Here is a 111,539-nt window from a genome sequence, read left to right as displayed (position 1 = left end):
GATCGTCGCGCGGTGGCAGCCCCGGTGGGATGCCAAGACGACGTGGCTGGGGTCCCTCTCCCGCTTCGACGACCGGGAGCCGGTCGCCCCGCCGCAGGCCCGTAGGGTCGCGCTCGTCTGGGGCGCCGGCGGCACCGACGTGACGGAGGAGCAGATCGAGGCGGCTCGTCGGGCGACGACCGGCTGGAGCTGGACGGTGTGCCGTGACGCGGGCCCCGACGCCCTGTGGGACAGCCTTCAGGATTCCGCCGTCGTCGTCGGTCACGCCGGCCAGAACGTCGTCTCGGAGATCGCTGCCGCGCGTCGCGGCTCCGTCATCATCGCCCAGCGCCGCCCCCACGACGAGCAGCACTTCACGGTGCACGGGCTCGAGGAGGCCGGCGTCAGCCACGGCTTGCCCGCCTGGCCCGATCCCGCGGCATGGCCGGCCCTTCTCGAGTCTGCGGCCCGGATCGACACCGCCCGCTGGAGCCGCTGGACGGACGGCGCGGGAGCCGACCGGTGCGCGGCCCTCCTCGACTCCCTCGCGCTCGGCGAGCGCCGATGACCGGCACCGGCTCGGCTGGTGTGGACCACCCGGCCCCCCGGACGGCCCTGCTGACGCTGGCGCACGGCCGGCACCACCATCTCGAGGGGCTCCTGCTGGGGCTGGGCGCCGGGTCAGTCCTGCCCGACCATCTCGTCGTGGTGGCGATGGACGACGCGCAGATCGCGTCCGTCGTGACCGAGCACACCCCGGCGGGGCTGCCCGCCGAGGTCCTCTCCGTCGACGCGCACCGGTGGGGGCTACCGCTCGCGACCGCGCGCAACCGGGCGGCGGAGCGTGCCATCGCAGCCGGAGCCGAGCTGCTCGTCTTCCTCGACGTCGACTGCATCCCGGGGCCACGCCTCGTCGAGCGCTACCGCGAGGCCGCCCGGTCCGCGACGCAGGGCTCCACGGACGTGTGGTCGGGTGCGGTGCACTACCTCCCACCACGACTGGCTGGGCGTCCTTACAGCGCAGTCGATCTCGAGGAGTCACGCCCCCACGCCGCCCGCCCCGTCGCGCCGGAGGACGGACTGCTCGCGGCCGACGACCTGCGGCTCTTCTGGTCGCTCTCCTTCGCCGTCTCGGCCTCGACCTGGCAGTGCGTCGGCGGCTTCGACGAGGGGTACGACGGCTACGGCGGCGAGGACACCGACTTCGCGATGAAGCTGGCGCGAGCGGACGGCCGCCTGTGGTGGGTCGGGGGCGCCCCGGCATACCACCAGCACCACGAGGTCGAGAGCCCGCCGCGGCGCCACCTCGTCGACATCGTGCGCAACAGCAACCGCTTCGCGATGCGGTGGGGCTGGTTCCCCATGGAGGGCTGGCTCGCGGCGTTCGCCGACGAGGGGCTCATCACGCTGGCTGGCCGGACTCCCAGGTGGCATCTGACCGCAGCCGGTCATAGAGCTGCTCGTAGGCCCTGACCATGCGGTCGAGCGAGAGGTGCTGATGCGCGTGTCGCCGGACCTTCCGACGGTCGAGCCCGACCGCGTCGGTCGCGGCGACGGCCATGGCGGTCACGTCGCCCGGTCGCACGAGCCGGCCCACGGCTGAGGGGGATCCGTCGCGCGTCTCACCGTGTGACTGGCCCTCGGCCTCACCGCTCGAGTCGTGCAGCACCTCCGGTATGCCGCCGCGCGCGAAGGCGACGACCGGCGTGCCGCACGCGAGCGCCTCCGCCACGACGAGGCCGTAGGGCTCGTCCCACACGGGAGTCACGAGGGCAGCCGCGGACGACCCTATGAGCGAGACGAGGTCGGGGGTCGCGAGGTGCCCGGCATACGAGATGTCCCGCCCGAGGCGTGGACGCACCATGGCTTCGAAGTAGTCGGGGTCGCTGACGGGACCGGCGAGCACGAGGGGCAGCGCTGCGCGTCGGGCCGCCTCGATCGCCAGGTGGGGCGCCTTCTCCGGCACGAGGCGCCCCGACCAGACGAGGGCGGTCCCGCCCGGGCCGGCGCTCCACGTGTCGAGGTCGACGCCGTTGGGCACGACGTGGGCCTCGTCGTCGGGCCGCAGGACGCGCCACTGCCGCGCGACGAAACGGCTGACGGCCGCGAACTCTCCGCGACCGCTGTCACCGCGCGTCAGCTCGATCGCGGACTCGAGCCACGGCGTGGGCGGGGTGTGGAGCGTGGTGAGCATCGGCGGCACCACGAGCGGGCTCATCGCCACGGGCAGGTGGTGCAGGGCGTGGTTGTGCACGAGGTCGAAGTCGTCACCACCGGGCCCCGCCAGCGACAGGAGGAGGCGCAGGTAGGCGTGGTGCGCGGCCATGAAGCCAGGGGCCGGCATCGACACGTCGCCGGCGGCCGTGCGAGAGGGTGCCCAACCACCGCTCGGGAGGACGTGCTCCGCGTCGGAGGCATCGGAACCCTCGGCGGCGAAGAGGGTGACGTCGTGGCCGCGGGCCACGAGCGCCCGCCGCAACTGCCAGACGAGCGACTCGAGGCCACCGGCGAAGGGCTGACGGATGGGGTGGTCGCACGGAGCGATGAGGGCAATCCGCAGCGGCACCGACGCCCGTCCGTTGACGGGGTCGCGAACGACGCTGACCGACCGGGGCTGCGTGCTCGAACGTTGGCTGCCGGCCCGCTGCACACCGTCGGGGCGCGCGAGGACCGAGGGGTCGCCGATCACCCTGCCGGACTCTGGTCGCTGCCTGTCACCCCTCACTCCTACCCGCACACACAGACGGTCAAACCTCCGATGACGGCCGTGAGGACGCGGTGAGCGGCCGGTGCCCCGGACGGGTAGGTGACCCCTGTGACTCGTGACGCGTCTGACCCAGGAGCGCCCGTGCCGAACGGCGCGGGCGCCGGCGCGGTCGCTGCAATTCGTGCAGATCCCGCCCGCGCGCGGCACTACGGACAGTTCTACGGCCTGGACCCGCTACCCGACGGCGGCCTGCCCCTGCTCATCGTGCACGGCAACTGCCAGGCGGAGTCCTTGCGCCAGCTGCTGCAGCACGCGCCCGGGGCGCCGTGGTCCAGCGTGCGCATCCCACCGGTCCACGAGCTCGCCGCCGAAGAGGTGCCCCTCCTGCAGCGACTCCTCCGGCGTGCCGACGTCGTGCTCACCCAGCCGATCGCCGACGACTACGGCCGTATGCCGGTCGGCGCCTCGCAGGTCGCTCAGACCGCCACGCGCGCCCGCACCGTGGTCTGGCCCGTCGTCTTCTACGCCGGCCTGCACCCGTGGCAGCTCGTGCACCACGACGCCGAGGCCGGCGACCCGCCGCTCGTGCCCTACCACGACGCGCGCACCGTGCTCCGCGCGGCGGAGAGCGAGCCCCACACCGACCCCAGCACGGCCATCGCCGTGTCGGCATGGTCGATCGGGGAGCTGCGACGCCGTGAGCAGGCTGCCGGCGCCGTTCCCGTCAGTGACCTCGTGCTCGCCTCCGGTGCGGGGGCGATGCGCACCGTCAACCACCCGGCCAACCCCGTGCTCGTCGCCCTCGCCCGCCGCATCCAGGAGACGCTGGGGCTGTCACCGACAGCCGTCGACCCGGGCCGTCGCCTCCTCGACGTCCTGCACGCCCCCGTCTCCGCCGACGTGCTCGTCGCGCTTGGGCTCGACCCTGCCGGTGCCCGTGAGGACTGGCTCGTCTCCGGCGAGGTCGTGCCGGTCGCCGAGGTCGAGCGCGCCCAGCTCGCCTGGCTCCTCGACCGTCCACGGCTCGTGGCCGACATCGTGCGGCGCCACCGCGCCCAGCTCGACCTCCTCGCCGGGCGCACGCCCGGCGAGGTCTCCCGATGAGGTCGTATGCCGTAGTCGGCCCCGAGCGGCACGGCGTCGTCATCCACGCCCTCCGGCTCGCTGCGTCGTCGCCGGCTCTCAGTGCGGGGCTCGTGCGCATCAGCACGCCGGACGTCGCCACGGCGTCCGCCGACCTGCGTCGTGCCCTCGCTGGCCGCGACAGCGCGATGATCCAGGTCACCGACCACCTCCTCGGCGCGACTCCCTCCGATGCCGCCGACCTCGTCGAGGACCTCGCTCGGACCACCCCTCTCGCCCTGTGCCTGCACGACATCCCCCAGCCCGAGGAGGGGGAGGCGCGATTCGCACGGCGCCGGACGGCATACCGACGCTTCGTCGACAGCGCCTCGGTCGTCGTGGTGGCGAGCGAGCACGAGCGAGCCCTGCTCGCCGAGTGCCTCGACGAACACGCGTCCAACACGCGGGTCGTCGTGCTGCCGCTTCCCGTCGAGCGGGTGAACACGCCTGCGCCCGAGCGGTATTCGCCTAGGAAAGGGCCAGCGAGGGTCGCCGTGCTCGGCTTTCTCTATCCCGGCAAGGGACTGGAGCACGTCATCGATGCCGCCGGTCGCGTCGTGGCTCGCGGGCGTGAGGTCGAGGTGGTGAACATCGGCGGGGTCTCGACCGGGCACGAGGGCCTAGTCAAGGAGCTCGCCCTGCGCGCGCGACAGGCTGGCACGACGTTCAGCGTCACCGGTTACGTGCCCGAGCGCGACCTCGCCCACGTCGTGCGCGACGTGGACGTGCCCGTCGCCGCTCACCTGCACGTCTCTGCCTCGGGGTCGATCAACACGTGGATCGCTCTGGGGCGCAAGCCGATCGTGCTTGCCGGCGCCTACACCCGTGAGCTCGCAGAGCGGATGCCCGGCGCGGTCACGATCGCAGACGACGTCGCCGCGCTCGCGCCCGCGATCGAGCGAGCCGTGGAGTCACCGGACAGCACGTGGCTCGGCGATGACGTGCAGCTCGGCCCGTCGTGGGCCGAGAGTGCTGCGGCGCACGAAAACGTCCTGAGGAGCATCTCGTGAATGTGACTGACACCAAACCCGTCTCGGAGACACGAGTGAGTGTCGTCGTGCCCCACTTCGAGCGACAGGACCAGCTCGACCGGCTGCTCGCCGGACTCGACATGCAGACCTTTCCGTCCGCCCGGTTCGAGGTCGTCGTGGCCGACGACGGATCGCGCGAGGAGCCGCGGGTGGGCAGGCGTGACTACGCAGCCTCGGTCGTGCGGCAGCCCGACGAGGGATTCCGCCCCGCGGCGGCTCGAAACCTCGGCGCCCGGGCTGCCGGGGGAGACGTGCTCGTCTTCGTCGACCAGGACTGCGTGCCCGCGCCCGACTACCTCGCGAAGGTGGCCTCGGTGACGACGTCCGCGTGGGACCTCACGGTGGGACACCGGCTGCATGCCGATCTCGACGGCTGGACGCCCGAGGCCGTGCGCGAGTGGCTCGGAGGCGACGGGCCTGCACCCACGCTCATCGACGAGCCGGCGTGGCTCCTCGACGGCTACGAGCGCACGGCCGACCTCACCCGACCCGACGACCGCGCCTACCAGCTCGTGCTCGGGGCGGCCGTCAGCGTGAGCCGCGACCTCCACGAGGAGCTCGGTGGCTTCGACGAGTCGATCCGCGTCTACGGCGGCGAGGACTGGGACTACGGCCACCGGGCGCACGTGGCGGGGGCCGAGATGCGCTGGCTCGCCGACGCCGTGGTGTGGCACGACGGGCCCGACCTGCCCGGGCGGGGCGATCTCACGGCCGTCAAGAACGCCGAGACGGTGGCGCTCGCGCGGCGCCTTCCCGACGCCGACGTTCGAGGCACCCACCTCGTGTGGTCGATCCCCGAGGTCGTCGTGCGGGTCGACGTGGCCCGAGCCGACGATGCCGTGGTCATCGCGAGCCTCGAGTCGCTGCTCGCGGGCACCGATGCCCACGCGTGGCTCGGAGACGGCGTCGCGAGCCCGATCGAGGACCCGCGGGTGCACACCGGCGAGCCGGGGCCCGAGGTGCTCGCCCGCGCGCGGTGGCTCGTGGACTGCGACGCCGTGCTGCTGCACGGCACGACGCTGCGCGACCTGACTCGCTCCGCCCCGGTCCGGACCCCGCATCTGCAGATCTGCTCGACCCGCGACGCCAACCGGCACCGGCTCGGCGTGGAGCCGCTCCGACCGCGGGGGCTACCCGTGGGCGTGCGGATCGAGCGGCTGGTCGAGACACCGGTGCTCGAGCGGCACTGGCAGTCGCGTTCGCCCCGGTGAGGGCGCCCCGGAGACCCCGTTCCAGACCGGCGGCCCGACAGGGGCGTTTCGGTTTGGTGAGTTGGTGCTGACAAGAGAGGATTGCCGACGTGGCGGGTGAATCAGGGGCGGGCAATGCCCGGCTGCTCGGGGCGGTCCAGGACCTGAGGTCCGCCGTCTCCGAGGTCACCCTCCCGCTCGACCTCCCGGGGTCTGCTGCCGGCCGGTCGACGAGGTCGCGTCTGCTCGACCAGCTCGACGACTACGTCATCCCGCGGCTCACCTCGATCGACGCGCCGCTGCTCGCCGTCGTCGGCGGCTCGACGGGTGCCGGCAAGTCGACGCTCGTCAACTCTGTCGTCGGGGGCGAGGTCACGCTCTCCGGCGTCCTTCGCCCCACGACCCGGTCGCCGGTCCTCGTGCACCACCCTGCCGACGGCGCCTGGTTCTCCGGCCAGCGAATCCTCCCCGGACTCGCACGGATCACCGGGCGTCACTCATCCTCTGACGGACCCGGCGCGGTGCGCCTCGTCTCGAGCGAGGCGGTCGCCGCCGGCCTGGCGCTGCTCGACGCCCCCGACATCGACAGCGTCGTCGAGGCGAACCGCGAGCTCGCGGGCCAGCTCCTCGCAGCGGCCGACCTGTGGATCTTCGTCACGACCGCCGCTCGGTATGCCGACGCCGTGCCCTGGGACCTGCTGCGCGAGGCGAGCGAGCGCGGCACCGCCGTCGCGGTCGTCCTCGACCGGGTGCCGGCCCCCGCCGTCGACGAGATCCGCACGCACCTCGCCTCCATGCTGCGCGAGCAGGGCCTTGAGCAGGCGCCGATCTTCACCGTGCTCGAGTCGCGGCTCGTCGACGGGCTGCTGCCCGACGACCAGGTCGAGCGGCTCCGCGCGTGGCTGACCGCGCTCGCCGGCGACGCCCAGGCCAGGGCGGTCGTCGTGCGCCAGACCCTCGAGGGCGCGCTCACCTCGCTCGACACGCGCACCCGCTCGCTGCTGGACGCAGCGGCCGAGCAGTCAGCGGCGGGCGACGCGCTCCTCGACGCCGCCCGGACGGCATACGACGACGCGACGACGCAGGTCCACGAGGGCATGGAGGACGGCAGCCTGCTGCGCGGCGAGGTGCTCGCGCGCTGGCAGGAGTTCGTCGGCACCGGTGAGTTCTTCCGCCAGGTCGAGTCGACCGTGTCGCGCGTGCGTGACCGCTTCACCTCGTTCATCAAGGGCGAGCCCGCTCGCGCCGACCACCTCGGCGAGGCGCTGCAGTCGGGCGCTGAGGCCCTCATCTCCAACCGGGCAGAGCTGGCGGCATCGGCGACGGCCCGGGCCTGGCGGGTGCTGCCCGGCGGCCACCAGCTGCTCGCTGCCGACCCCGGCCTCGCGAGGTCGAGCGACGGGGCTGCCGCCCGGGCCGAGCGGCTCGTGCGTGACTGGCAGGGCGACATCCTCGAGATGGTGCGCAGCGAGGGCAAGGACCGCCGCACGACGGCCCGCATCATGGCCTACGGCGTCAACGGCCTCGGAGTCGTCCTCATGCTCGTGACGTTCGCGAGCACCGCCGGCGTCACCGGTGCCGAGATCGGCATCGCCGGCGGCACCGCTGTCGTCGGCCAGAAGCTGCTCGAGGCGGTCTTCGGCGACCAGGCCGTGCGCGAGCTGGCGCGCCAGGCGCGTGAGCGGCTGATGACGCGAGTCGAGGAGCTGTATGCCGCCGAGCGCGAGCGCTACGAAGGAGCCGTGACGACGGTGCACGTCGACGCCGACAAGACCGCGAACCTCGAGAAGGCGGCTGCTGCCGTGCGGGCTGCGCGATGAGCCCCCTCACGATGGGCCGCGCCAAGGTCAAGCAGGCCTCGTCGGCGGAGGTCGGCGAGCGGACGAGCGCCCTGTCGATGGCCCTGCTCACCGGCGCCGCCGAGCTCGAGCCGGCGATGGTCGACCGCGCTCGGCGCGCCGTCGACAAGGCGGTCGAGCGTGGCGGAATCGCCGGAGACCACACCGTCGTCGCCCTGGCCGGGGCGACGGGCAGTGGCAAGTCCTCGCTCTTCAACGCCCTCGTCGGAGCCGACGTCGCGACGATCGGCGCGCGGCGGCCCACGACCGCCCTGCCGACCGCGGCGGTCTGGGGTGACGCCGACGCCACCCCTCTGCTCGACTGGCTCGGGGTGGCCACCCGTCACGTCGTCGAGGACGCCGGTTCGGCTGTCGACGGCGGCACGGTCGGCGGGCTGGACGGTCTCGTGCTGCTCGACCTTCCCGACTTCGACTCGCGCGAGGTCGCGCACCGCGTCGAGGCGGAGCGCATCCTCGAGCTCGTCGACGTCTTCGTGTGGGTGACCGACCCGCAGAAGTATGCGGATGCCCGGCTCCACGACGACTTCGTCTCCCTCCTGTCGCAGCACGGTGCGGTCACGCTCGCGGTGCTGAACCAGTGCGACCGGCTGTCACCGGCCGGTCTCAAGGCCGTCACCAGCGACCTCGGTGCGCTGCTCGAGGCCGACGGTGTCACGAAGGCCACGGTGCTGCCCACGTCGGCGGTGACGGGCGAGGGCGTCGACACCCTGCGCCAGCGTCTGGCGAATGCCGTTGCCGGACATGCGGCGTCGCGTCAACGACTGCGTTCTGACCTCGTCGTGGCTGCCTCTGCGCTGCGTCGCGGCGTCGCCGACACCGAGGCCGACGTCAGTCGGCTCGACCGCGCTGCGCTCGACACCGCGCTGGCCCGCTCCGCCGGCGTCCCGATCGTGCTCGACGCGGTGGCGCGCGACTACCGCCGCGAGGCCTTCGCGCACACCGGCTGGCTCTTCGCCCGCTGGACCAAGGGCTTCGCCGCCGACCCGCTGCGTCGGCTCCGCCTCGACCGCACCGGGGGACGCCCGCCGATCCCCGTCGACATCGAGGGCGCTGACGTGCGTGCGGTCCTCGGCAGGTCGTCCATCCCGACCCCGACCGCGGCGACCGCCTCGGCCGTCGACCTCGCCACCCGCACCTTCGTGCGCGAGGCGTCCGACGGCCTGCCCGTGCGCTGGAAGCAGTCGGTCGAGGACGCTGTGGAGGCGGGGGACGGGGGCCTCGCAGACGCCCTCGACCAGGCGATGCTCACGACCTCGCTGCGGGCTCGCCGGCCGATCTGGTGGCTGGTCGTCAACATCGTCCAGTGGGCCCTCGGACTCATCGCCGTCGCGGGCCTCGCGTGGCTCGCAGTCCTCTGGGTGGTGAGCCTGCTCGGGGTGCCGCGCCCTGACACCCCGTCGGTCGGCATCCTGCCCGTGCCGTCCCTGATGCTGCTGGGAGGCGTCCTGCTCGGGATCGGGCTGGGCCTGCTCTCGCGCTGGTGGGCCCGCATCGGCGCCCGGCGTCGACGCGCGGTCGTGGGCCGGCGGCTCACCGACTCCGTGGCGGCGGTCGCCGACGAGCGCATCCTCATCCCCGTCGACGAGGTGCTCGCTCGTCATCGCGAGACCCGGCAGCACCTCGACATCGCTGCACGCTGAGGCCGCCGGAACGCTGAGTCCGCGGTGCAGCCTTCGTCCACACCTCCCCGGAGGGGGAGCGTCGCCGTCCACAACCTCGCGACACTGCCTTCTGCCCGTGCGGCAGCGGGCCGAGAGTGGTCCTCACCCGGCGACGTCGGACGTCGCCGCACGAGACGAGGAGCACTGCGCATGAACGAGACCCGCATCACCGTGCACGGCAACGTCGTGTCCGACCCGGTGCAGCGCACGGGCCGCACCGGCAGCATCTTCACGACGTTCCGCCTGGCGCACACGCCCTACCGGCGAGGCGCCGATGGCCGCTACTACGACGGTGAGACGAGCTACTTCAGCGTCATCGCTTTCAGTGCGCTCGCCGCGAACTCCGCTGTCGCCCTGCACAAGGGGCAGCCCGTCGTCGTCGAGGGCAACCTCACGGTGAAGCAGTTCGCCGGCCCCGACGGCCAGCCGCGCACCTCCGCCGAGATCGAGGCCGACCACCTCGGCCACGACCTCTCGTGGGGCAGGGCCAGCTTCGAGCGGGTGAGCCGTGCGGCGGCCCTCGGCCACGACCGCACGGCCGACCCCGACGTGCAGGCCACGGTGCGCGCCATCGCGGCGGGGGAGGCCCCGCCCGACGACCGTCCCGCCCACGTCGATGCCGACGGCGTCGTGAGTGATGACTACGACCCGGCGCGTGACGCGGACGACCCCGCCGGCGGCCACGACGTCCTCGTCGACGTCGACGCAGACAGGGCGAGCGGCTCCGGGCTCGGCGACCCCGAGACCGACGACTACGAGGTGGTCACGCCGCTGACGGCCTGAGCGTTGCCGGCGCCGCCTGACGCTGCGCCGCGGCGCGGGTGCGGATTCGGTGTGACACGCCCAGGCCTATAGCCTTCGGGACATGGCCGAGTACATCTACACCATGACCCGTGCCCGCAAGGCGCACAACGAGAAGGTCATCCTCGATGACGTCTCGATGTCGTTCTACCCGGGCGCCAAGATCGGCATGGTCGGCCCCAACGGCGCCGGCAAGTCGACCATCCTCAAGATCATGGCCGGCCTCGACCAGCCGTCCAACGGCGAGGCTCGCCTCGCTGCCGGCGCGACGGTCGGCATCCTCCTGCAGGAGCCGCCGCTCAACGAGGAGAAGACCGTCCTCGGCAACGTCGAGGAGGGTGCCGGCGAGATCAAGGCCAAGCTCGACCGCTACAACGAGATCTCGGCGGAGATGGCCGACCCCGACGCCGACTACGACGCCCTGCTCACCGAGATGGGCAAGCTCCAGGAGGACATCGACCACGCCGACGCGTGGGACCTCGACAGCCAGCTCGAGCAGGCGATGGACGCCCTGCGCTGCCCGCCGCCGGACTCCCCGGTGACCACCCTCTCCGGTGGAGAGCGTCGCCGTGTGGCGCTCTGCAAGCTGCTCCTGCAGAAGCCCGACCTGCTCCTGCTCGACGAGCCCACCAACCACCTCGACGCCGAGTCGGTGCTGTGGCTCGAGCAGCACCTCGAGGGCTACCCCGGCGCCGTCATCGCCGTCACCCACGACCGCTACTTCCTCGACAACGTCGCGCAGTGGATCGCCGAGGTCGACCGCGGCAGGCTCTACCCCTACGAGGGCAACTACTCGACCTATCTCGAGAAGAAGTCCGAGCGCCTCCAGATCCAGGGCAAGAAGGACGCCAAGCTCGCCAAGCGACTCAAGACCGAGCTCGAGTGGGTGCGCAGCAACGCCAAGGGCCGTCAGGTCAAGAGCAAGGCGCGTCTTGCCCGCTACGAGGAGATGGCGGCGGAGGCCGAGCGCACCCGCAAGCTCGACTTCGAGGAGCTGCAGATCCCGCCCGGCCCGCGCCTCGGCTCGACGGTCATCGAGGTCAAGAACCTCAAGAAGGGCTTCGGCGACCGCGTCCTCATCGACAACCTCTCGTTCTCGCTGCCGCGCAACGGCATCGTCGGGGTCATCGGGCCCAACGGTGTCGGCAAGTCGACGCTCTTCAAGACGATCGTCGGCTTCGAGGCGCCCGACGCCGGCGAGGTCAAGATCGGTGAGACGGTCAAGATCTCCTACGTCGACCAGGGCCGGGAGGGGCTCGACCCGAAGAAGAACCTCTGGGAGATCGTCTCCGACGGGCTCGACTACATGAAGGTCGGCAACGTCGAGATCCCCTCGCGGGCCTACGTCTCGCAGTTCGGCTTCAAGGGCCCGGACCAGCAGAAGCTCTCCGGCGTGCTCTCCGGTGGAGAGCGCAACCGCCTCAACCTCGCGCTCACCCTCAAGCAGGGCGGCAACCTGCTGCTGCTCGACGAGCCGACCAACGACCTCGACGTCGAGACGCTCGGCTCGCTCGAGAACGCCCTGCTCGAGTTCCCGGGCTGCGCCGTCGTCATCACCCACGACCGCTGGTTCCTCGACCGCATCGCAACCCACATCCTCGCGTACGAGGGCACGGAGGCCGACCCGGCCAAGTGGTACTGGTTCGAGGGCAACTTCGAGTCCTACGAGGCCAACAAGGTCGAGCGGCTCGGCCCCGAGGCGGCCCGGCCGCACCGGGTCACCTACCGCAAGCTGACCCGCGACTGAGTGGCGGATCTCGCAGGGCCCCGGCTTCGGCCGGGCCCTGCGCCGTCAGATCCAGCCCTTGCGGCGGAAGACGGCGTAGAGCAGTCCTCCGCCGCCGAGGATGACCGTCGTGCTGAGGAGCACGCCACTCGGCTGCGCGAACCCGGGGTAGGGCACGTTCTGGCCGAACCACCCGGTGACGGCAGTCGGCACGGCGATGATGGCCGCCCACCCCGTCAGCTTCTTCATCACGGTGTTGAGCCGTGCGTCCTGCAAGGACAGGTTGGTCTCGAAGATCGTCGTGATCATGTCGCGCAGCGACTCGGTCCACTCCGAGGCCCGCAGCACGTGGTCGTAGAGGTCGTCGTAGAAGCCGTCGAGCTCGGTATGCCGTTCGGCGAGCTCGCCGCGGTGGCGCAGCACGGCGTTGACGACCTCACGCATGGGGAGCACGACGCGGCGCAGCTCGACGAGCTCCTTGCGCAGCCGGTAGGTGCGCACCTGCACCGCGTGCGTCTGGCCGCGCTCGTCGAAGAGCTGGTCCTCCAAGCTCTCGATGGCGTCGTCGAGGCGTTGGATCGTGTCGAAGTGACCGTCGACCACGGTGTCGAGCAGGCCGTGGACGAGCGCGCCCACGCCGAGCCGGAGCAGCTCGGGGTCGTCGTTCCAGCGCTCCAGCACAGGCGCCACGTCGAAGTGGTCGCTGCCGCGCACTGTGATGACACCGTTCGGAAGGACGAAGGCCGAGATGCGGCTCGTGCGCAGGCGGGACTCCCGGCTCCCCGGCTCGCCCCGGTCCTCATCGGCGTCGAGCTCGGTCGCATAGACGGTGAGGAACGTGTGTTTCGCGTGGCGAGTCGCCTTGGGGCGCTCGCCGCTGCTGATCGCGTCCTCGACGGCGTGCGGGTCGAGCCCCAGCTCACCGGCCAGGGCACGCAACGCCGCGTGGTCGGGCTCGCAGAGGTCGACCCAGACGAGGGTCCCGTCGCGACCCAGATGCTCGGAGACCTCGTCGAGCGCGAAGTCCTCCTCGACCACCTTGCCGTCTTCCCACCGGCGCGTCGTGACGCGTCCGCCGTTCGTGCCCGTGCCGGTGATCGTGCCCACGAGTCCAGTCCTACACCCCCGAGGCAGCAGGTCAGGCGATGAGGGGGGTGATCTCGCGCGTCGTGGACCGCTCGCCGAGCGCCAGGCGCCAGGCCTCGGCGAGGCGTCGGCCGACCTCGTCGGCCTGGTCGGGCGCCACACAGAACGGCACCCGGACGAACCGTCCGAGCCCGCCCTCGACGCCGAACTGGCCGCCGCGGGCCAGCCGCACGCCGGCCGACTCGGCGACGCGGGCGAGGTCGTCGCCTCGGTCATGGGGCAGCTCGCACCAGAGGTTGAGGCCTCCGCCTGGAACCGTGAAGCGCCACTCGGGCACGTGCCGGCGCAGCGCCTCGACGATCGCGTCGCGTCGTGCTCGGGCCTCGCGGCGCCGCTCGACGAGGAGCGCCTCACCCTGACGCAGCAGATCGACGACGACGAGCTGCTCGAGGACCGCGGTGCCGAGGTCGAGGCTGTGCCGCGCCTCGATGACCCGCTCCACGGAGCCGAGGGGAGCACGCACCCACCCGACCCGCAGCCCGCCCCACCACGTCTTGCCGGCGCTGCCCAGCGTGTAGGCCTCGGGGGCGCCGGCGGCAAAGGGCATCACCCGGCTCCCGACACTCTCGGCTGCGCCATCGCCATCGCCGGGGCCGAGGGCGAGCTCGACGAAGGTCTCGTCGATGATCGGCACGGCCCGGCCGGCGCGCAGCACGTCGCCCACGGCCCGACGCGTCGTGGCCGGCATGAGCAGCCCGGTGGGGTTCTGGTGGTCGGGGATGAGGTATGCCGCCCGCGCCCCGCTCTGACGCAGGCCGAGCTCGATGGCGTCGACGTCCCAACCCCGCGGCGTCAGCTGGGTGGGCACCGCTCGGTAGGACGAGCGCCGCACTCCCACAATGGCATTGGGGTAGGTCGGGCTCTCGACGAGCACCCGGTCGCCCACCTCGAGCTCGGCCCGCAGCACCGCGGACAGACCTGCGTGCGCGCCCGACGTCATGACCACCTGCTCGGGGGTGGTCGGCAGGCCACGCCCCTCGAACCAGGCAGCGACGGCGGCCCGCGCCTCCGGCAGGCCGTGCGGGTGGTAGCCCGCTGTCGCGAGGTGGCGCGGGAGCTCGGAGAGGGCTCGTTCGTAGGCTGCGGTGACACCGGCTGCGGACGGGAGGGCGGCATACGTGAGGTCGATGACGTCGGGCGGCACGTCGGTCGGGATGAGGCCCGCCTGCGACAGCGCGAGGCCGGAGGGTCCCGCCGGCAGGCAGACGACGCTGCCCGAGCCGCGCCGGGTCACGACGAAGCCCTCGTCGCGCAGGGCGTCGAGGGCCGCGCCGACGGTCGTGCGTGACAGGCCGAGCTCGGTCGTCAGGGTGCGCTCGCTCGGTAGCCGGGTGCCGACGAGGAGCCGGCCGTCGGAGACGAGGCGGCGGATGCCGTCGGCGAGGCCGCGATACGCCGGACGGGGAAGAGGATCGGACCCGAGGAGGAGGGCCAGTGAACGGGCGGAGACGGTGCGCACCAGACCACTGTTGCACGATTGGACCTTAATATCGATGCCAATGGGCCCCAGAATGGTCCCCATGCGACGCCACGTCCCCCTGCGCAACCTCTCGCCCCGCCAGCAGCTCCGGGCCGGGCGCCTGCCGCGACGGCTCGTGCAGCTGCTCGTCGGGCTGACGCTCTACGGCGTCTCGATGGCGATGATGATCCGCTCCACCCTGGGCCTCGACCCGTGGGACGTCTTCCATGCCGGCATCGCCACGCACGTGCCGCTCAGCTTCGGCCAGGTGACGATCATCGTCGGCGTGCTCGTGCTGCTGCTCTGGGTCCCCCTGCGCCAGTGGCCCGGCCTCGGCACCATCGCCAACGTCGTCGTCATCGGGCTCGCCGCCGACGCGGGGCTCGCCCTCATCGCGCCCCCGGAGGCGCTGTGGTCGCGAGCCCTCCTGCTCGGGTCCGGCATCGTGCTCAACGGCGTCGCCGGCGGGCTCTACATCGGCAGCCAGCTCGGCCCCGGCCCCCGCGACGGCCTGATGACGGGCTTCGCCCGCCGCACGGGGCTGTCGATCCGGCTCGTGCGCACGACGATCGAGGTCGTCGTGCTCGCCGTGGGCTGGCTGCTCGGTGGCCCCGTGGGCCTCGGCACCGTGCTGTATGCCGTCACCATCGGGCCGCTCGTCCAGTTCTTCCTGCCCCGGCTGACCGTCGACCTCGGCCCGGAGATCACGCCGGTGGTCTCGGACCGCGGGAGGATCCTCCTCGAGGACCGCACCTGAGCCGTCAGGCCAGCAGGGCGTGCAACCGCACGACCGACCGCGACCACGACGATGCGAGACCGGCTGCGACGCCGACGACGACGGCGGGGGAGAGCAGCCCGCCCACGGCGATGCGCTGGGCGAGCACGCAGCCCGGCTCCCCGCCGGCAGTTGTCGTCGGGTCGATCAGCCACTCGACGGTCATCGCCCCCGTCGGGATCGGCTGCTCGATCGTGAGACGACGCTCCGGCCGGCAGTCCGTGACCCGCATGGGCGGCGCCGTGCGGCGGTGGAGCGCGCCCGAGACACGGCCGGCGGGCTCGTACCGGAGTTGCGCCCCCACCCTCACCGGCTCGGTCATGACGACCGGTCCGACGGCGTCGCACCACTCGGGCCACCGCCGCGGGTCGCCGACGACGGCCCACAGCGCGGACGGTGGGCAGGCGAAGTCCTCGCGGGCGGTGCGCTGCCAGGCCATCGCCCCAACCTAGGTCACCGCGCGAGCGGCCACGAGTGCAGGATGCGGCAGTCGCCCGGCGAGTACCACGCGAGGTCGAGCCGGTCCGCCCGGCAGTGCGCCGGCAGGTGGCTCGAGACGAGGTCGCGGGTCGACCCCCTCGTCACGGAGTCCGAGAGGGCGTCGAGCGTCAGGTGCGGGACGACGCTGCCGAACTCCCCGGCATACGGCGGGCACCGGGGGAAGGCTCGCCACAGGCGGTCCGTGAGCGCCTCGAACGGACCCCTCGGCTCGGGCAGCAGGTGGACGATGCCGTTGGGGAAGACGCTGACCTCCTCCAAGCGGAAGTCGAATGCCATTGTGGCAGAAGCGATCTCGGAGACACGATCGAGTGCATCGGCATCGAGGTCGTCTGGTGCGAGGAAGGGCGCGAGGGCCGTCACGTGGGCGTGCACGAAACGTGGGTCGGCTGACACGTAGTCGAGGTCGTAGTGCTCCGTCCGGGCCCGCACGAACGGCTCGAGCTCGGGCACGGGCACGAGGAGGACGGTGTGGCCCGTCACCTCCGGGCCGCCGTCGCTGCCGTCAGCGCCCGGCACCGACGAGGCGGAGCGCGAGGGCGGCGTTCGTCGCCCCGATCTCGGTCGGGGTGCGCTTGATGGTGGGGGAGTACCACCGGGCGACGTCGACGGCGATGGAGAGGAGGGCGAGAGCGGTGTCGGCGCTGTCGTCCACCGAGAAGGCACCGTCGGCGACGCCCCGGTCGAGCACGTCGCGCACGAGGGAGTCCATCTCCTTGCGCAGTGCCAGCACCTCGGCATGATGCTCGGGCGTGAGGTGGTGGTGCTCGTACTGCACGACGCGCGCGACCTGGTACTGCTCGACGTGCCACTCGGTGAAGCGGGCCATCAGGGTCTCGAGCTGCTCCGTCGGGGTCGCCCCCTCACCGATCGCCCGGCGCAGCAGTCGCAGCGCCGACTCGTGCCCGCTGCGGCTGAGGTTGAAGAGCAGCTCCTCCTTGGAGCCGAAGTGCACGTAGACGCCGGCGGGAGACAGGCCCGCTCCCGAGGCGATGTCGCGGGTCGTCGTCGCGTGGAACCCCTTCTCGGCGAAGGCCTGGGCCGCTGCCTGCATGAGCCGGTCGACCGTCGAGGCATCAGGGTCGGAGGTCGCGGAGGGAGTCGCGGGCTGCGTCGTCGCGGGACTCGTCGTGGGGTGCGGCACGTTGACAGCATGCCGCAGGGGAGAGAAACTAAGCAAGCGCTTAGTTACCTGTCGGTACGGCGCGTCGCACCCAGTGATCACGCCCGATGGAGGACGGATGCCCCGCAACATCTATGACGAGGACCACGAGGCGATGCGCGCGTCGGCGCGCGAGTTCGTCGCCCGCACGCTCGCGCCCCGCGCTGACGAGATGATCGAGGGCAAGTCGATCCCGCGCGACATCTGGCTCGAGGCCGGCAAGCAGGGCTACTTCGGCCTCGACATTCCCGAGGAGTTCGGCGGTGCCGGCGTCGACGACTACCGCTTCAACGCCGTCGTCGCCGAGGAGATGTCGCGCTTCAACGCCGCGACGAGCTCCTGCTTCGGCATCCACTCCGACGTGTGCCCGCCCTACATCGTCGACCTCGGCACCGAGGAGCAGAAGCAGCGCTGGCTGCCGGGCATGGCGAGCGGCGAGCTCATCTGCGCCATCGCGATGACCGAGCCCTCCGGCGGCTCTGACCTCGCGGCGCTCAAGACGACCGCCGTCCGCGACGGCGACGCGTGGATCCTCAACGGCTCCAAGACCTTCATCACCAACGGCTACCAGGCCGACCTCGTCATCGTCGCGGCCCGCACCGACCCGTCCAAGGGTGCCAAGGGCATCACCCTGCTCATGGTCGAGCGGGGCATGGAGGGCTTCGTCAACGGCCGCAAGCTCGACAAGGTGGGCATGGACGAGTCCGACACCGCCGAGCTCTTCTTCGAGAACGTCCGCGTGCCCGACGAGAACCGGCTCGGCGAGGAGGGCATGGGCTTCATCGCGATGATGCAGCGCCTGCCGCAGGAGCGCGTCGGGGCCGCCGTCTCCAACGTCGCCCACGCCAAGGCGATCCTCGAGGAGACGATCCAGTACGCCAAGGACCGCAAGGCGTTCGGCCAGCCGATCGGTGCCTTCCAGCACAACAAGTTCCTCATGGCCGAGCTCGTCACGAAGATCGAGGTCGCCGAGGCCTATGTCGACGACTGCGTCGCGGCGCACGCCGAGGGCAAGCTGTCAGCGGTCGACGCCGCCAAGGCCAAGTGGTGGAGCTCGCAGGTGCAGAACGACGTGCTCGACCACTGCGTGCAGCTGCACGGCGGCTACGGCTTCATGAACGAATACCGCGTGGCCCGCGCCTGGCGCGACGCGCGCGTCACGAAGATCTGGGCCGGCTCCAACGAGATCATGAAGGAGCTCATCGGCCGGGACCTCGGCTTCTGATGAGGGCGCACGAGGGAGCGGTCGCGATCGTCACGGGCGCGAGCCGCGGCATCGGTCTGGGCATCGCTCAGCGGCTCGTCGCCGAGGGCGCCAAGGTCGTCATCACGGCGCGCAAGCCGGAGGCGCTCGCCGCCGCCGTCGAAGAGCTCGGTGGCCCGGGGAACGCGCTCGGTGTGGCCGGCAACGCCGCCGACGAGGCCCACCAGGACGAGGTCGTCGCCGCCGCGCACGAGACCTTCGGCGGGCTGCACCTGCTCGTCAACAACACCGGCATCAACCCGGTCTACGGTCCGATGGTCGACACCGACCTCGAGGTCGCCCGCAAGGTCCTCGACGTCAACGTCGTCGCGGCCTTCTCGTGGATCAAGAAGGCGATCGCGTCGGGCTTCGGTGACGCGGAGCACCCGGCGGCGGTCGTCAACCTCGCGTCGGTCGCGGGCCAGGCAGCCTCCGGGGTCATCGGGTGGTACGGCGTGTCCAAGGCCGCGCTCATCCACCTGACGACCGAGCTCGGCTTCGAGCTCGGCCCGGACGTCCGGGTCAACGCCGTCGCGCCGGCCGTCGTCAAGACGAAGTTCGCCGAGGCGCTCTACGAGGGGCGCGAGGAGAAGGTCGTGCGGGCCTACCCCATGAAGCGGCTCGGCCTCCCGGAGGACATCGCCGGCGCGGTGAGCTTCCTGCTCAGCAGCGACGCGTCGTGGATCACCGGGCAGACCCTGACGATCGACGGCGGGGTCACGCTCGGCGGCGGGCTCTAGCCGGTCACCCCCAGCGACCAGCGAGGCCACCGCGGTCGTATGCCGTCCGGCCCCCGTGCGCGAGCCCGGGGCCGGACGCATCCCGGCTGAGCCTGACGGAGCTCAGAAGGCTCACCACGGCAAGCACCTCCTCATCTCGTCTCCGGGCAGTCTCCGACAGGGCCGGTTTTGCGGTCTGAGTGAGCCAGGAGACGCGGGCGCGCCACCCGGCACACCCGGGTGTTTGTGCGATGGGGCGCCGGGCAGGCAAGAATGGCCCCTGCGGCCACTGTCGTCCGCATGTCGCCACGCCGTGGCGCGGCGGCTCCCGTGCCGCGACCGACGACGGAAGAAGGTCCATGGAGATCTGGCCCGGCAAGCCCTACCCCCTCGGCGCAACCTATGACGGATCGGGTGTGAACTTCGCCGTCTTCTCCGAGGTGGCCGAGCGCATCGAGCTCTGTCTCATCGACGACGACCTCGTCGAGACCCGCATCGACCTCCCCGAGACCGACGGTTTCGTGTGGCACGGCTACGTGCCCTACGTGCAGCCGGGCCAGCGCTACGGCTTCCGGGTTCACGGTCCCTACGCCCCGGACAAGGGGCATCGCTGCAACCCGAGCAAGTTCCTGCTCGACCCCTACGCCAAGGCGATCGAGGGTCAGGCCGAGAACGACCAGTCGCTCTACTCCTACACCTTCGGCGACCCCAAGGCCGCGACGACGACGAAGATCAACCTCGACGACAGCGTGCGGCACACGATGCACTCGGTCGTCATCAACCCCTTCTTCGACTGGGGCGACGACCGCCCGCCGCGTCACGAGTACCACGAGAGCGTCATCTACGAGGCCCACGTCAAGGGACTGTCGATGATGCACCCCGAGATCCCGGAAGACATCCGCGGCACCTACGCGGCCATCGCCCACCCGGCGATGATCAAGCACCTCAGTGACCTCGGCATCACCGCGATCGAGCTCATGCCGGTGCACCAGTTCGTCCAGGACGCGCCGCTCGTCGACCGCGGCCTGTCGAACTACTGGGGTTACAACACGATCGGCTTCCTCGCGCCCCACAACGCCTACGCGGCCGGTGGGCAGCGCGGTCAGCAGGTGCTCGAGTTCAAGGCGATGGTCAAGGCCCTGCACGCCGCGCACATCGAGGTCATCCTCGACGTCGTCTACAACCACACCGCCGAGGGCAACCACCTGGGCCCGACGCTCGCCTTTCGTGGGCTCGACAACAACAGCTACTACCGGCTGGTCAGCGATGACCTCACCCACTACTACGACACGACCGGCACGGGCAACAGCCTCCTCATGCGCAGCCCCCACGTGCTGCAGCTCATCATGGACTCGCTGCGCTACTGGGTCACCGAGATGCACGTCGACGGCTTCCGCTTCGACCTCGCCGCGACGCTCGCGCGCCAGTTCCACGAGGTCGACAAGCTGTCGGCCTTCTTCGACCTCATCCAGCAGGACCCGGTCGTCAGCCAGGTCAAGCTCATCGCCGAGCCCTGGGACGTCGGCGAAGGGGGCTACCAGGTCGGCAACTTCCCGCCCCTGTGGACCGAGTGGAACGGCAAGTACCGCGACACCGTCCGCGACTTCTGGCGCGGCGAGGGCGGGGCGCTCGGCGAGTTCGCTTCTCGCTTCACGGGATCCAGCGACCTCTACGAGCACTCTGGCCGCAAGCCGATCGCGTCGATCAACTTCGTCACGGCCCACGACGGCTTCACCCTGCGCGACCTCGTGTCGTACAACGAGAAGCACAACGAGGCCAACGGCGAGGGCAACAACGACGGCGAGAGCCACAACCGGTCGTGGAACTGCGGCGTCGAGGGCCCGACGAACGACCCGCAGGTGCGCGACCTCCGGCTGCGCCAGCAGCGCAACTTCCTCACCACGCTGATGCTCTCGCAGGGCGTGCCGATGCTGCTGCACGGCGACGAGCTCGGGCGCACCCAAGGTGGCAACAACAACGGCTACTGCCAGGACAACGACATCTCGTGGATCCAGTGGGTCCTCGACAGCGACGACCAGAAGCTGCTCACCTTCACGCAGTCGATCGTCAAGCTGCGCCGGGAGCACCCCGTCTTCCGGCGGCGTCGCTTCTTCGCCGGCAGCGCCGACCACGGAGGCGAGAGCGAGCTCGGCGACATCGCCTGGTTCACGCCTGACGCCGAGCACATGGACGAGGACGCCTGGCGCAACGGTCTTGCCAAGTCGCTCATGGTCTTCCTCAACGGCTCCGCCATCCCGGGGCCCGACCCGCGTGGCAACCCCGTGCTCGACGACTCGTTCCTCGTGATGTTCAACGCCTACAGCGAGCCGCTCAGCTTCACGCTGCCCGACGAGGAGTACGGCACGGAGTGGATCCCCGTCGTCGACACGGCGGCCCACGACCTCGAGAGCCACTCGCTCGACCCGTCGTGGCAGATCCAGGTACAGCCGCGCAGCATCGTCGTGCTCCGGTGCCCGCGCGTCACCGTGCCGGCGAGCGTGCCGGGGCTCACGGAGGAGGCCACCGCGTGACCGGGCGACCGATCGTCTCGACCCACCGGCTCCAGCTCGAGCCCGACTTCACCCTCGATGACGCGGTGGCCCAGGTGGACCACCTGGCGACGCTGGGGGTCTCGCACCTCTACCTGTCGCCGGTCCTGCAGGCCTCGGCCGGCTCGAAGCACGGCTACGACGTCATCGACCACACGACCGTGGCCGAGGGACTCGGTGGTGACGAGGCCTTCGCCCGCCTCGTCGCGGCCGCCCACGAAGCCGGCCTCGGTGTCGTCGTCGACGTCGTGCCCAACCACATGACGACCCCGACCCCCCTCTCGCTCAACCGGCCGCTCTGGTCGGTCCTGCGCGAGGGGCGTGGGTCGGCGTATGCCGCGTGGTTCGACATCGACTGGGACGCCCAGGGCGGTCGGATCCTCATGCCGGTGCTCGGGGCGCCGCTCGAGGAGGTGCTCGATGCCGGCGAGATCACTGTCGGCGAGCACGAGGGGGCGCCCGTCGTGCGCTACTACGACCACGTCTTCCCGCTCGCGGCGGGCAGCGACACCGGGGCGCCCCTGCGCGAGCTGCTCGAGGCCCAGCACTATCGCCTCGCGTCCTGGACGATCGCCGACGACGAGCTCAACTACCGGCGGTTCTTCGACGTCACCTCGCTCATCGCGGTGCGGGTCGAGGAGCCCGAGGTCTTCGACGCGACCCACCGGCTGCTCGTCGACGGCATCCGGTCGGGCGCCATCGACGGCCTGCGCATCGACCATCCCGACGGACTGGCCGACCCCGAGGGCTACCTCGAGCGGCTCGCCGACATGACCGGCGGCGCGTGGGTCGTCGTCGAGAAGATCCTCGAGGGCGACGAGCAGCTGCCGGAGAGCTGGCGCACGGCCGGCACGACCGGCTACGACGCGCTGCTGCGGGTCGGCGGTCTCTTCGTCGACCCCGACGGCGCATCGCCTCTCGACGAGCTCTCGGCCGAGCTGCTCGGCGAGCACCAGGACCTCGAGGCGATCATCACCGAGTCGAAGCGCTGGGTCGTCGAGGTCATGCTCGCGACCGAGGTCAGCCGGCTCATGCGGCTCGTCGCGCGGGCCCGGCCCGACCTCGAGCAGGCCGCCGCGCGCGAGGTCGTCGAGGCGATGCTCGTCGGCATGGACCGCTACCGCGTCTACATCCGCCCCGGGGTGCCTGCCCGGCCGGCTGACGCGGCTGAGCTCGAGTCGACCGTGGCTCGAGGGGCTCGACCTGGGGTCGACCTGCCGCCCGCGGTCGTCGAGGCCGTCATCGACCTCGCTCTGGGGCAGGCGTCACCGGTGGACGCCGCCGCGCAGGACGAGTTCGTCGTGCGGTTCCAGCAGACGTGCGGTCCGGCGATGGCCAAGGCCATCGAGGACACCGCCTACTACCGCTACGTCCGCCTCGTCGGGCTCAACGAGGTCGGGGGTGATCCGACGCGGGTGGGGGTGTCGGCGAGCAGCTTCCACGCCTTCGCACAGGGCCTGCTCGCACGTTCTCCCCGCACGATGACGACGCTGTCGACGCATGACACGAAGCGCGCCGAGGACGTGCGCGCGCGGCTCGCGGTCCTCGCCGAGCGACCTGCCGCGTGGGCCGAGTGGCTCGTGGAGGCGCGGCGCCTCGCGGCCGGCCTGCGCTCAGCCGAGCTCGACGTGCTCACCGAGTACTTCCTGTGGCAGACGGCCGTCGGTGCGTGGCCGATCAGCGAGGAACGGCTGCAGGCCTACGCGCTGAAGGCGATTCGTGAGTCGAAGCTCTTCACGCGCTGGACCGAGCCCAACACCGCGTACGAGTCGGCCGTCGAGTCCTTCGTCGCCGGTCTCGTGTCGACGCCGGAGATCGTGAGGCACCTCGAGTCCTGGGTCGAGTCCACCGCACCCGAGACCCGTGCCGCCGTGCTCGGCCAGAAGCTCGTGCAGCTGACGATGCCGGGCGTGCCCGACGTCTACCAGGGCACCGACCTCGTCGACCTCTCGCTCGTCGACCCCGACAACCGTCGCCTCGTCGACTACGACGAGCGGCGCCGTCGGCTGTCGCGGCTCGACGCGGGCGTTGCGCCTGTGGACCTGCACGACGAGAAGCTCCTCGTCACGGCCGCCGCCCTGCGCACGCGGCGCGAATGGTCCGAGTGCTTCGTCGGCCCCGGGGCCGTTTACCAGCCGCTGGAGCCGACGAGCCCGTATGCCGTCGCCTTCGGTCGCGGCACGGGTGACGGCATCGACGTCGTGACCGTCGTGACCCGGCTCGCCTCTCGCCTGCGCGACGGCGGGGGCTTCGGCGACTCCACGCTGACGCTGCCGGACGGACCATGGACCGACGTACTGTCGCAGCGGACGGTCCAGGGCGGGGTCGTGCGCCTGGCGACGCTCGTCGGCGATCCCGACGGGCTGCCTGTGGCGCTCTTGGTTCGGGTAGGGGACGAGGTGTGAGCTCAGTGATCGGGGTGTGGGCGCCGGAGGCGCAACAGGTTGCCGTGGTGTGGTCGGGGGCGCCGGACGAGTCGGACTCGTCGCAAGGGTCCGTCGGGGCGGACGGTGGGATCACCGCTGACGTCACGCGGTCGCCGATGACCCGCGGGGCGGGCGGCTGGTGGTCGTGGTCCGTCCCCGACGAGCTCGGCGGCCGCACGATCGACTACGCCTTCAGCATCGACGGCGGCGACCCACGACCGGACCCGCGCAGCCCGTGGCAGCCCCGTGGGGTCCATGGCCCGAGTCGCACCTTCGACCCGGCGGAATACGCCTGGGGTGACGGGGCCTGGCGGGGCACCCGGGAGGGCCGCGGAGTCTGCGGCGGGGTCGTCTACGAGCTGCACGTGGGCACCTTCACCCCGGAGGGCACCTTCGACGCGGCGATCGCCCACCTCGACCACCTCGTGGCGCTGGGCGTCGACCTCGTCTCCCTCATGCCGATCGCGGCGTTCGACGGCCCGTGGGGATGGGGCTACGACGGTGTGCACCTGTATGCCGTCCACCAGGCCTACGGCGGACCCGCGGGGTTCCAGCGCTTCGTCGACGCCTGCCACGAGCGTGGCCTGGGCGTCGGGCTCGACGTCGTCTACAACCACCTCGGACCCGCCGGCAACTACCTCGCGGAGTTCGGCCCCTACTTCACCGACGCCCACCACACCCCCTGGGGGGCTGCGGTCAACCTCGACGGCGAGGGCAGCCACGAGGTGCGCCGCTGGATCATCGACAACGCCGTCCGCTGGATGCGCGACTTCCACGTCGACGCGCTCCGGCTCGACGCGGTCCACGCGCTGCGTGACGACTCGCAGCCGCACCTGCTCGCGCAGCTCTCCGACGAGATCGCCTCTCTCGCAGCTGAGTTGGGCCGTCCCCTCGATCTCGTGGCGGAGTCCGACCTCAACGACCCCGTGATGGTGACGCCCACCGCCGAGGGCGGCCGGGGGATGACGGCGCAGTGGGACGACGACATCCACCATGCGCTCCACGTCGCCCTCACCGGTGAGACCGCCGGCTACTACGCCGACTTCGCCGGCGGCACCGAGGCGTGGCCCGAGGGCGGGTCGCTGTCGGTCCTCGCCAAGACGCTGACCGACGCCTTCCTCCACGACGGCCGGGTCTCGACGTTCCGGGGACAGGTGTGGGGCGCCAAGGTCGACCCCGAGGCGCAGTCGGGCCACCAGTTCCTTGCGTACCTGCAGACCCACGACCAGGTGGGCAACCGGGCGACCGGAGACCGCATCAGTGACTCCGTCTCACCCGGCCAGCAGGCCATCGGCGCCGCCCTCTACCTCCTCTCGCCCTTCACGGCGATGATCTTCATGGGGGAGGAGTGGCGGGCCAGCACGCCCTTCGCCTACTTCACGTCCTTCGGCGATGCGGAGCTGGCGGACGCGGTGCGCCGAGGTCGCCGGGCCGAGTTCGCTCCACACGGCTGGGCGGCCGACGACGTGCCCGACCCGCAGGACCCTGCGACCCGCGACGCGAGCGTGCTCGACTGGTCCCAGCCGATGGCGCCGGGCCACACCGAGATGCTGCACTTCTACATCGCGCTCACGCGGGTGCGGCGCAGCGAGCCCGACATCGCCTCGGGCGACCTGCGTGAGACCACCGTGGCATTCGACGATGACGCCCACTGGCTCGTCATGTCGCGCGGCAAGGTGCACGTGGTCGTCAACCTCGCCGGCCGCTCGCAGGTCGTGCCGTTCTCCGCGGAGGTCTCGCACGTGCTCGCCTCGTGGGGACGCGCACCGATCGTGCGGGGCGACGGTGTACGTCTCGACGGCCACGACGTGGCGGTCCTGCGCACCTTCTGACACCCAATCGAGAGAGCAGTTCGTCGCCGTCGTACGCGCTCCGTGACAATCGAAAGAGCAGTTCGTCGCCGTCGTGCGCGCCCGCGCGGGCCCCATGGAAGGCGACGAACTGCTCTTTCGATTGTCCGTGTGGCGGTGTGGCGGGGCGTCAGGACTGCTTGACCCTGACCATGCCCTCCTGGGCGGTCGTCGCGACGAGGACACCCTCACGGGAGAACATGTGCCCGATGGCGAGGCCGCGCCCGCTGATGGCAGACGGCGACTCCTGCGCGTAGAGCAGCCACTCGTCGGCGCGCGCGTCGCGGTGGAACCACATCGAGTGGTCGAGGCTCGCCACCCGCAAGCGTCGGTCGGTCCACACGAGGCCGTGGCGGCGCAGCACCGGCTCGAGGAGCGAGTAGTCGCTGGCATAGGCGAGCACGGCCGCATGGAGCAGCGGGTCGTCGGGCAGTCTGTCGACGGCGCGCATCCAGACGTGGTTCTTCGCGACCTGCTCGCGGCCGGCGTCGACGAAGAGGTTGCCTTCGACCGGTCGGAGCTCGATCGGGCGGGAGTCGGCGATGTGCCGGGCGCCGGGGTGGTCCACCCCGCGGAAGGAGTCGGCCAGCGATCGCACGTCCTCAGGGGAGGGCACCTCCGGTGCCGGATCCTGGTGGTCGAGACCGCCGGCACGCTCTTGGAACGAGCACACCATCGACATGATGGGGGCGCCCTTCTGCACGGCGTGGACCCGGCGGGTCGAGAAGGAGTTGCCGTCGCGCATCTCCTCGACGGCGAAGCGGATGGGCAGGGTGTCGTCACCGGGTCGCATGAAGTAGCCGTGCAGGGAGTGGATGGGCCGCGCGGTGTCGCCGGCACCGAGGTCACCCAGGCCACCGGCGCCCCGCACGGTCAAGCCTGCGGCCATCACGCACTGCGCGAGGACCTGACCGCCGAAGACCCGGCCGTGCGGCATCTTCTGGCTGCGGCCCTCGAAGACCCGAGCCGACGACGCGCCGATGGACTCCGCTGCGTCGCGGCCCGCCACGTCGGTCACGGAGATGTGCGCGGTGCCGACGTCCTTGAGGTCGAGCACGTCGAGCAGGTCGTCGATGGGCGACAGTGCGGGGGAGTCGTCGGTCACGAGGTGACCTTACCGAGGCCCCCCGCCGGCCGAAGGCTCCCCACACCCGATCACCCCTGGACCCGGTCGTGACACCGGCGTCCTCCTGCTCCTCGTCAGGCCTCCTGGGCGAGGACGAGGGGCAGGACCCCCGGCGCTCCCGCTTCGCGCAGCAGCCCCGCACACACGGTGAGGGTCCACCGCGAGTCGGCGACGTCGTCGACGAGCAGCACCGGCCCCGGGATGCCGCGCAGTCGCTCGGCGAGGCCGGGGCCCACCGCGAGCCGTCCCCAGACGTTGGCGAGCCGGAAGGCGCTGTTGCCCCCGGGCTCGCCCACGGGACCGCCCTCGACGAGGTCGAGCGCCCCGAGGTACGGCAACCGCCCGAGCTCACCGAGGCCGGCCGCCAGCGAGCCGACCAGCTCGGGGCGCCGGCGGGAGGGCACCGACACGATGGCCGCCGGCCGCTGCTGCCACCCCCAGCCGGCGAGCACGTCGACGCAGGCCCGCACGACCTCGGCCGGCACTGCGCGGTCAGGTCCCCGGAGCAGCTCGCGCAGCCGCTGGCCCCACCCGAGGTCGGACAGGCGGGCTACCGCGCGCCCCTCGTCCATGGCGATGGCGGGAGCGATCTTGCCCTTGAGCGGCACCCCGAGACGGTCCATGCCCGTGGGCCACTGCGCGCGCGTGTCGAGCACGACCCCCGGGCGCTCGAGGCGCGACCGCGCCGTGTTCACCGCCGCTTCGGGGATCGAGGTGTCGAACCACGGCGTGACGCAGCGGTCACAGCGGCCACACGGCTCTGCGGTGTCGTCGTCGAGACACTCCTGCAGGAACGCCATGCGGCACTCGTCGGTGCGCTCGTAGTCGACCATCAGCTGCTGCTCGCGCTCGCGAGCCTCGCTCACCCGGTCGTAGCGCTCCGCGTCGTAGGTCCACGGCGCGCCGGTCGCCGTCCACCCTCCCGCAACCCGCTGCACGGCCCCGTCGACGTCGAGCACCTTGAGGAGCAGCTCGAGACGGGTGCGCCGCACGTCGACGATCGACTCGAGGGCGACGGTCGACAGTGGGCGTGCGGCCTCGGCGAGTGCTCGCAGCACGGCGTCGGCCTGGTCCTGACGCGGCATCGACGCGGAGGCGAAGTAGCGCCAGATGTCCTTGTCCTCCGGCCCGGGCATGAGGAGCACGTCGGCGCGCTCGGTGGCGCGGCCGGCTCGGCCAACCTGCTGGTAGTACGCCACCGGCGAGCTCGGCGCGCCGAGGTGGAGCACGAAGCCGAGGTCGGGCTTGTCGAAGCCCATGCCGAGCGCGGACGTGGCGACGAGCGCCTTGACCTCGTTGTCGCGCAGGGCCGTCTCGAGCCGCACCCGCTCGGAGGTCTCGGTGCGCCCCGTGTAGGCCGCGACGGCATGGCCGGCCTCACGCAGCGCCACTGCGACGTCCTCGGCGGCGGCGACCGTCAGGGCGTAGACGATGCCCGAGCCCGGCAGGTCGGCGAGGTGGGCGATGAGCCAGGCGAGGCGCTGCTCGGGGGCGGCGAGGGGCAGCACCCCGAGACGCAGGGATGCGCGAGCGAGCGGCCCGCGCAGCGTGAGCACGTCGTGGCCTCCCGCACCGAGCTGCTCGACGACGTCGGTGACGACCCGGGCGTTGGCCGTCGCGGTCGTCGCGAGCACGGGTGTGCGGTCGGGCAGCGTCGTCAGCAGGTCGCGGATGCGTCGGTAGTCGGGCCGGAAGTCGTGCCCCCAGTCGCTGATGCAGTGGGCCTCGTCGACGACGAGGAGGCCGCACGACTCGGCGAGCGCCGGTAGCTGCTCGTCGCGGAAGCGCGGGTTGTTGAGCCGCTCGGGGCTGACGAGCAGCACGTCGACCTCGCCGCGGGCCAGCGCCCCGGAGACGGCCCCCCACTCGTCGGCGTTGGTGGAGTTGAGGGTCACGGCACGGATGCCAGCGCGCTCGGCCGCGCCGATCTGGTCGCGCATGAGGGCGAGCAGCGGGCTGACGATGACCGTCGGGCCGGCGCCTTCGGCCCGACGCAGGGCGGTGGCGACGAAGTAGACGGCCGACTTGCCCCAGCCGGTGCGCTGGACGACCAGGACGCGGCGTCGGCCCTCGACGAGCGCGGAGATCGCCTCGAGCTGCCCGTCGCGGAAGTCGACGTCGTCGCGGCCCACGAGGCGCCGCAGCGCCGCGGTGGCGCGTTCGCGCAGGTCGACCATGGCGGGGGCGGTGGGGGAGCTCGACATGCACCCAACCTACGTGGCCATGCTGACGACGCCGGACGGCATACCCCGGCCTGTGGACACGGTGCGCTCGGTCGGCGGGGGTGTGGACGGGCTGGAAGGATGGGCCCATGACAGACCCGGCAGACCGCACGCCGTATGCCGCGCAGGTGTCCCTGCGCTGGTCCGACATGGACGCCTATGCGCACATCAACAACGTGCAGTTCCTCCGTCTGCTCGAGGATGCGCGCGTCATCGCCTTCCGCGACTGGTTCGACGCCGGGGGAGCGACCGACCGGTCGCTGCTTGAGGAGGGCGTGCTCGTCTCGCGGCACGAGATCGAGTACCGCCGGCCGCTCGGCTTCCGGCACGAGCCGGTGGAGATCCAGCTGTGGGTCTCGCGCGTCGGCGGCGCGGGCTTCGACGTCGCCTACATCGTCACCGATCCCGAGGGGGTGGGCGACGGACCGGGCGGCACGATCTATGCCGTCGCCGAGACAGAGCTCGCGCTCTACGACTTCCGCACGGCGATGCCCCGACGCATGCGACCCGACGAGCGCGCCTCGGTGCTCGAGCACGTCGGCGGTGCGGCTCCCTTCCGCCGTCGGCGGCGGTGACGCGTGGCGACGGCCGTGACCGAGATCGACCTCGGCAGCCCCCGAGCCCTCGGCGACCTCGCCACCTTCGTCGGGCGGGCCAGGAAGGCCAACCCTGACGGAGCCGTCCGCCTCCAGCTCATGGGGCCGCTCCTCGTGACGACCGTCGCCGTGCTCGAGGGGTCCGGGCTCCTCGGCGAAGGGACGGTGCTCGGCCTACGGGTCGTGCGCGTCGCCTCGGACGGCCTTCTCGACGCGACGGTGGCGCTCGCGGCCGTGGCCGACCGACTCGCCCGCGCCGACGACACCACGAGCACCTTGCGGGTGCCGCCTGCCGAGGTGCGCGTGGCGTGGGCGGCGTTGGCTCCTCCACGCGCGGGGTGGGAGCCCGTCGGGGCGCTCTCGAGTGAGGTCGTCGACTCCATTGCGCGACAGGGAATCTCGCAGGTTGCCGAGGGAACGCCGGACGGCGCCGGCGCTCAGGCCGTGGCTGCGCTTCGACGGCAGGTGTGGTCCACGATGAGCGACTCGGTGCCGCCGATAGCCGCCGGACTCGCCTTCGGGGCGCACGTGCTCGGCTTCACCGCGCTCGGGGAGGAGGCGGCCGTCGCCGCCCACGGGCGGTGGACGCGGCTCAGTACCTCGCGCGGCCACGTCCTCGTGCGCTGAGGGGGCACCCGGGATCAGGCGGCGCCCGTCCACTGACCTCGCTCGACGAGGACCTGCTTGAGCACGTCGATGCGATCGCTGACGAGGCCGTCGACGCCGAGGTCGAGCAGGCGGCGCATCTCCGCCGGGTCGTCGACCGTCCACACGTGCACCTGCTTGCCGTGGCGGTGGGCCGACTCGACGAAGCGCTCGGTCGTGAGCTCGAACCGGCGACCACGCAGCGGCACCCAGGGTGGCACCTGGAGCACCTCGGCCGGGGTGTGGAGCATCGTCGTCAGCCATCGGGGGGAGAAGCGCAGCAGCGCGGTGCCCGGGACGCCCGCCGCGGTGACGACGCGACCGCGGGAGAGCCGACGGAACTCCGACAGGTGGCGCTGGTAGAACGAGCCGACGCACACCCGGTCCTGCAGGCCGTGCTCCTGGATCAGCTGCCACAACGGGCGCGCCGTGTCGGGCGCCTTGAGATCGATGTTGAGGCGGGTGCCCGGGAAGGCCTCGACGACCTCTGAGAGGAGAGGAACCCGGTCGTGCTCGGGCCCTGGCCCGAGGCGCGCACGGCGGACCTCGTCCCAGGAGAGGTCGCGGATGCGGCCCGCGAGGTCGCTCACCCGGTCGAGACGCGTGTCATGGAAGGCGACGAGACGCCCGTCCCTCGTCAGGTGAACGTCGGTCTCGAGGTGGGTGTAGCCGAGGGCGACCGCGCGGCCAAAGGCGGTCAGGGTGTTCTCGAGGCCCACGTTTGGCGCGTAGAGCGCGCCGCCACGGTGTGCGAGGGCCACCGGGGTGCGCGCCAGGTAGGGCCGAGAGCTCGCCATGCCCCGAGGCTATCCACTCGGGGTCCGGACTCGGCGGCCACCCAGGGCGCGTCAGGGTCAGAGACCCAGCTCGCGGGCGGTTGTGCCACGGCCCGCCACGAAGACGGCCCCATCGTTCATCATCCAGAGCACGACGTCGTCTGGGGTCTCGCTCTCCAGGTGGCGATAGAGCTGCCACTGCCGCGCGTCGGCCGGTCCCTTGACGACGATGTCCGTGCCGGTGTCGGGGTCGGCATCGGAGCCGTAGGCCACCACACCGTCGGCGAACGTCACGCTGAAGCCGTCGGCGAAGCCCTTGACCCGCCCCTCGGGAAGGCTCTCGAGGATCTGCTGCACCTGGTGGAGGGGCAGCTCGATGTTGATCATCCATCCGGCCATCTCAGGGTCTTCTCTCCACGATCTCGCCGTCTCGGGTGAGGAGGAGTACGACGTCGATGCGATCGTAACGTCGCAGTGCCGCGTCGACCTGGCGCACAGCCTCCTCCACGGGGTGGGGACTGCGCGCGAGGTCGACGATGATGCGAGGTGACTGGTCGCGGGCGTATCGCACCGCCTGGGTGATGGTGCTGGACCCGCCGCCGAATGGAGCCTTGAACTCCCAGCTCTCGCCACCCACCAGTGCGTCCGGCGACTTCGCGTCGTCGGCTCGAGGAAGGAACTCGACCGTGAAGCCTGCGCGCCGCAGCCGCTCGGCTGTGTAGAGCTCGTGCGCCTCCGGTGACGAGGCCCTCAGGGTCCTCGCTTGATGCTTCGACGTGGACCCGTCCTCCAGGACGAGGGCGAGGGCGTCGAGCTGCTCCTTGCGCCGCAGGCCGACCAGCTGGTCGCTCGTGGCCACAGCGGGAGCCCGCCGGGCGCCGGCGACAAGGAGCGCGCCAGTCGGAAGGGCAGCCCTCGCCGCCTCCGGCCGGAGGGCGTCGAGCGACGACGCGAGTGACGCCGTGCGCTGCTCGTCGACGCTCGTCTGCTCGAGCTCGACGTCGGAGCGGATGAGTGAGATCGCGAGGTCGTCCTCGGCCGTCCGGTTGGTGCCTCCTGACAGGAGGGTGGCCAGTGCAGAGCCGAGGCCCTTCGGGCCCTGACGCCAGGCGATCGCGAGCGCCTTGGCCTCGGCCAGGGTGCGCCACATGGACAGGTTGGCGGCATCCTGGCGTCGTGCGACGGTGACGAGTGCCGCCGAGGCCGACTGCTCGAAGTAGCCGATCCGTCTCGTCAGCCGGTCGAGGGCCGGGCCGGTCGCCACAGACGCCTGCGCAGCTGCGCCCGGCAGCCCGGCCCTGCCGAGCTCCGACTCGATGAGACGTCGGTAGCCGGCAGCGGTCGCCTTGCCAGCCCGGGTCGTGTCGGCGCCGACGGCGAAGGCCCCGACGAGCCTGCTCAGCTCGTCGGGACGCAGGAGGGGCTGATGTCCCTCACCGACCTTGACGCTCCAGGCGTCGACCTCGACGTCGGTCCCCCGCAGAAGCAGGTCGATGGCGTCGGGCATGGCGATCACCCAGGTGACTGCCGCCGACTCGAGCCCTGCAGTGCTGTGCTCGTAGACGGCGGTCGTGGAGTGCTCGCGCTGGGCGAAGGCATCGAGGCGACCGACCTCGCTCATGACCCGGGCCCGAAGGACGGCCGCAGGCTCGCTCGAGCCGCCGGCCACCGCCATGAGTCGGATGAGATCGGCGTCCGTGGCGAGCGAGAGGTCGGAGTGTGTCGCAGTGGTGCTCGCCTCGTAGCTGACCCACCGACGTGTGAGGGCCTCGGCCAGCACGAGCCGTCCACCCCTGGAGTTCGTCAGCCCGTGACCCTCGACCGGAGTCGAGAGCAGGTCGGTGACCCCGGCCGTGTCGTCGTCGATCTCGGCGAGGAACGTGTGGAGCGCATCTCCGGTCACGTCCGGGTCGTCGAAGAGCGATGCGAAGCGGTGACCCCCGGTGTCGAAGCTGCTGCCGTGTGCGCGCTGGGCGTCGTCGTCCCGGGCTTCGCCGATCTCGGCGGAGGCAGCTCCCGCTGCGAGGCGAGCGAGCAGGGCCGTCGGAAGGGGCTCTGACCAACCGGACTGCCGCGCCCCGACGACGAGCTGGCCGACGGCCCAGTAGCCGGTGGCGCGGCTCCGGGTGGCGCCGCCACCGACGACCTCGGCCAGCGCCGCGACGAGGTCATCGCGCAGCAGCGCCGCAGCCGACTCCACCTGCCGGGCAGTGCGGGCATCACGAGTGCTCGAGCTCGGGGGTGCGACGGCAGTGAGCAGCACCACCCCCAGCGCACCCACGGCCTGTCGGGTCAGGTCGAGACCACTGCTGCCTGAGGCGTCGCCGAGCAGCACCACCAGTCGGTTGACGCCGTCGACGCCGATCTCCTCCACGAGGGCCTGCGCATAGACGGGATCGCCGCTGTGCGGCTGGAGGGTGCGCACGAGGTCGCCCACCTCCACCACCGTCACTGACCCGGCACCACGGGCGAGCAGCCGCCGCAGCACCGTGGCCCCGGCCACGGCGGACGCCCTGGTGTCGGACGCGCGCGCAGCGCCAGTCGCCAGCTGCTGGCCGTGGATCAGCCTGTCGCGCAACGACATCGGGCGAGGGTCGAGGCTCCGTGGAAGCCCTTCGTCGTTGAGGGAGGCGAGGGTGGCCGCCGCCCGGAGGCCGGCCCGGTCCAGCTCCGCGACCAGCTCGGCGTGTCGATGCGACAGGCGTGCCCTGGCGCCCTGCTGCTCCTCCGTGAGTCGCGCGAGCAACGGAACCGCGTCGAGGTCGACCCCCGCGCGAAGACGAACCGCGGCGACCGTGCGATTGTGCTCCTCGGTCGTGTGGTCCCACTCGCGCTGCAGCAGGCGTACTGCGTCCTGGCCGTGCTCCAGAGCGCTCGCGTAGCGTTCGAGGGCCCGAGCTGCGGCCGGCAACCTCTCCAGCGCCGAGGTGGACCGCCGGACGAGCTCCGTCGACTCGGTGACTGCAGCCTCGGCCGCCGCCCCCGACCACACCTGAGGAAGGACGGTCGCCAGCCGGCCGCGCAGGCTGCCGGTGCCGCGCGCCGCCTGCGCGGCCCGCCGCAACCTCATGGCCGCACCGCGCAGGGTCGTGGCGTCGCCGGGGGGAGTGGGCAGGGCACCGGCGCCGGAGGTCGAGCCCCCGGCGCCGGAGGCGTGACCGCGCGTCACGGTGGGGCCCAGACGACCACCGGACGACCGTGTGCGCCGGCGAGCGAACTGAGAGCTGACGCAGCAGCGAGCTCGGTCTCGCGGTCGTCTCGCACCGCGAGGTCGAGCTGACCACAGAGCGCGGCCACCCCATCGGCCATGGCGTCGAGGAGTCGGGCGTGCACGAGCCGGAAGCGGTCGAGCTCGGCGGCCAGCTGCGGCTGGCCCGCGCCCACCCCGGTCCGGGCCATCGCCGACGCAGCGGCAACCGCCTCGGCCGCCTCGCGCAGGATCGCAGGATCACCGCCGACCGAGGCTCTCACCGAGGCGACCCCGTCGCGGTCCATCTCGTAGCGAGCCATGACGAGACCCTAGGAAAGTCCGTCGAGCCACTCCGCGACTTGTCCACAGGAACGGCCAGAGGGCATCCCGCGCGGCGGGATGCCCTCTGGTGATGAGGTTTTCGTCAGTGCCAGATGGCCCAGACGGTCGTGTCGCAAGGCACGCGACCGTCGTCGAGCGCACCGGAGGCGACGACGACCTCAGCGCCCACGGGCAGCTCCACTGGCGAGTCGCCGAAGTTGGTGACGACGAGCACGCGGTCGCGGCCGTCACCCCCGTTGGCGAGCGCGAGGACGTCGGCGGCATACCCCTCGACGAAGGTCAGCGACCCCGTGCCGAGACCGAGCATGCGGCGCTGGTGCAGGAGGGAGCGGTAGAGCTCGAGGGTCGAGCCCGCCACGCCCTGCTGGCGGTCGACCGCATAGTCGGCGTAGACCGCCGGCTGCGGGAGCCACGAGGCGTCGGACGGGCCGAAGCCGAGGCTCGGCGCGTCGCCGACCCACGGGATCGGCACGCGGCAACCGTCACGTCCCGTCTCCTTGCCCTCCGTGCGGGCGAAGGTCGGGTCCTGGCGGAACTCGGCCGGCATGTCGGTCGAGTCGGGCAGGCCGAGCTCCTCGCCCTGGTAGATGTAGGCGCCGCCGGGCAGCGAGAGCATGAGCGCCGTTGCGGCGCGGGCCCGCTGGAGACCCAGGGCCCGGTCGGGCTGGGGGTCGGTGGCGGAGATGCCGTTCATCCGGTGGGTGCCGACGGGGAAGCCGAGGCGCGAGGCGTGCCGCACGACATCGTGGTTGGACAGCACCCAGGTCGAGGGGGCGCCGACGGAGTCGGCCGCCTCGAGAGACGAGCGGATGATCGAGTGCAGCGCCTCGGACTCCCACGGGGCACCGAGGAAGTCGAAGTTGAAGGCCTGGTGCATCTCGTCGGACCGCACGTAGCGCACGGCGCGCTCCTGCGGCTCGACCCACGCCTCGGCGCAGAGGATGCGGTCGGGCGCGCCGTACGAGTCGAGGATCGCGCGCCACGAGCGGTAGATCTCGTGCACGCCGTCCTGGTCCCAGTAGGGCGTGTGGACCCGGTGGTGGTCGTCCGCGAAGTCGGTGTTGCCGAGCATCACGGTGCGCTCCTCGCGCGTGTCTGGCAGGCCCTGCTCCTTGATGAGGCCGTGGGCGACGTCGACCCGGAAGCCGTCGACGCCGCGGTCCAGCCAGAAGCGCAGGATGGACTCGAACTCGGCGCGCACCTCGGGGTGCTCCCAGTTGAAGTCGGGCTGCTTGGGGTCGAAGAGGTGGAGGTACCACTGGCCCGGCTCGCCGTCCGCCTCGGTGACGCGCGTCCACGCCGCACCGCCGAAGACCGACTCCCAGTTGTTTGGAGGCAGCTCACCGCGCTCGCCGCGACCCTCGCGGAACATGTAGCGCTCTCGCTCGGCCGAACGAGGACCGGCCGCGAGCGCCGCCTGGAACCAGACGTGCTCGTCGGAGGAGTGGTTGGGCACCATGTCGACGATGACCTTGAGCCCGAGCTCGTGGGCCCGCTCGATCATCGCGTCGGCGTCGGCGAGAGTGCCGAAGATCGGGTCGACGGTGCGGTAGTCCGCGACGTCGTAGCCCGCGTCCGCCTGCGGCGAGGTGTAGAAGGGTGAGAGCCAGAGCGCGTCGACACCGAGGTCGCGCAGGTGGTGCAGGCGCGAGGTGATGCCCGGGAGGTCACCGACGCCGTCGCCGTTGCTGTCGGCCCACGACCGCGGGTAGATCTGGTAGATCACCGCGTGCCGCCACCAGGCCGCGTCGGGCCGGTCAGCGTGGTGCACCGGGGTCGTGGCCTCGCGGATCGCGTCGGCGTTCACGTCGTCGGGCCGGTCATGGGTCAGGGTGGAGGTTGCTGCTCGGGTCACGACGCACCATCGTTCCGCATCGTCGGCAAGATTCAAAACAGGTTTTGCAAGAAGTTTCAGGCAACCGGGCTTCGCGTGCGGCAACTGCTGTCGGTGGGCATTGGTAGAACGGTCGCATGAGAGCCGGCTTCGTCGTCCCGTACGCCACCGAGCGCGAGTTCGCCGACCTCGCGCGCCTCGGCGAGGAGCGGGGGTGGGACGCGGTCTTCGGCTGGGAGGCGCTCTACGGCGTCGATGCCTGGGTGCAGCTCGGGGCCGCCGCGATGGTGACCGAGCGCATCCGGCTCGGCACGCTGCTCACGCCCGCCTCGCGCCACCGGCCCTGGGACCTCGCCTCGCGCGTGGGATCGGTCGACCGCATCAGCGGGGGGCGCGCCGTCATGACGGTGGGCCTGGGTGCGATCCACCCGGGCTGGACCGCCTACGAGCCCGATGAGGGGCGTGGGGTGCGTGCGAAGAAGCTCGACGAGGGCCTCGCGATCTGGGCGGGCCTGCTCGAGGATGCCGCCACCTTCTCCTTCTCCGGAGAGCACTACAGCGCGGCGGCCAACGACTTCATGCTGCCCCCGCCCACCCCACAGCGCCCGCACCCACCGGTCTGGGTCGTGGGCGCGCCCACCCGGGGCGGCGGTCGGCAGCGCTCCCTCGAGCGAGCGGCCCGGTGGCAGGGCGTCGTCCCGGCGATCCACCCACCCGAGGAGGGCGCCCCCAAGCGGCTCGCGGACTTCGCCACCGTCGTCGAGGGCGTGCGTCGCATCCGGGCGGAGCTGGGACTGCCCTGGGAGGGCTACGACGTCGTCATCGAGTCCGATTCGTGGGGGTCGTTCACCTCGCTCGAGCCCGCGGAGCCGGCCGCCTGGGAGCAGGCCGGCGCCACGTGGTGGGTCGAGAGCTGGTGGGACCTGCCGCAGGGCCCCGAGGGCCTGGCCGAGGTGCGCCGCAGGGTGGACGCAGGTCCGCCGACCTTCCGCTGAGCGTCTCCCCAGGCTCGCCGTTGCCGCTTGCCGTATGCCGTCCCCCCGCCGTCATCGGGCGGCGACCGGCCCCGCTCCGACCGTTCCCCCCGCTCCACCAAGGACGACTCGCCGCGTTAGCGTCAGGGCATGACGACCTTTGTCACGGCGGCCTTCTGCCTGATGCGCGACGGACGGCTGCTGACCGTCCGCAAGGCCGGATCGACGCGATTCATGCTGCCCGGCGGCAAGATCGACCCCGGCGAGAGCCCTCGTGATGCAGCCGTGCGCGAGGTGATGGAGGAGGTCGGGGTCGACGTCTCGGGCGTGGGTGAGGCGCTCGGGCGCTTCCACGACGTCGCGGCCAACGAGCCCGACGCGTGGGTAGACGCGACCGTCTTCGTCACGCACCTGCGCGACGATGACGCGCCCGCCCCGCTCGCGGAGATCGCCGAGCAACGGTGGCTCGGCCTCGACGACGACCTGCCGGACGACCTCGCGCCGCTCCTGCGTAACCACGTCGTCCCCTCGCTGAGGGCACGTCTCGCGACAGGTTGAGGGGCGTCATCCACGGAGTGACGCCCCTCAGCAACCGCCCTCGCCGGGGTGAGCAGCGTCAGCGCGGTCCACCCATGCCGATGACGCCGGCCTTCGCGGCCTTCTTCACGGCGTCGGCCTCGGCCTGGGTGAGCGTGCCGTCCGTCACCGCCTTGGCGAGCTTGTCGTCGAACGCCTTCTGGCGCGCGGCATCGGCGGTGGCCCGCAGGTCGGCGAAGGCCGCCTTGACCTTCGCAGCGTCGATGCCCAGCTTGCTCGCGAGCTTCGTCGCGAGCTCGTCCTGCATCGTCGCCGGGTCCGGCTTGGCCGTGCCCTGACCCTGGGTGCGAGCTGCTCGGAGCTCGTCACGCACGGCCTTGAGGGCGTCCTTGAGCTTCGTCTCGTCGACGCCGAGCTTCGTCGCGAGAGCGGACAGGTCGGCACCCATGCCCTTGCCCAGCCCCTTGCCGAGCCCCATGACCATGCCCATACCACCGTGGCGGCCCCCCGGGCCGTAGCCGAGACCGTTCCCCTGACCGTTGCCCTGTCCGTTGCCCTGTCCGGGGTTGGCGTTGCCAGGGTTCGAGGTCGCCGAGGGGCTGGGCGTCGGGGTGGCGTCGTCGGCACGGGCCATCTGGGAGGCGCCGAGCCCGATCGCGGCCACGGCCGCGCCGGCGGCGGCGAGGCCCGCGGCCTTCTTGCTGATGGAGGCCATCTGAGTCCCTTCGTCGAGACGCCGGACTGTGCGCCCGACGCCGCTGGTGTCCTCACCAGACAACACCCGGGCGCTGGGCAAAGTGCTTCCAACCACCTGTGACTTGCTGTGAGTTGGAGCGAACCGTGCCCGGCTGCTCAGAAGGCTTCGGCAGGCCCGCCGCTGTTGACGAGGGAGTATGCGGCCCGCGTGAGGTAGTCGCGCAGCCGGTCGTCCTGCTCGGGGTCGAGCTCCAGCGAGTCGACGGCGTTCATCATGTGCAGGAGCCAGCGGTCACGCATGTCGGGCGTCACGGCATACGGCATGTGGCGCATCCGCAGTCGCGGGTGGCCACGCTGCTCGGAGTAGGTGGTCGGTCCGCCCCAGTACTGCTCGAGGAACATCCGCAGCCGCTCCTCGGCGGGCGCGAGGTCCTCCTCGGGATAGAGGGCCCGCAGCGGCTCGTCCTGCGCGACGCCGCGGTAGAACTCGCGGACGAGCTTGGCGAAGGTCTCGTGGCCGCCGAAGTCGTCGTAGTAGGTCACGTCGACCAGTCTCCCAGAGCCGCCCCGGCCCTCACGGGGCGGTGCCCTGCGGGGCTGCCCCACCGTAGGGCGGCATGACGGGCTGGGGGCTGCGCACGCCGGCCGCGTCGAAGGCGCGCTTGATCCGCTCGCGCATCTCGCGCTGCACGCCGAACTGCTCGTTGGCGACCGTCTTGGCGACGATACGGATCGTGATGGCGCCCGCGGAGATCGACTCGACGCCGACGACGTTGGGCTGCTCGAGGAGGATGCCCTTCCAGGCCTCGTCCTCGTCCATGACCTCGACGACGTCGCGGATGACCGCGGTCGCCTTCTCGACGTCCTCGTCGTAGGCGATGGCGACGTCGACGAGCGCCGTCGACCAGCCTTGCGTGCGGTTGCCGACGCGGACGATCTCGCCGTTGCGGACGTACCACGTCATGCCGTTCGCGTCGCGTAGCTGGGTGACGCGCAGCGAGACGTTCTCGACGGTGCCGATGACCTCACCGGTGTCGATGACGTCTCCCACGCCGTACTGGTCCTCGATGATCATGAAGATGCCCGACAGGAAGTCCTTGACGAGGCTCTGCGCGCCGAAGGCCAGCGCCACGCCGCCGACACTCGCCGAGGCGAGCATCGGGCCGAGCGGGATGCCGACGAGAGAGAGCACCGTGAGGGCGGTGATGCCACCGACGACGAACGTCGAGATGCTCTTGAGCAGCGCCCCCATGGTCTGGGTCCGCTGGACGTGGCGCGTCTGGGCCACCCCGACGGCCTGCAGGGCAAGGCCCGCGCCGGGGATCGCCGCGAGGCGTTCGGCTCGTCTGGACGTGGCCGTGGCCACGACGCGGTCGATGACCCGGTGCAGCAGGAGGCGCGCCAGGAACCCGACGACGAGCGTGACGATGATGAGCAGTGGCGTGCCGACGAGCCAGGCGGTGAACTCGTCCCAGGTGACGGTGCTGAGACTCGTCACGGTCGCGGACACGGTCTGCACGGGGTCCTCCCCCCAGGGTGTCGGTGCCGGCGTGGGCGGTGGCGTGGTCGCCGCCGGGGCGGCGAGGACGGACAGGGTGGTCGCGAGGTGGAGGATCACAGCGTCTCAGTCGGGAGGGGATCGGTGGATCGGCGTGTGACGACGGTATGCCGTGTGGCCGAGCCGCGCGTAGCGGCCCGGCCACCGGACATGCCGGTCAGCCCCGGCGGTCGCGGGCCTGGGCGAGCAGGGCGCGGGCGACGGTGTCGCGGTTCTCGGCCACCGTGCGCACGAGACCTGCTGCAGCGTCGGCGTGCTCGGCCAGCCAGGTGTCGGAAGCCTGCTTGAGCTGCTCGCTCGCGAGCGCGAAGGGGTAGAAGCCGCCGACGACGCGCTCACCCATCGCGACGCTGCGTGCGTCCCACGCGTCGACGAGCATGGCGTGGTACTTCGCGATGTAGGGCTCGAGCAGCGACAGGTCGGTGCTGCGGCGGAACCCGGCGCTCACGGCCTCGACCATCTGGTTGGGCAGGACGTTCTGCTCCACGGCCTTCGCCCAGGCGTCGGCCTTGGCCTCCGCGGTGGGGCGGGCGGCAAGGGCCTCGGCATGGCGCTCCCGGCCGGTCGAGGTCGGGTCGCGGTCGAGCTCGGCCTGGAGCTCGGCCTCGTCCGCGACGCCGAGCGCCGCGAGGGCCTTGACCAACGTCCAGCGCAGCTCGGTGTCGACGGAGAGACCCTCGAAGGCCGACTCGCCGGAGATCAGCGCACGCAGCCGCGTCTCGTCGGCGACGTCGCGGGTCGTGTTGGCCCACGCCTCGACGAGCTGGAACTGGGCGTCGCTGCCGGGCTGCGCCGTCTCGGCGAGTGCCTTGAGCGACGAGCTGAGCAGGGCGGACGTCTCGTCGCGGTGCTCGGGCGCCGTGTAGAGCCGGGTGGCCGTCGAGAGCTGGTTGATGAGCACGCGCAGCAGCGTCGAGTCGCTCTCGCCCGGCAAGGTCTCGAGCACGAAGCGCACGAAGTCGCGGGCCGGCATCTCCGCATCGCGGGTCATGTCCCACGTCGCGCCGAGCACGAGCGACCGCGGCAGCGAGTCCGTGAAGCCGCGCGGCAGTGAGAGGGCGGTCGCGAGGGAACGCTCATCGAGGCGGATCTTCGCGTAGGCGAGGTCGTCGTCGTTGACGAGCAGCAGGTCGGGCTGGGTCTGGCCGACGAGCGCCTCGATCTCGGTGCGGGCCCCGTCGATGTCGACCTCGTCGTAGCCGACCCGCTCGAGCACGGTGCCCGCGTCGCCCGACCCACCCGGCCGGACGGCATACCGCCCGATGCCGAGGCGGTGCGGACGCAGCGTCGGGTGCGAGTCTGCGGCGGTCTGCTCGATCGCGAAGGTCGCGTAGCGCCCGTCGGCGTCGACCTCGAAGACGGGGCGCAGGGTGTTGACTCCGGCAGTCTCGAGCCACAGCTTGCTCCACTCGGTGAGCTCGCGGCCGGAGGCCTTCTCGAGCTCGCCGAGCAGGTCGGCGAGCGTCGTGTTGCCCCACTTGTGCGTGGCGAAGTACTGGCGCAGCGCGGCGACGAACGGCTCACGGCCGACGTAGGCGACGAGCTGCTTGAGCACCGAGGCGCCCTTGGCGTAGGTGATGCCGTCGAAGTTGACCTCGACGTCCTCGAGATGGCGCATGTCGGCCGCGATCGGGTGGGTCGAGGACAGCTGGTCCTGGTCGTAGGCCCAGGCCTTCTCCGACGTGCCGAAGGTCGTCCAGGCGCTCGTCCACTCGGTGGCCTCGGCCTGGCACGTCGTCGAGGCCCACTCGGCGAACGACTCGTTGAGCCAGAGGTCGTCCCACCACTTCATCGTCACGAGGTTGCCGAACCACATGTGCGCCAGCTCGTGCAGGATCGTCAGCGCGCGTCGCTCGACCTTCGCCTCGGAGACCTTGCTCCGGAACACGTAGACCTCGGTGAAGGTGACGGCCCCGGCGTTCTCCATCGCGCCCATGTTGTACTCGGGCGTGAAGATCTGGTCGTACTTCTCGAAGGGGTAGGGCTGGTCGAACTCCTTCTCGAAGAACGCGAAACCCCTCTTCGTGCAGTCGAAGATGTTGTCGGCGTCGAGGTACTCGGTGAGCGACCTGCGGCAGAAGATCCCGAGCGGCACGACGCCCTCGCGGGTCTCCACCTCGTCACGGACCTCGTCGTAGGGGCCGGCGATGAGAGCCGTGATGTAGGAGGAGATCCGCTTCGTCGGCGCGAAGGACCACGTGGCTCGCTCGACCCCGTCAGCCACGCCGGCCGCCTCGGGCGTCGGCGTGGGGGAGTTGGACACGACCTTCCAGTGCGCGGGAGCCGTCACCGTGAAGGTGAAGCTCGCCTTGAGGTCGGGCTGCTCGAAGACGGCATACATCCGGCGCGAGTCCGGCACCTCGAACTGCGTGTAGAGGTAGACCTCGTTGTCGACCGGGTCGACGAAGCGGTGCAGCCCCTCACCGGTGTTGGTGTAGCTACCGGTGGCATCGACGACGAGCTCGTTGTCGGCGGCGAGGCCCGGCAGGGCGATGCGTGAGTCCGCGAAGACCTCGGCAGGGTCGAGAGCGGTGCCGTTGAGGGTCACGCTCTCGACCGAGGCCGCGATGAGGTCGATGAAGGTGTCGGCGCCGGGCTCGGAGCAGCTGAAGCGCACCGTCGTGACGGTGCGGAAGTGCTCGGGACCCGTCGTGAGGTCGAGCCTGACGGCATAGCTCTCGACGGTGAGGATGCTCGCGCGAGCGGCAGCCTCGTCGCGGGTCAGGTTCTTGCCGGGCACGTGGGTGACCTCCTGGGCAGGTTGCGTGGGCACGACGGCGCGTCGGTCCGACGGCGACGTCGGCGGCCATCCTCGCACGACCGGGGGAGGGGCCCACCACCGCTTTGTCTCCCGGGCGGCGGTGCCATGATGGGCCCCATGGCCGATGCGAACCAGACCAGCTCGCCCGTCGACGAGACGGCAGCCGCCCCCGCCTCCACCGGGTCGGGCAAGGAGACCGTCGAGATGTGGTTCGACCCGATGTGCCCGTGGGCGTGGATGACCTCGCGCTGGCTCATGGAGGTCGAGCAGCACCGTGACATCGAGGTGACGTGGTCCGTCATGAGCCTCGCCGTCCTCAACGAGCACGCCGAGAGCCTGCCGCCCGCCTACCAGGCGATGATGCAGCGCGCGTGGGGCCCTGTGCGAGTCGTCATGGGCGCCGCGGAGCAGCACGGCGACGCCGTCATCAAGCCGCTTTACGACGCGATGGGTACGCGCTTCCACCCCGGGGGCGAGCAGGACGTCGCCGTCGTCATCCGCGAGGCGCTCGAGGACGTCGGGCTGCCGGCCGAGCTCGCCGAGTTGGCGACGACCGACGCGAACGACGAGGCGCTGCGCGCCAGCCACCAGCGCGCGATCGACCTCGTCGGCACCGACGTCGGCACGCCCGTCATCGCCGTCAACGGCGTCGCCTTCTTCGGGCCCGTCGTCACCCCTGCTCCCAAGGGCGAGGCCGCGGCCAAGCTCTGGGACGGCTGCGTGCTCGTCGCCGCCACCCCCGGCTTCTTCGAGCTGAAGCGCACCCGCTCGCGCGGCCCGATCTTCGACTGAGCCGACCGGCGGGAGCGCCCCTTCCCGGCGACCCGCTCGACCTCTCCGAACCCCCTCCTCGACGCACCCACCCAAGGACGGACATGCGCATCCACATCGGCGGCGACCACGCGGCATACGAGCTCCAGCGCGCCCTCGTCGCCCACCTCACCGACGGCGGGCACGACGTCGTCGACCACGGTCCGGCGGACTACGACGCGCAGGACGACTACCCCGTCTACGTGCTGCGAGCGGCGGAGGCCGTGGCGGCCGACGAGGGGTCGCTCGGAGTCGTCCTTGGTGGCTCGGGCAACGGTGAGCAGATCGCCGCCAACAAGGTGCGAGGCATCCGCGCCGCCCTCGCATGGTCGGCTGAGCTCGCCTCTCTCGCAAGGGAACACAACAACGCGCAGGTGGTCTCGATCGGTGCGCGCTTCACCGCCACCGACGTCGCCAAGGAGATCGTCGACACGTTCGTCTCGACCGAATTCACCGATGAGGCGCGGCACAGCCGTCGGCTGGGTATGGTGACCGCGTACGAGAGCACGGGTGACCTTCCGGCGCTTCCGGAGTCGGGTGTCAGCTGAACCCGACGGCCCCGGGTCCGGTCCCCCTCAGCGCGCGAGAGGGGGGCACGTGGCCATCAACGAGAGCATCGTCTCTCGGCGCGCCCGCTACCCCGCAGGACCGGTTCGACGGCTCCGGTCGTTCGGCCAGTGGCTCGTGCGTGCACCGTGGCTGATCGTCACGTCCTTCCTGCTGCTCGGCGTGGTCGTGAGCCTCGCGATCGCCGTCTGGCCGCAGCAGGTGCCGTGGGGGGTCTACACCTTCCTCGTCGTCGCCTCAGGCCTCTTCCTCGAGCCGCGTCTGCTCATCGTCGTCTTCGTCGGGCTCTTCCTCGCGATGGCGACGCTGGGGGTCGTCCTCGGGACCGCGAAGTCGGCGACGCTCGGTGCCCAGCTCGTCACCGTCGCCACGATGGTGCTCATGCTGTGGCTCTCGCACGCTCGCGCCGAGGCCGGCGTCGTGGGGGTCGGCGGTGAGTCGATGCTCGTCGACATGCGCGACCGGCTCCGGGCCCAGGGCGAGCTGCCGACGCTTCCTCCACCGTGGGGCGCCGAGGTGGCCCTCGAGTCCGCCTACGGCGACGGCTTCGCCGGCGACTTCGTCGTCGCCAACCGGTCGACCGACGGGCGCATGCTCGAGGTGGCGCTCGTCGACGTCTCGGGCAAGGGGCGCGAGGCCGGTGCCCGGTCGCTCCTGCTCTCCGGCGCGCTGGGCGGGCTCCTCGGCGAGATGAGCGAAGGGGGCTTCCTCCCGTCGGCCAACAACCACCTGCTGCGCCTGCGCTGGTCCGAGGGCTTCGCCACGGCAGTTCACGTCGCCCTCGACCTCGAGACGGGCGAGTTCACCATCGGGTATGCCGGCCACCCGGCTGCCGCTCAGTACGCCGCCGGCTCCGGGCGGTGGCGGATGCTCGCCGGTGGTCGCGGGCCGCTCCTCGGCGTCATCGAAGGGGCGCAGTTCCCGCGCGAGTCCGGTGTCATCCGCCGCGGCGACGCCCTCGTGCTCTACAGCGACGGCGTGATCGAGGCCCGCGACAAGGCCCTCACCGACGGCATCGACCGCATGCTCGGCCGGGCGGAGTCCTTCATCCGCACCGGGTTCGAAGGGCTGGCCCAACGGTTGTGCGACCAGGCTGCCGCAGGGCTCGGCGACGACCGCGCCGTCGTCACCATCTGGCGCGGCTGAGCCCCTCGGGGCTTCTCGGCGCCTCTCAGGGCCTCTCGGGGCCTCTCGGGCTGCCGCCACGTACCGGCGCCCCATCCGGGGGTCGTCGTGCGGGCGACGGCCTCGTGCCGGGCCGTCACTACGATGCCTGCGTGAGCGAGCACCCCGCCGAGCCGACGACCGACGATGCCGGATCCATCCGATCGACCGAGCCCGGGGTGCCCGACCTGCCGCCGGGGGTCTCGCCGGCGAGGGTCCGCAGCTTCGTCCGTCGCGGTCGCCGCTCGACCCTCACGCGCGACCGGATGGAGCGGCTCGCTCCCTCACGGGCACTACCCCCCGGACCGTTCGACGCGCGGGCGACCTTCGGACGGGTCGCCCCCGTCGTGCTCGAGATCGGCTGCGGCCACGGGCACGCCGCCATCGCGTATGCCGCTGCCTTCCCCGAGCACGACCTCGTCGCCATGGACGTCCACACCCCCGGGCTCGCGCGGATGCTCGCCAGCGCGGACGAGGCCGGGGTGCCCAACCTGCGCATCGAGGAGGGCGACGCGGTGCTCTTCCTCCAGCAGCGCGTGGCCGATGGCACGTTCGATGCGATCCACCTCTTCTTCCCCGACCCCTGGCGCAAGAAGAAGCACACGAAGCGTCGCTTCGTCAGCCCCACCAACCTCGACCTGCTCGCGCGCGTGCTGCGCCCCGGCGGACACGTGCTCATCGCGACCGACCAGGACTTCTACGCCCGGCACGTGCTCGACGAGGTCGCCGGCCACCCGCGCTTCGCGGCCCGTCGCGTGGAGCGGCCCTCGTGGCGGCCCTCCGCCGGCTTCGAGGCCAAGGGCATCGCGGCCGGACGCGAGATCACCGAGCTGCGCCTCGACCTCGTCTGAGCGCGGCCAAGAGGGAACCGCCGTCGCGCCTCGTCGCTCGTGCCTTCACAAAGTCGGGGCAACAGGATTTGAACCTGCGACCTTCCGCTCCCAAAGCGGACGCGCTACCAAACTGCGCCATGCCCCGTCGTGCCACGCTGCTCCTGCTCGCGACACGAACGCGCCCGCGGCCGACTCGATTTCGGCTCCCGGGACGCGAACCAGTAGGCTAGCGCCTCGGATCGCCGGGTCACGTCGGCGGCCTGCGGGCGTAGCTCAATGGTAGAGCCTCAGTCTTCCAAACTGATCACGCGAGTTCGATTCTCGTCGCCCGCTCCACAGCAGCAAATGCGTTGGCCACCAATGGTGTCGGCTCCTACGGTGGAGTCCATGTTCCGACCTGACCTGCAGGACGCGCTGCGCGACAAGGACGCCGTGATGCGGTCCTTCTTCGCCCCGGACGGCAGCCTCACGAGCATCCCCACCAAGATCCGCAAGCGCCTCGTCGTGCTCGACCGGCTGTCGCAGGAGTTCGAGCCGGGGGAGAAGTACGCCGAGACCGAGGTCAACAACCGACTCCGGGCGTTCCACGCGGACGTCGCAGCCCTGCGCCGCTACCTCGTCGAGGAGGGTTTCCTCGACCGCGCCGACGGGCAGTACTGGCGTAGTGGTGGCACCGTCGGCTGACCGCGACCTCTTTGCGCCCCCGCGCCACACGGCATACCGCGGGCACTCCGCTCGAGGAGCGGGGCGCTCAGCGGAAGAGGGTCTCAGCGGAAGCCGAGCGCCTCGCTGAGGTAGCTCTCGGCACCGTCGGCCTCGAGGCCCTCCTCCACCGCGGCAGCGGTCCGCGGTGAGGGCCACGCGTGGATCCAGAAGAGCGCGAGGCCCCCGGGCAACGCGATGAGCAGCGTCAGCCAGCTGTGCGGCGTGAAGGCGAACGACACGGCGAAGGCCACGAGCACCGGCGCCTCCGCGAGGGCCGTGCGCAGGATCGTCGTCGAGGTGAAGAAGCGCAGGCTCGTCGCCTCCGCGTTCTCGCGGGGGAGTCCGTGGGGCAGGGCCGGCACGGAGTAGCCGATGCGACGGATGAGCAGCGCGGACCCGACCAGTGCCACGAGCACGATCGCGATGGCGAGCGCCGAGGGCATCGGAGCGGCCGGCTCGACGATGATCCGCACCGCCGACAGCATGAGCGCGCCCATCCCGACCATCGCGCTGACCATCTGCACCGGCCGGAGCGCGGCCTGCGTCGGGGAGCCGAACGGGCTGGGCGACGGGACCGGCGACTCGCTCATGGCCTCGAGCCTAGGTGATCGCGGCCCGTCGCCGATCCGCGCATTTAGCCATCCGCGTGCGGGCCGATAGCATGGTGCGCTGGCCGTCCGTTCACCGTCGACGACACGTCGGCACCACCCCAATGGAGTACCCGCAGTGAAGAGTGCGCTCGAGACCCTCAGCCCGACCCGGGTCAAGATGACCGTCGAGGTCCCGTTCGAGGAGCTCAAGCCGAGCCTCGACGCCGCCATCAAGCACATCGGCGAGCACATCCAGGTGCCCGGCTTCCGGCAGGGCAAGGTCCCAGCCCGCATCATCGAGCAGCGCGTCGGTCGCGCCGCCGTGCTCGAGGAGGCCGTCAACAACGCCCTGCCGACGTTCTACGGCCAGGCCATCGAGCAGAACTCGGTGCGTCCGCTCGGCCAGCCCGAGATCACCGACCTCACGGTCCCCGTCGCCGACGGTGACGACCTCACCTTCACCGCCGAGGTCGACACGCGCCCCGAGATCGACCTGCCCGACTTCTCCGACCTCGAGATCACCGTCGACGAGGCCAAGGTCGAGGACGAGGCCGTGCAGAAGCGCCTCGACGACCTGCGGGCTCGCTTCGGCACGCTCAAGGGCGTCGACCGCGCCGTCCAGGACGGCGACTTCGTCTCGATCGACCTCGCCGCCGAGATCGAGGGCGAGAACATCGACGAGGTGACCGGCGTCTCCTACGAGGTCGGTTCCAAGAACATGCTCGACGGTCTCGACGAGGCCCTCATCGGAATGTCCGCCGACGAGACCAAGACCTTCACCGCCCCGCTCGCCGGCGGCGACCGCGAGGGCCAGGAGGCCGTGTGCACCGTGACCGTCACCGCGGTCAAGGAGCGCGAGCTTCCCGAGCTCGACGACGAGTTCGCCCAGCTGGCTTCGGAGTTCGACACGCTCGAGGAGCTCAAGGCAGACCTCACGACGAAGGCCGAGATCGACGCGAAGTTCGCCCAGGGTGTCGCCGCGCGCGACCAGCTGCTCGAGGTCATCCTCGACAAGGTCGAGGTGCCGATCCCCGAGAGCATCGTCTCCGCCGAGGTGCACAGCCACCTCGAGGGCGAGGGGCGTCTCGAGGACGACGAGCACCGCGCCGAGGTCGACGAGAGCACCCGCAAGGGCCTCAAGACCCAGCTGCTGCTCGACGCCCTCGCCGAGAAGGAGCAGGTGCAGGTCCAGCAGGAGGAGCTCATCGAGTTCCTCGTCATGAGCTCGCAGCAGTACGGCATGGACCCCAACCAGTTCGCGCAGTCGCTCGATCAGGAGGGCCAGATCCCCGCCATGGTCGCCGAGGTCGCCCGCCGCAAGGCGCTGGCGTCGGTCCTCGAGAAGGTTGCCGTCAAGGACACCGCGGGCAACGTCATCGACCTCAACGAGGCCGTCCCCGGCACCGAGGGTGACGAGGACATCGAGGTCGTCTCGGCGGAGTCCGTCGAGGTCACCGAGGTGGTCGAGGTCGACGACGCCGCCGACACCGAGGCTGCCGCCAAGGCCTGACCCCTCAGACGAGGTATGCCGTGAGGCCGGCTCCCGCTCGGGGGCCGGCCTCCGGCGTACCCGGGTAGTCACCAGCGCGCCCGGGGTACGTCCATGGAAGCCGCCGCTCGGTGGCCGCTGGCCTGAGACGGATCGAGAAGGAGCCCCGCAGATGAGCAACGACGAGACCGGCGCGAACGTGGCGGACACCGACATCAACAGCGCCGACGTTGACGGCACGAACCCGCCCGAGCGCGACAGCACCGCGGCCGAAGGCTCGGGCGACGACGCCGCGCGCGGCAACCTGGATGGCAGCAACGCCGTCGACGAGCCTCGCGACCGCGCCCTCGACGAGGCGGGCGGCAACGGCTCCTTCGACTCGAGCGACTCCGGCGACTCGCGCGACACCGGCGCGGCCCACCCCGACGGCAGCGCCTCGGACGCCGGCGGCTCCGGCCAGGACAACGGGCTCGCGCAGTAGCTCGCGGCGTCGTCGGGACGGCTCGACAGCACCACCACGGGGCGCCGCTGCCCCTCGGACCCCGCCGGACGGCATACCCCGGCGGGGTCTGGCGTGCCACCGGCTCAGTGTTGCGCGCCCACCGCTCAGGTTTGTGCGCTCAGGGCGAACACGGCGCGGTTCGGGAAATCTGCTCCCCACCTCTCGCGTTAGGGTCAGTGACGAGCCAGCCGGCGACCGCTCACCCTCGGGTGGGCCCGTGCGACTGGACCACTTCGAACGATGGAGACATGGTGATTTCGGAGACCTCCGCCAACGGCAACGGCATGCCGGGTGGTCTGGACGACCACATCTACAACCGCCTGCTCAAGGAGCGGATCATCTTCCTCGGCTCCGACGTGCGCGACGACAACGCGAACGCGATCGCGGCGCAGCTGCTGCTGCTCTCGGCCGAGGACCCCGAGAAGGACATCTGGCTCTACATCAACAGCCCGGGCGGCTCGATCTCCGCCGGCATGGCCATCTTCGACACGATGAACTGGATCCCCAACGACGTCGCCACCGTCGCCATGGGCATGGCCGCCTCGATGGGTCAGTTCCTCCTCTCGGCCGGCACGAAGGGCAAGCGCTACGCGACGCCCCACGCGCGCGTCATGATGCACCAGCCCTCGGGCGGCATCGGCGGCACCGCCACCGACATCAAGATCCAGGCCGAGCAGATGCTCTACGTCAAGAAGCAGATGGCCGAGCTCATCGCCCAGCACACCGGGCAGACCGTCGAGCAGATCGAGAAGGACTCCGACCGCGACCGCTGGTTCAGCGCGGAGGAGGCCAAGGAGTACGGCTTCGTCGACCACGTCTTCAGCCGCTCCGACCAGGCGGTCGAGGGCAAGGGCGTCGGCCAGGCCGACGCCAAGGCCGAGAACTGACCCCGCGGGCCTGAAGAGGACTTGGAGATACCCATGATGATCAACCCCACCGCGCGCCTCGGCGACGTGGCCCAGCCGTCGAGCCGCTACATCCTGCCGCAGTTCGAGGAGCGCACCTCCTACGGCATGAAGCGGTCCGACCCCTACAACAAGCTCTTCGAGGACCGCATCATCTTCCTCGGCGTGCAGGTCGACGACGCGTCGGCCGACGACATCATCGCGCAGCTGCTCGTGCTGGAGTCGCTCGACCCCGACCGCGACATCCTCATGTACATCAACAGCCCGGGTGGCTCCTTCACCGCCATGACGGCGATCTACGACACGATGCAGTTCGTCCGGCCCGACATCCAGACGTTCGTCATCGGACAGGCGGCCTCGGCTGCGGCGGTGCTCCTCGGTGCGGGTGCGCCCGGCAAGCGCTTCGCCCTGCCGAACGCCCGCATCCTCATCCACCAGCCGGCGCTCTCGGGCGGCGACTACGGCCAGGCCTCCGACATCGAGATCCAGGCCAACGAGGTGCTGCGCATGCGCACCTGGCTCGAGGACACGATGGCCCACCACACCGGCCGCACGTCGGAGCAGGTCCGCAGCGACATCGAGCGCGACAAGATCCTCTCGTCCGAGGCGGCCAAGGAGTACGGCCTCATCGACGAGGTGCTCGCCTCGCGCAAGGCCTCGCTCGAGCAGTGAGCTGACGCCAGCACGACTCGCACCCTCCACCCCGTATGCCGCGGGGCTCGGTCGACTCGACCGGGCCCCGCGGCATACGGCTATGTTGGGGCGCATGGCCAGTGCTGAGTTCGAGTCCGCCGTCGAGAGCGTCAAGGGCCTGACCCGCGACCCCGGCAACGACGTCAAGCTGCGTCTCTACGCGCTCTACAAGCAGGCCACGGCGGGCGACGTCTCCGGCTCGCGGCCGGGGATGATGAACCCGGTGGGGCGAGCGAAGTACGACGCCTGGGCAAAGGTGTCGGGCACCGCTCCGGAGGCCGCCGAGGAGCAGTACATCGCGATCGTGCGCGACCTCACGTCGTCCTGACCCGCCCACCCGTTTTTGGCCGCCCGGGCTACCGAACGTGCGGCGGATCCCGCCACGTGCCGGCACTTTGGTCGCCCGGGCTACCGAACGTGCGGTGGATCCGGCCCCGTGCCGGCACTCTCGCCGCCCGGGCTACCGAATGTGCAGCGGATCCGGCCCCGTGCCGGCACTCTCACCGCCCGGGCTACCGAGTGTGCGGTGGATCCGGCCCCGCGCCGGCACTCTCGTCGCCCGGGCTACCGAGTGTGCGGTCACGCGGCCGCTCAGGCGGGGTGGGCCAGGTCCTCGGGCATGCTGGGGAAGTGGCGACGCCAGTCCTCCCTGAGGCGCGGCACGGCCATGCCCCGGGCCCGCATGGCGCCGGTGATGCGGGTGAGCGTGCGAGCCGGCGTCCGGTAGATGTCGGTCGATCCGGAGACCACGATGCGCCAGTCGTTGTCGTCGAACCACTCGCGACGCCCCACGTCACCACGCCATTGCGTGGGCGAGTCCGCGTGCTGTCGGCCGTCGTACTCGATGATGAGCCGGAACTGCGGGAAGCTGAGGTCGAACCTCCAACGAACGGTGCCGTCAGCCCAGTAGATCTTGTGGTTGATGACCGGCTCGGGAAGGCCGGCGAGGACCATCAGCATGCGAAGTCGAGACTCCATGCCCGAGTCCACCCCGGCTCGCACGAGGGCTGCGGCCACGCGTGCTCGGCGCGACCCCGGCCCCCGGCGACGGGCGGCCTGCTCAACCAGCTCACGGACAGTCACGCGGTTGGCCCGGACGAGCGAGTCGCCGAGGACGACGAGGTCGACGAGGTCGAGGTAGAGACCGAGGTCGAGGAAGGTCTGGACCGGCGTCGTCAGAGGTATGCCGTGAAAGGTCGTCACCTCGGCATTCGCACGCACGCGGTGGCCCAGAATGCCGGTGGCACGGAGGCGCACCCGGGGGGAGGTCACGTCGGTGCGGTCGGTGTCCGGCACGATCCCGCCCCAGAGGCGCGCCGCGGTGTGGTGGGAGACGTAGCTCCCCGGCTCGGCGAGGAGCAGCGCGCCCCGAGCGAGGACCTCCGGGGTGATCGGGACCTTTGCGGAGACGTAGACGTCGTGGAAGAGCCTGCGGACACGCCCTCGGCGACGGCCCCAGCCCGTCACACGCGGTGCGTCTTCTGAGCTCAGCCGGAAGGGTCCGAGGGCAGGCGCGGTCATGGCATCGATCGTCGCCGCAACGGGCCGACGGCATCGATGGTCATCCACAGGCCGTGGAGCGATGGCACTCTTCGTCGCCCGGGCTACGGAAAGTGCGGCGGATGGGCCCTGAGACCGCGGTTTTGGTGGCCCGGGCGATCACAGGTGCGGCGGGCGAGGCAGGACCGCACATTCGGTAGCCCGGGCGGCGAGAAGCGCGGGGTTTCGGGGGTCAGGCCGCACGTTTGGTCGCCCGGGCGGGGTGGTGGGGCGGGGGCGCTGACCTGCGGTTATTCGGTGGAACGGGGTTCTAGTCACAGGGGCGTCGTTTGTCCGCCATCAGCGGACAAACGGCGTTGCGCGAGCGAGGATGGGTCCGTCCGTCGTCTAATAGGAGTCGGCCCCGGGGTGGGGTCTGCCGATCGAACCCCCACGTTCGGCGCCGACGGACCAGGAGCGAATCGGTGGCACGCATCGGAGAAGGCGGAGACCTCCTCAAGTGCTCTTTCTGCGGGAAGAGCCAGAAGCAGGTCAAGAAGCTGATCGCCGGTCCGGGGGTCTACATCTGCGACGAGTGCATCGACCTCTGCAACGAGATCATCGAGGAGGAGCTCGCCGAGAGCAGCGAGCTGGGTCTCGACCACCTGCCCAAGCCCCGCGAGATCTTCGACTTCCTCCAGAACTACGTCGTCGGCCAGGACACCGCGAAGAAGTCCCTCGCCGTCGCCGTCTACAACCACTACAAGCGCATCCAAGCCGGTGAGGGTCCCAAGCGCGACGACGAGCACGTCGACATCGCCAAGTCCAACATCCTGCTCATCGGCCCCACGGGCTCGGGCAAGACCTACCTCGCCCAGACGCTCGCCAAGATGCTCAACGTCCCGTTCGCCATCGCCGACGCGACGGCGCTGACCGAGGCCGGCTACGTCGGCGAGGACGTCGAGAACATCCTCCTCAAGCTCATCCAGGCCGCCGACTACGACGTCAAGAAGGCCGAGACCGGCATCATCTACATCGACGAGGTCGACAAGATCGCCCGCAAGAGCGAGAACCCCTCGATCACGCGTGACGTCTCCGGCGAGGGCGTGCAGCAGGCCCTGCTCAAGATCCTCGAGGGCACGACGGCGTCCGTGCCGCCCCAGGGTGGGCGCAAGCACCCCCACCAGGAGTTCATCCAGATCGACACGACCAACGTGCTCTTCATCGTCGGCGGCGCGTTCGCCGGCCTCGAGAAGATCATCGAGTCGCGGTCGGGCCGCAAGGGGCTCGGCTTCGGGCAGCCGCTGCACAACCCCAAGGACCTCGGCGACAGCTTCTCCGACGTCATGCCCGAGGACCTGCTGAAGTTCGGGCTCATCCCCGAGTTCATCGGCCGCCTGCCGGTGCTCACGACGCTGACGCCGCTCGACCAGCAGGCCCTCGTCAACATCCTCACGGCGCCGCGCAACGCGCTCGTCAAGCAGTACCAGAAGATGTTCGAGATCGACGGCGTCGAGCTCGAGTTCACCGACGACGCGATCGAGGCGGTGGCCGACCAGGCCCTGCTGCGCGGCACCGGTGCCCGCGGGCTGCGCGCGATCATGGAGGAAGTGCTGCTCCCGGTGATGTTCGACGTGCCGAGCGACGACGGCATCGCCCGCGTCGTCGTGACTCGCGAGGTCGTGCTCGACAACGTCAACCCGACGATCGTGCGCCGCGAGGTCGAGCCGCGCGCCAAGCGCCAGCGCAAGGAATCTGCCTGACCCGCAAGCCCGCTGGCGCCATGTGCAGGTGAACGGAGGCTGAGTCGTGGCTGCCCCCTTCCGGCTCGCAGCCGGTGACAGCGCACCCGTGCAGCAGACGAGCACGACGTGTGGGTCTGCGTCGCTGACGGTCGCCCGTATGCTCGTCGACCCCGCCTTTGCCGCGTGGATCCGTGACGGCATACCGAAAGGGGCGCGCGACGGTGGCGGGTCCCGTTCCCTCGCGGGTGGCGGGGGCAGCGCTCAGCGGCGCTTCGCCGACTACGAGCAGGTCGTGGCCGGCCGCACCAACGGGCTCGTCGGTGCCGGGGGCAGGGTCCAGATCCCGTGGCCGTGCGCACTCGGCACCCCGCCGTGGGGTGCCCGCCACGAGCTCGAGCTCGGAGCCTCGGCGCCGGGGACCGGCTACGAGGTCACGTGGCTGCGCCACCGTGGCCGCGCCGGGCTCGAGGGGGCGTATGCCGCACTGCGGGCTCGGGTGCGCGACGGACGTCCCGCGTTGCTCTACATCGGCAACGCGCGCCTGCCTCGGCACGTCGTCCTCGTGATGCCCTCGACGGGGGACCAGGACCTCGACGTCTACGAGCCGTCCGTCGGGCGCGTCGTCGACCTGCCGCACCGGCCCTTTGTCGACTGCAGGCTCCGGCTGGCCGGCTGGGATGTCCCCTGGGCCGTCGTCTGGGCGCGACCGGGCCGGTAGCCAGGACGCTCCCCAGGCAGAAATCGAAAGAGCAGTTCGTCGGCCGCCACGCGGACCGCGGGGGCCCGGCCGGCGACGACGAACTGCTCTGTCGATTGGGGAGTGAGGGGCGTCAGCCCATGTGGGCGGGGGCCGCCCCGTCGTGTGCGAGCTCCTCGTGCTTGACGTTGAGGAACACGAGCGTGATGATGCCGCCGACCGCGATCATGATCGCCGCGACGAGGTAGGCCTTGCTCGCGCCGTAGGTGAACGCCTCGTCGGCGATCATCTTCTGCGCTGCCGCCAGCTGGTCCTGGGTCGGTGCAGTGCCGCCCTGGGGCATCTTCGCGGTGAGCTCGGCAACCTTGTCGTTGAGGTTGTTGACGAAGATCGTGCTGAGCGTCGCGAGCCCGAGGGTGCCGCCGACCTGCTGCATCGTGTTGAGCACGGCCGAGGCGACCGAGCTGTCCTCGTGCGCCACACCGTGCACCGCCGTCAGGGTGAGCGGCACGAAGATGAGGCCCAGCCCGAAGGCGAGGATGATGATCCACGGCAGCAGGTCCGTGGCATACGTGCTCTGCGGGGTCAGGTGGGTGAAGCCCCACATGCCGAGAGTCGCGAAGCCGGCGCCGGCGCCGGAGATCCAGCGCGGGTCGACCCGTGCGATGAGGCGCGAGGCGACCTGGGCGGCGACGACGATGCCGACCGAGAACGGGAGGAAGGCGAGGCCCGTCGTCAGCGCGGAGTAGCCGAGGATCGTCTGGATGTAGATGCCGAGGAAGTAGAACATCGCGAACATGCCGGCGCCCACGATGAGCATCACGAAGTACGAGGTGCCGCGGGTGCGGTCACCGGGGATGCGCATCGGCAGGAGGGGGTGCGCGACGCGCGTCTCGATGATGACGAAGGCGATGAGCAGGACCGCGCCCACGGCGAGGTAGGTGACCGTCGTCGGGTCGCTCCACGAGGTGCTGGCAGCGTGCGTCAGGCCGTAGACGAGCGACGACAGACCGGCGATCGAGGTGATCGCGCCGGGGATGTCGAGTGAGCCGCGACCGTCCTCGGACTCGGTGAGGATCCGCTGTGCGAGGAACGCGACGAGGATGCCGATCGGCAGGTTGATGAAGAAGTTCCAGCGCCAGTCGATCTCGGTGAGGACTCCACCGAGGATGAGGCCGATGGCCGCTCCGGCGCCCGACATGGCGGCGAAGACACCCATCGCCTTGTTGCGCTCCTTGCCGGCCGGGAACGTCGTCGTGATGAGCGCGAGGGCGTTCGGAGCCGCAAGGGCGCCACCGAGGCCCTGGACGGCGCGAGCGACGAGCATCTGCCCCTCGGTCTGGGCGATGCCGGCACCGAGCGAGGCGAGCGTGAAGAGGGCCACGCCCCAGACGAACATCCGTCGGCGCCCGTAGAGGTCACCGAGGCGGCCGCCGAGCAGCAGGAAGCCGCCGAAGGCGAGGGTGTAGATGGTGATGACCCACTGGAGGTTGGCCTGGCTGAAGCCGAGGTCCTCCTCGATGTGGGGGAGAGCGATGTTCACGATCGTGCCGTCGAGCACGATCATGAGCTGGGCTGCGCAGATGACGAAGAGCGCGAGACCGAGCCGTTTGGGTGGTGCGTCGTGGGAGCTGAACTCCTCTGACGGGTCGATCACCTCATCGACGGAGGGCGAAGACGAAGACATGGGTGTTCCTCTCGAGGGCGTGCGGGTGCGGTGGGTCGCCCCGGTCACCGACTGCTCAGCGCTGGCTGGCGGCGTCGGTGGTGGTGGCGGCGCAGGCCGGCAGGACGACGGTGTCCACGAAGACGGCAATGCGGTCTTGGCCCGGCCGACGTCCCGAGAGCAAGGTCTCGTGGATCGACAGGGCCGGAAGGATCATGGCGAGGGTGTCGAGGTCGGCGTCGGGGCCGACCTCACCCCGGCGCTGGGCGTTCTCGAAGACCGCGCGTGCGGCCCCGAGCTTGGGAGCGACGAAGCGCTCGTGGATGCCGCGCGCCATCTCTGGCTCGCGGTGGATGACGGGGAGCAGGGCGCTCCACGTCTGCATGACGACCTCGTCGTCGAGACCCCCGACGGCACAGGCCTGGGCGATGAGATCGCCGCGGAGGGTGCCGGTGTCGGGGTCCTCCTCGGCGGGGCAGCCGATGAAGAGGGCGAGCGCGTCGATGACGAGGTCCCGCTTGTGGGGCCACTTGCGGTAGAGCGTGGCCTTCGAGGCGCGGGCCGCAGCAGCGACCGCGTCGAAGGTCAGCCGGTCGTAGCCCACCTCGCGCAGGACGTCGATCGCTGCCTCGAGGAGCTCCTGCTCCCGGTCGCCGGCAACGCGCGGACGGCTCGCGTGAGTCGCGTCCGTCGTGCTGACCGTTCCTGAGTTCATGCTCACCCCCATGCCCGTTACCTCGCCCCAGAGACTGGCTCCGATGAAACGAAACTGTTTCGTTTCATGTGCAGCGTAAGTCGGCCCGCGGCCGAATGCAAACGTCTTTCGGCCGACGCGACAGAGCGCCAGCCGCGCGCGCCCGCCGCCGCGCGGCGGCCCCGGCGCGTCAGTCGGTCGAGGAGGGAGGGCTCGTGCGCACCCAGGCGAGCCCGGCCGCCACCCCGGCGAGGCCCACGACGAGTCCGAGGGCTCCGATGGTCAGGTCGCGGCTGGAGAGAGCGGCGACCGCGACGACGACGGCCCCGGCCGCGCAGAGGGCGACGAGGCAGTGACGGATCCATCGCTGCACCGTCGCCCGGGTGAACGACCCAGCGGGCGGGGAGCTCGCGGACAGCGCATGCGCGGCGTGGGCGGCGACGGCTCCCGCGGCTGCCGGCAGGGCCCACCACGAGTACGTCCCCTCCGGGGTGAGGACGAACCAGCCGATGAGCAGCACCGCCCACAGCGCCAACGGCGCGGCCGACCCCGACCACGGCATGAGCGCGACCGGCACGAGGGCGAGCAGCCACCAGACGCCGTCGAAGCCGCCGACCGCCAGATGGAGCGCGCCGAGATAGACGACGACGCCGGCTGTGGCGACGCCGGTCACCCCCAGCTGGGCGAAGGACCACTCGGGCCCGGCTCCGAAGCGCAAGGTGCGACGGCGGCGCGACGGCGGCGAGGCAGGCTGGGACGGGGGCACGTTCTCACCGCCTCGACAGCCGCGGGGCAGACGACCGACGGGCGATGTCGCGCAGCACCTGGTCGAGCGACCCGGGGCCGCGCCACGGCACGACCGGCACCCCGCGCAGGCGCAGGCTGCTCACCTGGGCCTCCCGCGAGAGCAGCCGCATGCGCCAGGCGAGGGACTGGTAGACGTCGCCGGTGCCCGCGACGAGGTGATCCGGGAAGGTGTCGACGACGACGACCGTCATGCCGCGCGCCGCCAGAGTGTGTGCGAGCGACACCATCGTCTGGTCGATGAGCGGCGAGAGGACGAGACACAGGGCGTTGGGGTCGACCCCGCGCAGGGCGTGCTCCCCGGTGTCGCGACGCTCGCTCGCGGGGGTGATGAGGGCGAGCGTGTCGAGCACCCGCCGCAGGTGGTTGGTGCCGGAGCCCGTGCCGAGCGCAGGCACCTCGGCAGCGCCGACCGTGCGCAGCGTCAGCCGGTCGTTGCTCCGCAGGAAGTGCTCGCTCATGGCGCCCGCAGCCCGCACGGTGACGTCGAGGCTCGTGGGCCGGCCGTCGATGCCCTCGCGCGGGCCGAGGTCGCTGAAGGCGTCGACGAGGAGGATGACGTGGGCGTCCTCGTCGGTGAAGGTCGAGGTCACGTGCAGGGTGCCCGTGCGCAGCGAGACCGGCCAGCTGATGCGGCGCAGCCGGTCACCGGGATGGAACGGGCGGATCGTGTTGAACTCGCTACCCGACCCGGGCCGGTTGGACCGGTTGAGACCCACGATGCCGCGTGGGTGCGGGGTCGGGGCGCTCGCGTCGAACGCCGCCGGCACGGGGAGCGTGGCGGTGTCGAGGTCGGGCAGCTCCTCGGGCCCCACCCGGTAGGCACCCCACGCGCTCGTCAGGGTCACCGACACGGTGCCGACGCGGCGGCGCCCCCACCGGGTGCTGCGCACTCCGAGGGTGGCCGTGCCGTCGTCGAGCAGGGCGATGCCGCTGCCGGACTGGCGATCGACGAAGGGCACCCGCGCGAGCGTCACGACCCCGTGCGCGTCGGGGACCACGGGCTCGGTGACGACGTGCAGCGCCACGGCCTGCCCCTCACGCAACGTGACATCGGAGAGCCGCGCCGTGGCCTCGACGGTCGCACGCGGGCGCGCCAGCTGGCCCCACACCGCGGCGACGGCGATCGGGGCGACGATCACGAGCAGGTCGGGGCGGCGTCCGAGCGCGGCGAGGACGGCGCCGAGCCCGACCAGCGCGATGGCCCGCTGGTGCGCGGCCGTCGTCTCCCAGGCCCCGAGGGTGCGCGACACCGTCGCCCGCAGCCGCCTGCCGTTCATGGGACGTGCCGCTCCCCGCGCGGCCCGACGGTGCCACCCGACCCCGCCGCCCCCTCGCGAGCCGACGGCGTGTCGACGGTCCGCAGGATGCTGGCGACGACACCCGCTCCGCTGACGTTGCTCATCCACAGCTCGGGCTTGACGGTGATCCGGTGCGCGAGCACGGCGTGGGCGACGGCCTTGACGTCCTCGGGAGTCACGTAGTCGCGGCCGTCGACGACGGCATACGCCCGGGCGCAGAGCAGCAGACCGAGCGCGCCACGCGGGGAGGCACCCATGAGCACGTCGCCGTGGGTGCGAGTCGCTGCCGTCAGCGCCACGCAGTAGCGCCCGACGGACTCGTCGACGACCGTGGCCTCGATGGCGGCCTGCATCGCGAGCAGCTCGTCGGGGGTGACGACCGCGTCGAGCACCTGCTCCTCCTGCTGGCGTGCCATCCGGTTCGCGAGGATCTGCCACTCCTGCTCGAGTGACGGGTAGCCGAACGAGACGCGCATGAGGAAGCGGTCGAGCTGCGCCTCCGGGAGGGGGTAGGTGCCTTCGTACTCAACGGGATTCGCGGTCGCGAGCACGTGGAAGGGCCGCGGCAGCTGGAACGTGCGGCCCTCGACGGTGACCTGCTTCTCCTGCATCGCCTCGAGCAGGGCCGCCTGGGTCTTCGGGGGCGTGCGGTTGATCTCGTCGGCGAGCAGCAGCCCGGTGAAGAGCGGCCCGGCGCGGAACTCGAAGTCACCCGTGCGCTGGTCGAAGATGAACGACCCCGTGATGTCGCCGGGCAGCAGGTCGGGGGTGAACTGGGCCCGCTTGAAGTCGAGGCCGAGCGCCTGCGCGAAGCTGCGGGCGGCGAGCGTCTTGCCGAGCCCCGGGAAGTCCTCCATGAGCACGTGTCCGCCAGCGAGGATGCCGGCGAGCACGAGCGTGAGCGCCTCGCGCTTGCCGACGACGGCCCGGTCGACCTCGTCGAGCACCCGGCCCGCGAGCTCGCTCGCGCGGGCGATGTCGATCCTCGCCGGGGTGTCGCCTCGGGGTTCACTCATCAGTCACCACTTCTCCAGTCTGGTCAGCAGGGGGTCGAGCCGCTCGGGCCGGTAGAGGTCGGGCGGCGGCAGTCCGACGAGCAGCTCCCAGAGCTCGGGCGGCGTGACGCCCTCCGACCAGCGCGGTTCCTCCTCGGCGACGAGCCCGTGCTTGGCGTAGAGCCGTTCGCGGATGAGCACCTGCAGCTGGACGTGGAGGTCGTGCACGAGCGCCTCGCGGCCCTCCTTCGCGAGGTTGGCCGCTGCGAGCCGCCCGGCGAGGTTGGTGACCCGGAAGTCGTTGCCGCGGCCCTGGCCGCCGAGCTCGCCGTCGACGAGCGGCCAGGACGTCAGGTGGTGTGCCTCGGCATGGTCGACGACGTGCCACAGCAGCATGGCGAGGGCGACGAGCACGGCGAGCAGCACCGGCACGTTGGGGGAGGTGCCGAACGCGACCGTCACCCCGGCGATGACCACCCAGGTCACGAGCAGGCCGATGACGCGCCGCTTCCACGGCCGCAGCGACTGCGCCATCTCGCGCCAGCCCCGCGCCTGAGGAGTCGCCGCCGGTATGCCGTCCGGCCGGCTCACGTTGCGCCGCCGCGGTTGCCCGGTGCGCCGGGTGAGCCCGGTGCGCCCGGAGCGCCCGGGCCCGGAGCGTGCGGGCCTGCCCCGCCGTCGCTGGCCGCCCGTGCCATCCGCGCCCCCTCGGCGATGAGGGTGAGGTCTGCGTGAAGGGTCTCGAGGTCGAGCAGGGCCCGCTCGCGGTGCGACTCGCCCAGCTCGTGCACGGAGAAGCGTGCCTCGCGGTAGAGCGCGGCGAGGTCACCGAGCCGGAGCCGGTCGACCTCCAGCGTGCCGATGACCCGCCCGGTGAACTCCGTCGAGGTCTCGGCCGGGTCGCGGGGCAGCCCGATGGCGGCGACGGAGGTCTCGAGGTCGAGCCACGCGGCGACGATGGCGTTGCGGGGAGCGCCGGTGCGCAGCAGCGTGACCCGCTGCTCGGCCGTGCGGAGCAGCTCGACGGGGACGTCGGGGATCTGGAAGCTCGGGTCCTCGTGCAGGGTGATCCGCGGCCGGCGCCAGAGCGAGATGAGGATGCGGATGAGCACCGCGAGGACGATGACCGCCGTCAGCACGAGCACGATCTGCACGAGGGCGACGAGGAAGGGCGACGGGTCCGACGGGGTGAACTGGCCCTCGCCGGCGGTCGACCGCGCCGTCGGCGTGGGCAGCAGGCTCTGCGGCACTGTCGGGGCCGGGGGCGGCGGCAGGGCGGCGTCGGGGCGCGCGAGCAGGGCCACCGGGCGCGCCACGGCCGCCACGACGAGGGCCGCCATGACGACGATGCCGCACCCGACGGCGAGCATCACCCCTCGCCTCGACATGCGTTCCAGCCTATTGCGGGCCACCCTGCAACGGGGGCGGCCCGGGAAACGGGCTCGGGAACGGGCTGGGAAGAACCGGTCAGGCCTGGGCGGGCTGCTTCTCCACGGGCACGAGCTCGGCGTCACGGACCTCGACGTGGTCGCCGACGGCATACGACAGCTCGGAGATGCGGCCACTCGCGCGCAGGTCGCTCTCGGCCGCCCGCACGTGGTCGAGGGCGGCCTCGGGTGCGACGAGCGTCATCGTGCGCACCTCGGCCCGCATGCCGACCTTGGCCTCGGACTTCACCTTGCGCACGCCCGCGAGGGCGGCGCCGACCGAGTCGAGCAGCGGGGCATCACCGCCGGTCGGCAGCTCGGAGCGGGTCGGCCAGCTCTGGCGGTGCACTGACCCCGTGCCGAACCACGACCAGACCTCTTCGGTCGCGTAGGGGATGAAGGGTGCGAGCAGGCGCAGCAGCGTCTCGAGGGCGAGGCGCAGGGCGGCCCGGGCGCTCGCTGCGGCCTCGTCGCCCTGTCCGCCGTAGGCGCGGTCCTTGACGAGCTCGAGGTAGTCGTCGCAGAAGGACCAGAAGAAGGTCTCGGTCACCTCGAGGGACTTCGTGTAGTCCCACGACTCGAAGCCCGCGGTCGCCTTGTCGACGACGTCGCCGAGGGCGGCGAGCATCGCGAGGTCGAGCGGGTGCGTCACGGCGGAGCGCAGGTCGCCGTCGACGTCGCCGAAGCCCAGCGCGAACTTGCTCGCGTTGAGCACCTTGATCGCGAGGCGGCGGCCGACCTTCATCTGGCCGGTGTCGTAGGCGGCGTCGGTGCCGAGGCGACCCGAGGCCGCCCAGTAGCGCACGGCGTCGGCCCCGTTGGCCTTGACGACGTCCTCGGGTGTCTCGGCGTTGCCCTTGGACTTGCTCATCTTCTTGCGGTCCGGGTCGAGGATCCAGCCGCTGATGGCGGCGTGTCGCCAAGGTGCGACGCCGTGCTCGAAGTACGACCGCGTCACGGTGGCGAAGAGCCACGTGCGGATGATGTCGTGCGCCTGCGGACGCAGGTCGTAGGGGAAGAGCGCGGAGAAGAGCGCCTCGTCGGAGCCGGGCCCCTCACCGTCGCGCACCGGCCAGCCCGCAGCGATCTGCGGCGTGAGCGACGACGTCGCCCACGTGTCCATGATGTCGGGGTCGGCCACGAAGCCGCCGACCTGGCCGCGCTGCGACTCCTCGTAGCCCTCCGGCACGTCGATCTGCGGGTCGACGGGCAGAGCCGACTCCGGCGCGACGATCGGGTGGTCGTGGTCCGGCTGCCCGTCGGCGTCGACGGGGTACCACACCGGGAAGGGCACGCCGAAGAAGCGCTGCCGGGAGATGAGCCAGTCGCCGTTGAGGCCCTCGACCCAGTTCTTGTAGCGCGACCGCATGAAGGCGGGGTGGAAGTCGACCTCGTCGCCCATGCCGACGAGCTTCGATCGAAGAGTGTGGTCGCGGCCGCCGTTGCGGATGTACCACTGGCGCGAGGTGACGATCTCGAGCGGCTTGTCGCCCTTCTCGTAGAAGTTCGCCTTGCGCTGGGTCTTGACCGGCTCGCCGTCGAGGTCGCCCGACTCGCGCAGCGCGGCGACGACGGCCTCGCGCGCGGTGAAGGTCGTCTTCGTCGCCAGCGAGGCGGCATACAGCTGCTCGCCGGGGCCACCGGCGATCCAGTCGGGGGTCTCCGCCTGCAGACGGCCGTTGCGGGTCATGAGCGAACGCATCGGCAGCTGCAGCTCGCGCCACCACATGACGTCGGTGAGGTCACCGAACGTGCAGCACATCGCGATGCCGGCGCCCTTGTCCATCTCGGCTGCCCGGTGAGCGAGCACCGGCACCTCGACCCCGAAGAGGGGCGAGGTGACGGTCGTGCCGAAGAGCCCTTGGTAGCGCTCGTCGTCGGGGTGCGCGATGAGCGCGACGACCGAGGGGATGAGCTCGGGACGGGTCGTCTCGATGTGCACCGGGGTGCCGTCGGGGCGGTGGAAGGCGACGCGGTGGTAGGCGCCGGGGTAGTCGCGCGCCTCGAGCTCGGCCTGCGCGACGGCCGTCTGGAACGTCACGTCCCAGAGGCCCGGGGCCTCGCTCTGGTAGGCCTCGCCGCGCTCGAGGTTGCGCAGGAAGGCCTGCTGGGCCACGGCACGCGAGCGCTCGTCGATGGTGCGGTAGGTGATGTTCCAGTCGAGGCTGAAGCCGAGGCGGCGGAAGAGCGACTCGAAGGTCACCTCGTCCTTGACGGTGAGGATGTCGCACAGCTCGATGAAGTTCTTGCGGCTGATCGGGCGCTGGTCGGCCGGCTTGATCGCCTTGCCGTTCGCGTCGACGCCCTCCTCGAAGGGCGGTGTGAAGCCCTCCTCGTAGGGCAGGCTCGCGTCGCCGCGCACGCCGTAGTAGTTCTGCACGCGGCGCTCGGTCGGCAGGCCGTTGTCGTCCCAGCCGATGGGGTAGAACACCTCGAGGCCCTGCATGCGCTTGTACCGCGCCATGCAGTCGGTGTGCGTGTAGGAGAAGACGTGGCCGACGTGGAGGCTGCCGCTCGCCGTCGGCGGCGGGGTGTCGATCGCGAAGACCTGGTCGCGGGAGAGCGTCAGGGCCCGCTCGCGGTCGAAGGCGTAGGTGCCCTCCTGCGCCCATACCTGCATCCACTTCTCCTCGAGGCCGTCGAGCGTCGGGCGCTCGGGGATCCGCGAGGTGGGGGCAGGTGCGTCAGTCATGCCCCCAATCCTTCCATGGGCGGCGCGATGCCCTCGACCGGCTTTCCCGAACGGATCGGGCGTCGGCGTGCCGAAGCACGGCGGCGCAGGGCAGAGTGTCCCCATGGAGCCCGTCTACACCCCCGTCATCGGTTTCGCGCGCGTCCTCTTCGCGGCGCAGGGGCTGAAGTTCACGATCCTCGGCGACGAGAACGTGCCCACGCACGGGGGAGCCGTGATGGTCATCAACCACACGGGGTACTTCGACTTCGCGTATGCCGGTCTCGCCGCCCAGAAGTCCGGTCGCCTCGTGCGGTTCATGGCCAAGGACACCGTCTTCCACCACCCGGTGAGCGGCCCGCTCATGCGTGGGATGAAGCACATCCCCGTGGACCGCGCCGCCGGTGCGGGGTCGTATGCCGCCGCCGTGGCGGCGCTGCGCGCCGGCGAGATCGTCGGGGTGTTCCCGGAGGCGACGATCTCACGTTCCTTCGAGCTCAAGGACTTCAAGAACGGCGCCGCGCGCATGGCGGCGGAGGCCGGCGTGCCGATCCTCCCGCTCGTCATCTGGGGCTCGCAGCGGGTCTGGACCAAGGGACTGCCGCGCCGCCTCGGGCGCACCAACGTGCCGATCATCATGACGGTGGGGGAGCCGATCCCGGTCGCGCCCGATGACGACGTCAACGAGGTGACCGCCCGCTACAAGGCCGTCATGTCGGAGATGCTCGACGTCGCGCGCGCCGCCTACGAGCCGCTCACGGGGCCCGACCTCAAGTTCCTGCCCGCGAGCCTCGGAGGCACCGCGCCGACCCTCGCCGAGGCCACCCGTCTCGACCGCGAGGAGGCCGCCGAGCGCATCCGCAAGCGCAAGGAGGAGCGGGCGAAGAAGGCCGCCGAGGAGGCGGCCAAGCAGGCGGGCTCGAAGGGCTGACGCGCGAGTCCGGGTCGTGGCGGGCCGGGTAGCCTTCACGCCATGGCACGACAGGCACGTCAGCGCGTCCCCGAGGGGCCGGCGCCCGACCCGGCCGTGCAGAAGCTGCGCATCCGCTACACGAAGCGCGGCCGGCTGAGGTTCACCTCCAGCCGCGACTTCCAGCGGGCGCTCGAACGCGCGCTGCGACGCGCCGACGTGCCGATGGCCTTCTCGGCGGGCTTCCACCCGCACCCCAAGATCAGCTACGCCAACGCCGCGTCCACCGGGACCGCGAGCGAGGCGGAGTACGTCGAGATCTCCGTGACCCAGCGCGTCGACCCCGAGTCGGTCCGGTTGGCCCTCGACGAGGCGCTCCCGCCCGGCATCGACATCGTCACGGTCGTCGAGGCAGCCCCCGGGGCGCTCGCCGACCGGCTCGAGGCCAGCGACTGGCTCCTCGAGTTCGGGGGGCTGGACGTCCAGGCGCTGCAGGCCGCGGTCGACACGCTGCTCGCCCGCGACACGGCCGAGGTGACCCGCATGACGAAGTCGGGTGCCCGGACCTTCGACGTGCGCGGCGCCGTGCTCACGGCGGTGGTCCAGTCCGCGGACGAGGCCCGTGCCGACACGGCTGCACAGCTCGGACCTTCTCACGTCATCGCAGCGGACTGTGCGATACTTCGGATGGTCGTACGACACACCACACCTGCCGTACGCCCCGACGACATTCTGACCGCGCTGCGTGAGATCGCCGACCTGCAGCCGCCGCGTCCCCCCCTGGTGACGCGACTGGCACAGGGACCGCTCGACACCGCAACCGCGAGGGTGACCGACCCGTTGTCCTGACCCAATCCAGGGTCAGACTCCGGCAAGGGTTGCCGACGAGAAGGTCGACGGCATTCGATCACGGGGCCGCGCCCAGCGCGAACCGTTTTCGGGTGTAGCGAGACGACTTCCGTCCGCCGCAGACGCGGTGGACGACTGCGAACCGCACTCGTGCGGTGTCGGCGGCTCCGGCCGAGCGTGTGGTCACACCGCACCTGACGGGAGGCTGCCTGATGGCACCCAACGACACGACACCCACCTCGACCGACGCCGACACCTCGACCCTCTTCGCCGAGCCGAGCGGCGCGTCCGCAGAGGGCGCCGCCCCCGCGGCGAAGGCCCGCGCGCCGCGCAAGCGGGCCGTGGCGAAGCGCACGACGAAGAAGGCCGCGGCAGCGCCGCCTGCCGACGATGTCCCGACCGACGAGCCCGCCGGCGAGCCCTCGGTCGACGCCCCCGCGCAGGAGGGGGCCGAGCCGGCTGCCGCACCGGCGGCCAAGAAGGTCGCCAAGCGGGCCCCCCGCAAGCGCGTCTCCCGTGCCAAGGCGACGGTCGAGTCGGTCGAGCCGGCCGAGCGCGCCGCAGCCGCCCTCGAGGAGCTGGTGGCCCAGCAGGCAGGCGCCTCCGCCGAGACGACAGAGACCCGCGAGACCGGCGACACTGCCGAGACCAGCGACGCCATCGAGGCCGTTGCTCCGGACGCCCTGACCGGCACCGACGCCGTTGTCGACGCCGACGAGGTCGAGGACCTGACGCCCGTCGATGACGAGGCTGACGAAACTGACGAGGTTGCCGAGGCTGACAAGGCTGACGAGGCTGACAAGGCCGACCACGCCGCCGAGAGCGCACCGGCCGGGCCCGTCGTTCCGAGCCTCAGCCTGCTCTTCCAGGCCCCTGAGCCCACCCCGACCCGCCGTCGCCGCTCGGCCGTGCGCGACGCCGGCCCGGTGACGCCCGCCGGCACGGCCCCGCAGACAACCCCTGAGGTCGAGGCCGAGGTCGTCGACCTCGAGCCCACCGACGACGTCGAGCCCGAGACCACCGCGCCGCTCGCCGACGACGAGGAGTCGACCCCGCGTCGCTCGCGGCGCCGTCGCGGCGGCAAGGGTCGCCGCGGGCGCGGGTCCTCCGACAGCGACGACGACAACGGCGACGACACGTCGGCCGAGCCGTCCGCCGAGACCTCCGACGACTCCGACTCCGGTCGCGACGACGAGGACGGCCAGGGTGCCGAGGACGGCCAGGAGGGCGACCGCTCGGACGCCGGTGACGAGGAGGGCGCCACCAGCCGTCGCCGTCGTCGTCGCCGTCGCGCGGGCTCGTCGTCCGACGCGGGCGACGACACCCCCAGCGTCTCGACCCGGGTGCGTCAGCCCCGCGCGGTGAGCGACGAGCCGACCGGGGTCAAGGGATCGACCCGCCTCGAGGCGAAGAAGCAGCGCCGCCGCGAGGGCCGTGAGGCAGGCCGCCGCCGCACCGTCATCACCGAGGCCGAGTTCCTCGCCCGCCGCGAGGCGGTCGACCGCGTCATGGTCGTGCGCAACCGTCAGGGCCGCACGCAGATGGGTGTCCTCGAGGACGGCGTGCTCGTGGAGCACTACATCGACCAGGCGACCAACGTGTCGATGGCCGGCAACATCTACCTCGGCCGCGTGCAGAACGTCCTGCCGTCGATGGAGGCGGCGTTCGTCGACATCGGCAAGGGCCGCAACGCCGTGCTCTACGCCGGAGAGGTCAACTGGGACGCCGCGGGCCTCGAGGTGGGTCAGCCCAAGCGCATCGAGAACGCCCTCAGCTCGGGCCAGACCGTGCTCGTGCAGGTGACGAAGGACCCGATCGGCCACAAGGGCGCTCGCCTCACCTCGCAGATCTCCCTGCCCGGCCGCTACCTCGTCTACGTGCCGAACGCGTCGATGACCGGCATCAGCCGCAAGCTGCCCGACACCGAGCGGGCCCGCCTCAAGAAGATCCTGCGCGACGTCGTGCCCGACAGCGCCGGCGTCATCGTGCGCACCGCCGCCGAAGGGGCGAGCGAGGAGGAGCTGCGCGCCGACGTCGAGCGGCTGACGAGCACGTGGGAGCAGATCCAGGCGCAGGCCGAGGCCTCCACCACCCCGCGAGCAGGCAAGAGCAAGGGCCGCAAGAAGAACGGCGCCACCGGCTCCGCGGTGACCGGCGCGGCGCCGATGCTGCTGCACGGTGAGCCGGACCTCACCGTGAGGGTCATCCGTGACGTCTTCAACGAGGACTTCAAGCAGCTCGTCGTCCAGGGCGACCAGGCCTGGGACGAGATCCACCCCTACATCACCTCCGTCGCGCCCGACCTCGCCGACCGGGTGACGAAGTGGACCTCCGAGGAGGACCTCTTCACCCACCACCGGGTCGACGAGCAGCTCGCCAAGGCGATGGACCGCAAGGTCTGGCTGCCGAGCGGCGGCTCCCTCGTCATCGACCGCACCGAGGCGATGACCGTCGTCGATGTCAACACCGGCAAGTTCGTGGGCTCGGGCGGCAACCTCGAGGAGACCGTCACCAAGAACAACATCGAGGCTGCCGAGGAGATCGTTCGCCAGCTCCGGCTGCGCGACATCGGCGGGATCATCGTCATCGACTTCATCGACATGGTGCTCGAGAGCAACCGCGACCTCGTCGTGCGTCGCCTCCTCGAGTGCCTCGGTCGTGACCGCACCAAGCACCAGGTCGCCGAGGTGACCTCGCTCGGCCTCGTCCAGATGACCCGCAAGCGGGTCGGCTCGGGCCTCATCGAGGTCTTCTCCGAGACGTGCCAGCACTGCAACGGGCGTGGCTTCATCATCCACACCGACCCCGTCGACCGTGGCGTCAACCAGCCCGAGGTCCACAGCGAGCCGAGCACCTCCGGCCGCCGCCGTGGCGGTCGGAGCAGCGGCGCCCCGGCGCAGGGGTCGAGCGGCGACAACGGCAACGGCTCCGGCAACGGCCGGGGCAACGGCGGCAACGGTCGCTCGGAGGGCTCGGGCTCCACCGAGCCTCCGCGCCACACGGGGCCGACCGCGGCCCAGATCGCCGCCGCGGCTCACGCCGCCGCGCTCAAGACGGCGACGCTCGCCGATGACGGGCACCCGCACGCGTTCCCCGAGGACAACGGCCCCTGGGCCGGGGACGACGCCCCCGTCGCCGAGTCGCACGACGACGCTCCCGCCGTCGAGCTCGAGTCGGACGTCACCGAGGCGACCACCCCGCAGGCCGAGCCCACGCAGCCCGAGCCCACGCAGCCCGAGCCCACGCAGCCCGAGCCCGCGGAGCCCGAGCCCACGGAGCCCGAGCCCACCGAACCCCAGGTGACCGCGGAGGTCGTTGCCGAGGCGCCGGTCGAGCTCGCGGTGGCGGTGGAGCCGGCACCCCGGGGCCGTCGTCGTCGTGGCCGGGTGGTGGCCCCCGCCGGGCCGCCTCGGGGCAGTGGAGCCGCCGCGGAGGGCGGCGGGGCCTGACTCCCGCCCTGACCGGCACGTCCCCGCAGGTCATCCGGCACGTCCGTGCTCGGCCGGTTTGGTCGATGGCCGGTCGAGCCGGTAATCTTGACCCTCGGTGCGCCCACCGGGCCCGTGTTGACGGGCCGGTGCCGAAAGCGGCGAGCCACATCCTGATGAGAGAGTGAGTTTCACTGTGTACGCGATTGTTCGCGCTGGCGGTCGCCAGGAGAAGGTGTCGGTGGGCGATGTCCTGCTCGTCGACAAGGTGACGGGTCAGCCCGGCGATGCCATCGAGCTCACGCCGCTGCTCCTCGTTGACGGTTCCACCGTCACGTCCGATGCCGACAAGCTGTCCAAGGTGTCGGTCAAGGCCGAGGTGGTCAAGGCCGCCAAGGGCCCCAAGATCGTCATCATGAAGTACAAGAACAAGACCGGCTACCGCAAGCGTCAGGGCCACCGTCAGCCGCTGACCCAGGTCAAGATCACCGCGATCAACGCGTGATCCACCCGGAACCCAGAGACTCACGAGAGAAGGACTGACATGGCACACAAGAAGGGTGCGTCCTCGACCCGCAACGGTCGCGACTCGAACGCACAGTTCCTCGGCGTCAAGCGTTTCGGTGGCCAGCAGGTCAAGGCCGGCGAGATCCTCGTCCGCCAGCGCGGCACGCACTTCCACCCCGGTGAGGGTGTCGGCCGCGGTGGCGACGACACGCTCTTCGCCCTCGTGGCCGGTGCGGTCAAGTTCGGCTCGAAGCGTGGCCGCAAGACGGTCAACATCGAGGTCCCGGAGACCGCTGCTGCCGAGTGATCGACCGTGATCACCACCTGATGTTCCGGAAGGGCGGGCCCGTGTGGCCCGCCCTTCCGGCTTTCCCGGCCGGACGGCATACCGGCTCGGGGGTCCGCCCCCGCCGGCGTATGCCGCCCGCCACCCCAGATCTGGAAGAGTGACCTCCCATGGCAGTGACCTTCGTCGACCGCGTGGTGCTGCACCTCAGCGCCGGAGCGGGTGGGCACGGTGTCGCCTCCGTCAAGCGCGAGAAGTTCAAGCCGCTCGGCGGCCCCGACGGCGGCAACGGCGGGCGGGGTGGCTCCGTCATCCTGCGTGTCGACCCGTCCTCGACGACGCTGCTCGACTACCACCGCCACCCGCACCGCAAGGCCGGCAACGGCGCCCCGGGAGCCGGTGACGAGCGCAACGGCGCCGACGGCGACGACCTCGTGCTCCCCGTGCCCGAGGGCACGGTGGTCAAGGACCGCGACGGCCGCATCATCGTCGACCTGGTCGGCATGGGCACCGAGCACGTCATCGCGGCCGGTGGCCGGGGCGGGCTCGGCAACAAGGCGCTGGCGAGCGCGCGGCGCAAGGCTCCCGGCTTCGCGCTGCTCGGTGAGCCCGGCGAGGACGTCGAGGTCGTGCTCGAGCTGAAGTCGCTCGCCGACGTCGCCCTCATCGGCTTCCCGAGCGCCGGCAAGTCCTCCCTCGTCTCCGTGCTCTCGGCGGCGAAGCCGAAGATCGCCGACTACCCCTTCACGACCCTCGTGCCCAACCTCGGTGTCGTCACCGCGGGGTCGAGCCGCTTCACGGTGGCCGACGTCCCGGGGCTCATCCCGGGTGCACACGAGGGCAAGGGTCTGGGCCTCGAGTTCCTGCGCCACGTCGAGCGGTGCTCGGTGCTCGTCCACGTCATCGACTGCGCGACCCTCGAGCCGGGTCGTGACCCGATGAGCGACCTCGACGTCATCGAGAACGAGCTCTCGCTCTACGTGCCCGACGCCGACCTCGGCGGACGGCCCCTCTCGGCGCGCACCCGCATCGTCGTGCTCAACAAGGCTGACGTGCCCGAGGCCCGCGAGCTCGCCGAGATGGTCAAGCCCGATCTCGAGGCGCGCGGCCTCGAGGTCTTCATCGTCTCTGCGGTCGCCCACCAGGGCCTGCGTGAGCTGACGTTCGCCATGGCCCGCCACGTCGACGAGGCACGCAAGGCCGTCGAGCAGGTCGTGCCACCGCGTGTCGTGCTGCGACCGCGCTCCGTCGACGACCAGGGCTTCACGGTGACCAAGGAGAGCGGCCCCGACGGCGTCTTCTACCGCATCACCGGTGACCGGCCGGTGCGCTGGGTGGCCCAGACGGACTTCAGCAACGACGAGGCCGTCGGCTACCTCGCCGACCGCCTGGGGCGCCTCGGTGTCGAGGACGAGCTCTTCAAGGTCGGCGCCGTCGCCGGCGACACTGTCGTCATCGGGTCGACCGACAACGCCGTCGTCTTCGACTGGGAGCCGACCCTTCAGGCCGGCGCCGAGCTGCTCGGCTCGCGCGGCACCGACCTGCGCCTGTCGGAGTCCTCGCGACCCACCCGCGACGAGAAGCGCGAGGCGCAGCGCGACCGCTACGCCGCACGCGCGGCGACGCAGGAGGAGCTCGAGGCCGAGCGCCGGGCCGGCCTCTGGCAGCTGCGCGACGACGAGGCCGACACCGACGCCTGAGTCCCGTCGAGTCGAGTGCCCGTCTTCCGACGCGAGGAAGTGGGCACTCGACGCGGGAACCGGCGCATAGGGTGTCGGCATGAGTTCGTGGGGCGCGCTGCTGCGTCGGGGCCACCTCGGCACCGAGGCCGACCGGGCGACGTTCCGCACCCTGCACACCGCACTGCTCGCATCGCCGCCGCTGCGGCAGGGGCTCAACCCGGCGAGCGCCGAGCGGTCGCTCAAGCACCTGCGCACCCTCCTCGGAGCACCCGCCGTGGCGATGACCGACACCACGCGGTTGCTCGCCTGGGAGGGCGGCCGGGCGCACCACTCCCGCCAGCCGGCCGTCATCGCCGCCGCGACCCTCGGCCACGGCCGCACGACCGTCGTCGACGGCGCCGACATCGCGTGTGACGAGCCGTCGTGCGTCGTGCGCCACGCCATCGTCGCCCCCCTCGACATCGAGGAGAAGGTCGTCGGCACGCTCCAGGTCTTCACCGACCAGGCGTCGGCCGGCCTCGTGCGCGCGACGAACGAGGTCGCCCGCTGGGTCTCCGGTCAGCTCGAGCTCGCGGAGCTCGACGCCTCGCGCACCCGGCTCATGGAGGCCGAGGTGCGCGCCCTGCGCGCCCAGATCAGCCCGCACTTCATCTACAACTCCCTCACGGCGATCGCCTCCTTCACCCGCACCGACCCCGAGCGTGCGCGTGAGCTGCTGCTCGACCTCGCGGAGTTCACGCGCTACTCCTTCCGCAAGCACGGCGAGTTCACGACGCTCGCCGAGGAGCTGCGCTCGATCGAGGCCTACCTCGTCATCGAGAAGGCCCGCTTCGGCGACCGTCTCACGGTGACCCTCCGGGTGGCTCCCGAGGTGCTGCCGGTCGTCGTGCCCTTCCTCTGCCTCCAGCCGATCGTCGAGAATGCCGTGCGCCATGGTCTCGAGCGCAAGCCCGGCGACGGCGAGATCACGATCCTCGCCCAGGACGCCGACCGCGAGTGCGTCGTCACGATCGAGGACAACGGCGTCGGCGAGGACCCCGAGCGCCTACGGCAGGTGCTCGGCGGCGACCCGTCGAGCGACTCGGTCGGGCTCGCCAACGTCGACGAGCGCCTGCGCGCGACCTTCGGTGACGACTACGGCCTCGTCATCGAGACCGCGCAGGGCGCCGGCACCAAGGTGACGGTGCGCCTGCCGAAGTTCCGCCCGGGGGTGCACGCATGAGCACGCCGCCGCGAGCCGGTATGCCGTCCGCTGCCGACCCGCCGACGGGCACCCTTCGCGTCCTCGCCGTCGACGACGAGGCGCCCGCCCTCGACGAGCTCGTCTGGATGCTCGAGCGGCAGCCGGCCGTGCGCCAGGTCGTGCCCGCGGCATCGGGGGAGGCAGCGCTGCGGGTCATCCACGAGCAGCAGCTCGACGCGATCTTCATGGACGTCCAGATGCCCGGCCTCAGCGGCCTCGACCTCGCGCGGGTGCTCTCGCGCTTCTCGACGCAGCCTCCTGTCGTCTTCGTCACCGCGCACGAGCGGCACGCGGTGGACGCCTTCGAGCTCAACGTCGTCGACTACGTGCTCAAGCCCGTGCGCGACGAGCGGCTCTCCGAGGCGGTGCGCCGCGTCGTGCGTCGGCTCGAGGGAGCCGACCCGACGCCCGCCACCGGCGACGACGAGAGCATCGTCGTCGAGCTCGGCGGGGTGAGCCGGCTCGTTCCTCGCGCCGAGGTGCTCTTCGTTGAGGCCCAGGGCGACTACGCACGGCTGCACACGGCGACCGAGAGTCACCTCGTGCGGGTTCCGCTCACGACGCTGGCCGACCAGTGGGCCGAGGCCGGCTTCGTTCGGATCCACCGCTCGTCCCTCGTCGCCCTCGGCCACATCACGGAGTGGCGCACCGAGAGCGGCCGCACGACCGTCGTCGTCGGCGGACACGAGCTGGTCGTCAGCCGGCGCCACACCCGCGAGCTGCGCGACCTGCTCGTGCGCCGTGCCCAGCCGCGGCACCGGAGCGGGCTGTGAGCGAGCGACGGGGCGACCGCGACGTGCCGCCGCGCCGGGTCCGCGTGACGAGCCCGCGCGCCGACGCGACCCGCACCCGCGTGACGTCGGTGGCCTCCGAGATCGACGCGCAGACCCGCCTCGGCGAGGTCTACATCACCTCGCTCATCCGCAGCCAGCTGCGTCTCGCCGTCGGCGTGCTCCTCGCGCTCGGGCTCACGCTCGGCCTGCTGCCGCTGCTCTTCCACCTCGTGCCGGCCATCGGCGAGACCGATGTCCTCGGCATCCCGCTGCCGTGGCTGCTGCTCACGGTCGTCGCGTCGACCGAGATCATCGCGCTCGGTTGGCTCTACGTGCGTCAGGCCGAGCGCAACGAGGAGAACTTCAGCGACCTGCTGGAGGGTCGGTGAGCACCGCCGCGGCCAGCATCGTCGCGGTCGTGCTCGTCTCGGTCGCGACGCTCGCGGTGGGCGCTTTCGGCCTGAGGGTGTCGCGGACGATGAGCGACTTCTACGTCGCCTCGCGCGGGGTCGGGCCGATCCTCAACGCGTCGGCCATCAGTGGCGAATACCTCTCTGCCGCCTCGTTCCTCGGGGCGGCGGGGCTGATCCTCGCCCGCGGGGTCGACATGCTGTGGCTCCCCGTCGGCTGGACGGCCGGCTACCTCGTGCTGCTCGTCTTCGTGGCCGCCCCGCTGCGCCGGTCGGGGGCCTACACGCTGCCGGACTTCGCCCAGCTGCGGCTCGAGTCGATCCACGTGCGACGCGTCTCGAGCCTGCTCGTCGTCGCGATCGGCCTGCTCTACCTCATCCCGCAGTTCCAGGGAGCCGGCCTCACCCTGCGCACGCTCACCGGTGCCCCGCTCTGGGTCGGTCAGCTCGCCGTGGCCGTCGTCGTCTGCCTCAACGTCCTCCCCGGGGGTATGCGGAGCGTGACGTTCATCCAGGCCTTCCACTACTGGCTGAAGCTCGTCGCGCTCCTCACCCCGCTCTTCTTCTTCGCCGGCCTGTGGGCGAGCAGCCGTATGCCGTCCGGCTCGGGCGCCGTCGACGTCGCCGACTGGGTCGAGCCGCTGCAGGGCGACCACGCCCTCTATCTCACCTACTCGCTGGTGCTCGCGACCTTCTTCGGCACGATGGGCCTGCCGCACGTCGTCGTGCGCTTCTACACCAACCGTGACGGCAGGGCGGCTCGTCGCACGACGCTCGTCGTGCTCGTCCTGCTCGCTTTCTTCTACGTGCTGCCAGTGCTCTACGGCGTGCTCGGCCGGATGTTCGCGTTCGACCTCGTCGCCGAGGGCCGCGCCGACACCGTCGTGCTCGAGCTGCCGAGCCGGATCTTCGACGGCGCGCTCGGGCAGGGCCTCACGGCCCTCGTCGCCGCGGGGGCCTTCGCCGCGTTCCTGTCGACCTCGACGGGTCTCGTCGTCTCGGTCGCCGGGGTCCTCAGCCAGGACCTGCTGCGCCGGGGCACCGGTCCGGGCCTGCGGGGCGGCATACGGGCGTTCCGGCTCGCGACGGTGCTGGCGGTGGGCCTCGCCCTCGGGCTCACCTTCGTCTCGGCGGGCGTGCCGGTCGCGCGGGCCGTCGAGCTCGCCTTCGCCGTCGCCGCGTCGACCTTCTGCCCGATGCTGCTGCTCGGCATCTGGTGGCGCGGGCTCACGGCGCGGGGCGTCATCGCGGGGCTCGTCGTCGGGGGAGGCCTGTCGATGACGGCCGTCGTGGCGACGACGTTCGGGGCGGACTGGGAGGGCTGGTTCGGCGTCGTCATCCGCCAGCCGGCCGCGGTGACGGTGCCGATGGCGTTCGCGACGATGGTCGTCGTCTCCGTCCTCACCCGCGCCACGGTTCCCACGCACGTCAACCTCACGATGGTACGGCTGCACGCCCCGGAGAACCTCGACCTCGACCGCGGGAGCTTCCACCCCGACCCGTCCCGCACCACCTCGCGGTCGGGAGAGGGCACGACCGCTCGTCGTGACAACGTGACCGTTCGTCGCGGCTGAGACGGCGCACGGCGACCGGCCGCCCCCTCTCACCGATCGGTCACGCGCAGCCGCTGCGCAGGCGCACCCGCCCCTTCTAGCGTGTGCACCGCCGGTCGCATGGCCGGCGGGCGCGAGCGACAGTGACGTCGGACGCCTCACCACAGGGGGTGGGCGAGCGGCACGGCTGGCGTGAGACGCCGACAGATCAGGCCCCGCACGACCCAACCGCCTCGGAGGTGGCCCCGTGAGCAATGAAGCTCCCGAACGCGTGGATGACGACCCCAACGTCGCCATGCAGAACTCTGCCGAGTTCAACGAACTGCGCACCAAGTTCCGCAAGTTCGTCTTCCCGCTGACCGCGCTGTTCCTCGCGTGGTACTTCCTCTTCGTCCTGCTCTCCGTCTTCGCCAAGGACTTCATGGGCACCCGCCTCTTCGGCAACATCACGTGGGGCCTCACCCTCGGGCTCCTGCAGTTCGTGACGACGTTCGCCATCACGATGTACTACGCCCGCTGGGCCGACCGGGTCTTCGACCCCGCGGCCGAGGCCCTCGCTCAGAAGATGGGAGGGCACCAGTGAGCTCGCTCCTCGCCTCGGCCCCCGCGCTCGCGCCCACGGCCACGACGGTCGGCAACCCGGCCATCAACATCACGATCTTCGCCCTCTTCGTCGTCGTCACCCTGGCGATCGTCATCCGCGTATCGCGCAACAACCGCAGTGCCGCCGAGTACTACGCCGGCGGTCGCGCCTTCACGGGTCGCCAGAACGGCATCGCCATCGCCGGCGACTACCTCTCGGCCGCCTCGTTCCTCGGGATCGCCGGCGCCATCGCCATCAACGGCTACGACGGGTTCCTCTACTCCATCGGCTTCCTCGTCGCCTGGCTGGTGGCCCTGCTCCTCGTCGCGGAGCTGCTCCGCAACGTCGGCAAGTACACGATGGCCGACGTGCTCAGCTTCCGGCTGCGTCAGCGGCCGGTGCGCATCGCAGCCGCGATCTCGACGCTCGCCGTGTCGTTCTTCTACCTGCTCGCCCAGATGGCCGGCGCCGGCGGCCTCGTCGCGCTCCTGCTCGGCATCGAGGGCCAGTTGGGGCAGCGGCTCGTCATCGTCGTCGTCGGCCTCATCATGCTCGTCTACGTCATCTACGGCGGCATGAAGGGCACGACGTGGGTGCAGATCATCAAGGCCGTGCTGCTCATCATCGGCGCCGGCATCATGACGCTCTGGGTCCTCAGCATGTTCGGTTTCAGCCTCTCGAACCTCCTCGGCGAGGCCACCCAGGCCTCTCAGGACGCGGGCGGCAAGGACCTGCTCCAGCCTGGCCTGCAGTACAAGAACCCCATCGACTTCATCTCGCTCTCGATGGCGCTCGTCCTCGGCACGGCCGGCCTGCCCCACGTGCTCATGCGCTTCTACACCGTGCCGACCTCCCGCGAAGCCCGCCGCTCGGTGGTCTGGGCGATCTGGCTCATCGGCATCTTCTACCTCTTCACCCTCGTCCTCGGCTTCGGTGCGGCCGACCTCGTCGGCGCGAGTGCGATCAAGCAGGCCCCCGGCGGCGTCAACTCCGCGGCCCCGCTGCTCGCCTTCGAGCTCGGCGGTGAGATCCTCCTCGGGATCATCTCGGCCGTGGCGTTCGCGACGATCCTCGCGGTCGTCGCCGGTCTGACGATCACGGCGAGCGCGTCGCTCTCGCACGACATCTACAACACCGTCGTCAAGAAGGGCACCGCCACCCCGGAGGAGGAGGTCAAGGTGGCGCGCATCGCCGCGCTCGTCCTGGGCGCCGTCGCCATCATCGGAGGCATCTTCGCCCTCGGGCAGAACATCGCCTTCCTCGTGGCCCTCGCCTTCGCCGTCGCAGCGAGCGCGAACCTGCCGACGATCCTCTACTCACTCTTCTGGAAGCGGTTCAACACCCGCGGCGCGCTGTGGAGCATCTACGGCGGACTGGTCAGCGCCATCACGCTGATCATCTTCAGCCCCGTCGTGTCGGGCAAGCCGGTCGACCCCGTGACGGGCAAGAGCCCCTCGATGCTCCAGGGCGTCGACTTCCACTGGTTCCCGCTCGACAACCCGGGCATCATCTCGATCCCGCTGGGCTTCATCCTCGGCTACATCGGGACGGTGACGAGCAAGGAGTACAACGCGGCGAAGTACGCCGAGATGGAGGTCCGCTCGCTCACCGGCCACGGCGCCGAGACGGCCTCGACGCACTGACCGACCCCCGCACGACCAGATCGAGGTGTGCCCGCTCGCGGGCCCTCACCACCCGAACGGCCACGCCCAGCAGGGCGTGGCCGTTCGGCCGTGGCGACCTAATCCCTTGCGCCGCACGGCGGAGGGGCGGACGCTGGACGGAGGTGGCTCCATGGAGCGGGGAGGCTCGATATGGACACGGTGCTGGAGCTCGAGATCGATCCCGGGGGAGGGGCGGGAGAGTTCACCGTGCACGTCGTGCGCTCGGTGGCGGGCGGCGAGCCCACCGAACACTTCACCCTCGACGTCGACGCGCTGCTTGCCACCCGACCTCAGCTGGAGTCGGTCGTTCTCGCGTCGTCGGTGTCGGCGCGACGGATCCTGCCCGCAGCCGAGGTGTCGGTGCAGTCGACGGGGGCGGCTCTCTTCGATGCCATCTTCGTCGGCGAGGTGGCCGCGATCTACCGATCGAGCCGGGCCGTCGCCGCCGATCGCGGGCAGGGGCTGCAGGTGCGGCTGCGCCTTGGCGCGCCGGGTCTCGCCGCGCTGCCGTGGGAGATGCTCTACGACCGCGACACCCAGGCCTACCTGTGCCGCCAGGAGACGCTGGTCCGTCACGTGGCAGGAGAGCACGCTCCGGACGCGCTGGCCATCGACCCACCCCTGCAGGTGCTGGCGGTCGTGTCATCACCGCGGGGGCTGGCGCCTCTCGACGTCGCGGCCGAGCGGGAGCACCTGGAGGAGGCGCTCGAACACCACGTGCGCTCGGGGCGCGTCCGGCTCGAGTGGGTCGAGCACGCCACGTGGTCGGAGCTGCACGACCGGCTGCTGCAGCGCCCGTGGCACGTCCTGCACTTCATCGGTCACGGCACCTTCGACGATGCGGCGGACGAAGGGGTCATCGCCCTCGTCGGCGCCGACGAACGCGCTGACTTCGTGACGGCGAGCAGCCTCGCAGACCTGCTGCACGAAGCCTCACCCACCCCTCGTCTCGTCGTGCTCAACTCCTGCGAGTCGGGGGCCTCCAGCTCCGACGACCCGTTCTCCGGAACGGCAGCAGCATTGGCTCGCAGCGGGATCCAGTCCGTGGCCGCGATGCAGTTCACCATCAGCGACCGTGCGGCGCTGGCCTTCGCCCGCGGCTTCTACACGGCTCTCGCCAACGGGCGCACCGTCGACGAGGCCATGCGCAGCGGCCGCATCGGCATCCTCGGGCTCGGCCGGGGCACCCTCGAGTGGGTCACGCCGCTGCTCTACGTGCGAGGGCCGGACACCCGTCTCTTCGAGGTCGCCGAGCCATCATCGGGCCCCGTGCGGGAGCCGGAGCCGCACATCGGCCAGCGCTGGCGTCTCGTCGCGGCGGCCGCCGTCCTCGTCCTCCTGCTCGGCGGGGTCGGAGCGGTCGTCTACCGGTCGGCGCAGGGTGAGGGGGCCACCGCGCTCGGAGCCACGACGAGCACCTCCGATCCCGGCGGGAGCAGTGCGGAGAGCCAGGGGAGCCAGGGGCCGTCCGACGTGGTGCCGAGCCCGGTCGAGATCGCGGTGCCCGGCAACACCCGCTGGCTCGACAGCGGCGTCACGTGCGCTCCCGGCACGACCCTCGACATCTCTGCCACGGGCACGATCCAGCACGACGCCTCGGCCGGCTCCACCGTGGGACCGGACGGGCTGACCGAGGCGCGCTACCACCGGTGGAACGTCGAGGGGCTTCCTGATGCGAACACCGCGGGACTCATCGGCAGCCTCGACGAGACCGGCCCGTTCTTCGTCGGCAGCGGCACGAGCTACGACTGCCCGCGCGAGGGGCAGCTGGACCTCGGCATCAACGACACCAACCTCGAGGGCAACTCCGGCGAGCTGACCGTCACGGTGCAGGCCCGACCGACCTGATCGGTCGGGCGACGGTCGCCGACCGTCAGAGGATGACGAGGTCGTCGCGGTGGATGACCTCGCGCTCGTACTCCGGACCCAGCTCCCGGGCCAGCTCCTTCGTCGAGCGTCCGAGCAGCCCGGGCAGCTCGGACGAGGAGTAGTTGACGAGGCCGCGGGCGACGGCAGCGCCGTCGGGGCCGCACACGTCGACGGGGTCACCGTCGTGGAAGGTGCCCTCGACCCCGACGATGCCCGCGGGCAGGAGCGACTTCTTGCGGTGCACGAGCGCCGCCACCGCGCCGTCGTCGACGAGGAGGCGTCCGCGGGCGGTCGTCGCGTGCTCCAGCCAGAGCCGGCGAGAGCGACCCCGCACCCCGACGGGAAGGAAGACGGTGCCGACGTCGCCGCCGGCGAGCACGTCGGTCACACGGTCGGCGGCGGTCACCGTGGTGACGACGCCGGCCGCGGTCGCGATGCGGGCTGCCTCGATCTTCGTCGTCATCCCGCCCGTGCCGACCTTCGACCCGCTGCCGCCGATCTCGACGCCGACGAGGTCGTCCGGGCCCGAGACCACGGGTATGCGCGTCGTGCCGACCCGGCTCGGCGGCCCGTCGTAGAGGGCGTCGACGTCGGAGAGCAGCACGAGCGCGTCGGCATCGATCAGGTGGGCGACGAGGGCCGCGAGGCGGTCGTTGTCGCCGAAGCGGATCTCGCTCGTCGCCACGGTGTCGTTCTCGTTGACGATCGGCAGGACCGAGAGGTCGAGCAGCCGCTCGAGCGTGCGGCGGGCGTTGGCGTAGTGGGAGCGACGCGTCACGTCGTCGGCCGTGAGCAGCACCTGCCCGACGGTGACGGCGTGGGCCCCGAAGGCGTGGGTGTAGGCGGCGAGCAGTGCACCCTGCCCGACCGAGGCGGCCGCCTGCTGGGTGGCGAGGTCTCGCGGACGCGCGGCGAGCCCGAGCGGGTGGATGCCTGCGGCGATCGCGCCCGAGCTGACGAGCACGATCTGCGTGCCCTGCGCGTGACGGTGGGCCAGGGCGTTGACGAGCGCGATGAGCCGGCCGCTGTCGATGCCGCCGTCAGCGCCGGTCAGCGAGCTGGAGCCGACCTTGACGACGAGCCGGCGGGCGGTGCTGATCGCGGAACGGGGGGACACACCCCGAACTCTAGTGACGGGCCGCGGCCGGACGCGGCCGCGTCCAGAGCACGGGGTTCGTCGTCCAGCCCCCGGAAACGGCGGGTCGTCCGTCGGCACCACGACCTACGCTGGGCACATGTCCACGACGATCGACCCCGCCGTCGCCGAGCAGGTCAACGCGCTCGCCGACCTGGCGCGCGTGGCCTCGCGGCGGCTCGCCCTGATGTCCCGCGCCGAGAAGGATGCCGCCCTGCTGCACCTCGCCGATGCCGTCGAGGCGGCGACACCGGCCGTCATCGCCGCCAACGCCGAGGATCTCGAGCGTGGCCGGGCGCGGGGCATGAGCGAGAGCCTCCAGGACCGCCTGCGCCTCGACGAGGCGCGTGTCGCGGCCGTGGCCCAGGCGCTGCGCGACGTCGCCGCCCTGCCCGACCCCGTCGGCGAGATCGTGCGGGGTTCCACCCTCGCCAACGGCCTGCAGATCCGGCAGGTGCGCGTGCCGATGGGCGTCATCGGCATGATCTACGAGGCTCGCCCGAACGTCACGGTCGACGCCGCCGGGCTCTGCCTGAAGTCGGGCAACGCCGTCATCCTGCGCGGCGGCTCAGCGGCCGCCAGCAGCAACCATGCGCTGGTCGAGGCCATGCGCGACTCGCTTGCGGCGCAAGGACTTCCGGTCGAGGCCATCACGCTGCTCGAGGAGGGCGGACGCGATGCCGCCCGTGCCCTCATGACAGCGCGCGGCCATGTCGACCTCGTCATCCCGCGCGGCGGCGCCGACCTCATCCAGACCGTCGTCACCGAGTCCACGGTGCCTGTCATCGAGACCGGGGTAGGGGTGTGCCACGTCTACGTCGACCGTGCCGCAGACCTCGACAAGGCGCAGGCGATCACGCTCAACGCCAAGACGCACCGGCCGAGCGTGTGCAACGCCGCCGAGTCGCTGCTCGTCCACCAGGACGTCGCGGCCGACTTCCTCCCCAAGGCACTGACCGACCTCGCCGGTGCGGGCGTGCGACTGCACGTGGCGCCCGAGGTGGCCGTCTATGCCGACGCGGCCGGGGCGGCATACGACCTCGCCAGCGAGCAGGACTTCGGCACGGAGTGGCACGGCCTGGAGATGAGCGTCGCGGTGGTCGACGACCTCGACGAGGCGGTGGAGCGGATCCGCCGGTTCGGCACGGGGCACACGGAGGCCATCGTCACCGAGGATCGCGGCGCGGCGCGGCGCTTCACCGCCGAGGTCGACGCGGCCGCCGTCATGGTCAACGCGAGCACCCGCTTCACCGACGGTGGCGAGTTCGGCTTCGGCGCCGAGATCGGCATCTCGACCCAGAAGCTGCACGCCCGCGGACCGATGGCCCTGCCCGAGCTGACGACGACCAAGTGGATCGTCGAGGGCGACGGCCACATCCGCTGAGGCAGCTCAGACCGAGATCCGTCCGTGACGTGGGGCCGCCACAGCCTCACCACAGGCCGTGCATAATGAGGCGCGATGGAAGCCACAGAGGTCCGTAAGCTCGCCCAGCTCGAGGATGGGCACTGGTGGTACCGGGAGCGCCGGCACCTGCTCGCCAAGGCGATCGCAGGGCTGACCCCGGGCCGCGCCCTCGACGTGGGCGCTGCCGGGGGAGGCAATACCCGCGTGCTGCGCGACCACGGCTGGCAGGCCGTCGCGCTCGAGTACGGCGCCGACGGTGCCGAGGTGGCGGCCGGTCGGGGCCTCCCGACGCTCCGGTCCGATGCGACCTCGCTCCCGCTCGCCGACAACAGCCTCGACCTCGTGGTGGCCTTCGACCTGCTCGAGCACCTCCACGACGACGACGCCGCGGTCGCCGAGGTGCACCGGGTGCTGCGACCGACGGGCACCTACCTCGTTGCCGTGCCGGCCGACCCGCGTCTCTGGTCGGACCACGACGAGGCTGTCGACCACGTGCGCCGCTACACCCGTCCCGGGCTCGTCGACCTGCTCGAGCGCGGCCACTTCCGGGTCGAGTCGGTGCAGTCGTGGAACGTTTTGCTGCGCCCCGTCGTCGCGATGCGGCGCAGGACGAGCACGGGCTCTGACCTCGACGACCTGCACCCGATCGTCAACTTCGGGCTGCGCACGATCATCACGGCCGAGCGCTACCTGCCCGTCAAGGACCTGCCGGGCGTCAGCCTGCTGCTGCGGGCGCGCCCGATCGCCTGACCGCCCGCGGGCGGAGGGCGCCCACGGCGGGCCACCGGCGCGTCACGTCCTGCGCGTCACCGACCCGGTGCGCTGACCTTCGTGCGCTCGGCGTCGAGGGCAGGTTCGCGGATGCGACCCTCGGCGGGGTTGGCCGGCAGCGGCGTGTCGGTGGGGCCGTGATCGCCGTGCCCCGCGGTGAGCGAGTCGTAGGCGATGAAGTAGGTGGGCCGCCCCTGCATGTGGGCATACATCCGTCCGATGTACTCGCCGAGGATGCCGACGCAGACGAGCTGCACCGCCCCGAAGGCCGACACGATGGCGACGGTGGAGGTCCAGCCGGCCACGGTGTGGCCCTGCGAGCGTGCGATCAACGTGTAGAGGAAGAGCAGCACGGCGATCACGGCGCCCCCGAGGCCGGCGAAGGTCGCCATGCGCAGCGGAGCAGTCGAGAAGCCGGTCAGTGAGTCGAGCGAGAGCCGGATCATCTTGATGAGGGGGTACTTCGACGTGCCGGCGGCCCGCTCGTCACGCTTGTACTCGACGGTGTCGGACGGGAAGCCGAGCGCGGGCACGATGAAGCGCAGCACGCGGTTGTGCTCGGGCAGGCTGTTGATGGCATCGACGGTGGCGCGCGACATGAGGCGGAAGTCGCCCGCGTCGGCGTGGGCCTTGGTCTGCGACATGACGGTGATGAGGCGGTAGAACGCCTGTGCCGAGGCCCGCTTGAACCACGTGTCGGTGGAGCGGTCGTTGCGCACGCCGTAGACGACGTCGACGCCGTCGTCCTTCGCCGCCGCGAGCATCTGGGGGATGACCTCGGGGGGGTCCTGCAGGTCGGCGTCGAGCGTCACGACGTAGTCGCCGAGGGCGCTGACGAGCCCCGCCGAGATGGCGGCCTGGTGCCCCGCGTTGGCACGCAACCGCACGACGCGCAGGGCCGGCCACTCACGGTGGTAGCGCTGCAGGAGCGCCGCGGTGAGGTCGGAGCTGCCGTCATCGACCGCGACGACCTCGTAGCGGACGCCCATCCCGTCGAGAAGAGGGCGCAGCCTCTCGACGAGCAGGGGCAGCACCTCCTGCTCGTTGTACATCGGGATGACGACGGACAACTCCGGGACCATGGGGTCCAGCCTACGGCCGCACGTGAGGTGCGGCTGTCACGTTGCTGTCCTGCCCCTGTGCCACCATCGCCGCGTCCCGAAACGTAACGTAACGCCCTGTGACCACGCCGCCCGCTCCGACCCCCGCAGGTATGCCGTCCGGCCGCCCCCCGCTCGGAGCCCCCGTGCTCGGCCGGTTCACGAAGTGGGGCGAGGGCCGGCACTGGGAGTGGGTCGGCCGCTACCTCGGGGCGGACGAGTTCGGTGACTGGTGGTACGCCCCCGTCGGCACGCGCTGCGTCCGGCCGGGGGTCGACTTCGTCGAGACCGACGGCTGGGTCTCCTTCGTGCCGCACGAGGGGGCGTATGCCGCCGGCTTCTACCCGGCGCACCGCGAGATCAGCGTCTACGTCGACATGACGACGGAGCCGGTGTGGCAGCGTCGCGCCGTCGTGGACGGCGGGCCGGAGTGGGAGGTCACGATGGTCGACCTCGACCTCGACGTCGTGCTCACCCGCGAGGGGCACCTCTTCGTCGACGACGAGGACGAGTTCGCCGAGCACCAGGTAGCGCTGGGCTACCCGCCCGAGGTCGTCACGCTCGCCGAGCTCTGGCGCGACCGCGTCCTCGCGGCGGTGGCGGCCGGCGACGAGCCGTTCGGGTCGGTCGGCCACGACTGGCTGCGCAGGGCGGCGCGCTGAGCGTCGTCGCTGCCGGTAGGCTGACCGCATGTCTGATCGTGTCCTCGCACTCGTCGCCGAGGGGGAGGAAGCCGCACGCGAGCTCCCCATGCCGGTGATCGCCTACTTCCTCATCGCCTTCGCGGTCTTCCTCGTGCTGCTCGGCGTCACGTGGAGCTTCCGCAACACGGCCGCCAAGCTCGGCTCGCCGCGCCGCGCGCCGGGTGCCGGCACCGCCCCCGGGCACGACACCGACGGGCACCAGCACTGAGCATGCGCCTCGGGGTCATGGGCGGGACCTTCGACCCGATCCACCATGGCCACCTCGTCGCAGCCAGCGAGGTGCAGTCGCTCTTCGACCTCGACGAGGTCCTCTTCGTGCCCACGGGAGAGCCGTGGCAGAAGGCGGACCGGCACGTCTCCGCTGCGGAGCACCGCTACCTCATGACGGTCATCGCGACGGCGTCGAACCCGCGCTTCACCGTGAGCCGGGTCGACATCGACCGCCCCGGGCCGACCTACACCATCGACACCCTGCGCGACATCCGCGCGGAGCGTCCCGAGGACGAGCTGTTCTTCATCACCGGTGCCGACGCGCTCGCCGAGATTCTCTCGTGGAAGGACGCCGAGCGGCTCTGGGACCTCGCCCACTTCATCGGGGTCACCCGGCCCGGGCACGAGCTCTCTGACAAGGGCCTTCCCGAGGACCGCGTCACGCTCCAGGAGGTGCCCGCCATGGCGATCAGCTCCACGGACTGCCGCGCTCGCGTGGCCGACGGCGAGCCGGTCTGGTACCTCGTCCCCGACGGCGTGGTCCAGTACATCAACAAGTACCGGCTCTACGCCGACCCACAGGGGGCTCCGCCCCCCGTGCACCCCCCGACCCACCGTCAGATGGCCCATAGCCTTCTGCCGCAAGGAGATTCGTGACTGCCGCCCAACATTCGCTCCAGCTCGCCAAGGTGGCCGCCCTGGCCGCCGAGGAGAAGATCGCCGAGAAGGTGATGGCGATCGACGTGAGCGACCAGATGCCGCTCACCGACGTCTTCGTCATCGCCTCCGCCCCCTCCGAGCGCCAGGTCGGCGCCATCGTCGACGAGGTCGAGGACCGCCTCCGTGAGCTCGGCAGCAAGCCGCTGCGCCGCGAGGGTGAGCGCGAGGGCCGCTGGGTGCTCATCGACTTCGGCGACATCATCGTTCACGTGCAGCACGAGGAGGAGCGCGACTACTACGCCCTCGAGCGGCTGTGGAAGGACTGCCCCGAGGTCGACCTGTCGGGTATCGAGCCGCTGCCGCGTCCCGTCAAGGCTGTCACCGAAGACGACACCGACGCGTGAGCCTGGTTCCCGGCGGTCCGCGGCCGCGGCGGATCGTCGTGATGCGCCACGCCGAGACGGTCGACAACGCCGCCCGCGTGTGGCAGGGGCACCGCGACTCGGCGCTCTCCGACCGCGGCGAACAGCAGGTCGCGGCGGCGGCGCCGCACGTCGCGGCATACGGTCCCGTCGTCATCGTCTCGAGCGACCTGCGTCGCGCGGTGTCGACGGCCGAGGCGGTGGGCGAGCTCACCGGCCTGCCGGTGCGCCTCGACGAGCGGCTGCGTGAGGTGCACGTGGGCGAGTGGCAGGGCCTGCACGTCGATGACGTGCACGAGCGCTACCCCGAGATCGTCGCCGCGCTCGACCGCGGGGAGGACGTGCCCAAGGGCGTCACGGGCGAGACCCGGCAGGACGTGGCGGCCAGGGCCGGAGCGGCGCTGCGCGAGGTGGCCGACGGCCTGGGCGACGGAGAGACGGCCCTCGTCGTCGCGCACGGCGTGTCGGCGCGGGTCGCCGCGAGCGACCTCGTCGGCCTCGACCAGGACGTCTCCGACCGCGTCTTCCGAGGCCTCGACAACTGCCACTGGGTCGAGCTCGTCGAGGCGGGCAAGAGCTTCTCGGCGACTGCGCGCTGGCGCATCGCGGGCTGGAACCTCGGACCGTGGAAGGCCTGAGCGGCGAGAGATCGCGGGCTCGTTCGGGGACCTTTCACCGCTGTGTCGGCGGCTCGGGAGGTGCTGCCCCCCGATTTGGGATCGGGCCCGACGACCCGCTATTGTTACGCAGTCGCCTCAGCGGGGCGGCACCCGAAAGGGGCTGTGGCGCAGCTGGTAGCGCACCTCCATGGCATGGAGGGGGTCAGGGGTTCGAGTCCCCTCAGCTCCACCGAAGACGAAGGGCCGGACGCATCGCGTCCGGCCCTTCGTCGTTCTCGGTGCACGTCAGGGGTGAGGGCGCGACGTCACGACGTCGATGCGGTTGGTCCGCCAGTCGGCGATCGTCTCCGTCGTGCGCGGCGGCAGGCGGCGGGTGGTGACGCTCCCCAGCATCCGTTCCAGGGTCGACCTCGGCGTGAAGGCCGAGCGCGTCGTCATGCCGCCGGCTCCGTCACCGCCACCCGAGCCCGGCACCGTGCTGACGGCGAGGTCGCCCTGCTGCAGCGACCGTGGGTCGAACTCCATGGTGCTCGTCACGACGATGAGACGGTCGGTGACCGTCACGATGCCTTCGTTCCAGAGGACGTCCGGCACCTCCCCGCCCAGCTCGAGGCTCGTCTTCTCGCCGGGCGCGAGCGCGACCCGGCCGGCGGCGAAGGCATCGGTGTAGATGCCGTACGAGTCGGTGAGGTCGAGCAGTGCCGCCCAGAGCGGCTCCTTCGTCGTGTTCTCGAGCGTCACCGTGAACTTCGGCGCCTTGTCGTCGACGTAGGCGATCTCGACCGTGCCTCCGTCATCCGTGCGGCCGTCGGCCGTGACGACGCTGACGCGCACGGCGTTCGTCGCAAGGCGGCTCGTCGGGTTCGTGAGCCCGGAGAGGCGCAGCCACCGGGCGACGTGCTCGAGCGCCGCGATGGTGCGTCCCTCGCGCCCCTCACCGGCGACGACCGGGACGAGCGGCCGCACGAGCCCGGGTCGGGTGATGACGAAGCCAGCTGGCGTCGCCTCGACCTGCAGGTCGGGAGGTGGTGGTGTGTCCGACGCCTCGATGAGGTCGATGAGCGTCGAGTCGGCCTTGTCGGCGGCCGACCGCAGGGCGGAGGTGCCTGCAGCGTCGCCCGCCACGGCGACCGCGAGGGGCTTGAGCGGGATGGACGTCATCACGGCGCGGTAGATCGACGACGGGTCGAGCTCGGGAGTCACGGTGACGACGGAGCGGTCGGGCAGCACCCGGGTGACGACCGCCGTGGCGAGCGGCTGTCCCCGACCGACGGCGGAGAGTGCATAGATCGCGAGCTCGGTGGTGTCGGTGGAGTCGCCGATCCTGATCGGCTCGGGCACGCCGTGCACGGCGCCGGAGTCGATGACCCAGCCCTCCGGGCGGTGGCTCAGGGTGAGCGGCCGCGGCGTCTCGGGGATGGAGCCGCCGAGGAAGGGCCGGTCCAGCTCGCTGGAGTCGACCGTCTCGAACTGCGGGTGCTGGTCACGTACGGTCGTCGTCACCTGCGAGGTCACCATGAGCAGGACGTCGCGATAGGACGGCGTGTCCTCCGACTGCACGAGGGTCTTCTCGAGGGCCGCTGACAGGGCGCCGCGGTGCTGACCTTGCGTCCGGATCTCCTTGGCCTTCTCGGAGGAACGGCACGCGGCGAGCAGCACGTGCCGCCCCGCCGGAGGTGTCCATCGTTCGCGTGGTGCCTGGTCGAGGTCGCGGGTCGTCTGGCCGCCCGCCGCGGCTGCTGCCTGGGCGGCCGCCTGCTCGACGGTGCCCGTGAGGAAGCTCTCGATCGGCCGGTGTCGGTTGTCCGGCGGTGCCTGCCGCACGACCTCGTCGACGTCGCGGGTCGCATCGCCGGAGTGACAGCAGTCGAGCACGACGAGCAGGTGGCAGCCGCTGGCCGCGACCTGCGCGATGAGCACTGCGAGCTCCTTGTCGGCGAGGTCCCAGCCCCCCGGCTCACGGCTGTCGACGAGCACGAGCGTCTCGTTCTGGTGGTCGGGCTCGTAGGGCCACAGCTCCTCGGGAGCCTCCTGGTGAGCCCCGTGGCCGCTGTAGTAGAAGAGCGCGACGTCCTCGGCGCCGGCCTGTCCGAGCAGCCTCGTGAACTCCGTCGTGACGGCGGCCCGGGTCGCGTCCTCGTCGGTGATCGTCACGAGGCTGAGGTCCTCGGCGGACACCCGGCCCTGGAGCACCGCGGCGAAGGCGGTGACGTCGTTGACACACCCCGACAGCTGCGGCACGGCGCCGGTGTAGGCGTCGATGCCGACGAGCAGTGCGTAGACGTGACCGGCCATGGGGTGCTCCTACTCGTCGAGGGACAAGATCGTCGTCTGCCAGGACACCGGGCGCAGTCCCATCCGCGCCACCAGCACGCAGACGGCATACGTCGGCGGGGCACCGACGATCTCGATGTCGAAGTCAGCGTGGCCGCTGCCCATCGCAGCGCTCCTTCCGTCGGATCAGGAGCCTGCCGTGTCGGCGAGGACGAGCGGCTGCCAGCGGGCGGGCTGGCCGTTGCCGGTGCGCACCGGGTTGGTGCTGATCATGCGGGCGAGCTTCCACGTCGTCGAGGAGCTGTCGGCGTCGCTGACGTTGACGTTCATCGCCCAGATCGACCCTCGGGCCGGGGGAGTGGCGAGGCCCACGTCGGACCATGGCACCGCCATCTCGACCTCGTAGCCGCCGGGGCGGTCGGTGCGTGAGAGCACGACGTTGGTCAGGCGTCCTCCGTCTCGGATCGCCCCCGCGTTGGCCATGTTGAAGGAGGCGAGGCCACCGAGCGAGGTGACGCCGACCATGACGTGGAAGTCCTTGCCGGAGCGGGGTTTCGTCGATGCGGGAAGGGTCGACACGTCCGGTCCGAACTCGAAGCTGACCCCGTCGCCCTTCCAGAACTCCGTCGGCTTGGACGCATCGACCGGGCGGCGGTCGGCGTCGTCGACGCTGACGTGCAGGTAGAGGAAGCGCGAGTCCCACTGGCCCTGCCACGTGGCCTGGAGGTCGTCGGGAGCCGGCTTCGGCGGGGCCGGGAAGACCTGCGTCGCGAGCTGCCCCTCGGGCACGCCTGCCCAGTCGGCGAAGCTCCCGTCGATGACGGGCGCGGTCGTCGCGCAGCCGAGCGTGAGCGCGCCTGCGGGCACCGGGGGGAAGGCGCCGCCGCCCGGGCCGCACGCCTTGGCCACCGACGACGCGGACGAGTCCCACCAGACGATGGCCCCGACCGCGATGACGAGGACGCCGACCGCCGCGCCGACCCACAGGAGGATGCGCCGTATGCGGCTCGGCCGGCGCCGCTCCGACGTGCCCGACGTGCCCGACGTGCCCGACGTGCCCGACGTGCCAGAGGTATCGGTCGTGTCCGGTGGCCTTGGCGGCGGAGGTGTCGGCTGCTCCTGCTGGCGCGAATCCGTTTGCGGCACAGTGTCGTTGAGGTCCGTCTCGTGGTTGAGGGGAGGGCGGTCCTCGGTCTGGGGGCGCACCCGCTCGAGGAGCTGGGTCGCGTCTCGGAAGTCGGGACTCTCCGTGGTGATCTGCTCGAGCAGCGGCTGAGCCGTCGCGGCCTCGCCCGCGCTGATCGCGTCGCGGGCCGCGTCGTAGAGCGACTGGAGCCGGCTCTCCGGAGAGGCGACCGAGGGGCCGGTCGTGGTGAAGGTGAACGGCTGGTCGGTGCCAGACCTCAGCAGGACGGCGGTGCCCCACTCGGAGGCCTCGTCGGACACGGCCATCGCCTTGCGCACCTCGCACATCGCCGCGTCGATGCCGAGGCCCTGGGTGAGGAACCAGTAGAACTCGTGGCTGAAGACGAGCGCGGCCCGGTCGCTGATCTCCGTCTGCATCGCGACGACGGCCGGCAGGCCCTGTCGCACGAGGGCCTGGCCGACTCCGGAGAAGGCGTCGCGTCCGGACGTGCGAGCTCCCTCGCAGGCGTTGAGGACGGCGAGCTGCATGTTGCGGGCGTCGTGCAGCAGGGTGCCGAGCCGGTTGCCGGAGACACGGTGGCTCGTGCCGTCCTCCTTCTCGAGGACGAGCACGCCCTCCTGAGCATCCTCGTCGAAGCCGCCGTGGCCGATGAAGTGGAAGACGTGGTAGTCGCCGAGCAGCGCTCGCTGCAGCTCCGTGAGCGTCGCTGTGTCGAGCACCGTGACGGACAGCTGCCCGGTCTTGACCATGTCGGCGGTCGTCGCGAGAAGGAGCTGCTTCTCGCGGTCGACGGCGAGGTCTGGCATGTCGGACGGGCTCGAGATCATGACGAGCACGCGCAGCGGGGAGTCGACGACGACGGCCGGCGGTCGTTGGAGCGAGTCGAGCAGCCGCACGACCGGGGTCTCCTGCGAGAGGGTGAGGAAGCGCTCGAGCGTGCTGTCGTAGAGGTACTCCCACGGCACCGAGTCGAGCTCGGGCACCGCGTCGAGTCGCAGCCGCACCCGCAGGTCCTTGCCCTGCGACCCCGCTGCGTTCAGGCTCGCGGCGAAGGCGTCGCGCACCGGCCCCGTGAGCAGGGCGTCGCCGAGCTTGCGCCCGTAGTCCTTGACCCCGCCCACCCGCGCGGCGACCGGCACGAGCCGGCGCGAGGCGACCCGTGGAGGACCGACGGCGATCATGAACTGTGCGAGCTCGGCTCCCACGAAGGGCATCACGAAGGGGGCCGACGCCTCGCCCGCGGGCGAGGAGACGACGCGGACGGCATACGCCGACCCGTCGCGGGTCAGCGCGAGATCGAAGTCGAGATAGTCACGGCTCATCGCAGTCCTCACTCCGCAGGAACCGCACCTTGCAGCAGACAGTACGCCGGAGCGACCGCCGTGATACCGGATCTGTAGAATGGGACGCGAGCGCGCGGTCGCGCTCGCGGACGAGGGAGCCGTACCCGCCCAGCGACAAGACGGCCAGATCGGGTAGTCATGTTCTGGCTCGTGCTCATCCTCTCCGGCGCGCTCGAGGCCGTCTGGGCGACGGCGCTCTCCGCCTCCGACGGCTTCCGCCGCCCCCGTCCCACGGCGCTCTTCGGCGTCTCGCTCGTCCTCAGCATGGCCGGCCTGGCGTGGGCCATGACGGGCCTGCCCGCTGGAACGGCGTATGCCGTGTGGGTCGGAATCGGGGCCGTCGGCACCGTCCTGCTGGCCGTCGCCCGCCGCGAGGAGCGGCTCGACCTCGCGCGGGGGCTGCTGCTCCTCGTGCTCGTCGGGTGCGTCGCAGGTCTCAAGGCGGTGGCATGATGCCGTGGCTCGTCCTGCTCGCCAGCGCCGTCCTCGAGGCCGTCTGGGCGTCGGCGCTCGCGGCCTCCGACGGCCTGAGCCTGCTCGTCCCGTCTCTCGTCTTCCTCGTCGCGGGCACGCTGTCGATGCTCGGCCTGGCCCACGCGGTGCGCACCATCCCCATCGGCACGGCGTATGCCGTGTGGACCGGCATCGGTGCCGCGCTGACGGTCGCGTGGGCGATGACGTTCGGTGAGGAGCCCTTCTCCGTCGTCAAGGTGCTGCTCCTCGCCGGCATCGTCGGCGCCGTCATCGGGCTGAAGCTCGTGGGTCACACCGGGGCGGAGGCAGCCACGGAGGAGGCCCCGCGCCGATAAGGTCGCGGGCATGGGTTCGTGGTGGTTGGAGGCCCTCGGGTGGGCCGGTTCGGCGGTGCTCGTCTGGTCGCTGCTGCAGACCCAGCTGCGACGGCTGCGCATCATCAACCTCATCGGCTGCGTCGTGCTCATCGTCTACAACGTCGCCAACCAGGTGTGGCCGATGGTCGGGCTCAACGTCGTGCTCGCCGTCATCAACATCACCTACCTCGTGCGGATGTCGCGCGAGAAGCACGACGCGGCCGCCTACGAGGTGCTCGAGGTGGCGGGCGACGACACCTACCTGCGGCACGTGCTGCGGGTGCACGAGGGCGACATCCGGCAGTTCAACCCCGGGTTCGTCCACGACCCCTTCGCGGGCGACCCCTCCTTCCTCGTGCTCAAGGGCGACGAGACGGTCGGAGCTGTCATCCTGCGCGATGCGGGATCGGGCACGGCACAGCTGCTGCTCGACTGGGTGACACCGCGCTACCGCGACTACTCACCGGGGGAGTTCGTCTTCGGTCCCGACGGCCCCTTCCGGCGGCGCGGCTTCAGCCGGGTCCTCACGCCCGCGGACATGGTCGACCCCTACTACGAGCGTCTCGGCTTCCGGCGCGAGGGCGACGCCTTCGTGCTCTGACGGTGCCTCGGCCCGGCCGGCCAGCACGATGCACCCGGCCAGGGTGAGGGCGAAGCCGGCCACTGCCACGCCGGCCCAGCCCGGGCGCACGCCGTCGCCGAGCCACACGAGGCCGATCGCGGCAGGGATGGTCGTCTCGGCGGCGAAGGTCAGCGCGGCGACCGTCGTGACCCGTCCACGCACGAGGGCGACGGCATAGCAGACGGCGGCCAGAACCGCATGCGCCACGAGGGCCCACGCCGTCGGCGCGCCGGCCACGTGCCACCACGGTGTCGGCACCTCGATGACGCGCGCCGCGACCCCGACCCCGCCGAAGCCCAGGCCTGCGCCGATGCTCAGCACGACCGCTGAGCGCCCGCGGTGCCGGTCGGCGAGGCCCACCGCCATTACGATGCCGACGACGACCGCGGAGCCGAGGAGCCACCACCCGGTGGCGTCACCGCGAGACCGGGCCGCCCCCTCCTCGGCAGCGGCCGCGAGAGCGACGAGCCCGACGGCCACCGCACCCAGCGCGACGACCTCCCGGGTCAGCAACCGGACGTGCAGCACAACCACCGAGAGCACGGCGGTGACGGCGACCGACGACGCGACCGCCGACTCGACGAGGAACAGCGGCAGGGTGCGCAGCGCGACGACCGACGCGAGGAAGCCTGCGGCGTCGAGGGCGAGACCGGCTGGATACAGCCAGCCGGTCGCGACCCGCTGCCGCCAGGGGGTGCCCGAGGGCAGGGCAGCGAGGCGTCGCACCCCGATCGCCTGCAGGATCGTCGCGGCCCCGTAGGCGAGGGCCGCGGCGAAGGCTCCGAGGAGTCCGAGGCTCACGAGGCCATCGTGCCGGGGCGCGCTGGGAGGGTCATGGGCGGCACACGGCCGGGTCGGGTGACCCCGGGCTCAGCTCAGGCGAGCCGCTGGCACTTGCTGAGGAAGCGGTCGGGGTCGACGACCGCGCGGTGGACCTCGCCCCGCGCGATCTCCTCACCGTCCGACTCCTTGACGACGACGTGACACACGAGACGGCGACCGTCGTTGATCGGCTCGGCACAGAGCACGGTGATCTCGGCGCCCACGGGGCTGCCCTTGACGTGCTCGATCCTCACCATGGTGCCGACCGTCGTGTGGTCGGCGTCGATCTGCTGCTGGCACACCTGGAAGGCGGCGTTCTCGCACCAGGTGATGAGGCGGGGCGTGGCCAGCACCTCGAGGTCACCGCTTCCGACGCTCGACGAGGTGTCGTCGGCGGTCACCGTGTGTTGGAACTTGCGCATGGGCATTGGTCGAGTCTTGCAGAGATTCGCCGTACCGCCGACTCGGTGCTTCGCGTGGCCCAGCAGATGGATCCCGCGTGTCGCGCCCTCCGGACGCGCGAGCTGCTGTCAGCCTGTGGCAGTGACCACCCACCTGTGGGTCCTCGCGGTGGCGCTCGGGGTGACGGCGCTCATCAACTGGAGCTCCGTCGTGCGCGGCGACGTGCTCGTCGAGCGCCTCACGAAGCCCCTCGTCATCGTCCTGCTCATGGGCATCGCCTGGTCGCTCGACTGGGAGGGCGCCGTGGCGGGTGCGCCCGAGCTGGCACCCGTGCTCGTCGCGCTCGCGGTCTCGCTCGTGGGCGACGTCGCCCTGCTCAACGCGACGACCACGCGGTTCCTCGTGGGGCTCGGCTCCTTCCTGCTCGCGCACGTGGCCTACGTCTGGGCGATCCTCGGCACGACCGGTGCGGGCGGCTTCCCGTGGTGGCTGCTGCTCGTCGTGCCGGCCCTGCTCGTGCTGCACGCCACGGTGGGGCGCGACATCGTGCGCCACGCCGGGGCGCAGCGAGGTGCGGTGCTGGTCTACCAGCTCGCGCTCTTCGCCCTCGTGCTCGCTGCGGCGTGGAAGGGTGACGCGGTCGTGCTGCTCGGCTGCGTCCTCTTCCTCGCCTCAGACACCGTCCTCGGCCACGACCGCTTCGTGCGGGAGAGGCGATGGGCACCGCTCACCGTCATCGTGACCTACCACCTCGCCCAGACCCTCATCGTCGTGGGCCTGTTCCGCTGAGACCATGCTGACCCCTCACTGAGGAGTGGCGGGAAAAAGGCGCATAACGCCTCGCGCCGACGCCGACGGTGCCACGGTGGGTGGATGAAGTGGGGGCTTCGTGCGTCCTGACCTCGGGGGGCCGCGCAGGACGTCGCTCCATGCCCGAGGAGGCACAGCCATGACACGGACGCATCGAAGCGTCGAGAACTCTCACGGGGAACTCACCAGGGGCCCATGGGCCCGCGGCGCAGGGGGTGCGCTCGCGGCAGGTGCTGCGCTCGCGCTGGTTGCGGGCGTGGGCGCCGCTGGCGCAGCTCCGTCCGCGAGCACTCATAGTCCGCACAAGTCCTACGTCTGCAAGTACGTCTCGAAGCCGGGCGAGGCCGAGCGGCTGCAGACCGGTCGGAACCCGATCTGGGTCGACAACCACTCCCTGCTCGGCTACAACGGCACGGTCACGGTCGGTCAGGAGTTCAAGGACCGCCAGGGCCGTTCGGTCGTCATCGTGGCGAACACCCCGAAGCTCCACCCGGAGCCCTCTGTGTCGGACTGCCCGCCGGTGACTCCGCCGACGACCACGAAGACCACGCCGCCGACCACGACGCCTCCGACCACCTCGAAGACGACGACGCCCCCGAAGACGACGCCCCCGGCGACGCGCGCGACCACGCCGGTGACGACGCCGGCCCCCAGCGCGTCGACCTACCCGCTGCAACCGGTCAACGGCGGTGCAGCAGCTGACGTCGCCACGAGCCAGCTCGCAGTGTCTCCGGTCCAGGCCTTCCTCGTGCTGCTCGCACTCGTCGGCCTGCTCCTCGCCCTCGGCGTGCGTCTGCCGCGGGTGATGCGTCCCGGCGAGGGTGGCAAGGACGCCTGAACGGCCGCATGACGCAGAGCCAGGCGCTGTCCGGCGCACCAGCCCCGAACCCCCCGAGTGCACCACGCGCACACGGGGTGCTCGGGGCTGTGCTCGGGGCCGTGCTCGGAGTGCTGCTGCTCACGTCCTGCAGCGGCACGGGCCCCGCCACCGCGACCGGGCCGTCTGGCGTACCGGGTCAGGTGACGTCCTCGACGGCCACCGCGCCGATGACCTCGGCGACCGGGACCTCGTCGAGTCCGACGTCCTCCGGCCCGGCGGGCGCTGTCAAGCCCGTCGGCACGGGGGAGCTGACCCACTTCCAGGCCCTGCGCGGGAAGACCACGATCGTCGACGCCGCGTCGTCGGGTCTTGCCCGCTACGGCACCTCGGCCTCGTGTGAGGTGCCGGCCAAGCCGTGCTATTCCGCGCCCTACCTCGACAAGGTCGCCCGCATCGACCTCGGCGCGCCGCCGACGGTGCCCGGCACGCAGACAACCTTCGTCACGGGCCACGCCAACCGCTTCCACCCTCACGACCCCAGCCGGGGCGTCTTCACCCGGCTCCAGGAGGTGCGCAAGGGCGACACCCTCGTGCTGACGACGACGCGCGGCCGCTTCGTCTACGTCGTCACCGACGCCCTCACCGTGCCCTTCGACAAGCTGACGAGCACCCCGGCCGTCGTCACCGTGCGACCCGACACCGTGGTGGCGATCAGCTGTGTCATCCCTCCCGACCGGCGTTCGTATGCAGGCAACTACGTCGTCGTGGGCACCCTGACGGCCTCGAACCCCTCCTGAGAGCGGGCGCACCACGGGGTCGGGCAGGCCGGACGGGCACTGCGCTAACCTAGGCGCATGGCTGGCCTGCTGCTCCTTCCGCAGCCGCGTTGACGAAGGTCGGGACTCCCGACATCAACGCGGCTCCCCCTCCTGTGCGAGGGGTTTTCTTTTGCCCCGACCACGGGGCGAGGCGACGGACCACCCGCGACGAGAGTGATGAGATGAGCGACCAGAGCGACACCCCGAACGCAGTGACGAGCGAGACGCCGTTCCGCTACACCGCCCGCATGGCCCAGGACATCGAGCTCGCGTGGCAGGACCGCTGGGAGGAGTCAGGCACCTTCAACGCGCCCAACCCGGCCGGTCCGTGGGCCGAGCCCGAGCGGGTCGCGAGCCTCGGCGAGAAGCTCGTCGTGCTCGACATGTTCCCCTACCCCTCGGGCGTCGGCCTGCACGTCGGGCACCCCCTCGGCTACATCGCGACGGACGTCTACAGCCGCTTCCACCGGATGCTCGGCAAGAACGTCCTGCACGCCCTCGGCTACGACGCCTTCGGCCTGCCGGCGGAGCAGTACGCCGTCCAGACCGGGCAGCACCCTCGGAAGACGACCGAGGAGAACATGACGAACATGAAGCGCCAGCTGCGCCGCCTCGGGCTGGGCTTCGACAACCGCCGCACCTTCGCGACGATCGACGACGAGTACTACCGCTGGACCCAGTGGATCTTCCTCAAGATCTGGGACGCCTGGTATGACGCCGACGCCGTGCGCGCGGACGGCGGCCATGGTCGGGCGCGTCCGATCAGTGAGCTCGTCGAGGAGTTCGAGTCGGGCCGGCGCGCGCCGCTGACCGAGGACGGTCGTGGCTGGGCCGAGCTGACCGCGACCGAGCGCGCTCGCGTGCTGGCCGGCTTCCGCCTCGTCTACCAGTCCGAGGCGCCGGTCAACTGGTGCCCGGGACTCGGCACGGTGCTCTCCAACGAGGAGGTCACCAACGAGGGTCGCTCCGAGCGCGGCAACTTCCCGGTCTTCAAGCGCAACCTCTCCCAGTGGATGATGCGCATCACGGCGTATGCCGACCGGCTGGCCGACGACCTCGACGGGGTCGACTGGCCCGAGAACGTCAAGCGTCTGCAGCGCAACTGGATCGGCCGCTCGCAGGGCGCCCGCATCACCTTCCGCGTGCCCCTGGCCTCCGGCGAGCTCGCTGGTCAGCAGGGCGGCATCGAGGTCTTCACGACCCGCCCCGACACCGTCTTCGGCGCGACCTTCATGGTCGTCGCCCCGGAGCACCCGCTCGTCGACTATCTGGTGCCCGAGGGTGACTGGCCCGCAGGCACGCACGCCGACTGGACGGGGGCGGACGCGGCAGCGAGCGCGACCCCGAAGGAGGCCGTGGCGGCATACCGGCTCGCTGCGTCGCGCAAGAGTGACGTCGAGCGGCAGACGGAGGGCAAGGACAAGACTGGTGTCTTCACGGGCTCCTTCGCCACGAATCCGCTGACGGGAGAGCCGATCCCGGTCTTCGTCGCCGACTACGTGCTGATGGGCTACGGCACCGGCGCCATCATGGCGGTGCCGGGTCACGACGAGCGCGACTTCGAGTACGCGACGAAGTTCTCCATCCCCATCGTGCGCGTCGTCGCCGCCACCCCCGATGGCGGCGACGAGCCGCTCACCGAGCCCTTCGTCGCAGACGGCTTCGCCGTCAACTCCGCGAACGCCACCGTCAGCCTCGACGGGTTGGCCGTGGAGGACGCCAAGGAGCGCATCATCGCCTACCTCGAGGACGGTGGCGACGGGCGCGGCACCATCAACTACCGCCTGCGTGACTGGCTCTTCAGCCGCCAGCGCTACTGGGGCGAGCCGTTCCCCGTGATGTTCGACGACGACGGGGTGGCGTATGCCGTCCCCGACGACCAGCTGCCCCTCACCCTTCCCGACGTGCCCGACTACTCGCCCAAGACGTTCGACCCGGACGACGCGACGAGCTCGCCCGAGCCGCCGCTGTCGCGCGTGCCGGAGTGGGTCAACGTCGAGGCCGACCTCGGCGACGGGCGTGGTGTGCGGCACTTCCGCCGCGAGACGAACACGATGCCCAACTGGGCCGGGTCGTGCTGGTACTACCTGCGCTACCTCGACCCGGCCAACCACGAGACCTTCGTCGACCCGGCCAATGAGAGCTACTGGCTCGGCCGCCACGCCGAGCCCGTCGCGGGTGCGCCCGCCGGCACGGTCGACCCGGGCGGCGTCGACCTCTACATCGGCGGTGTCGAGCACGCCGTGCTGCACCTGCTCTATGCGCGCTTCTGGCACAAGGTGCTCTTCGACCTCGGGCACGTCTCGAGCGAGGAGCCGTTCCGCAAGTACTTCTCGCAGGGCTACATCCAGGCGTACGCCTACACCGACAGCCGCGGGCAGTACGTCGAGGCGTCCGAGGTCGAGGAGCACCCGGGTGCCCACGGCGAGGAGCCGACCTTCACCTGGCAGGGGCAGCCGGTCAACCGTGAGTACGGCAAGATCGGCAAGTCCCTCAAGAACTCCGTGAGCCCGGACGAGATGTACGACTCCTTCGGGGCCGACACCTTCCGCGTCTACGAGATGTCGATGGGTCCGCTCGAGCTGAGCAAGCCGTGGGACATCCGCGCCGTCGTGGGCAGCCAGCGCTTCCTCCAGCGGCTCTGGCGCAACGTCGTCGACGAGGAGACCGGGGCCCTGCGGGTGGACGACACCCCGCCCGACCAGGCGCTGACGACACAGCTGCACCAGACGATCGCCGGCGTCCGTGACGACTTCGAGGGGCTGCGCTTCAACACTGCCATCGCCAAGCTCATCGAGCTCAACAACAGCGTCACCAAGCTCGACGTGCCGCCGCGCGAGGTGGTGGAGGCGATGGTGCTGATGATCGCGCCGGTGGCGCCGCACATCGCCGAGGAGATGTGGAGTCGGCTCGGGCACGACGACGGAGTGGCGCACGCCCCCTTCCCGGTGAGCGACCCCGCCAAGATCGTCCTGGGCCAGGTCACGTGCGTCATCCAGATCAAGGGCAAGGTGCGCGACCGCGTCGAGGTGCCTCCCGACATCAGCGAGGACGACCTGCGCACGCTCGCGCTCTCGCGTGACAAGGTGAGGGCGGCGACCGAGGTCGGGGTGCGCACCGTCATCGTGCGAGCCCCCAAGCTCGTCAACGTCGTCCCGATGTGACATCGGCGAGACCCCTCAGGCACTGACCGGCGGAAGGAGCGCGACGTGACCGTTGCGGTCGTCACGGACTCCACGGCATACCTGCCCGAGGACGTCGTGGAGCGGCACGGCATCGAGGTCGTGCCGCTGCACGTCATCGTCGGCGGCCGCGACCACGTCGAGGGCCGTGACGTGACCGCCGAGCAGGTTGCCGACGCGCTGCGTCACTACACGATCGTCACGACCTCGCGCCCCACGCCGCAGGTCTTCGCCGAGACCTACCAGCGGCTCGCTGACGAGGGGGCGACCGCCATCGTGTCGATCCACCTGTCGTCGCAGATGTCGGGCACCATCGAGGCAGCCAGGCTCGCGGCCGCTGACGCAGCCGTCCCCGTCGAGGTCGTCGACAGCGAGACGATCGGAATGGCCATGGGCTATGCGGTCATCGCGGCGGCTGAGTCTGCGGCACAAGGGGATTCGGTCGTCGACGTCGCCGCTGTGGTCGCTGCTGCGCGGGCTCGGCTGGAGCGGTCCAGCGTCCTGTTCTACGTCGACACGCTCGAGCACCTGCGACGCGGGGGCCGCATCGGTGCGGCCTCGGCGCTGCTCGGCTCGGCCCTGGCCATCAAGCCGATCCTCGCCGTGCGCGGCGGACGCATCACGCCGGTCGAGAAGGTGCGCACCTCCTCGCGCGCGATCGCCCGCATCGTCGCCATGGCTGTCGAGCGGGTGCGCGCGGATGGGCTCGTCGTCGACATCGCCGTCCACCACCTCGACGCGCTGGGCCGCGCCGAGCAGATCGCGACCGAGCTGCGCCGCGCCGTGCCCGGTGCACCGCACGTGATCATCGTCGAGCTCGGGGCCGTCGTCGGCGCCCACGTCGGGCCGGGCACCGTGGCCATCGCGCTGTCACCACGCCCGGGTGAGCCGTTGCCCGATCCCGCCGAGGTGCCCGCGCCGTGACCGCCGGTGTGGTGCTCGGCTGGGCTGCGGCGATCGCCCTCGCCTTTCTCGTGGGGTCGGTCAACCCCGCGACGCTGATCGCCCGCGTGCGCGGCACCGACCTCTCGGTCTCGGGCTCGGGCAACCCGGGGGCGACGAACGCCGGCCGGGTGCTCGGACGCAAGTGGGGTGTCCTCGTCGGGGTCCTCGACGTGCTCAAAGGGCTCGTGCCGACCGTCATCGCTGCCCACTGGGTGGGCCCCCACCTCGCGTATGCCGTGGGCCTCGCGGCCGTCCTCGGGCACATCTGGTCGCCCTTCCTCCACGGCCGCGGGGGCAAGGGGGTTGCGACGACGCTCGGCGCGATCCTCGGCGTCCACCCCCTCATCGCCGTCGTCGTCCTCGTCGTCTTCGCCCTGGGCTTCGCCGTGACCCGCTGGGTCGCGGCAGGGTCGATCCTCGGTGCTCTGGCGATGCTCGTCATCGCCGTGCTCGTGTGGACGGGCCACTGGCCGGGCGACGTCTGGACCGGCGTCTGGCTCACCGCCCTCGCGCTCGTCGTGCTCGCCCGCCACAAGAACAACGTCGTCGGCTGGTGGCGCCAGCGACGGATGCCGTGAACTCCGAAACCCGTTGGAGTCATGGATTCCGCTGACCGCGATGCCTCTTCGGGTCTAGGTTCGATGACGTCCACTCGGGGTCGGAACGACCCTGCGCGCGGGTCGTCAGCGAGGAGCGTCGATGACCAGGAGATGGCGTAGGGCACGAATGGTGGTGGCAGCAGCGGCGCTCGGGTCGCTGCTCGTCGGCGGCGCTGCGGCGCTCGCCGCTCCGGGTGGCAACACCTGGAACTCGGCAGGTGGCGATCGCTCCAACACGAGATATGCCGCGAGCGAGAGCAAGATCTCGCCGGCGACGGTCGGCGACCTCAGCACGAAGTGGGTGCTGACCACCGGAGGCGACGTCTCGGCCACGCCCGCGGTCGACGGCCAGCGGGTCTACGTGCCCGACTGGGCCGGCAACCTCTATGCAGTCGACCGTGCAACCGGCGCGGTGGTGTGGCAGACGAGGATCGGCGACTACACCGGGATCCCGGGCGACAAGGCCAGGGCCACCCCGGCCCTCAGCGAGACGGCACTCGTGCTCGGCAACCAGGGACCCTTCGGCGGCGGCGGTGCCGTCATGGCGATCTCGAAGGACACGGGTCAGCTGCTCTGGAAGACCCAGGTCGACTCGCACGCGGCGGCGATCATCACGCAGTCCGCGACCATCTTCGACGGCGTCGTCTACGTCGGGGTGGCCTCGCTCGAAGAGGGCTTCGCGCTCATCCCCGGCTACCCGTGCTGCACTTTCCGCGGCAGCATGGCAGCGCTCGACCTCGCCACCGGTCAGCTGCTCTGGAAGACCTACCTCACACCCGAGGGCTTCCCGGGCAACGCCGTGTGGGGCAGCTCGCCCGCAGTGGACCCGAAGCGGGGTTCGGTCTACATCGCGACCGGCAACAACTACGACGTTCCGCAGGAGGTCCTCGACTGCGTAGCCGGGACGACGGACCCGGCTGTCAAGGCTGCCTGCCTCCCCGCGGACGACCACTTCGACTCGATCCTCTCGCTCGACATGCGGACCGGCGCCATCAAGTGGGCGACACGAGCGCTGCCCTTCGACGCCTGGACCGTGGACTGCATTCCCTTCTTCGGTGACGGCGACAACTGCCCCGAGCCTGCAGGTCCGGACTACGACTTCGGTCAGGCTCCAGCGCTCTTCTCCGTCAAGGATGGCAAAGGCAGGAATGTTGACGTCGTCGGGGCGGGCCAGAAGAGCGGCCAGTACTGGGCCCTCGACCCCGCCACGGGCGCGGTCCGCTGGACGACGCAGGCTGGTCCCGGAGGCATCGCGGGCGGGCTCCAGTGGGGCTCGGCCGTCGACGGTCGACGCGTTTACACCGCCAACGCCAACAGCAACGGCACTCTCTACGAGGGCGAGACGACTGGCGTGTGGTCGGCTCTCGACGCGGCGACCGGTGAGCTCATCTGGGAGAGCCGACCGCCGAACGGCGGCAGCACCTCCGGTCCTGTGACGACGGCCAACGGTGTCGTCTTCGGGTGCTCCCTCGACCCGCAGGGACACATGTATGCGCTCGACGCGGCCTCCGGCGAGGTCCTCTGGACCTTCGCCAGCGGAGGCTCGTGCCTCTCCGGAGCGGCGATCTCCAACGGCTCCGTCTACTGGGGTTCCGGATACGCGAACAACTTCCTCGGAACGCCCAACAACAAGCTCTACGCCTTCGGCCTGAGCTGAGGGCCCGATGTAGGGGTGGGAACGGCCGGCACCGGGCACGTCCCGGTGCCGGCCTCCTCATGTCACCGTTTGGGGCGACACCCGGCCCAGCGGCATACGGCAGGGGCGGCGGGTGACTGGCGTCAGAAGACGATCGTGCGGTGCCCCGAGAGGAAGACGCGCGACTCGGCGTGGTCACGGACCGCGCGGGAGAGCACGCGCCGCTCGACGTCGCGCCCGATGGCGACGAGCCGCTCGGGCGACTCGGCGTGCGTGACGCGCACGACGTCCTGCTCGATGATCGGTCCCTCGTCGAGGTCGGCCGTGACGTAGTGGGCCGAGGCTCCGATGAGCTTGACACCGCGGTCGTGCGCCTGGTGGTAGGGCTTGGCGCCCTTGAAGCCGGGCAGGAACGAGTGGTGGATGTTGATCGCGCGGCCCTCGAGCGCCCGGCAGAGGCCGTCGCTGAGGATCTGCATGTAGCGCGCCAGCACGACGAGCCCGACGTCCTCGACCTCGACGAGCCGGAGCAGCTGCGCCTCGGCGTCGGCCTTCGTCTCCTTCGTCACCGGGATGACGGTGAAGGGCAGGCCGTAGTACTCGACGAGGCCGCGGCAGTCCTCGTGGTTCGACACGACGGCGACGATGTCGATGGGCAGGTCGCCCGACTTCCAGCGGTGCAGCAGGTCGAGCAGGCAGTGGTCGAACTTGCTGACGAGGATGACGGTGCGGCAGCGCTCGGCCTCCGGACGCACGTCGAGCTGCTCCTCCGCGATCGCGGGGCTCGCCCGCACCGCGTCGAGCACACGCGGCACGTCGGCTGACTCGGCGTCGAAGACGGTGCGCATGAAGAAGAGGTTGGTCGCCTCGTCGGAGTACTGCTGGTTCTCGACGATGTTGGCCGAGACCGAGAGCAGTGCCGCCGAGACCGCCGCGACGATGCCGGGTCGGTCGTCGCACGTGAGGGTCATGATGTGCCGGGCCATTGGAGCAGTCTGGACCAGCAGGGTTGACGGGCGTGAATCGGGCCCGGGCGTGTCTCGGGTGGTGGCGCCTGTCCACACCTCCCGGGCAACGGGCCCGGTTGTCCCCAGCCGCGCCTAGAGGTGGCCGAGGGTGGGTGCCCGCTTCCTACCGTCGGGGTATGCCGCCCCGCCGCGCCCAGCCACCGCCTGACCTCGAGCGGGTGGCACGCATCCTCGGGGGTGGCGCCGGGGAGGGTCCGCGGCACCCCGAGGGCGAGGGCGTGGGCGAGGGCGAGGGCGCGGTGACGGAGCGGCGGCCTGGGTGGGTGCCGGTGCTCCCATCGCCCTCGGTCGGCCCTCCGACTGCCCTCGAGCAGCTGGACGCCGACCTCAGACGGGCTCGGCGGCCGGGAGTCGTGACGACCCCCGAGCCGATGCGGCTCGGACGGTGGTCGGTGTCGAACGCGACGGTTGTCGCGCTGGTCGCCCTCGTCGTCGCTGTCGGCTGCGTCTTCGCGGTGCGAGTGCTGTGGGCCGAGCGGTCGGCCGGTGTGGGGGTCCCCGTGACAGGTGGGGGTCGCGCGACCGGAGTGCTCGTGACGGGCACCGACGGTGCGCCGGTCGCCGCGCGCACGGCCGACGGCTCGGGCATCCCAGCGACCTCCAGACCCACGACGTCGGGTCCGTCAGAGCCGAGCGCGGGGGGTGGCGAGATCGTCGTCCACGTCGTCGGGCAGGTGGTCAGACCGGGTCTCGTGCGTCTGCGTCAGGGGGCCCGGGTCGCCGATGCGGTGGCCGCGGCGGGTGGCGCGCGATCCGGTGCCGACCTCGCCGCGCTCAACCTCGCGCGGCTCCTCATCGACGGTGAGCAGCTGCACGTCCCGAAGCCGGGGGAGGCTGTCGCGGCTCCGGCAGCAGGCAGTGGCTCAGGGGCCGGGACTGGTGGGGGAGCCGGCGGGGGAGCGGGCGGGGGTGGTGGTGGCGTCGGCGGCAGCGTCAGCCTCAACACGGCAGACCTCGCGGCTCTCGACAGCCTGCCCGGGGTGGGCCCGGTTCTTGCCCAACGGATCCTCGACTGGCGGGCCGAGCACGGTCGCTTCACGTCGGTCGACGAGCTCGGGGAGGTCAGCGGAATCGGCGACACGCTGCTCGCTCGACTTCGCCCGCGAGTGACCCTGTGAGCGCTCCGACTTCCGCGACGGTGCGCACGTGGCGCGGGCTCGCACCGCGGCGCAGGTCGAAGCAGGGGCCCCGCCTCGACCTGCGCCTGCTCGCTCCCGTCGCCCTCGCCTGGCTGGTAACCGCCTTTGCGGGGCTGCTCGTCGACGTCGCGGTCGTGTGGTGCGCGGCGCTGCTCGCGCTGCTGCTCGCCGGAGCACTCGTCCTGCGAAGCGGGTGGGTGGTTGCGCCCGGAGCGACGCGCCGGCTCATCGCGCTCACCCTGGCCCTCTCCGCGCTGCTGCTCCTTTCAGCGGCTGCCCAGCGAACGATCCGCACGGCTGGTCCCGTCGAGGGTCTCGCTCGCTCGGGCGCGGTCGTGACGATGGTCGGCAGCCTCGCCGCCGACCCGCGCCCGGTCGCCTCGAGCGGTGACCGCGGAGGGCCGGTCGTCGTCGTGCGGATCGCGGTCGACTCGGTCGTCGGCCGAGGCGTGCGCACGCAGGTGTCGACCCCCGTCCTCGTCGTCGGGCCCGCCTCCGCGTGGGCAGGGCTGCGGTGGAACGACACTGTGGAGGTCGTGGCCAGGCTCGCCCCCGCGGAGCCGGGCGATGACGTCGTCGCCGTGGGTCGGCCGCTCGGTGCCCCGCGGGTGCTTGGTGGTCCCGGCGCGGTTCTCGAGGCGGCGGAGGACGTGCGCACGCGGTTCCGCACCGCGACCGGGCACGTCTGGTCCGACGCCCGTGGCCTCGTGCCGGCTCTCGTCGTCGGTGACACGAGCCGCACCCCGCAGGACCTCACCGAGGCGATGCTCGCGACCGGGCTGAGCCACGTGTCGGCCGTGTCGGGCACCAACGTCACCCTTGTCGTGGCCGCAGCCGTCTGGGCCTGTGGGGTCCTCGGGATCCGACGACGCTGGCGACCGCTCGTCGCCGTGCTCGTGCTCGCGGCGTTCGTCGCCGTGGCACGTCCCGAGCCGAGCGTCATCCGCGCCGCCGTCATGGGAGCGGTCGGCCTGCTCGCCCTCTCGACCTCGCGGCGGCGGGCCGGTGTGCCCGTGCTCGGTGGCGCCGTCGTGACGCTGCTCGTCTGGGACCCATGGCTGGCCCGCTCGTACGGCTTCGCCCTGTCATCGGCGGCGACCCTGGGGCTGCTCGTCCTCGTGCGACCGTGGGGCGCCACCATCGCGTCCGGCCTGCCCCGCCGGCTCGGCTGGCTCGGGCCGGTGATCGCCGTGCCCCTCGCCGCCCAGGCGGTGTGCGCACCGCTCGTCGTCCCGCTCCAGGGGTCGGTCTCCGTCATCGCCGTCGTGGCCAACCTGCTCGCCGCACCCTTCGTCGGCCCGGCGACGATCGCCGGGGTCGTGGTCGCCGTGCTGGCTCTGGCCTGGCCGTGGGCTGCGGCGACGGTGGCGTGGGGTGCGGCCGTGCCTGCCCAGGCAATCGCCTGGGTCGCTCGCCGCTGCGCCGAAGCACCCGTCGTGTCGATCCCGTGGGGTGAATCTGCTTGGCACGCAATCGGTCTCGCTGCGCTGACCATGGCTGTGATCGTCACTATCCCGTGGGCGTGGCACCGGGGCCGCACCCGCCCGTCTGTCGCCGCCGCAGTGGTGCTCGTGACGATCGGGCTGTCGGCACCGACACGCGCCGTCGCCTGGCCACCGCCCGGTTGGCTGCTCGTCGCCTGCGACGTCGGTCAGGGCGACGGCCTCGTGGTCAACAGCGGTCCGGGTCGAGCGGTCGTCGTCGACGCGGGACCCGACCCTGACAGCATCTCCCGGTGCCTGCAGCGGCTGCGCATCGAGGCGGTCGACCTCGTCGTCCTCACGCACTTCCACGCAGACCACGTCGAAGGGCTCGCAGGGGTCCTCGCCGAGTGGCCGGTCGCCGAGATCCGCAGCTCGCCCGTCAGGGACCCACCCGGCGAGGCGGAGGCGGTCGGCCGGCTCGCCGCCACGCGGCACACCCGGGTCGGCGAGCTGCGGGCGGGTCAGCACCTCGAGGTCGGGGCGGTGGCGGCCGACGTGTGGTGGCCCGCTCGTCGGATCGACGCCGGCTCCGTCGCCAACAACGGGTCGGTCGTCCTGACGCTGCACGTCGGTGGGGTGAGCTTCCTCCTCGCGGGCGACATCGAGCGCGAGGCGGCGGCAGCCGTGCTGCGCGACGTCGAGGCCGATCCGCATCGGTGGGGGCACATCGACGTGCTCAAGGTGGCCCACCACGGTTCGGGGAACCGCGACGACCGTCTCCTCGACCACGTCGCAGGTCGGGTCGCGCTCATCAGCGTCGGTGAGGACAACGACTACGGCCATCCGACGCCGTCGACCCTGGCAGCCCTCGACGCCCGCGGCTTCGAGGTGCACCGCACCGACCTCGAGGGTGACCTTGCCGTGGTGAGCCGCGACGGTCAGCTGGCCGTCGTGTCACCGTGAGCGGGCGTCGCCCGGGCCAGTGACACCGGTCCTGCGACACGGGGCTCGGCGACGACGTCGAGCGTCGTCAGCAAGGGGTCCGCGGCGTAGGCGATGCGCACCCCTGCCGCCCGAGCCGACTCGAGGGCGCCGACGACGTGCTCGGTCACCACCTCACCCGGAGCGAGCACCGGCACGCCGGGCGGGTAGGGCGCGACGAGCTCCGTGCTGGTGCGCCCGACCGCGGCGCGGAGCGGGAGGCGCTCCCGGTCGGCGAAGAACGCCTCGCGAGGGCTGCAGCCCTGGACCGGCACGACCGACCACGAGGCCGCGGGCACCGTGGGTCGAGGTTCTGCGCGGTGGCGCTCGACGACGGCCGTCAAGGTCTCGACGAGACGGCCGATGCTCGAACGGTCGTCCGCCAGGGTGGCGAGGGCAACGAGGGTGTCGCGGTCGGCCATCTCGACCGGCAGACCGGCCGCGATGAGGTCGCGCTCGACGAGCACCCCGTCGACGCCCGTCCCTGCGAGCAGCACGACGAGCTTCGCCGGGTCGACGTGCGTCCCCTCCAGCACGACCACACCCTCGACCGCGGCCAGCGTCCGGCGTGCGTCCGCGACGAGGTCGATGAGGTCGCCGAGCAGTGCCTCGCCGTCGCGCTCGAGGAGGGCCACGGCCGCGTCCGTGCTGGCGAGGATCGCCCCGGCAGGACTCGTCGTGTGCGTCGCCTCGAAGGCTGCATCGAGCCTGGCGGGGTCGATCCGCTCGGTCCGGGCGAGCACGAGCGCGGCCTGCGACCACGCGGGCAGGGTCTTGTGGGCGCTCGTCACGAGGGCATCCGCCCCCTGTGCCAGCGCGTGCGGCGGCAGGTCGGGGTGCCAGCCGAAGTGGGCAGCCCACGCAGCGTCGACGACGAGCGGTATGCCGTGTGCGTGCGCCACGTCCGCCAGGTCACCGACACGGCCGACCGTCCCGACGTAGGAGGGGTCGGTGACGAAGACCGCCCTGGCGTCGGGAGCAGCGCCGAGCGCGGCGGCGAGGGTCTCGGGGGCCAGGCCACACGGCATACCCCAGCGGACGTCGAGCTCCGGGGAGACCCACACGGGCTCGAGCCCTGCGAGCACGAGCCCGAGCAGCATCGAGCGGTGGAGGGTGCGCTGCACGACGACCCGGTCACCCGGGCGCCCGACGGCGAGGGCGAGAGTCTGGTTGCCGTGGGTCGAGCCACCGACGGAGAAGCGGCAGAGGTCCGCGCCCCAGGCCCGGGCTGCGCGGGCCTCGGCCCGCTGGAGCAGGCCGCCGCTCAGCTTCACCTCGTCGAGGCCGCCGTAGAGGGGCACGTCGTCACGCACGATGTCGCCGACGAGGTCGGTGCGCTGCTTGTGCCCCGGGATGGTGAAGGGGTGTGGGGAGCGCTCGGCGTGGCTCAGCCACGCATCGAGCAGGGGAGCGCGGGCCCGAAGGCCCCTCGGGTCGCGAGGGTCCGGCGCCTCACCCATCGGCGAGCTCGAAGTCCGCGAAGTCGAAGCCGGGAGAGACGAGGCAGCTGACGAGGGCGTCGGAGCCCGAGGACACGGTGCGCTGCCACACGCCGGCGGGCACGAGGGCCTGCGCCACCTCGCCGGCCGCGACGGCGACGCCCACGGTCAGCCGGTGCTCAGCCTCCGGCTGGTCGCCGGACCCGCCGAGCTCCAGCACCACGGTGCCCGTGTGGGCGAGCCAGATCTCGTCGGAGGCGACCCGGTGCCACGCCGAGCGGTCGCCCGCCGGCAGCAGGAAGTGGATGAGCGTCGCCGTCGGCCGCACCCGCCCGTCCGCCAGCGTCACCGACTCCGGGGAGACCCACGTCTGGGCGAACCAGCCGCCCTCGGGGTGTGGCTGGAGGTCGAGCGTGTCGGCAAGGGCGGGACGCATGCGCCCATCATCGCCGACCGCCCGCGAGGGGGAGCAGGGGTCACCAGGCCCGCACGGGCGGCATACCGCTGCCACCGCCCGGCGTGGGCTTGACGGCGAGGATCTGGTCGACCCCCATGCGCCCCTCCTCGAAGGCCAGTGCGCCGCCCACGAGGTAGAGCCGCCAGACCCGGGCGACCTCCTCGCCGACGAGCCCGACGACACGCTGCCAGTTCGCCTCGAACGTCGCGTACCACGCGTCGACGGTCCTCACGTAGTGCTCCCGCAGCGCATGGACGTCGCGCACCTCGAGCCCGGACTCCTCGATGAGCGCGACCGTCTCACCGACGGGGCGCATGTACATGTCGGGCGCGATGAACGCCTCGATGAACGGGCCGCCGCCCGGCCGCGACGTGCGCGACATCTGCTGCACGAGCGCCCGTCCACCCGGCCGCAGGAGGTGGTGGATCTGTGCGGTGAAGGCCGGGTAGGTGCCCTTGCCGACGTGCTCGCCCATCTCGATGGAGGAGACCGTGTCGAAGGGCCCGTCGGTGACGTCGCGGTAGTCCTGCAGCCTGATCTCGACCCGGTCGCCCAAGCCGCGCTCGCGAATCCGCTTGTCGATGAAGGCTTTCTGCTCGCTCGAGATCGTCACCCCGACCACGTGCGCGCCGTAGCGCTCGGCCGCGTGCAGCGACAGCGAGCCCCAGCCGCAGCCGATGTCGAGGTGGCGGCTTCCCGGCTCGATGCCGAGCTTGCGGCATACGAGGTCGAGCTTGTCGCGCTGGGCGTCCTCGACGGTGTAGCCGGCGTCGTCGGTCGTCCAGTAGCCGCACGAGTAGGCCATCTGCGGGTCGAGGATGAGGGCGTAGAAGTCGTTGGAGAGGTTGTAGTGGTGCTCGATCGCGCCACGGTCGCGGGCCTTCGTGTGCAGCCGGCCGCGCAGACGTGCCTGTGACACCGGGGGCTGCGGTGGCAGCCCGATCGCGCCGAGCCCGTATGCCGTGCGCACCGCCTTGGCGATGAGGGGCAGTCGCGTCGGAGCGGGGTTCGCGGACGTGTGGGCGGCCGGGCTCGCGGCCGCGGCGCGGACGCTCGACCAGACGCGCCGGAAGCCGCTCCGCAGGTCGCCCTCGACGTCGATCTCGCCGGTGACGTAGGCCTGGGCGAGTCCGAGCTCCC

At 71.5% G+C, this 111,539-nt stretch carries 99 protein-coding genes, 3 tRNA genes, 1 pseudogene and 1 riboswitch (1 of these 104 running past the window's edge); of the genes and pseudogenes, 65 read left to right on the top strand and 38 right to left on the bottom strand.

Annotation, left to right across the window (positions count from 1 at the left end):
• Together FBY41_RS23530 and FBY41_RS19725 are read left to right on the top strand one after the other, a co-directional pair.
• Positions 1 to 547: pseudogene (locus FBY41_RS23530) on the top strand (glycosyltransferase); the annotation flags it as partial.
• Positions 544 to 1,452, top strand: a complete 909-nt coding sequence (locus FBY41_RS19725) for a glycosyltransferase family 2 protein (RefSeq protein ID WP_141846172.1) — start codon at positions 544 to 546, stop codon at positions 1,450 to 1,452. The pseudogene FBY41_RS23530 and the gene FBY41_RS19725, both read left to right, overlap by 4 nt.
• Here the strand turns inward: FBY41_RS19725 and FBY41_RS19720 are convergent.
• Positions 1,382 to 2,668 (bottom strand): glycosyltransferase family 4 protein, encoded by a 1,287-nt coding sequence (locus FBY41_RS19720; protein ID WP_260439913.1) that lies wholly within the window; start codon positions 2,666 to 2,668, stop codon positions 1,382 to 1,384. The two genes, FBY41_RS19725 and FBY41_RS19720, sit on opposite strands and share 71 nt — an antisense overlap.
• Before the next feature lie 159 nt (positions 2,669 to 2,827).
• On the opposite strand from FBY41_RS19720, the gene FBY41_RS19715 reads away from it, so the two are divergent.
• The 7 genes from FBY41_RS19715 (at position 2,828) to ettA (ending at position 12,097) form a co-directional block, all read left to right on the top strand.
• Positions 2,828 to 3,790 carry a WcbI family polysaccharide biosynthesis putative acetyltransferase gene (locus FBY41_RS19715; protein WP_141846170.1) on the top strand — a complete coding sequence of 321 codons (963 nt, stop codon included), beginning with the start codon at positions 2,828 to 2,830 and terminating at the stop codon, positions 3,788 to 3,790.
• Complete coding sequence (locus FBY41_RS19710; RefSeq protein WP_141846168.1) at positions 3,787 to 4,818, top strand: glycosyltransferase; 1,032 nt, start codon at positions 3,787 to 3,789, stop codon at positions 4,816 to 4,818. The genes FBY41_RS19715 and FBY41_RS19710 overlap by 4 nt, the downstream gene beginning before the upstream one ends.
• A complete protein-coding gene (locus FBY41_RS19705) occupies positions 4,815 to 6,050 on the top strand; it encodes a glycosyltransferase family 2 protein (RefSeq protein WP_185749159.1) in 1,236 nt (411 codons plus the stop codon). The genes FBY41_RS19710 and FBY41_RS19705 overlap by 4 nt, the downstream gene beginning before the upstream one ends.
• An 89-nt stretch (positions 6,051 to 6,139) precedes the next feature.
• Positions 6,140 to 7,849, top strand: a complete 1,710-nt coding sequence (locus FBY41_RS19700; protein ID WP_375869889.1) for a GTPase domain-containing protein — start codon at positions 6,140 to 6,142, stop codon at positions 7,847 to 7,849.
• Positions 7,846 to 9,528, top strand: a complete 1,683-nt coding sequence (locus FBY41_RS19695; protein WP_141846162.1) for a GTPase — start codon at positions 7,846 to 7,848, stop codon at positions 9,526 to 9,528. Before FBY41_RS19700 ends, FBY41_RS19695 begins: the two co-directional genes overlap by 4 nt.
• 171 nt (positions 9,529 to 9,699) lie before the next feature.
• Complete coding sequence (locus FBY41_RS19690) at positions 9,700 to 10,332, top strand: single-stranded DNA-binding protein (protein ID WP_141846160.1); 633 nt, start codon at positions 9,700 to 9,702, stop codon at positions 10,330 to 10,332.
• Positions 10,333 to 10,414: 82 nt separating this feature from the next.
• The gene (gene ettA, locus FBY41_RS19685; RefSeq protein ID WP_141846158.1) at positions 10,415 to 12,097 is read left to right on the top strand and encodes an energy-dependent translational throttle protein EttA; all 1,683 of its coding nucleotides are present in this window, start codon (positions 10,415 to 10,417) and stop codon (positions 12,095 to 12,097) included.
• A 45-nt stretch (positions 12,098 to 12,142) separates the two neighbouring features.
• Here ettA and FBY41_RS19680 read toward each other — a convergent pair whose 3' ends face one another.
• A complete protein-coding gene (locus tag FBY41_RS19680) occupies positions 12,143 to 13,183 on the bottom strand; it encodes a magnesium transporter CorA family protein (protein ID WP_260439912.1) in 1,041 nt (346 codons plus the stop codon).
• 31 nt (positions 13,184 to 13,214) lie between these two features.
• Entirely contained in the window at positions 13,215 to 14,681 is a 1,467-nt protein-coding gene (gene yczR / locus FBY41_RS19675) for a MocR-like transcription factor YczR (RefSeq protein WP_141846156.1), read from the bottom strand.
• Positions 14,682 to 14,742: 61 nt separating this feature from the next.
• Between yczR and yczE the strand changes: the two genes are divergently transcribed.
• Positions 14,743 to 15,438: a membrane protein YczE gene (gene yczE, locus FBY41_RS19670; protein WP_141846154.1), complete on the top strand. Its 696-nt coding sequence runs from the start codon at positions 14,743 to 14,745 to the stop codon at positions 15,436 to 15,438.
• A gap of 4 nt (positions 15,439 to 15,442) precedes the next feature.
• On the opposite strand, the gene FBY41_RS19665 is transcribed toward yczE, so the two are convergent.
• From FBY41_RS19665 to FBY41_RS19655, 3 genes are read right to left on the bottom strand one after another with little or no spacing between them, the layout of a single operon-like run.
• Entirely contained in the window at positions 15,443 to 15,895 is a 453-nt protein-coding gene (locus FBY41_RS19665) for an SRPBCC family protein (protein ID WP_141846152.1), read from the bottom strand.
• Between the two features lie 14 nt (positions 15,896 to 15,909).
• Positions 15,910 to 16,473, bottom strand: a complete 564-nt coding sequence (locus tag FBY41_RS19660; protein WP_141846150.1) for a 2'-5' RNA ligase family protein — start codon at positions 16,471 to 16,473, stop codon at positions 15,910 to 15,912.
• Positions 16,460 to 17,098: a TetR/AcrR family transcriptional regulator gene (locus FBY41_RS19655; protein ID WP_221629350.1), complete on the bottom strand. Its 639-nt coding sequence runs from the start codon at positions 17,096 to 17,098 to the stop codon at positions 16,460 to 16,462. The genes FBY41_RS19660 and FBY41_RS19655 overlap by 14 nt, the downstream gene beginning before the upstream one ends.
• A 97-nt stretch (positions 17,099 to 17,195) precedes the next feature.
• On the opposite strand from FBY41_RS19655, the gene FBY41_RS19650 reads away from it, so the two are divergent.
• The 5 genes from FBY41_RS19650 (at position 17,196) to treZ (ending at position 25,885) form a co-directional block, all read left to right on the top strand.
• Positions 17,196 to 18,341, top strand: a complete 1,146-nt coding sequence (locus tag FBY41_RS19650) for an acyl-CoA dehydrogenase family protein (RefSeq protein ID WP_141846146.1) — start codon at positions 17,196 to 17,198, stop codon at positions 18,339 to 18,341.
• Positions 18,341 to 19,099, top strand: coding sequence for an SDR family oxidoreductase (locus FBY41_RS19645; protein ID WP_141846144.1), 759 nt, complete (start codon positions 18,341 to 18,343; stop codon positions 19,097 to 19,099). Before FBY41_RS19650 ends, FBY41_RS19645 begins: the two co-directional genes overlap by 1 nt.
• Positions 19,100 to 19,437: 338 nt before the next feature.
• Positions 19,438 to 21,609: a glycogen debranching protein GlgX gene (glgX, locus tag FBY41_RS19640; RefSeq protein ID WP_141846142.1), complete on the top strand. Its 2,172-nt coding sequence runs from the start codon at positions 19,438 to 19,440 to the stop codon at positions 21,607 to 21,609.
• Positions 21,606 to 24,032, top strand: coding sequence for a malto-oligosyltrehalose synthase (treY, locus tag FBY41_RS19635; protein WP_141846140.1), 2,427 nt, complete (start codon positions 21,606 to 21,608; stop codon positions 24,030 to 24,032). The genes glgX and treY overlap by 4 nt, the downstream gene beginning before the upstream one ends.
• A 5-nt stretch (positions 24,033 to 24,037) precedes the next feature.
• A complete protein-coding gene (gene treZ / locus FBY41_RS19630) occupies positions 24,038 to 25,885 on the top strand; it encodes a malto-oligosyltrehalose trehalohydrolase (RefSeq protein ID WP_260439930.1) in 1,848 nt (615 codons plus the stop codon).
• Positions 25,886 to 26,033: 148 nt separating this feature from the next.
• Here treZ and FBY41_RS19625 read toward each other — a convergent pair whose 3' ends face one another.
• Together FBY41_RS19625 and FBY41_RS19620 are read right to left on the bottom strand one after the other, a co-directional pair.
• The gene (locus FBY41_RS19625) at positions 26,034 to 27,008 is read right to left on the bottom strand and encodes an acyl-CoA thioesterase (protein WP_141846136.1); all 975 of its coding nucleotides are present in this window, start codon (positions 27,006 to 27,008) and stop codon (positions 26,034 to 26,036) included.
• Positions 27,009 to 27,103: 95 nt separating this feature from the next.
• Entirely contained in the window at positions 27,104 to 29,233 is a 2,130-nt protein-coding gene (locus FBY41_RS19620) for a RecQ family ATP-dependent DNA helicase (RefSeq protein ID WP_141846134.1), read from the bottom strand.
• A 107-nt stretch (positions 29,234 to 29,340) separates the two neighbouring features.
• Here FBY41_RS19620 and FBY41_RS19615 point away from each other — a divergent pair, with 107 nt between their 5' ends.
• Both FBY41_RS19615 and FBY41_RS19610 read left to right on the top strand, forming a co-directional pair.
• Positions 29,341 to 29,826 (top strand): acyl-CoA thioesterase, encoded by a 486-nt coding sequence (locus FBY41_RS19615; RefSeq protein ID WP_141846132.1) that lies wholly within the window; start codon positions 29,341 to 29,343, stop codon positions 29,824 to 29,826.
• A gap of 15 nt (positions 29,827 to 29,841) precedes the next feature.
• Complete coding sequence (locus FBY41_RS19610; RefSeq protein ID WP_141846384.1) at positions 29,842 to 30,474, top strand: hypothetical protein; 633 nt, start codon at positions 29,842 to 29,844, stop codon at positions 30,472 to 30,474.
• 14 nt (positions 30,475 to 30,488) lie between these two features.
• Here the strand turns inward: FBY41_RS19610 and FBY41_RS19605 are convergent, their stop codons facing one another.
• The 5 genes from FBY41_RS19605 to FBY41_RS19585 all read right to left on the bottom strand — a co-directional run bounded on the left by FBY41_RS19605 (position 30,489) and on the right by FBY41_RS19585 (position 36,655).
• Entirely contained in the window at positions 30,489 to 31,289 is an 801-nt protein-coding gene (locus FBY41_RS19605) for a glycerophosphodiester phosphodiesterase (RefSeq protein ID WP_141846130.1), read from the bottom strand.
• Between the two features lie 57 nt (positions 31,290 to 31,346).
• The gene (locus tag FBY41_RS19600) at positions 31,347 to 31,667 is read right to left on the bottom strand and encodes a hypothetical protein (RefSeq protein WP_141846128.1); all 321 of its coding nucleotides are present in this window, start codon (positions 31,665 to 31,667) and stop codon (positions 31,347 to 31,349) included.
• 1 nt (position 31,668) lies between these two features.
• Positions 31,669 to 34,437: a CdiA C-terminal domain-containing protein gene (locus FBY41_RS19595; RefSeq protein ID WP_141846126.1), complete on the bottom strand. Its 2,769-nt coding sequence runs from the start codon at positions 34,435 to 34,437 to the stop codon at positions 31,669 to 31,671.
• The gene (locus tag FBY41_RS19590; protein ID WP_141846124.1) at positions 34,434 to 34,778 is read right to left on the bottom strand and encodes a hypothetical protein; all 345 of its coding nucleotides are present in this window, start codon (positions 34,776 to 34,778) and stop codon (positions 34,434 to 34,436) included. Before FBY41_RS19590 ends, FBY41_RS19595 begins: the two co-directional genes overlap by 4 nt.
• 104 nt (positions 34,779 to 34,882) lie before the next feature.
• The gene (locus tag FBY41_RS19585) at positions 34,883 to 36,655 is read right to left on the bottom strand and encodes a glycoside hydrolase family 13 protein (RefSeq protein WP_141846122.1); all 1,773 of its coding nucleotides are present in this window, start codon (positions 36,653 to 36,655) and stop codon (positions 34,883 to 34,885) included.
• 116 nt (positions 36,656 to 36,771) lie between these two features.
• Between FBY41_RS19585 and FBY41_RS19580 the strand changes: the two genes are divergently transcribed.
• The gene (locus tag FBY41_RS19580) at positions 36,772 to 37,629 is read left to right on the top strand and encodes an LLM class flavin-dependent oxidoreductase (protein WP_141846120.1); all 858 of its coding nucleotides are present in this window, start codon (positions 36,772 to 36,774) and stop codon (positions 37,627 to 37,629) included.
• Between the two features lie 129 nt (positions 37,630 to 37,758).
• A complete protein-coding gene (locus FBY41_RS19575) occupies positions 37,759 to 38,166 on the top strand; it encodes an NUDIX hydrolase (protein ID WP_141846118.1) in 408 nt (135 codons plus the stop codon).
• Between the two features lie 58 nt (positions 38,167 to 38,224).
• Here FBY41_RS19575 and FBY41_RS19570 read toward each other — a convergent pair whose 3' ends face one another.
• The 4 genes from FBY41_RS19570 to pepN form a co-directional block, all read right to left on the bottom strand.
• The gene (locus FBY41_RS19570) at positions 38,225 to 38,860 is read right to left on the bottom strand and encodes a hypothetical protein (protein ID WP_141846116.1); all 636 of its coding nucleotides are present in this window, start codon (positions 38,858 to 38,860) and stop codon (positions 38,225 to 38,227) included.
• 137 nt (positions 38,861 to 38,997) lie between these two features.
• Positions 38,998 to 39,384 carry a globin gene (locus FBY41_RS19565; protein WP_141846114.1) on the bottom strand — a complete coding sequence of 129 codons (387 nt, stop codon included), beginning with the start codon at positions 39,382 to 39,384 and terminating at the stop codon, positions 38,998 to 39,000.
• Positions 39,385 to 39,415: 31 nt separating this feature from the next.
• Entirely contained in the window at positions 39,416 to 40,360 is a 945-nt protein-coding gene (locus FBY41_RS19560) for a mechanosensitive ion channel family protein (protein WP_311769424.1), read from the bottom strand.
• 196 nt (positions 40,361 to 40,556) lie between these two features.
• The gene (gene pepN / locus FBY41_RS19555) at positions 40,557 to 43,139 is read right to left on the bottom strand and encodes an aminopeptidase N (protein ID WP_141846380.1); all 2,583 of its coding nucleotides are present in this window, start codon (positions 43,137 to 43,139) and stop codon (positions 40,557 to 40,559) included.
• A gap of 138 nt (positions 43,140 to 43,277) precedes the next feature.
• On the opposite strand from pepN, the gene FBY41_RS19550 reads away from it, so the two are divergent.
• The 4 genes from FBY41_RS19550 (at position 43,278) to trmB (ending at position 46,552) form a co-directional block, all read left to right on the top strand.
• Positions 43,278 to 43,952: a mycothiol-dependent nitroreductase Rv2466c family protein gene (locus FBY41_RS19550; RefSeq protein WP_141846112.1), complete on the top strand. Its 675-nt coding sequence runs from the start codon at positions 43,278 to 43,280 to the stop codon at positions 43,950 to 43,952.
• Between the two features lie 83 nt (positions 43,953 to 44,035).
• Positions 44,036 to 44,518 carry a ribose-5-phosphate isomerase gene (locus FBY41_RS19545; RefSeq protein ID WP_141846110.1) on the top strand — a complete coding sequence of 161 codons (483 nt, stop codon included), beginning with the start codon at positions 44,036 to 44,038 and terminating at the stop codon, positions 44,516 to 44,518.
• A gap of 49 nt (positions 44,519 to 44,567) precedes the next feature.
• The gene (locus FBY41_RS19540; protein WP_141846108.1) at positions 44,568 to 45,683 is read left to right on the top strand and encodes a PP2C family protein-serine/threonine phosphatase; all 1,116 of its coding nucleotides are present in this window, start codon (positions 44,568 to 44,570) and stop codon (positions 45,681 to 45,683) included.
• 131 nt (positions 45,684 to 45,814) lie between these two features.
• The gene (gene trmB / locus FBY41_RS19535; protein ID WP_141846106.1) at positions 45,815 to 46,552 is read left to right on the top strand and encodes a tRNA (guanosine(46)-N7)-methyltransferase TrmB; all 738 of its coding nucleotides are present in this window, start codon (positions 45,815 to 45,817) and stop codon (positions 46,550 to 46,552) included.
• 53 nt (positions 46,553 to 46,605) lie between these two features.
• On the opposite strand, the gene FBY41_RS19530 is transcribed toward trmB, so the two are convergent.
• Positions 46,606 to 46,679: transfer RNA gene (locus FBY41_RS19530), tRNA-Pro, on the bottom strand.
• 117 nt (positions 46,680 to 46,796) lie between these two features.
• Here FBY41_RS19530 and FBY41_RS19525 point away from each other — a divergent pair.
• A tRNA-Gly gene (locus FBY41_RS19525) sits at positions 46,797 to 46,870 on the top strand.
• Positions 46,871 to 46,921: 51 nt separating this feature from the next.
• Entirely contained in the window at positions 46,922 to 47,218 is a 297-nt protein-coding gene (locus tag FBY41_RS19520; RefSeq protein WP_141846104.1) for a DUF2087 domain-containing protein, read from the top strand.
• A gap of 83 nt (positions 47,219 to 47,301) precedes the next feature.
• On the opposite strand, the gene FBY41_RS19515 is transcribed toward FBY41_RS19520, so the two are convergent.
• Positions 47,302 to 47,829: a hypothetical protein gene (locus tag FBY41_RS19515; protein ID WP_141846102.1), complete on the bottom strand. Its 528-nt coding sequence runs from the start codon at positions 47,827 to 47,829 to the stop codon at positions 47,302 to 47,304.
• Positions 47,830 to 47,965: 136 nt separating this feature from the next.
• Between FBY41_RS19515 and tig the strand changes: the two genes are divergently transcribed.
• From tig to FBY41_RS19490, 5 genes are all read left to right on the top strand, one after another.
• The gene (gene tig, locus FBY41_RS19510) at positions 47,966 to 49,339 is read left to right on the top strand and encodes a trigger factor (protein ID WP_141846100.1); all 1,374 of its coding nucleotides are present in this window, start codon (positions 47,966 to 47,968) and stop codon (positions 49,337 to 49,339) included.
• A gap of 151 nt (positions 49,340 to 49,490) precedes the next feature.
• The gene (locus FBY41_RS19505) at positions 49,491 to 49,799 is read left to right on the top strand and encodes a hypothetical protein (RefSeq protein ID WP_141846098.1); all 309 of its coding nucleotides are present in this window, start codon (positions 49,491 to 49,493) and stop codon (positions 49,797 to 49,799) included.
• A gap of 269 nt (positions 49,800 to 50,068) precedes the next feature.
• A complete protein-coding gene (locus FBY41_RS19500; RefSeq protein ID WP_141846097.1) occupies positions 50,069 to 50,707 on the top strand; it encodes an ATP-dependent Clp protease proteolytic subunit in 639 nt (212 codons plus the stop codon).
• 33 nt (positions 50,708 to 50,740) lie between these two features.
• A complete protein-coding gene (locus tag FBY41_RS19495) occupies positions 50,741 to 51,397 on the top strand; it encodes an ATP-dependent Clp protease proteolytic subunit (RefSeq protein ID WP_141821356.1) in 657 nt (218 codons plus the stop codon).
• Between the two features lie 94 nt (positions 51,398 to 51,491).
• Complete coding sequence (locus FBY41_RS19490) at positions 51,492 to 51,746, top strand: acyl-CoA-binding protein (RefSeq protein WP_141846095.1); 255 nt, start codon at positions 51,492 to 51,494, stop codon at positions 51,744 to 51,746.
• Between the two features lie 263 nt (positions 51,747 to 52,009).
• On the opposite strand, the gene FBY41_RS19485 is transcribed toward FBY41_RS19490, so the two are convergent.
• A complete protein-coding gene (locus tag FBY41_RS19485; protein ID WP_260439911.1) occupies positions 52,010 to 52,939 on the bottom strand; it encodes a hypothetical protein in 930 nt (309 codons plus the stop codon).
• Between the two features lie 443 nt (positions 52,940 to 53,382).
• Here FBY41_RS19485 and clpX point away from each other — a divergent pair, with 443 nt between their 5' ends.
• Positions 53,383 to 54,660 carry an ATP-dependent Clp protease ATP-binding subunit ClpX gene (gene clpX, locus FBY41_RS19480; protein WP_141846093.1) on the top strand — a complete coding sequence of 426 codons (1,278 nt, stop codon included), beginning with the start codon at positions 53,383 to 53,385 and terminating at the stop codon, positions 54,658 to 54,660.
• 46 nt (positions 54,661 to 54,706) lie between these two features.
• Positions 54,707 to 55,360, top strand: coding sequence for a hypothetical protein (locus FBY41_RS19475; RefSeq protein WP_141846091.1), 654 nt, complete (start codon positions 54,707 to 54,709; stop codon positions 55,358 to 55,360).
• A 112-nt stretch (positions 55,361 to 55,472) separates the two neighbouring features.
• Here the strand turns inward: FBY41_RS19475 and FBY41_RS19470 are convergent, their stop codons facing one another.
• The 8 genes from FBY41_RS19470 to valS form a co-directional block, all read right to left on the bottom strand.
• Positions 55,473 to 57,026, bottom strand: coding sequence for an MFS transporter (locus FBY41_RS19470; RefSeq protein WP_141846089.1), 1,554 nt, complete (start codon positions 57,024 to 57,026; stop codon positions 55,473 to 55,475).
• 55 nt (positions 57,027 to 57,081) lie between these two features.
• Positions 57,082 to 57,720: a TetR-like C-terminal domain-containing protein gene (locus FBY41_RS19465; protein ID WP_260439910.1), complete on the bottom strand. Its 639-nt coding sequence runs from the start codon at positions 57,718 to 57,720 to the stop codon at positions 57,082 to 57,084.
• A gap of 169 nt (positions 57,721 to 57,889) precedes the next feature.
• Positions 57,890 to 58,465 (bottom strand): hypothetical protein, encoded by a 576-nt coding sequence (locus FBY41_RS19460; protein ID WP_141846085.1) that lies wholly within the window; start codon positions 58,463 to 58,465, stop codon positions 57,890 to 57,892.
• Positions 58,466 to 58,469: 4 nt separating this feature from the next.
• Positions 58,470 to 59,783, bottom strand: a complete 1,314-nt coding sequence (locus FBY41_RS19455; protein WP_141846083.1) for a DUF58 domain-containing protein — start codon at positions 59,781 to 59,783, stop codon at positions 58,470 to 58,472.
• Positions 59,780 to 60,820 carry an AAA family ATPase gene (locus FBY41_RS19450; RefSeq protein WP_141846081.1) on the bottom strand — a complete coding sequence of 347 codons (1,041 nt, stop codon included), beginning with the start codon at positions 60,818 to 60,820 and terminating at the stop codon, positions 59,780 to 59,782. The genes FBY41_RS19455 and FBY41_RS19450 overlap by 4 nt, the downstream gene beginning before the upstream one ends.
• 3 nt (positions 60,821 to 60,823) lie before the next feature.
• Entirely contained in the window at positions 60,824 to 61,390 is a 567-nt protein-coding gene (locus FBY41_RS19445) for a hypothetical protein (protein ID WP_260439909.1), read from the bottom strand.
• Positions 61,387 to 62,187, bottom strand: a complete 801-nt coding sequence (locus FBY41_RS19440) for a DUF4129 domain-containing protein (RefSeq protein WP_185749158.1) — start codon at positions 62,185 to 62,187, stop codon at positions 61,387 to 61,389. The genes FBY41_RS19445 and FBY41_RS19440 overlap by 4 nt, the downstream gene beginning before the upstream one ends.
• Positions 62,188 to 62,266: 79 nt before the next feature.
• Positions 62,267 to 64,918, bottom strand: coding sequence for a valine--tRNA ligase (gene valS, locus FBY41_RS19435; protein ID WP_141846077.1), 2,652 nt, complete (start codon positions 64,916 to 64,918; stop codon positions 62,267 to 62,269).
• A gap of 103 nt (positions 64,919 to 65,021) precedes the next feature.
• On the opposite strand from valS, the gene FBY41_RS19430 reads away from it, so the two are divergent.
• The 13 genes from FBY41_RS19430 to FBY41_RS19370 all read left to right on the top strand — a co-directional run bounded on the left by FBY41_RS19430 (position 65,022) and on the right by FBY41_RS19370 (position 80,633).
• On the top strand, positions 65,022 to 65,828 hold the full coding sequence (locus tag FBY41_RS19430; protein ID WP_141846076.1) for a lysophospholipid acyltransferase family protein: 807 nt from the start codon (positions 65,022 to 65,024) through the stop codon (positions 65,826 to 65,828).
• 42 nt (positions 65,829 to 65,870) lie between these two features.
• Positions 65,871 to 66,656, top strand: coding sequence for a TIGR03936 family radical SAM-associated protein (locus FBY41_RS19425; protein WP_141846074.1), 786 nt, complete (start codon positions 65,871 to 65,873; stop codon positions 66,654 to 66,656).
• A 212-nt stretch (positions 66,657 to 66,868) separates the two neighbouring features.
• Positions 66,869 to 70,105, top strand: a complete 3,237-nt coding sequence (locus tag FBY41_RS19420) for an Rne/Rng family ribonuclease (RefSeq protein ID WP_141846072.1) — start codon at positions 66,869 to 66,871, stop codon at positions 70,103 to 70,105.
• Between the two features lie 175 nt (positions 70,106 to 70,280).
• Positions 70,281 to 70,589 (top strand): 50S ribosomal protein L21, encoded by a 309-nt coding sequence (gene rplU, locus FBY41_RS19415; RefSeq protein WP_141846374.1) that lies wholly within the window; start codon positions 70,281 to 70,283, stop codon positions 70,587 to 70,589.
• A 39-nt stretch (positions 70,590 to 70,628) separates the two neighbouring features.
• Positions 70,629 to 70,898: a 50S ribosomal protein L27 gene (gene rpmA, locus FBY41_RS19410; RefSeq protein ID WP_141821324.1), complete on the top strand. Its 270-nt coding sequence runs from the start codon at positions 70,629 to 70,631 to the stop codon at positions 70,896 to 70,898.
• Positions 70,899 to 71,047: 149 nt separating this feature from the next.
• Positions 71,048 to 72,577: a GTPase ObgE gene (gene obgE, locus FBY41_RS19405; protein WP_141846070.1), complete on the top strand. Its 1,530-nt coding sequence runs from the start codon at positions 71,048 to 71,050 to the stop codon at positions 72,575 to 72,577.
• Positions 72,578 to 72,656: 79 nt separating this feature from the next.
• On the top strand, positions 72,657 to 73,781 hold the full coding sequence (locus tag FBY41_RS19400) for a sensor histidine kinase (protein WP_141846067.1): 1,125 nt from the start codon (positions 72,657 to 72,659) through the stop codon (positions 73,779 to 73,781).
• A complete protein-coding gene (locus FBY41_RS19395) occupies positions 73,778 to 74,575 on the top strand; it encodes a LytR/AlgR family response regulator transcription factor (protein WP_260439908.1) in 798 nt (265 codons plus the stop codon). The genes FBY41_RS19400 and FBY41_RS19395 overlap by 4 nt, the downstream gene beginning before the upstream one ends.
• Entirely contained in the window at positions 74,572 to 74,964 is a 393-nt protein-coding gene (locus FBY41_RS19390; RefSeq protein WP_260439907.1) for a hypothetical protein, read from the top strand. Before FBY41_RS19395 ends, FBY41_RS19390 begins: the two co-directional genes overlap by 4 nt.
• Entirely contained in the window at positions 74,961 to 76,559 is a 1,599-nt protein-coding gene (locus tag FBY41_RS19385; RefSeq protein ID WP_141846065.1) for a sodium/solute symporter, read from the top strand. Before FBY41_RS19390 ends, FBY41_RS19385 begins: the two co-directional genes overlap by 4 nt.
• Positions 76,560 to 76,833: 274 nt before the next feature.
• Entirely contained in the window at positions 76,834 to 77,121 is a 288-nt protein-coding gene (locus tag FBY41_RS19380; protein WP_141846367.1) for a DUF485 domain-containing protein, read from the top strand.
• Entirely contained in the window at positions 77,118 to 78,764 is a 1,647-nt protein-coding gene (locus FBY41_RS19375) for a solute symporter family protein (RefSeq protein WP_141846063.1), read from the top strand. The genes FBY41_RS19380 and FBY41_RS19375 overlap by 4 nt, the downstream gene beginning before the upstream one ends.
• Before the next feature lie 171 nt (positions 78,765 to 78,935).
• Positions 78,936 to 80,633 carry a CHAT domain-containing protein gene (locus FBY41_RS19370; RefSeq protein WP_141846061.1) on the top strand — a complete coding sequence of 566 codons (1,698 nt, stop codon included), beginning with the start codon at positions 78,936 to 78,938 and terminating at the stop codon, positions 80,631 to 80,633.
• 25 nt (positions 80,634 to 80,658) lie between these two features.
• Here the strand turns inward: FBY41_RS19370 and proB are convergent, their stop codons facing one another.
• Positions 80,659 to 81,771 (bottom strand): glutamate 5-kinase, encoded by a 1,113-nt coding sequence (proB, locus tag FBY41_RS19365; RefSeq protein WP_221629349.1) that lies wholly within the window; start codon positions 81,769 to 81,771, stop codon positions 80,659 to 80,661.
• Positions 81,772 to 81,889: 118 nt separating this feature from the next.
• Here proB and FBY41_RS19360 point away from each other — a divergent pair, with 118 nt between their 5' ends.
• Complete coding sequence (locus FBY41_RS19360; protein ID WP_141846058.1) at positions 81,890 to 83,173, top strand: glutamate-5-semialdehyde dehydrogenase; 1,284 nt, start codon at positions 81,890 to 81,892, stop codon at positions 83,171 to 83,173.
• A 75-nt stretch (positions 83,174 to 83,248) separates the two neighbouring features.
• Entirely contained in the window at positions 83,249 to 83,944 is a 696-nt protein-coding gene (locus FBY41_RS19355) for a class I SAM-dependent methyltransferase (RefSeq protein WP_141846056.1), read from the top strand.
• A gap of 56 nt (positions 83,945 to 84,000) precedes the next feature.
• Here the strand turns inward: FBY41_RS19355 and FBY41_RS19350 are convergent, their stop codons facing one another.
• A complete protein-coding gene (locus FBY41_RS19350; RefSeq protein WP_141846054.1) occupies positions 84,001 to 85,047 on the bottom strand; it encodes a glycosyltransferase family 2 protein in 1,047 nt (348 codons plus the stop codon).
• A 98-nt stretch (positions 85,048 to 85,145) separates the two neighbouring features.
• Here FBY41_RS19350 and FBY41_RS19345 point away from each other — a divergent pair, with 98 nt between their 5' ends.
• The 6 genes from FBY41_RS19345 to FBY41_RS19320 all read left to right on the top strand — a co-directional run bounded on the left by FBY41_RS19345 (position 85,146) and on the right by FBY41_RS19320 (position 87,910).
• Positions 85,146 to 85,727, top strand: coding sequence for a DUF402 domain-containing protein (locus FBY41_RS19345; protein WP_141846052.1), 582 nt, complete (start codon positions 85,146 to 85,148; stop codon positions 85,725 to 85,727).
• A 28-nt stretch (positions 85,728 to 85,755) separates the two neighbouring features.
• On the top strand, positions 85,756 to 85,977 hold the full coding sequence (locus tag FBY41_RS19340) for a hypothetical protein (RefSeq protein ID WP_141846050.1): 222 nt from the start codon (positions 85,756 to 85,758) through the stop codon (positions 85,975 to 85,977).
• A 2-nt stretch (positions 85,978 to 85,979) separates the two neighbouring features.
• Positions 85,980 to 86,636, top strand: coding sequence for a nicotinate-nucleotide adenylyltransferase (nadD, locus tag FBY41_RS19335; protein ID WP_260439905.1), 657 nt, complete (start codon positions 85,980 to 85,982; stop codon positions 86,634 to 86,636).
• A complete protein-coding gene (gene rsfS, locus FBY41_RS19330) occupies positions 86,633 to 87,043 on the top strand; it encodes a ribosome silencing factor (RefSeq protein WP_141846048.1) in 411 nt (136 codons plus the stop codon). Before nadD ends, rsfS begins: the two co-directional genes overlap by 4 nt.
• On the top strand, positions 87,040 to 87,699 hold the full coding sequence (locus tag FBY41_RS19325; RefSeq protein WP_260439904.1) for a histidine phosphatase family protein: 660 nt from the start codon (positions 87,040 to 87,042) through the stop codon (positions 87,697 to 87,699). The genes rsfS and FBY41_RS19325 overlap by 4 nt, the downstream gene beginning before the upstream one ends.
• A gap of 138 nt (positions 87,700 to 87,837) precedes the next feature.
• Positions 87,838 to 87,910: transfer RNA gene (locus FBY41_RS19320), tRNA-Ala, on the top strand.
• A gap of 56 nt (positions 87,911 to 87,966) precedes the next feature.
• Here the strand turns inward: FBY41_RS19320 and FBY41_RS19315 are convergent.
• The 3 genes from FBY41_RS19315 to FBY41_RS19310 are packed head-to-tail and all read right to left on the bottom strand — an operon-like array spanning position 87,967 to position 92,424.
• Positions 87,967 to 89,976 carry a caspase family protein gene (locus tag FBY41_RS19315; protein WP_141846046.1) on the bottom strand — a complete coding sequence of 670 codons (2,010 nt, stop codon included), beginning with the start codon at positions 89,974 to 89,976 and terminating at the stop codon, positions 87,967 to 87,969.
• A 9-nt stretch (positions 89,977 to 89,985) separates the two neighbouring features.
• Complete coding sequence (locus FBY41_RS24065) at positions 89,986 to 90,120, bottom strand: hypothetical protein (protein ID WP_260439903.1); 135 nt, start codon at positions 90,118 to 90,120, stop codon at positions 89,986 to 89,988.
• A 21-nt stretch (positions 90,121 to 90,141) separates the two neighbouring features.
• Positions 90,142 to 92,424 (bottom strand): CHAT domain-containing protein, encoded by a 2,283-nt coding sequence (locus FBY41_RS19310; protein ID WP_141846044.1) that lies wholly within the window; start codon positions 92,422 to 92,424, stop codon positions 90,142 to 90,144.
• An 85-nt stretch (positions 92,425 to 92,509) separates the two neighbouring features.
• Positions 92,510 to 92,574, top strand: a riboswitch (guanidine-III (ykkC-III) riboswitch).
• A gap of 9 nt (positions 92,575 to 92,583) precedes the next feature.
• On the opposite strand from FBY41_RS19310, the gene FBY41_RS19305 reads away from it, so the two are divergent.
• Genes FBY41_RS19305 through FBY41_RS19295 form a run of 3 tightly spaced genes read left to right on the top strand, consistent with a single transcriptional unit; the run spans position 92,584 to position 93,876 of the window.
• Complete coding sequence (locus tag FBY41_RS19305; RefSeq protein ID WP_141846042.1) at positions 92,584 to 92,898, top strand: DMT family transporter; 315 nt, start codon at positions 92,584 to 92,586, stop codon at positions 92,896 to 92,898.
• Entirely contained in the window at positions 92,898 to 93,254 is a 357-nt protein-coding gene (locus tag FBY41_RS19300; protein WP_141846040.1) for a DMT family transporter, read from the top strand. The genes FBY41_RS19305 and FBY41_RS19300 overlap by 1 nt, the downstream gene beginning before the upstream one ends.
• Before the next feature lie 10 nt (positions 93,255 to 93,264).
• Positions 93,265 to 93,876 (top strand): YgjV family protein, encoded by a 612-nt coding sequence (locus tag FBY41_RS19295; protein ID WP_141846038.1) that lies wholly within the window; start codon positions 93,265 to 93,267, stop codon positions 93,874 to 93,876.
• Positions 93,877 to 94,772: 896 nt separating this feature from the next.
• On the opposite strand, the gene FBY41_RS19285 is transcribed toward FBY41_RS19295, so the two are convergent.
• Positions 94,773 to 95,147, bottom strand: coding sequence for a thioesterase family protein (locus tag FBY41_RS19285; RefSeq protein ID WP_141846036.1), 375 nt, complete (start codon positions 95,145 to 95,147; stop codon positions 94,773 to 94,775).
• A 115-nt stretch (positions 95,148 to 95,262) separates the two neighbouring features.
• Between FBY41_RS19285 and FBY41_RS19280 the strand changes: the two genes are divergently transcribed.
• From FBY41_RS19280 to FBY41_RS19250, 7 genes are all read left to right on the top strand, one after another.
• Positions 95,263 to 95,910, top strand: coding sequence for a lysoplasmalogenase (locus FBY41_RS19280; protein WP_185749157.1), 648 nt, complete (start codon positions 95,263 to 95,265; stop codon positions 95,908 to 95,910).
• A gap of 277 nt (positions 95,911 to 96,187) precedes the next feature.
• Positions 96,188 to 96,769 carry a hypothetical protein gene (locus FBY41_RS19275; RefSeq protein WP_141846032.1) on the top strand — a complete coding sequence of 194 codons (582 nt, stop codon included), beginning with the start codon at positions 96,188 to 96,190 and terminating at the stop codon, positions 96,767 to 96,769.
• A gap of 8 nt (positions 96,770 to 96,777) precedes the next feature.
• Positions 96,778 to 97,548 (top strand): sortase domain-containing protein, encoded by a 771-nt coding sequence (locus FBY41_RS19270; protein WP_141846030.1) that lies wholly within the window; start codon positions 96,778 to 96,780, stop codon positions 97,546 to 97,548.
• 203 nt (positions 97,549 to 97,751) lie between these two features.
• Positions 97,752 to 100,733: a leucine--tRNA ligase gene (gene leuS / locus FBY41_RS19265; protein WP_141846028.1), complete on the top strand. Its 2,982-nt coding sequence runs from the start codon at positions 97,752 to 97,754 to the stop codon at positions 100,731 to 100,733.
• A 45-nt stretch (positions 100,734 to 100,778) separates the two neighbouring features.
• Positions 100,779 to 101,675 (top strand): DegV family protein, encoded by an 897-nt coding sequence (locus tag FBY41_RS19260; protein WP_141846026.1) that lies wholly within the window; start codon positions 100,779 to 100,781, stop codon positions 101,673 to 101,675.
• Positions 101,672 to 102,274: a glycerol-3-phosphate acyltransferase gene (locus FBY41_RS19255; protein ID WP_141846024.1), complete on the top strand. Its 603-nt coding sequence runs from the start codon at positions 101,672 to 101,674 to the stop codon at positions 102,272 to 102,274. Before FBY41_RS19260 ends, FBY41_RS19255 begins: the two co-directional genes overlap by 4 nt.
• A gap of 121 nt (positions 102,275 to 102,395) precedes the next feature.
• Positions 102,396 to 103,952, top strand: a complete 1,557-nt coding sequence (locus tag FBY41_RS19250; RefSeq protein ID WP_141846022.1) for an outer membrane protein assembly factor BamB family protein — start codon at positions 102,396 to 102,398, stop codon at positions 103,950 to 103,952.
• A 122-nt stretch (positions 103,953 to 104,074) separates the two neighbouring features.
• On the opposite strand, the gene purU is transcribed toward FBY41_RS19250, so the two are convergent.
• A complete protein-coding gene (purU, locus tag FBY41_RS19245) occupies positions 104,075 to 104,917 on the bottom strand; it encodes a formyltetrahydrofolate deformylase (RefSeq protein WP_141846020.1) in 843 nt (280 codons plus the stop codon).
• Positions 104,918 to 105,075: 158 nt separating this feature from the next.
• Between purU and FBY41_RS19240 the strand changes: the two genes are divergently transcribed.
• Both FBY41_RS19240 and FBY41_RS19235 read left to right on the top strand, forming a co-directional pair.
• On the top strand, positions 105,076 to 106,077 hold the full coding sequence (locus FBY41_RS19240) for a ComEA family DNA-binding protein (RefSeq protein WP_260439902.1): 1,002 nt from the start codon (positions 105,076 to 105,078) through the stop codon (positions 106,075 to 106,077).
• A complete protein-coding gene (locus FBY41_RS19235; protein WP_260439901.1) occupies positions 106,074 to 108,485 on the top strand; it encodes a ComEC/Rec2 family competence protein in 2,412 nt (803 codons plus the stop codon). Before FBY41_RS19240 ends, FBY41_RS19235 begins: the two co-directional genes overlap by 4 nt.
• Here FBY41_RS19235 and FBY41_RS19230 read toward each other — a convergent pair.
• The 3 genes in view from FBY41_RS19230 to FBY41_RS19220 are tightly spaced (at most 40 nt apart) and all read right to left on the bottom strand, a layout consistent with a single transcriptional unit that may run on beyond the window.
• Positions 108,461 to 109,963 (bottom strand): aminotransferase class I/II-fold pyridoxal phosphate-dependent enzyme, encoded by a 1,503-nt coding sequence (locus tag FBY41_RS19230; RefSeq protein WP_141846018.1) that lies wholly within the window; start codon positions 109,961 to 109,963, stop codon positions 108,461 to 108,463. The genes FBY41_RS19235 and FBY41_RS19230 overlap by 25 nt on opposite strands.
• Positions 109,956 to 110,378 carry a cupin domain-containing protein gene (locus FBY41_RS19225; protein WP_141846016.1) on the bottom strand — a complete coding sequence of 141 codons (423 nt, stop codon included), beginning with the start codon at positions 110,376 to 110,378 and terminating at the stop codon, positions 109,956 to 109,958. Before FBY41_RS19225 ends, FBY41_RS19230 begins: the two co-directional genes overlap by 8 nt.
• A gap of 40 nt (positions 110,379 to 110,418) precedes the next feature.
• Positions 110,419 to 111,539, bottom strand: partial view of an SAM-dependent methyltransferase gene (locus FBY41_RS19220; RefSeq protein WP_141846014.1) — the 3' portion only. Its footprint extends 235 nt past the window's final position; the window shows 1,121 of its 1,356 coding nt (coding positions 236–1,356); its start codon lies beyond the right edge, outside the window; its stop codon occupies positions 110,419 to 110,421.

This window comes from Humibacillus xanthopallidus, from assembly GCF_006716675.1.
Taxonomy (GTDB): Bacteria; Actinomycetota; Actinomycetes; order Actinomycetales; family Dermatophilaceae; genus Humibacillus; species Humibacillus xanthopallidus_B.
This window is presented reverse-complemented; position numbering and strand designations above follow the sequence as displayed.

What these genes read in the sequence shown, in the direction of transcription:
- leuS (WP_141846028.1), top strand. Translation starts at nt 97,752, where the DNA reads ATGAGCGACCAGAGCGACACCCCGAACGCAGTGACGAGCGAGACGCCG.
- FBY41_RS19270 (WP_141846030.1), top strand. Translation starts at nt 96,778, where the DNA reads ATGACGCAGAGCCAGGCGCTGTCCGGCGCACCAGCCCCGAACCCCCCG.
- FBY41_RS19440 (WP_185749158.1), bottom strand. Translation starts at nt 62,187, where the DNA reads ATGTCGAGGCGAGGGGTGATGCTCGCCGTCGGGTGCGGCATCGTCGTC.
- FBY41_RS19455 (WP_141846083.1), bottom strand. Translation starts at nt 59,783, where the DNA reads ATGAACGGCAGGCGGCTGCGGGCGACGGTGTCGCGCACCCTCGGGGCC.
- FBY41_RS19505 (WP_141846098.1), top strand. Translation starts at nt 49,491, where the DNA reads ATGAGCAACGACGAGACCGGCGCGAACGTGGCGGACACCGACATCAAC.
- FBY41_RS19620 (WP_141846134.1), bottom strand. Translation starts at nt 29,233, where the DNA reads ATGTCGAGCTCCCCCACCGCCCCCGCCATGGTCGACCTGCGCGAACGC.
- FBY41_RS19355 (WP_141846056.1), top strand. Translation starts at nt 83,249, where the DNA reads ATGGAAGCCACAGAGGTCCGTAAGCTCGCCCAGCTCGAGGATGGGCAC.
- glgX (WP_141846142.1), top strand. Translation starts at nt 19,438, where the DNA reads ATGGAGATCTGGCCCGGCAAGCCCTACCCCCTCGGCGCAACCTATGAC.
- FBY41_RS19545 (WP_141846110.1), top strand. Translation starts at nt 44,036, where the DNA reads ATGCGCATCCACATCGGCGGCGACCACGCGGCATACGAGCTCCAGCGC.
- FBY41_RS19570 (WP_141846116.1), bottom strand. Translation starts at nt 38,860, where the DNA reads ATGGCCTCCATCAGCAAGAAGGCCGCGGGCCTCGCCGCCGCCGGCGCG.
- FBY41_RS19425 (WP_141846074.1), top strand. Translation starts at nt 65,871, where the DNA reads ATGGCACGACAGGCACGTCAGCGCGTCCCCGAGGGGCCGGCGCCCGAC.
- FBY41_RS19360 (WP_141846058.1), top strand. Translation starts at nt 81,890, where the DNA reads ATGTCCACGACGATCGACCCCGCCGTCGCCGAGCAGGTCAACGCGCTC.
- FBY41_RS19470 (WP_141846089.1), bottom strand. Translation starts at nt 57,026, where the DNA reads ATGTCTTCGTCTTCGCCCTCCGTCGATGAGGTGATCGACCCGTCAGAG.
- FBY41_RS19250 (WP_141846022.1), top strand. Translation starts at nt 102,396, where the DNA reads ATGACCAGGAGATGGCGTAGGGCACGAATGGTGGTGGCAGCAGCGGCG.
- FBY41_RS19605 (WP_141846130.1), bottom strand. Translation starts at nt 31,289, where the DNA reads ATGGCGAGCTCTCGGCCCTACCTGGCGCGCACCCCGGTGGCCCTCGCA.
- FBY41_RS19495 (WP_141821356.1), top strand. Translation starts at nt 50,741, where the DNA reads ATGATGATCAACCCCACCGCGCGCCTCGGCGACGTGGCCCAGCCGTCG.
- FBY41_RS19465 (WP_260439910.1), bottom strand. Translation starts at nt 57,720, where the DNA reads ATGAACTCAGGAACGGTCAGCACGACGGACGCGACTCACGCGAGCCGT.
- FBY41_RS19600 (WP_141846128.1), bottom strand. Translation starts at nt 31,667, where the DNA reads ATGGCCGGATGGATGATCAACATCGAGCTGCCCCTCCACCAGGTGCAG.
- FBY41_RS19520 (WP_141846104.1), top strand. Translation starts at nt 46,922, where the DNA reads ATGTTCCGACCTGACCTGCAGGACGCGCTGCGCGACAAGGACGCCGTG.
- FBY41_RS19340 (WP_141846050.1), top strand. Translation starts at nt 85,756, where the DNA reads ATGTCTGATCGTGTCCTCGCACTCGTCGCCGAGGGGGAGGAAGCCGCA.
- FBY41_RS19240 (WP_260439902.1), top strand. Translation starts at nt 105,076, where the DNA reads ATGCCGCCCCGCCGCGCCCAGCCACCGCCTGACCTCGAGCGGGTGGCA.
- FBY41_RS19450 (WP_141846081.1), bottom strand. Translation starts at nt 60,820, where the DNA reads ATGAGTGAACCCCGAGGCGACACCCCGGCGAGGATCGACATCGCCCGC.
- FBY41_RS19690 (WP_141846160.1), top strand. Translation starts at nt 9,700, where the DNA reads ATGAACGAGACCCGCATCACCGTGCACGGCAACGTCGTGTCCGACCCG.
- FBY41_RS19500 (WP_141846097.1), top strand. Translation starts at nt 50,069, where the DNA reads ATGGTGATTTCGGAGACCTCCGCCAACGGCAACGGCATGCCGGGTGGT.
- FBY41_RS19225 (WP_141846016.1), bottom strand. Translation starts at nt 110,378, where the DNA reads ATGCGTCCCGCCCTTGCCGACACGCTCGACCTCCAGCCACACCCCGAG.
- FBY41_RS19395 (WP_260439908.1), top strand. Translation starts at nt 73,778, where the DNA reads ATGAGCACGCCGCCGCGAGCCGGTATGCCGTCCGCTGCCGACCCGCCG.
- FBY41_RS19575 (WP_141846118.1), top strand. Translation starts at nt 37,759, where the DNA reads ATGACGACCTTTGTCACGGCGGCCTTCTGCCTGATGCGCGACGGACGG.
- FBY41_RS19580 (WP_141846120.1), top strand. Translation starts at nt 36,772, where the DNA reads ATGAGAGCCGGCTTCGTCGTCCCGTACGCCACCGAGCGCGAGTTCGCC.
- FBY41_RS19590 (WP_141846124.1), bottom strand. Translation starts at nt 34,778, where the DNA reads ATGGCTCGCTACGAGATGGACCGCGACGGGGTCGCCTCGGTGAGAGCC.
- FBY41_RS19515 (WP_141846102.1), bottom strand. Translation starts at nt 47,829, where the DNA reads ATGAGCGAGTCGCCGGTCCCGTCGCCCAGCCCGTTCGGCTCCCCGACG.
- FBY41_RS19310 (WP_141846044.1), bottom strand. Translation starts at nt 92,424, where the DNA reads ATGAGCCGTGACTATCTCGACTTCGATCTCGCGCTGACCCGCGACGGG.
- FBY41_RS19490 (WP_141846095.1), top strand. Translation starts at nt 51,492, where the DNA reads ATGGCCAGTGCTGAGTTCGAGTCCGCCGTCGAGAGCGTCAAGGGCCTG.
- FBY41_RS19350 (WP_141846054.1), bottom strand. Translation starts at nt 85,047, where the DNA reads ATGGTCCCGGAGTTGTCCGTCGTCATCCCGATGTACAACGAGCAGGAG.
- FBY41_RS19380 (WP_141846367.1), top strand. Translation starts at nt 76,834, where the DNA reads ATGCAGAACTCTGCCGAGTTCAACGAACTGCGCACCAAGTTCCGCAAG.
- obgE (WP_141846070.1), top strand. Translation starts at nt 71,048, where the DNA reads ATGGCAGTGACCTTCGTCGACCGCGTGGTGCTGCACCTCAGCGCCGGA.
- FBY41_RS19615 (WP_141846132.1), top strand. Translation starts at nt 29,341, where the DNA reads ATGACAGACCCGGCAGACCGCACGCCGTATGCCGCGCAGGTGTCCCTG.
- rpmA (WP_141821324.1), top strand. Translation starts at nt 70,629, where the DNA reads ATGGCACACAAGAAGGGTGCGTCCTCGACCCGCAACGGTCGCGACTCG.
- FBY41_RS19650 (WP_141846146.1), top strand. Translation starts at nt 17,196, where the DNA reads ATGCCCCGCAACATCTATGACGAGGACCACGAGGCGATGCGCGCGTCG.
- FBY41_RS19370 (WP_141846061.1), top strand. Translation starts at nt 78,936, where the DNA reads ATGGACACGGTGCTGGAGCTCGAGATCGATCCCGGGGGAGGGGCGGGA.
- FBY41_RS19230 (WP_141846018.1), bottom strand. Translation starts at nt 109,963, where the DNA reads ATGGGTGAGGCGCCGGACCCTCGCGACCCGAGGGGCCTTCGGGCCCGC.
- FBY41_RS19430 (WP_141846076.1), top strand. Translation starts at nt 65,022, where the DNA reads ATGGAGCCCGTCTACACCCCCGTCATCGGTTTCGCGCGCGTCCTCTTC.
- FBY41_RS19295 (WP_141846038.1), top strand. Translation starts at nt 93,265, where the DNA reads ATGGGTTCGTGGTGGTTGGAGGCCCTCGGGTGGGCCGGTTCGGCGGTG.
- FBY41_RS19485 (WP_260439911.1), bottom strand. Translation starts at nt 52,939, where the DNA reads ATGACCGCGCCTGCCCTCGGACCCTTCCGGCTGAGCTCAGAAGACGCA.
- FBY41_RS19420 (WP_141846072.1), top strand. Translation starts at nt 66,869, where the DNA reads ATGGCACCCAACGACACGACACCCACCTCGACCGACGCCGACACCTCG.
- FBY41_RS19695 (WP_141846162.1), top strand. Translation starts at nt 7,846, where the DNA reads ATGAGCCCCCTCACGATGGGCCGCGCCAAGGTCAAGCAGGCCTCGTCG.
- FBY41_RS19550 (WP_141846112.1), top strand. Translation starts at nt 43,278, where the DNA reads ATGGCCGATGCGAACCAGACCAGCTCGCCCGTCGACGAGACGGCAGCC.
- FBY41_RS19305 (WP_141846042.1), top strand. Translation starts at nt 92,584, where the DNA reads ATGTTCTGGCTCGTGCTCATCCTCTCCGGCGCGCTCGAGGCCGTCTGG.
- FBY41_RS19300 (WP_141846040.1), top strand. Translation starts at nt 92,898, where the DNA reads ATGCCGTGGCTCGTCCTGCTCGCCAGCGCCGTCCTCGAGGCCGTCTGG.
- ettA (WP_141846158.1), top strand. Translation starts at nt 10,415, where the DNA reads ATGGCCGAGTACATCTACACCATGACCCGTGCCCGCAAGGCGCACAAC.
- FBY41_RS19285 (WP_141846036.1), bottom strand. Translation starts at nt 95,147, where the DNA reads ATGCCCATGCGCAAGTTCCAACACACGGTGACCGCCGACGACACCTCG.
- FBY41_RS19645 (WP_141846144.1), top strand. Translation starts at nt 18,341, where the DNA reads ATGAGGGCGCACGAGGGAGCGGTCGCGATCGTCACGGGCGCGAGCCGC.
- FBY41_RS19315 (WP_141846046.1), bottom strand. Translation starts at nt 89,976, where the DNA reads ATGGCCGGTCACGTCTACGCACTGCTCGTCGGCATCGACGCCTACACC.
- nadD (WP_260439905.1), top strand. Translation starts at nt 85,980, where the DNA reads ATGCGCCTCGGGGTCATGGGCGGGACCTTCGACCCGATCCACCATGGC.
- FBY41_RS24065 (WP_260439903.1), bottom strand. Translation starts at nt 90,120, where the DNA reads ATGGGCAGCGGCCACGCTGACTTCGACATCGAGATCGTCGGTGCCCCG.
- FBY41_RS19665 (WP_141846152.1), bottom strand. Translation starts at nt 15,895, where the DNA reads ATGGCCTGGCAGCGCACCGCCCGCGAGGACTTCGCCTGCCCACCGTCC.
- FBY41_RS19725 (WP_141846172.1), top strand. Translation starts at nt 544, where the DNA reads ATGACCGGCACCGGCTCGGCTGGTGTGGACCACCCGGCCCCCCGGACG.
- FBY41_RS19710 (WP_141846168.1), top strand. Translation starts at nt 3,787, where the DNA reads ATGAGGTCGTATGCCGTAGTCGGCCCCGAGCGGCACGGCGTCGTCATC.
- purU (WP_141846020.1), bottom strand. Translation starts at nt 104,917, where the DNA reads ATGGCCCGGCACATCATGACCCTCACGTGCGACGACCGACCCGGCATC.
- valS (WP_141846077.1), bottom strand. Translation starts at nt 64,918, where the DNA reads ATGACTGACGCACCTGCCCCCACCTCGCGGATCCCCGAGCGCCCGACG.
- FBY41_RS19400 (WP_141846067.1), top strand. Translation starts at nt 72,657, where the DNA reads ATGAGTTCGTGGGGCGCGCTGCTGCGTCGGGGCCACCTCGGCACCGAG.
- yczE (WP_141846154.1), top strand. Translation starts at nt 14,743, where the DNA reads ATGCGACGCCACGTCCCCCTGCGCAACCTCTCGCCCCGCCAGCAGCTC.